This is a genomic window from Flagellimonas sp. 389, from assembly GCF_018449435.1.
GTDB lineage: Bacteria > Bacteroidota > Bacteroidia > Flavobacteriales > Flavobacteriaceae > Flagellimonas.
Genome location: NZ_JAHCMU010000011.1, coordinates 1 through 115,343, shown reverse-complemented (window position 1 = coordinate 115,343; position 115,343 = coordinate 1). Strand labels below are relative to the sequence as shown.

Below are 115,343 nucleotides of genomic sequence, written 5' to 3'. Positions count from 1 at the left end.
CTGTGTTCAGTAATTTATACCCAAAACCTTAAACCAAAACCCAAAATCCAAGACCCCAAACACGGTCATTCACAATTCTTGTATCCATTTGGACGAAGTTTCGTTTTCCAGAATCTTGGCATCGGGGAAACTTCCTATTTCCCTCGGTATTGAACAAAGAAGTATCTAGCTGTGCTATCCTTTCCATTTTTGGGACGGTAACAAAAAATTCCGTCAACTCAAAATGGCCATTCGTCAAACGAATGGGGGTATCCGTTCATTTTGCTTCTTAACTATCACCAAGAAATCTCAATTTGTGTAAAACTAAAATTACATAAAGATGAAATTGAAGAACATTTGTCTATTCCTATGTCTTTGCTCGATTGCTCTTTCCTGTGGCAAGGATGATTCGCCCAGTGTGCCCCCGGACAGTGTGCCGCCCAACAGTATGCCCCCCGACAGTGTGCCACCAAAAGAAGAGAACAAGGCCCCGGTCATACTGGAACAGTCCTTTGCCGTTGCCGAGGATATCACCGATGCCCAGCCCATTGGAACGGTAGAAGCTAGTGACCCGGATGGGGACAGCCTTACGTTTTCCATAGAGTCCGACGATGACGGGCTTTTTGACATCACCAGTGACGGTGTCCTTAGCCTAACTGCCGGAAAATCCCTGGATTTTGAGACCAAAACGGAACATATCCTTTTTGTGAGCGCTGAGGATGGGGAGTTGGAGACAAATGCGAAAGTTACGGTCAATGTCGAGGATGTAATCGAAAGCCTGGCAGATGATACCAACAGTTTTGTGACCACCTGGAAGACCAACGAGAATGGTGAAAGCATAACAATAGGTCTGTCAATAACTTATGACTACAATTTTATGATCGATTGGGGGGACGGCACTATTGAAAATATTACCGGAGATACAGATATAACGCATTCGTATGCAACCGCCGGAAACCATATTGTGGCGATCAAGGGAGATTTTCCCAGTATAAGGATGTCAGGGCTCCCAAGTGCGTCCAAACTTGTAAGTTTGGACCAATGGGGCACTATTGGTTGGGAGAAATTGACAGTGGCATTCGAGGACTGTGTAAATATGTTTTATAATGCAACTGATGTGCCCGACCTATCGCAAGTATCTTCCCTTTTTGGTATGTTCCGTAATGCCCAACAATTTAACGGGGACATAGGCGATTGGAAGGTAGACAATATTGGGAATATGTTCGATATGTTTTCAGGAGCATCGTCTTTCAATGGCAATATAAGTAATTGGGATACATCAAATGTCACCAACATGAGCGGAATGTTTGCTGGGGCTTCCGAGTTCAACCAGGATATTGGCCAGTGGAATACGGGAAAAGTCACCAACATGAGCGGAATGTTTGCTGGGGCTTTCGAGTTCAACCAGGATATTGGCCAGTGGAATACGGGAAGCGTCACCAACACGGTCATAATGTTTTTTGGGGCCTCTGCCTTCGATCAAGATATAGGGGATTGGAACATTGGAAATATTTTGAGTATGCTCAGTATGTTCGATAACAGTGGAATGTCCAAAGGGAGCATGGAAAACACCTTGGTCGGTTGGGACAATTTTGTAAAAGATAACGGCGGACCAACCGGAATTACCTGTGGTATGGAGAATATCACTGTCTGTGGCCCTGGAGCTGATATGGCAGTTGATAATCTTGAAGGTAACGGTTGGGTATTTCCCGGCTTAGACTTTCAATTAGTTTGCGAGTAGGCATTCTATCATGTAAACGTCACATAAAAAAGATCTGAAGGCCGGTGTGGATGACCATTCCGGTCTTTTTTGGTTATCTAACCAAAGAAAAGTGCCTTCTCACGGAACGTGCCACGATAACACCTTCATCATCTCGGTTATAATCCAAGCGAAACCAGTAATCCGAAGACGGTAACTGTCTTCCGTTAAAAGTACCGTCCCAACCGCCTGTGATATCCAATTCCTTTAGCAGTTTTCCGTAACGGTCAAAAATGTAAACCGTGGGATCAGAAAGGGTTTCGATACCTAGTACATTCCAATTGTCGTGAATCCCATCACCATTAGGCGTAAAAAACTTTGGATAACCTACTACCAAGAATTCTATAGGTTCCGTAATCCCACATCCGTTTTTATCATTGATAACAACAGTATTAACGCCCGGGGGCACATCAAAAAACAAAGGATCATCCTGAAACTCCCCATCATTGATGGCATATTCATAATCTCCATTCCCTAAAGGAACTATTTCAATATTATAAGGATCGGTTTGGTTGCTGTTCACCAGATCATCGACCACACGTACTTCATCCAATTCTGGAACGCCAAAAAAGGTGATCAGAATATCATCTGTTATGGTGGTTGCCAAAGTAGTCTCTATGGTCACACGGTAACGACCGGAGTTTGGACTTGTAACGGTTAGTTCGGTTTCAGCAGGTCCACTTGCCAGAACAGTTTCATAGGTGCCATCATCATCTGCATCCAGCTCCCACGTAAAAAATGAGGCTGTAGGTCCGGCTGGGGAATTCAAGGCACTTAGAACAATGTCCGGATCACCCTCACAGGCAATAATGTCCAACCCTAAAAATTCGTCGCGCAGCGTACAGTCCAGTGCTGTATTTTGGTCGGCATCAACAGAGCTGCCCGTAAATGTCAAGGAGAATGGCTCTGGGTCACCATCAAAATTGGTATTGTAGTTATTAATATATAGATAATAGATCTCACCTGCTATAACATCTAAAAACTCATCATAAGTATTCTGACTACCCTTTACAAAGGGTGCCCCTTCCCTACCATTTATTGGATTCACCCCTATTCCGGTGAAACCTGTATCGTTAACCTCATAATTACAACGTATGGGCTGTGCATCTCCATTTCCAATAACCGTACAAAAGTTTTGTCCAGCTGTTTGGTCAAAAGGTCCGTACAGGGCAAAATCCAGTTCAGAAGTAATTATACCACCGGGTGTAACGGGCAATGCTTCCAAATCAAAACCAATTTGTCCATTTGTTCCGGCCCTAAAGACATACCAAGAGGTATTGTTTTCAATATTAGCGAGACTTACACTTCCTTTTTCCAAACAACCGGATTGTGTAATGACCTCTGGGTCAAAGTCATCAATATCACCACTACCGTCCGTAAACGATAAAATAGGTGCATCCGCACAAACGGGTATAGCGGTTCTACAATCGGGTGAGTTTTGGGCATGTGTTTCCAAAGAAAAAAGAAACATACAACAGATAGCGCTTAACAAGGCTCTCATAGAATTGTGGGGCTAAAGATTATACTAAGTATAACCTGTATAACTGCCCAAAATGAGTTTTTAGTATTTTTTGACCGAAAAATTATACAGTTAATCGATAAAATGCATTTTTGCCTATCTTCTCAAGGAGAAATGATTCCGTAAATACTTCGCGTTCATCCTATTTCCGTTTTCATCCAAATAGGATAATTTGAACCAATAATCAGTAGAGGGAAGCGGTCTGCCATCAAAATTTCCATCCCAACCCGGACTAAATTCCGTCAGTTCTTTAAGCAACTTTCCATAACGATCATAGATGGTAACAACCGGGGAATTCAATTCAGATAAACCTTCAACATGCCATGTTTCGTTGAGCACATCCCCATTTGGAGAGAAAATAGCCAAAAAGCCTACAACCACAATGTTTTCCACAACTTCCCCGCAACCAAAGATATCTCTCATAGTTACCGTGTGAACCCCTGCCGGGACCCCTTCAAAAACACTACTAGTCTGAAAAGTACCTTCATCCAAACGATATTCAAATTCTCCTACTACTTCTGTTACAACAGTTACCGTATTGCTTGAACTAAGGTCTTCTATTTCTATATCCGAGATGACAGGTAAAACCGAAGTTTGCACACGAACGGTTCTATTTTCAGTACAAAGTATACCATTTGATGAGTTCGTAACAGTCAAGTTGTAATCTCCATCCTGCGAAATTGTTATGTTCGGGGTTTGCTCACCAGTACTCCATTGATAACTATAACTTGGATTGGGAGCAGTTTCCCCAATGACGATACCATTATTATCCTCACATATGATCACTTCTTCAGGAAAAGTGAGTTCAGGTGTTTCTATGGTATTTAAAACAAAACTTTCAGAGGCATCATAGCAATTGGGATTGGCCAAAGAAGTTGTCCGCACATAAATGGTCTCTTGTCCCAAGCCTTTTTGATATGTTTTGGAAAATGGATCAATCCCTTGATTCGCATCCGCTTGAGAGCTATGATAACTAACAATAAAACTATCTGGGTCCTGTGTTCCCAGTGCTTCAAAATCCTTTAGTTCCAAATCAACTTCTAAATTTGCTGTATAGCACAGTATTTCATCAGTTATTGATGCCGTAGTGGGTATGACATTGAAGGCTACTTGAACGTCACTGATCAAAGAACCTGTAGGTGTTGAAACCACTACCCTATACATAGCAGAATTCAATATCTGTAATGTTGGACTTCCACTAGCTGCTGCCAGTAGCTGGAATCCGGTACCATTATTGCTATACCATTCATAATTTGTTGCACCTGTGGTTGTGGCATCCAAAACTACGGTCTCATTTTCGCAGGCAGCAATGGGAGGGCCCAAGAGATTGTCTACTATAGAGCAGTCCAAGGCGTTCATTGGGTCTGTAACAAGAATATTTCCCGTGAACTGAATCGAAAATCCAGAATTCACATTACTGAAATTATTAATGAGCAAGTAATATTCCTCACCTACACTTACGTCTAACCAATCTTCATAGTGAACGGAATCTACATCTCCCGTAGGATCTTCCCCCACTCCCAAAAATGTTTTAAAATCACTATTATCGAAAAAATTGCACCGTACGGGTTCCCCTAAATTATTACAGTCACTAGCTCTATACAAGGCAAAGTCCCAATCCTCTGTACTATCGTGCCCTATATTAAAACCCAACTGACCCGAAGCTCCTGTCCTAAACCTGTACCACGCCGAATTGGATTCTATCGCCCCGGAAAGCGTTCGCTCAAGGCATCCACTTGAACCATCACCACCAAAGTCATCTACGCCAAAACCGTTGGCTCCTACATTTATTGGTGTGTTGTTGCAAATAGGTACCGCATCTGCACAGTCGGGTAAGACCTGCGAACGGGCTATTTGGCACAAAAACACCAAGAATAAGATTCCTATACACGATTTCACCATAAATGGTTGTAGGTTTGGGTATTATAAAAATATAGTGGCTTTTCTTTTGGCAATAATTTATGTTGCCAAACTAGGACTACCAGATGTTAAATAGCCTATTAATGTATATCTTTGCTTCCTTGAATATTTAACAAATGAAACTAGAGCAGGCTTTGGATGAACAACATGAAGAAAGAGGCAATGACCACGTTGGCACTTCTACCGAGACACCTATCAGAAAAGATGCCTTTGTACTGAGTGATGAGGAAAAGATCGAAAGAATACAAAAGAGTGTACGGGAAATAATGTTGGCACTTGGACTTGATTTGGATGACGATAGCCTTAAAGGCACTCCAAAAAGAGTAGCTAAAATGTACGTTAACGAAATCTTTGGAGGCTTACATCCAGATAGAAAACCAAACTCTTCAACATTTGAAAACAAGTACAAATATGGCGAGATGCTGGTGGAGAAAAATATTGTACTCTACTCCACTTGTGAGCACCATTTATTACCAATAATCGGAAGGGCCCATATTGCCTATATTTCCAATGGCACCGTTGTTGGACTGTCTAAAATGAACCGTATCGTGGATTATTTTGCAAAACGCCCACAAGTTCAGGAGCGATTGAACATTCAGGTTGTCAAAGAATTACAAAAAGTATTGGGAACCGAAGATGTTGCATGTGTCATGGATGCCAAACATCTCTGCGTAAATTCCAGGGGGATACGGGATATTGAAAGCAGCACCGTTACCGCAGAATATGGTGGAAAATTCAAGGATGAGGCTGTACGAAGAGAATTTTTGGATTATATCAACCTAGAGACCGACTTTTAACCATTAACTTTTCAATGCAACTTTACAAAAGCCAAAACCTAAAAGTATACAATTCACTTTCTGGGAAGAAAGAAATTTTTGAGCCTATCAATGAAGACCATATTGGTATGTACGTCTGCGGTCCTACGGTTTACAGTAACGTACATTTAGGAAACTGCCGCACCTTTATGTCCTTTGATATGATTTTTAGATATTTTAAACATTTGGGATACAAAGTGCGGTACGTTCGTAATATAACGGATGCCGGACATTTGGAAAATGATGCTGACGATGGCGAGGATAAAATTGCAAAAAAGGCCAAGTTAGAGCAGATTGAACCGATGGAAGTTGTGCAGCGGTATACGGTCGATTTTCATAACACGCTTCAAAAACTCAACTTTTTGCCCCCTAGTATTGAACCCACGGCAACGGGCCATATTATAGAGCAAATAGAGATTATCAAAGAAATCTTAGAAAAAGGTATTGCCTACGAAGTAAACGGCTCTGTATATTTTGATGTTGTAAAGTTCAGCGAGAGCAATGATTACGGCAAGCTTAGCGGAAGAAAATTGGAAGATATGATTGCCAATACCCGCGAACTTTCTGCACAGGATGAAAAACGAAATCCGCAAGATTTTGCACTATGGAAAAGAGCCGAGCCACAACATATCATGAGATGGCCTTCCCCATGGGGCGATGGTTTTCCCGGATGGCATCTGGAATGTACTGCCATGAGCACAAAATATTTAGGGGAGACATTTGATATACATGGTGGAGGAATGGACTTAAAGTTTCCGCACCATGAATGCGAAATAGCCCAGGCCGAAGCTTGTACCGGAAAATCTCCCGTTAAATATTGGTTACATGCGAATATGCTGACCTTGAACGGTAAAAAAATGTCAAAATCTACTGGGAACAATATTTATCCTTCAGAGATTTTCAGTGGCGACAATGATATACTCAGTAAAGCTTATGCACCTTCCGTAGTACGATTTTTTATGATGCAAGCCCATTATACCAGTATTTTGGATTTGAGTGACGATGCATTATTAGCTTCCGAAAAAGGATACTATCGTCTAATGGACGCTATGGATAATCTAGAGAAAGTCAAAATAGGTTCTACATCTGATTTTGACCTTGCTCAATGGAAACAGAAGTGCTATGATGCCATGAACGATAATTTTAACACCCCGATATTAATCGCACATCTTTTTGAAGCCGTAAAGCACATTAACCTAATTAAAGAAGGTACAGAAACTATAACCGAAGAGGACAAAGCCATACTACAGCAAACCTTGAACACTTTTGCGTATGATGTTTTGGGATTAGAGAATCAAGTCGTTGTAAAGGATGATTCCAATACGTTGGATGGTGTAATGGACTTGCTCATCGAGCTTCGAAATCAGGCCAGAGCTAATAAAGATTTTGCAACTTCTGATCAGATTAGAGATAAATTGACTGTTTTGGGCATTCAGCTCAAAGATGGAAAAGATGGCACTAGCTTTAGCGTAAATTAATCTTAAGAAGGTATAGCAAACATTAAAAGGAATGTCAATCAAAAAAATCCTTATCGCTCCTTTTGTACTGTTGGTGAGGCTATATCAACTTTTAATATCACCATACACTCCAGCAACCTGTAGATACTCCCCTACCTGTTCTGCATATACGTTGGAAGCACTCAAAAAACATGGATTGTTCAAAGGAGGGTGGCTATCCATAAAAAGAATTTTTAGCTGTAATCCGTGGGGTGGCAAAGGCTATGATCCTGTTCCTTAAAAAATTCAAATACAAACTCAAAGTTCAAGTTCAAGTTCAAGTTCAAGTTCAAAAATCAAATACAAACTCAAAGTTCAAGTTCAAGTTCAAAAATCAAATTCAAAACTATAAGTGCAAGTGCAAAGACAAAATCCAATTACAGAAACAAGCAACCGACAACAGAACCACTGACCACTGACCACTGACCACTGACTACTAACATCTATTTAATTATCTTAGCCCAAAATTTAATACATGTACTTCCTAGGCTTTAATTGGAACCCCGATGGCACCCTTTTTAAATTAGGGTTTATTCAGATTAAATATTATAATTTGCTCTGGATAGCGGCCTTTGTAGCTGGCTGGTTTATTATGAAGCGTATCTTTTTGAATGAAAAAAAATCCATGGAAAAATTGGATTCACTTTTTATTCATGGAGTTGTATCCATCATGTTGGGTGCTCGTTTGGGACATGTTTTTTTCTACGATTGGGATTATTATAAAAATCATTTAATTGAAATTTTATTACCGATACGGGAAAGTTCTAAAGGTTCCTTATTTGGTTTTATCAATGGATATGAGTTCACAGGATTCACGGGATTGGCAAGCCATGGAGCAACTATCGCTGCGATTATAGGTGTTTGGCTTTACTGTAGAAAATGGAAAGACATTAAAATGCTATGGTTGTTGGACAGAATGGTTGTTGCTTCGGCCATAGGAACCGCTTTTGTTCGGTTGGGAAATTTTTTCAATTCGGAGATAAATGGTAGGGTCGTTGATAAATCATTTGCTTTGGCAACTCGGTTTATACGGGATTCAGATGATATGCCCGCTTATAAAGCAATGTCGATTACCAATGAGAAAACAGCTAGCGCAGCATACAAGACCATTGAGAATAATCCAGAGTTTTCAAGTGTACTGGAATCGATTCCTTATCGACATCCTGCGCAACTATACGAAGCTATATGCTACGTGTTCGTTTTTCTAGCCCTATACTTTTTGTATTGGAAAACGGATAAAAAAGACAAGATCGGATATTTGTTCGGAGTTTTTATGGTCGGCCTTTGGACAGTACGCTTTTTTGTGGAATATTTTAAAAAGAGTCAAGGAGGCTTTGAAGAATCTTTAGGCCTTCTTTCTACAGGACAATGGCTAAGCATTCCTATGATCATTGTTGGATTATATTTCATGTTTAGGCCAAATCCATCCAAAATAGCCCAATAAATGAAGAGATTTCTCCTATTGCTACTGGTTTTCAGTATGCTATTAATTTCATGCAAGACAGAATCCAAGCAAGAAATAAAAACCGAAACCATAGGTTTTACCAAAGAAGGCTCACTTACCGTTACACGATCTGAAACAGATTCCATCTTGACCACTTTGGATATTGAAATAGCTGAATCTGAATATGAGACCCAAACAGGGTTGATGTACCGCGAGTCCATGGAAGACCATCAAGGAATGTTGTTTATTTTTCCTGATGTAGCCATGCATTCGTTCTATATGAAGAATACCGAATTCCCTTTGGATATTATCTATATCGATGAAGACCTAAAAATTGCCAGTTTCCAAAAGAACGCCCAACCTTTTAACGAGACAGGACTTTCCTCTCAGGTTCCGGTAAAATATGTACTGGAAATAAACGCAGGTCTTTCAGATACTTGGGGATTGGAAGTTGGAGATATAATTTCTTTCACAAAAGAGTAATGCCAAAATATCTTTTAGAAGACGAAACCACGCAGCGTTTATTGTTCAGAAAAGTTACTCCTTCGGACTTTGACCATTGGCTTCCTTTCTATCTCAATCCTTTATCCACTAAATATTGGGATGGCCTCGAACCAGACCCCATTAAAGCATGTACGGAACAATTTGATAGAATTTTTGAACGGTATGAAATGAATTTGGGCGGCATGAATGTCTTAGTTTTAAAAGACACGGAACAACTTGTAGGCTTATGTGGACTCTTGGTTCAAAATGTTGATGGAACGGAAGAACTCGAGATTGGATATTCCATCTTACCAAAATTTTGGTTACAAGGCTTTGCCTTTGAAGCCGCCAAAAAATGTAGAGATTACGCTTTCCAAAATAACTTTTCGGATTCACTTATTTCCATTATTCATATCGATAACATTCCTTCTCAAAAGGTAGCCGAAAAAAATGGGATGTTTTTGGATAAAACAACTACATACAAGGACAATCCTGTCCATATTTTTAGGGTAAACCAAGGATAATCTTTATTTTGAAGTGCATTGCACCTTTCGTTACATGCCCACTTTAAAATGACCCAAGCTAAAAATCACACAATTCTCACGGACAACAGTTCCAAAACAGATGTTTTGGTCAATAAATTGTTGAAAGGCCATTCGGAAGCATTTAGCGAATTGAATGGGAAGACAGGACTTCTATTTTCCAAATCAGAAATTGAGCGTTTTATGGACGAAGAGGAAAGGCACGATATAAAGATTATTACCGAAGGAGTTTACCAGCCCTTAAAATCCATGAGTAGTGGAGAACAAAAAAAAGTACTACTGGATTACATATCAAAAGAAAAACCTGATTTTTTGGTTTTGGTCAACCCCTTCGATAATCTGGATGCAGAAACGCAGACCATTCTTAGAAAAAAGTTGATATCCATTTCCAAGTCAACCATACTCATTCAAATCATAAGCCGTTTGGATGATGTGCTGCCCATCTCTTCAAATTACCATAAGTTAGATGGGGACAAATTAGAAAAATATGCATCGTTCGATTTGTTTTTGACCGCAAACCAAAAAGCAGAACTTCAGTTCACTGGAACCATTCCACCTCCTCTGCATACCATTGAAGTTAAAGAAAATGAACTTGTTCAATTTAGGAACGTATCTGTAAGTTTTGATGGGCGTAAAGTTTTGGACAGTATTGATTGGGCCATAAAAAAGGGGGAGTTTTGGCAATTGATCGGACCCAACGGAAGCGGAAAGACCACTATGCTATCTATGATAACCGGGGATAGCCATAAAGGATATGGACAAGACCTAACTATATTCGGGCAAAAGAAAGGGAGTGGTGAAAGCGTATGGGACATCAAGAAAAGAATAGGGTACTACACGCCATCAATGACAGACAAGTTTAACGGTTACCATAGTTTGGAAAATATGATACTCTCCGGACTTTACGACTCAATTGGGCTTTACAACTATCCAACCGACCAGGAAAAAAAATTGGCTTTATCATGGTTAAAACTTTTACAATTGCACAATAAGAAAGACATGAAGTTTTTATCACTTACTACGGGCGAAAAAAGGCTTGTTATGACCGCGAGAGCAATGATAAAACATCCTCCGTTGTTAATTCTGGATGAGCCAACAGCCGGATTGGATGAAAAAAGTACAGGGCTATTTATAGCTTTGGTGAACAAAATCGCTAAAGAAAGTGATACTGCAATTGTTTTTGTTTCCCATAGAAAGGAAAATGGGTTGTTACCCCGGTTTGATTATATTTTAGAAACGACAGACTCAAATGGAGCAACTGGAAAAACCAGACAACATGCATATCATTGAAGCTAAAAAAGAAGATGCAGCTTATATTGCTCTATTGGCAAGATTTACCTTTACGGAAACTTTTGGTCATTATTTTAACAATAAAAAAGATTTACAAGATTACTTGTCGAGAACTTTTAATGTTCCAAAATTACGTGTCAGTCTCAACAAACCGAACAACGTTTTTTGGCTAGCTTATGTTGACGACCTACCTGCAGGATATGCCAAGCTAAAGCTCCATTCTCCATCAAAATTCATCAACTCGCAAAATGTATCTCAACTTCAAAAAATATATGTTTTAAAGGACTTTTTATCCGTTGGAGTTGGACGGGAACTACAAAATAAAGTTTTGGAGAGAGCGGCAGCCAATAACTCTGAAAATATTTGGCTTTCCGTATTAAAAAGTAACACAAGGGCCATTACATTTTATGAAAAAAATGATTTCGATAAAATAGGTAATCATGATTTCCAAATTGGAAAAGAACTTTTTGAATTTCAAGCCATGGCTAAAAACCTTATATAAATAGAGATATGAGAGAAAATGTGTTAAAAATATACAATGAAATTGTTGAGTCCAATCCTAATTTTGAAAGAAAAGGAAAAACAATGCCATATACATCTGTGAATGGTCATATGTTCTCACAACTCAATAAAGATGGGGAATTGGGGATTCGACTTTCAAAAGAAGATACTGATGCATTCGATAAAGCCTATGGGGCACAACCTTTTAAATCGTATGGCGCTACAATGCGAGAGTATGTTTTGATTCCTAAATCATTATTTATAGATAAAAAAAAGCTAGGAGAGTATCTTCAAAAAGGATTTGAGTACGTCATGTCATTGCCTTCAAAATAAATTTCTCCAAGAATGGGTTTTTATGATTTGTCAAAAGAAAAGCGAAAAGACCTGGTTCATAAAATTGAGTCGGATATACTTCATGATTTCCAAAAAAAGGAAACAGAATCGATTTTCAAATACTTTTCCGATGAAGATACCTATATCAGAAAAGCTGGTTATTTAACTATTGGCAAAATATACAAAAATGGCACTATCGATGTATCCAACATTGTCAATGTTCTTGATAAACTCCTGAAATCTGAATCTGAAAAAGTAAGACAGACAGTAATCAATGCAGCTGGAGAATTAGGTAAAATCAATTTTGAAAATGTAGAACACTTTTTTGACCAAGGATTATTTGATGAGCATCATTCCGTAAGAAATGCGGTTATAGGTTCCATCAAAAAAATGGGAGACAAAAACCCTGTTCCTGTTTTGAACTGGGCAAAAAATTACATTCGTCATCCAGATAAGGAGGTTAGGCGTGAAATTTGCCACGGCATAGAATTAAGGGGACGAAAACATCCTCAGGATATTCTGCCTTTACTAAAAGAATTACAGCATGATACAACGGCCCGTGTAAAAAATACCCTTATCCATGTTTTAGGGCAAATCTCATATAAGAAAGGATGTCTGGTAACAGTTGTCAAAGAATTAAAGACATGGAAAAACAAAGAGCTTATTGAAAAAGCTTTGGACGAAATTATAGATGTACACAGCCGCTACAAAGGTTTTACCGCTCTTACCCAAAAAGAAGCTATAGCCTATATTGATGAAAACTACAGTGGAAAATAGTAAAAGAACAAAAGATTTAAAAGGATAAAAAAACCACCTTAAAAAGGTGGTCTTTTATTTATGAATCTTAATAGAGCCTTACTATTCCTCAGCTCCAGCTATTTTCTTCTTCAATGCATCGAACATGATAGGCGTAGCAATAAATACAGAGGAGTATGTACCTACAAGAACACCTACGATCATGGCAAACATAAATCCTCTTAAGCTTTCCCCTCCAAAGACGAAAATCGCCAACAATACAATTAATGTTGTAAGCGACGTATTCAATGTACGACTCAATGTACTGTTCAAAGCCTGATTAATATTTATCCCATTGTTCCAACCTTTAAGGCCTACGATTTCTCGAATACGGTCAAATACGACTACGGTATCGTTCAATGAATAACCGATTACCGTAAGAATCGCTGCAATAAACGCTTGGTCGATTTCCATGTTAAATGGCATGATACTTCCCGTTAGGGAGAATATTCCCAGTACGATCATAACATCGTGGAATACAGCAACAACGGCACCCAGAGAGAATTGCCACTTTCTAAAACGCAATAAGATATATAAAAATACTACCGCCAAAGAACCGATAATCGCTAAGAAGGCATTGTTTTTAATATCATCTGCTATGGTAGGGCCAACTTTAACCGACTGTAATATACCTATCGATTTTTCCGAAGCACCCAAGGTAAAGTCTTCAAAAGAAGTGCCATCTGGAAGGTATTTTTGAAGTGAAGTAAAGAGTTTGTTTTGAATTTCATTATCAACCTCTATACCTTCAACTTCGACTTTATAAGGTGTGGTAACCTTGATTTGATTGGATTCACCAAAAGTCTTCACATTGGTACCACTGCCAAAAACAGTGTTTAATTCTGAAGCAATTTCAGATGGATTTACCGCTTTCTCAAAACGAATTTGATACGAACGTCCTCCAATAAAATCAACACCTTCTTGCAATCCGGTAGTAAATAGTGAAAATACACCAACACCCACCAAAATAAAGGAAACAACATAGGCTATCTTTCTTTTGCCCAAGAAATTGATGTTCATATTCTTGAACAGGTTCTTGGTTATTCCTGTAGAGAAATCCAAGCTTCGCCCTTTTTTTGCAATATACCAGTCCACCAACAAACGTGTAATGAATATAGCAGTAAACAAAGAAGTAACAATACCTATAAGTAAGGTTGTTGCAAATCCTTTAATTGGACCTGAACCAAACACAAAAAGTATGATTGCGGTAAGCCCTGTAGTAATGTTTGCATCTAAAATAGAGGACAGTGCGTTTCCAAAACCATCTGCAACCGCTTGTGCTTTACCTTTCCCACGTGCCAACTCCTCCTTAATACGTTCAAATATAAGCACGTTCGCATCCACGGACATACCTATGGTCAATACGATACCTGCAATACCGGGCAAGGTCAATACAGCACCTAAACTTGTAAGCACTCCAAAAATCAGTAAGATATTCAATATCAATGCGATATCAGCAAATATTCCTGCCTTACCGTAGTAGAAAATCATCCATACCAATACGAAGCACATGGCTATCAAAAAGGACATAAAACCACTATCAATAGCCTCTTGCCCTAAAGAAGGCCCTACCACTTCGGATTGAATGATCTCTGCGGAAGCCGGCAACTTACCAGCACGAAGTACATTGGCAATATCCTTGGTCTCGTTGATCGTAAACGTACCTGTAATCTCCGAACGTCCTCCAGAAATTGGACCTGTGGAAACTCCAGGAGCCGTGTATACTTTATTGTCCAGAACTATTGCAATACCTGTTTGGTTATTGAAAGCATCTCCCGTTAGTTTTTCCCATTCTTTTGCGCCCCTAGTGTTCATTGTCATGCTCACCGCAGGCTTGTTGTATTGGTCGAATGTATCCTGAGCATCAGAAACAACATCCCCACTGATCCTAGGTGTATTGTCCCTGTTGGATTTTAATGCATACAATTCCGCCAATTCAGAATCTTTGGCAGACCTTTCCCAAAGAAACTTGGTAAACTGGACATCGTTGGGTAAAAGTCTTCTGATTTCGCGCATTCTAAGATAGCCACCTATTTCGGCTGTATCTGAAACTAAAACCCTTGCAATGGCATGACTACCAGGACTTGCGGGAATCAGTTTTCCCAATAGTGGATTATTGGCTTGCTCATTTAGATTCAATGAATCCTGTGCTACATCCGACAACAATGAATCTATCTCAGATTCTGGTTTAGAAATCTCTTCTTCGATTTCAACTGGCTCTAAAATATCTTTTAATTTCTCATTTGCATTAACGAAAAAAGTCCCTAAGCTTTGATTGCTCTGTGGATAGGTCTCCCAGAATTCCAGTTGAGCTGTACTTGATAACAGTTCTTGTGCCCTTGCTATATCCCTAGCGCCTGGAAGTTCTACCAAAATACGCCCAGAATTTCCTTCTCTTTGGATATTAGGTTGCGTTACACCAAAGCCATCAATACGTTCACGAAGAACTTCAAAAGCGGAAACAATAGACTCGTCTATTTTTGTCCTTATTATTGGTTTTACCTGATCATCCGTCATTTGAAAATTAATGACATCGCTCAGTCCTTTGTTTGCAAAAATATCCGGTGACGCTAATTTCGTTTCGCCTTTAATTTTATCAAAAGCATCAAAAAATAGCTCTAAATAGATGTCATCACTACTTTTGGAGGCAGTATCGGCATCCGCTAAAGCTTTATTAAAAACAGGATTCTTGGTATTGTTGGCAAGTCCTTTTAAAATGTCTTTTACCGAAATCTGAAGAGTAACGTTTATACCTCCTTTAAGGTCTAATCCTTTATTCAATTCCTTTTTCTTGGCATCATCATAACTCGTATATCCCAAAACTGGATTGCTACCGATAGAATCTAAATACGATGCCTCTAAAGCTTCCCGTTTTGCCACATAATCGTCTTCAGCTTCCGAAATTTGCCCTACAGCATATACTTCAGCATCTTTTTCCAATTTACTTGCTATGTAAGTAAAGGAAAGTTGATAAATGCTGACCAGGCCAAAAAGAAGCGCGAAAAGCTTTATAAGTCCTTTATTTTGCATTGATTATTAAATTTTAGATGTTTTTCTTAAACAGCGTGCAAATATATCATTTCCCACAAGATTTGCCAATAGAATTTAGGGTTAATGCAAATGGAATGAATCTTGGTTGCCAAAAACTAAAATTGTCATTCCAAACAGCGGTAATAAAAAACCCAAGAAAATTAAATTTTCAGATTTTTAGCGCTGCCCAAAATGACAATTCTACAGTATAATTTTTAGATTATAACTGGAGTAGTCCGTTGGTCTTTCTTACACCTTCGGCACTTTCTTGCATCTTGTTTTTTTCTGCATCGCTCAGGTCAATCTCAACTATCTTTTCAATACCATTTTTCCCCAATAATACTGGGACACCTATACAAATATCGTTAAGATCATATTCTCCTTCTAAAAAGGTAGAGCATGGGAACATTTTCTTCTGATCACAAGCTATTGCATGTACTAACGAAGAAACAGCGGCACCCGGCGCATACCAAGCACTGGTACCTAACAGTTTTGTAAGGGTAGCGCCACCAACTTTGGTATCTTCAACAACTTGTTGCATGCGGTCTTCTGCCAAGAACTCGGATACTTTGACACTATTACGTGCCGCATGGTTGATTAGTGGCACCATACCAGTATCGCTATGTCCGCCTATTACCATACCATCAACATCAGAAATCGGTGCTTCTAAAGCTTCTGCTAATCGATATTTGAATCGGGCACTGTCCAAAGCGCCGCCCATACCGATTATTCTATTTTTAGGCACATCTGTGGTTTTGTGCACCAAGTAAGTCATGGTATCCATTGGGTTACTGACAACAATAAGAATAACGTTAGGAGAATGTTCCAATAAGCTTGAAGCAACGGTTTTAACGATACCAGCGTTGATTCCTATCAATTCTTCCCTTGTCATTCCGGGTTTACGTGGTATCCCTGAGGTGATAACAGCGATATTACTACCAGCAGTTTTAGCATAATCATTGGTACTTCCAGTAATCTTGGTATCAAAACCATTTAAGGAAGCTGTTTGCATCAAGTCCATTGCTTTTCCTTCTGCGTATCCTTCTTTGATATCAAGCAATACAACTTCCGATGCAAAATCTTTCATTGCAATATATTCAGCACAGCTAGCTCCAACTGCACCTGCCCCAACTACGGTTACTTTCATGTTTATCAGTTTAAAATTATTGGCAAAAATAAGGCATTTCCCTTAGAAAAAACCTGACTTTTAACCATTTTGAGCAATGTTGATTCTCCTAAGGTTTTGTTAGAAAATTGAGTTTTATGTTAAGAAACATTGCACTTGACCGAATAATTCAACTAAGGTCACATATAAAGTCAATTTCCAGGCAATAATTTCCTACTTCAAAACGTTATTATAATCCCAAATTACTTTTAACCTACTTGCCCATGAAAAAGCTCTTTTCATTGCTATCCATTGTATGTATTATTGCAATCAGCAACTGTACCAGTATCCCAGAAAACAATGACCCCATATTAGGCATCTGGGTAAACGCTTCGACTACATTAGAAAGCAAAAATGAAACTACTGTGAGAGAGGAGTGGATTTTTAACGATGTCTATCTCGGAAGATACCAACGCTACTCCAATAACACCATAGATTTTTATACCGATTTTAAATGGTCGGAAGAAAACGGTATCTACAATATCATCTATTCTGATACTGAAATTTCTGATGTTATCGTGAACCTTGAAGAAACCAACGAGCCCGAAATTTTATCTCTTGAAAATGGCGGTGTATTTGCTGTGCGAGAATAACGAAACAATAAATAGTATATAAAAAGGCTCAAAGAAAAATTGAGCCTTTTTTAGTTTTATCTGAATCCAAAGTTAATACCGAAGGTTAGGGTATTAAATTCTGCTATGTTATAATCAGCATTGAGTCGAAAGAAGCCAAGTTTTAATTTTGTGCCAACATTGGCCATGACCCCGTTCACTTTATTACTGATTGAAAATGGGTCTTCATATGTTTCCTGGAAAGGTCCTGATTGCACTACATACGTTCCTAAAATATCCGTCTCAGATTTTCCGGTCATGTAACCCAGGCCTCCATAAAAATTGATGACCGGCAATTTTGTGGATACAACAGCACTAAAATTCCAAGAATTGAACTTTGTATCTATCCGTTGGTTGGCTCCATCAATTAGCTCAGTATTGGTAAAGTCATATTCTCCACTCAATCTCGTATACCCAATAACACCAGAAATTGCTACGGGCAATATCTTATCTGCAGGTAGATGCTTTGTAAAATCATGTTGTATCCCTACACCAAAAAGTCCAATAGCTACATCATCAGTATCAATCTTCGGGAGAAACCTTGCTTTTACTTCCGTGCCCTTTATCAAACCAACACTCGCTTGAATATATCCCGATGGCACAAAATTAATATCCTCAGATGCCAAACCAGAAGGCAATTCCAGTTCTTCACGTACCGTAACACCGGGAGCAACTTCTGCTTCTACAAAAACCCTTACTCCCTCTATATCTCCCAAAGCTGTGGAAACTTCTTTTGAAGTACTTCCATCTACAAACTGTAGATTTTCATAATCAGCCGTATCAAGCGTAAAGGATTTTTTATTGTCCTTATTTTTAAAACCGGTTATATTTCCAATTATGGAAATTTCAAAACCTCCCAAGGGCTTTGCATCAGCAGAATTGTACCAACCATTTGCTATACTGTAAATTCCGGCTTCGGAAACTGGCGCCAGCCAATCTGATGTAAATCGTTCAGCATCATTAAGACCAGCAGCTAAAAGGTCATTAAGGTTGGATTGAGATATTCCAAAAGAAAAACTACATAACGTACATAAAAGAATGATTCTTTTCATTTTGTAAAATTTTTCCTAAAACTAAAAAACTCGCTTTGTTAGAGCGAGTTTTTGTTGTGAAATGAAGGTTATTTATACATCTATGTTCGCATAGACGGCATTTTTCTCGATAAATTCACGTCGTGGCGGCACCTCATCCCCCATTAACATGGAAAATATACGATCGGATTCTGTGGCATTGTCTATACTCACTTGGCGTAATGTCCTGAATTCTGGATTCATAGTGGTATCCCATAATTGTTCAGCATTCATTTCTCCAAGACCTTTGTAGCGTTGAATGCCTGCTCCTCCGTTCATGGATGCTATGATTTCATCACGCTCTTCATCATTCCAAGCGTATCTACGTTTTGAACCTTTTTTGACCAAGTATAAAGGGGGTGTTGCTATATAAACGTGGCCTCCTTCTATAAGTTCTCGCATATACCTAAAGAAGAACGTAAGTATCAGTGTCTCTATATGGCTTCCATCCACATCGGCATCACACATGATTACAACTTTGTGGTATCTTAATTTTTCTAGGTTTAAAGCCTTACTATCCTCTTCGGTACCTATGGTAACACCAAGTGCAGTGTATATATTTTTGATTTCCTCATTTTCGAAAACCTTATGTTGCATTGCTTTTTCAACATTCAAGATTTTACCGCGCAATGGCAAAATAGCCTGAAAGTTTCTATCTCTTCCTTGTTTGGCCGTTCCACCCGCAGAATCTCCCTCTACTAGAAACACTTCGCATTTGGTTGGATCTTGTTCGGAGCAATCCGAAAGTTTCCCTGGTAAGCCTCCACCTGTCATTGGGTTTTTACGTTGTACCATCTCACGAGCTTTAGCAGCGGCATGGCGTGCCTGAGCAGCGAGAATTACTTTTTGAACTACAGATTTGGCATCATCTGGGTGCTCTTCCAAATAATTGGTCAACATCTCAGAAACAGCCTGACTTACGGCACTGGTTACCTCACGGTTACCTAATTTAGTTTTTGTCTGCCCCTCAAACTGTGGCTCTGCAACTTTTACGGATACAATTGCTGTTAATCCTTCACGAAAATCATCACCTGCAACTTCAAACTTCAATTTATCCAACATACCAGAACCATCTGCATATTTCTTTAGTGTAGAGGTCAATCCTCTTCTAAAGCCCGATAAGTGGGTTCCCCCTTCATGGGTATTGATATTGTTCACATAGGAATGAAGGTTTTCGGTGTAGCCTGTATTATAGACCATGGCTACTTCTACGGGAATTCCATTTTTTTCACCTTCCATTGAGATTACACTCCGGATGAGAGGCTCGCGGTTTCCATCCAAAAACTTGATAAATTCCTTTAACCCTTCTTCAGAATAAAAAGTTTCGGATATAAATTCACCCTTTTCGTCCTTATTTCTTTTATCTGTTAATGTGATGGTCACGCCTTTATTCAAATAAGAAAGCTCACGCATCCTATTTGAAAGGGTCTCATAATTATATTCCGTGGTTTGGGAAAAGATGGTATCATCTGGCATAAATGTTACCTCCGTACCAGTTTCATTACTTTCGCCAATACTTTTTACGGGATAAAGGGTCTTTCCTCTTTCATATTCCTGCTCCCAGATTTTACCCTCTCTATGTACAGTAGCTTTTAAATGAATGGATAGTGCATTCACCACAGAAACACCAACACCATGAAGACCTCCCGAAACTTTATAAGAATCTTTATCAAACTTACCCCCAGCACCAATCTTGGTCATTACGACCTCTAGCGCGGAAACACCTTCTTTTTTATGTAGCCCAACTGGAATTCCACGACCATTATCCTTAGTAGTGATGGAATTATCTTCATTTATGATTACGTCAATGGTATCGCAGTACCCCCCCATGGCCTCATCAATGGAGTTGTCCACAACTTCGTACACCAAATGGTGCAATCCCCGTACCCCAACATCACCGATATACATGGAAGGACGCATCCGCACATGCTCCATTCCTTCCAGAGCCTGGATACTATCTGCTGAATATTGGTTTTTTTTAGCTTCTTCGCTCATATAACCTTTTGTATTAGCTTTGAAATTTTCAAATCCTACAAATATAAGCAATCCCCTTTGGAATTAGGTGTTTGAAGCGGTTCACCCCTTTTAAGTTATCAACAAAAAATGTGAAAAACATAGATGGTATTCGTTCCTTCTATTTGAATCTTTTTAAACTAAAAAGCCCCTCTTTCAAGGGGCTTTTCCGACTAATAGAAAATGAAACAAAACTACATCCTCCTACTTCATAGACTTTAAACGATCAATTCTTTTAATAAGCATCCTCGTGCACATTGGCCACGGCCCTACCTGATGGATCGTTCATATTTTTAAATGCTTCGTCCCATTCCAATGCAATTTTGGTACTGCATGCTACCGATGGTTCTTGCGGAACGCTCAATGCAGCTGCATCGGAAGGAAAGTGTCCTTCAAAAATGGAACGATAATAATATTCTTCTTTTGATGTTGGTGTTTGAATGGGGAACTTGAAATGTGCATTTGCGAGTTGTTCATCGCTGACCTCTTCATTCACTATTTTCTTCAAGGTATCGATCCAACTATATCCAACACCGTCCGAAAACTGTTCTTTTTGTCTCCATGCCACACTTTCTGGAAGATAGGACTCAAACGCTTTACGTACCACCCATTTCTCCATACGCTCTCCATTGATCATTTTATCTTTTGGATTGATACGCATGGCAACATCCATAAATTCTTTGTCCAAAAAAGGAACACGACCCTCAATCCCCCATGCAGCAAGTGATTTATTGGCCCTAAGGCAATCGTACATGTGCAACTTATCCAGTTTTCGTACGGTTTCTTCATGAAAGTCTTTTGGGCTTGGTGCCTTATGAAAATATAGGTACCCACCGAACAGTTCATCCGCTCCCTCACCGGACAATACCATTTTTATCCCCATGGATTTGATTACCCTAGCCATTAAATACATGGGAGTAGATGCTCTTATGGTAGTAATGTCATAAGTCTCTAAGTTGTAGATAACATCTTTTATGGCATCTAGACCTTCTTGTATGGTAAATTTTATCTCGTGATGAATGGTTCCGATGTGTTCTGCTACTTTTTGAGCAGCGGCTAAATCCGGGGAACCTTCCAAGCCAACCGAAAATGAATGCAGTTGAGGCCACCATGCTTCTTTTGTATCTCCCGATTCAATTCGTTTTTGAGAATATTTCTTTGCAACCGCAGAGGTTACCGAAGAATCCAATCCACCGGATAATAAAACCCCATAAGGCACATCTGACATTAATTGACGATGCACAGCAGCTTCAAGAGCGTCCTTAATTTCTTGGATGCTGGTCTCATTTTCCTTGACAGCTTCATAGTCCATCCAATCCCTGGTATACCATCGTTTGAACTCGCTATCCGAGCTATGCATATAATGCCCCGGGGGAAACAGTTCAATCTTTGAGCAGGTTCCTTCCAACGCCTTAAGTTCAGAAGCAACATAAAAAGTCCCATTTTTATCCCATCCTATATAAAGTGGGATGATACCCATATGGTCCCTTGCAATAAAGTATTCGTCTTTTTCGCTGTCATAAATGGCAAAACCAAAAATACCATTTAGCTCATCCACAAAATCAACTCCTTTTTCTTGATAGAGCGCCAAAATCACTTCACAATCCGATTCGGTCTTAAATTCATACCGCCCATCAAATTGATTTCTTAATTCTCTGTGGTTATAAATTTCGCCATTGGCAGCTAAAATCAATTTCCCATCTTCACTGAACAATGGCTGTTTTCCTGATGCAGGATCGACTATCGCCAACCTTTCATGGGCCAATATCGCTTTGTCATCTGCATAAATCCCGCTCCAATCTGGACCTCTATGCCTCACTTTTTTAGACATTTCTAAAAGTTGAGGCCTTAATACTTCTGTACTTTCCTTTACATCAAACGCACATACAATTCCGCACATAATTTTTATTTTATAACAATTTCAATACAAATATTACCGTATACTTTCAATAATAAAACATTAAACACTATAAAGGTTTCATTTTTTAATATTTTACATCAATAAACCACTAAATTAATATCAAAACTATAATACTGATAAGAAATATGAACACTTTGTAAGGTTGCTAAATTTTAACGTCTTTTTATAAAAACAACATTTAATAACATCCTAGTTTTGAGGACAACTAAAATTTCTATCATGAAAAATGTATTTTTATTTACTTTCTTAATCGTTTCGTTGGTTTTTTCAACGGAAGCAACCGCACAAAAATTCAGTGGTTTGGATAAAAGCCCCGCGGACATTGCTGCATATCCTTCCAGCTACAGAGTTTCTGAAAAAGCAGTTCGTATTATCTACAGTCGTCCCCAATTAAAAGGACGTAGCATTTCTGAACTTGCCCCTGCTGGTAAGGTTTGGAGAACCGGAGCCAATGAAGCCCCAGAGATTACTTTTTACAAAGACGCCACTATTGGTGGCACTGCTGTAAAAGCAGGAACTTATGCTTTGTTCACTATTCCAGGGGAAGGCGAATGGACCGTAGTTTTAAACAGCAATCTAAATCAATGGGGAGCGTACTCTTACGATAAGGCAGCTGATGTAGCTAGGGTTAGCGCTAAGACAAGTACTGACAGTGAATCTTTAGAGGCATTCTCAATCACTTTTGATGAGGATGGAAACATGATCATGGGCTGGGGAACAACACGTGTTTCTTTAGCTATGAGCCTCTAAGCAAAAGAAATAAAGTATTAAAGAAAAGCGAGCCAAATGGCTCGCTTTTTTATTTAACTTGGTTACCGCCCACAAAGACCTGCTCTGCTTTAAGATTAGGTATGTCTTCCACGGGAATTGTCATGATATCATCGCTCAAGATTACAAAATCGGCTACTTTTCCAATTTCTATACTTCCCTTTTCGTCTTCTTCAAAATTGGAATGTGCCGCCCAAATGGTCATCCCTTTTAGCGTTTCTTCTCTTGATAAGGCGTCTTTCATTTGAAAACCCCCTTCGGGATAGCTGTCTAAATCCTGTCTTGCTACAGCGGCATAAAACGTTAAGAATGGACTCACTTGTTCCACGGGAAAGTCGGTTCCCAATGCTACGGTTCCTGATTTGTCCAACAATTTTTTAAAGGCATATGCACCTTTAACCCGTTCTTTTCCTAAACGGTCTTCCGCCCAGTACATATCACTAGTTGCATGAGTGGGTTGGATGGATGGGATAATTCCATTTTCAAAATAATCAAAATCCTGTGCTGATATTACTTGGGCGTGTTCCACTTTCCAACGCCTATCTTCTTTTCCTTCCAGCGCCTTTTTATAGGCTCGCAACACCACAATGTTTGCCGAATCTCCAATAGCATGGGTATTCATTTGATAGTCCGAAGCAGCAATTCGTTCTGCCAAAGCCTCTATTTCATCTACTGGGGTAATCATGGCTCCAAAATGTCCTTCGTGGTCCGAGTATGGCGCTTTTAATGCTGCACCTCTAGAACCCAAAGCGCCATCACCATAAACTTTTACGGATCTAACATTCAATTTATCTGTTTTAACGATTCCCTTATCCAAATAATAATCCAGATTTTCTGGGGTATTGCTCACCATGGCATACACCCGTATGGACAAATCACCTGATTGTTGCAAACTGTCTATTAAATCAATAGTGGGTTTGTGCAATCCTGCATCGTTAACGGTGGTCAGACCATAATCAAAGCATAAACGTTCTGCATCTTTAAGTGCTTGAATCTGTTTAGTCCTGTTCGATTTAGGAATAACCGCATCGACCATTCCCATTGGGTTGTCCACCAGAACGCCCGTAGGTTTTCCTTCTTTTTTTATGATGGCCCCACCTTCAACCTCTGTTTCTGAAGTAATACCGGCTAAATCCAATGCTTTCTGATTGACCAAATAGGCATGTCCGTCAACCCGTTCTAATGCAATGGGTGTATCTGGAAACAATTCATCAAACTTATCCTTGGTAGGAAACTCTTTTACTTCCCAATCATTCTGATCCCATCCTCTACCCTGAATAAAATTGGAAGGATTTTCTTTATGAAACGCTACCACCCTATCAACAATTTCCTGAAAACTTTTGGTTCCTACCAAATCAACGACCTGCTGATTAAGGCCCAATCCATAAAAATGACAGTGCGCGTCTATTAGACCGGGAACAATGGTTTTGCCATCGGCATCCATTTGTTCTATTGCAGTATACTTTTCACCAATTTCGTTTGTTTCACCAACTGCCACAAACTTGCCATTTTTTATGGCGATACTACCAGCAGTTGAAAAATCCCCGTCAACGGTGTACACATTGGCATTGGATACAATGAGGTCCACTTCTTCTTTTGAAGCACACGATATTACAAGAACTGAAATGGATACTAGGAAAAAAAGCTGTTTCATTTTTGAAGGTTTCCTTCAAAAATAGAAAATGTTACCGTAAAGCAGAGTTTAATTATTGGCGTGCCAAATCATTGCTAAATTAATTGCCATTGAAGTAAAGCGATGGCATAGTTGCATTCTGTTATTTTTAACAGCAAATATGTCTTATTTTACTCGTCTTGAAAGTCGGTCATTACAAACTCAACCCTACGGTTGGAAAGATGGCTTTCTTTTATTTTCCCGTTTCTAAGTGGCCTTGTGTCTCCTACACCTTCCCAAACAATTCGGTTGTCATCGATTCCTAGATTTTTAAGATAAAGTGCGACCGCCCTAGCTCTTAAAGAGGATACAAACTTGTTATATTCGGGTTTTCCAACATTATCAGAGTGACCTGTAATCTTCATCTGTACCTCAGCATTTTCTTTGAGATACTTGAATATTTTTTTGACACTTGCTATAGCTTCTGCATCCAATTCGTAACCTTTAGGTTCATACGGGTTACGTTCTAGAACATATATCTTGTCTTTTTCATAATTGATTCTTGGCAATTCCTCAAGCATTAAATTATCAACGTAATAGTATGAGAAATCACTAGATAATATAGAACCATCGTGGTTTAACAATTCTGTGTCTACGTTGTTTTTAAAATTGCCAATAATGATGTGGTTTTCGAAACCTTTAGCATCAAATTCAGCCGTTAGGGTAATCCAATCATCGGTATTTGCCAAAGATTTGTTCGGCTTTAGTTTGACTTCGTGAAACATGATGTCTTCTTTAAGATCCATGCGGGAACTGGTCAAAGCCGAGCCGTTTGGAAACTTTACTTTTTTGTTGACCAGTACGATTGACATATTCTTCAACGCTAGGCTAGATGCCTCAGCAAGACTTAAATTCAATGAAATTTTGTAAGGGTGTTTTTCCCTTAATGTTTTACTGGTATTCAACTGAACATATTCGCGATAGTTATTTAAGGCGTAGAAATAAAGTCCAACATAGCCGGAGCCTTCCTCAGCTTTTTGCGAACCCTTAAAATTGGCAGGAACCGAGAAATCACTCGAACCACATGCATTAAAGTAATCTCCAGAACTTGATGTTGGTAAAGAAACGTCTTCCAGTAAAGTACCAGAATTGATAATATTTGATGGACAGGATTTAAACTTTTCGAAGCCCGGGTTCAAAATCAAATTTTGCCCAATAAGTGGAGTTCCCACTAAAAAACAAAAGCTGAGAAATAAAAAAATACGAGTAACCTTATAAAGCATAGTTATATTGATTTGTAGGTTCTCGTACCGCCTAAATAAACGCAGTTTTTTAGCCCATATTGTTCAATGCGAAATTTTTTAGTGTCGCTTTTTTCATTATTCTTATGATACTAATTTCCAATATAATCCGTTATAATAATCCAAATCTTATTATAATGCGCATAGTGAACTTTATGCTCGTATTATCTGTTGTTCCCTACTTTGGTATTAGCCAAAACAAAATAACAGGTAAAGTTGTTGATCAGCTTGGATTCCCAATTTACCGTGCCTCCGCTGAAATAAGTACAACTGATATTATTACGTATACCGACTATGATGGTTCTTTTCTACTTAAAAGTGAAAAAGATTTCCATTGGAAAGTCAATATAAAATCCAAAGGCTATGAACCCGAGTCTTTTTTTGTTCTAAGTGGTGGGAATACCGGTTACATCGTATTGGAATATGATGATGACATTAAAAAACTGTTGGATGGTAATTCTGGACTGCGCCAAAAATTTTACTGGGATTCATGGAAAAAAACAATTCTGCTTCCTAAGTCGGAAAACCTTTTGGTGAGCGCAACCAATTTTTCTAATTGATTACGCCTCTTTCTAAATAAATCGTTGTTTTCCTAGTTATATATTAGCTCTTATTGGAAAGGCAATGAATAGGTATTATACTATTCCTCATCAACAAACTTTGTCATGACAAATTCTACACGCCTATTTTTTCTTCTGGCCTTATCGGTAAGTGTACTATCTAAAGGAATCTTATTTCCGTAACCAGTATAGGAAATTCTCTTTTTTTCTAGCCCAAGCATTATTAAGTATTTCGCAACTGTATTGGCACGTTGACTTGACAAGACTTCATTATATTCCTCTGATCCCAGATCATCTGTATGACCACTTATAGAAACTTTTAAGTTGGGATTCTTTTTGAGGTACTTATATACATCCGCTAAACTTTGTTTTGCTTTAGGTTCCAGTTCAAAACGGTCAAAGTCAAAATTTACATGATTGAGTACATAGCTTTGGTTGGGCTTGTACTCTGGACCTAAATATGTAAGTGTAACATCGTCTAGATAATAATACGAATAGCCTTCGACCGAAGCTGTATTTTTATTAAAATCCAAGTATTTTGTTCCCCCATTACTTTTAAAGTTACCAAGGATAAGGTTACTTTCAAATCCTTTGGCCACAAAATCCAATTCAACTTCCATCCAATCTCCCTTATCATCATAAAAGCCATTGGAAGAGAACTGTTTAGCGTGTGTTGTTTTAATAACCTGCGAGGATAGCATCGCATTTGAAAGCTGTCGTTTTGTATGAACGGACAGTGGCTTTTCTGAAAAAACAGCACCTAAGTCCATTACCGCGCCATCTGATTTTTCAGACAAGCTTAAGGATAGACTTAGTCTGTAACGATGTCCCTTTTTTAAGGTTTTGGATAACTTTACCTGAATATATTCACGGTAATCTTTTGGGGCGAATAAATACAGACCTGCATAGGCATCTCCTTCAAAAGCATCTTGTTTTCCCTTAAAATTCAGGGGAATTCCCAACTTGGTCTTGCTACATTCATTGAAGTAATCTGTAGTACCCAACGTTGGTGCACTCCAATACTCTGCATCTTTATTTAAATTGCTCATTTTGACAGGGCATTCCACAAAATCCTCGAAGCCACCATTGTGTACAAGATTCTGTGAAACCACTGACGAAAACATCAAGGTAAAAAAGAAAAGGAACAATATGTAAGTGAACCGTAATCGCATGACTTCCAATTCAATCGGACACACCACGCCAAATGATAAGATTTAGACTGGTACGGTAACTATAACGATTTTCTTATGTTTTTATTGTGTTTTTACCTACAAATCAAAAATCGAACTTATAGGAAAGTCCGGCCAATGCTTGAAAACTTTGCACCCTAAAATTGGCCCAACGTTGATAATCATTGTTGGCAATATTGGACGCTTTGACAAAAACCGAAAGTTGTTCATTAAAGCGATAGCCTACATGGGCATTGGCATCAAAAAAGCTATCCAACGTCACAATAGTGGAAGGAAATTCCGAGGGCAAGGCATTGGCAACTGCTTGCGAAACCAAGTCGTCCCGCTCGCCCACATAGAACAAATTAGCTCCCATATACCATTTTTCATCAATTTGATAATCCATAAACAAAGAGCCTTTGATACTGGGTAGGTTCCAAGCTGGATTGTCCGTTTCGGTATCGTAATCGTAGAACTCAGCATTAATACCCATGGTGAAATTACGGTTGACGTCAACATTTAGCTCAGCAAAAACGCCCAGTGTTTTTATGTCATCATAAAATACCTGGAACGAATTCCCATAGAAATAATCGCCTTCATCTTCCCTAGCCAAATTCTCAGGGTTCAGCAAAAACAAAGGCCTTCGGTTTTCGGCAGTATACGAACCTTTGATATTGTACCCGACATTGGACACCAGCTGTCCTTTTAAACCTAAATACCCTTCATATTGTTGGTCGGTGGGTTGAATTGACAAAGTCGGTGAAACAAAGGGGTTCTCGTTTACAAAGTCAAAATATGAATTCTGATGCAGCTCACCTTCTACCCCACCATAGGCAATAACCGTTTCGTCCAACAAGCGATATGATACCGTAACCGCAGGATAAATATAGAAGTTGCTTTCGCTGTTTTCTGTATCCATTCCATAGACGAGATTGGCTCCCAAATTTAAAGTAAGGTCATTCCGAAGCATTTGCAAACTTGGGGTTACACCAACTTGGAAGTGGCTGTAATCTATTCCCGTTTCATTTGTTGTATTATTCAAGGATGCATTCTCAAAACTTCCACTAACGTAATCCAGTTTAGCACTTATGGTAACTATTTCCTCTGTAACAGGCAATTCAATAATGGGTTGAAAAACAACGCGATTCTCTCCCGAATCCGTAGCATCCCAAAATCTCCTCACCAAAACGGTTCCACTTTTAAAAAAAGAATCTTCAAGATTTAAATGTGCTTTTGCCTGTGCATTAAAATAATTCTGAGTTGCATCTATACCGGCAATTATGGTCTCATCAAAAGCATCATTTTCGATACCGTACCAATTGTACAATTGATGCTGGAGGCCAACACTCGCACCCCAGTCCAAATCCCTATCCTTCTTTGCATACGAAACATCAAGTTTAGTATTGTAAAAGTCAGCATCCAAAGGTGTGGATTCAATGGCACCTCTGGAAGAATTGTGATTTAACCCAAAATCCAACAAATCTTCACCCCTACTAAATTCGCGACTGGTATAAAAGTCCACCAAAGCGTTATTAAAGTTTCCCAAACCAACGGATGCATACGAATTGTAAAGCGTAGGTGGTGATGTTTTTTTTACACGAGAAGCTTTTCCCTTTGCGGGCGTAAAGGTTGAAGCCACAGGTACCGAAAAAATACTATAATTGATTTTTTTCTTCTGTAGTACAATAGAATCATTCAGATTGGGCGTTGATTTTAATTTAAAGGCATCTGAAACGGTCGGTGAGTAAGGTTTTACCACAGTGACCGTTTCGGTACCAATACTATCAGTTTCAGTTTCCTGAGCTGAAACTGCTCCCCAAAGGCTCAAAAATAATAGGATAAATATGCAGTTATGTTTTTTGTACATGGTGTGTCTCAATTTAGTTCCCGTTAGGGTCTACTGAAGAATTACTTTGTGCCTCACGTGCTTTGATTATAGCAAGTTCTCCTTTGGCTTCTGCAACTATGGTCTCATATTCGGAGAAATTGGAAATTACACTTTCCAAAATGTAGGTTGCTTGAAAGGCGTCTCCCAGGGCGTAAAAATTCTTTGCCATGAGTACCAATCCTTTTCCACCCCATTTTTTGTAAGAGGCATAATCCTTAGCCAGTTTTTGCACTGAAGTATTCGAAGCCTCAAAATCTTGGTCTTTATTTTTAAAATAGGCATCGTAGTACCATGCTTCCGCAGCCATTTCGCCAATCGCAATTTTCTTTACTTCTTTATAAGCAGTATCTGCCAGCTGCTCATCATTGGTAGCAATGGCCGAACGGGCAATCATGATTTGCGCATCGCTCTTAATACGATTATCGATTTTTGTAGCTTTTAAGACTTTCTCTGCATATGCTATGGTTAGGTCGTAGTTCCTTTTTTCATAATACCCCTTCATTAGGTTGGATTGCGCAAAAGTCTTGTTCTGTGAAATCTCAGCTGTATTTTCCAATCGTTCTAGATAAGGAAGGGCACTATCATAATCTTGTTTGCCAATATAAAGTTCGCAAACCCTAGTAAGTGCTTGTTCCGTAAACTCCCCATTGCTATCGGCAACGAATTTGTACTTTGGCAGTGCCTTTTCCTTTTCTCCCTTAGAAAAATATAGTTGTGCCAGGTTAAAGTTCGCATTTAGCGCATGGAGTCCATTCGGAAATTCCTTTAGATATGCTTCATACCCATTGATGGCCATATCAGTTTTGCCTTCAATATATTTTCTGTCCGCAGCTTCAAAACTGGCGTTATCCAGTTCTGTATCCGTTACTTCTACAAAGTCCAAGCTTCTTGCCCATGTTGCATATTCGCTTACCCTGCCCTCATCTACATACACTAATTTAGCAGTTGCCACCGCTTGTTTAGCTTCTTGGGTATTTGGGTATTTTTGAACGACTCCTTTTAATTTGGTCAGAGCTTGATCATTTCTATTGGCGTTGTAGTGCACCAATCCTTGGCGAAGCATTGCCCTAGGCGCAAACTTACTTGTAGCAAATTCTTCATGAAGCCTGTCGTATGTTTTTAAACCTGTTGCCTCTTCATTCATTTTGATATAAGAATTACCCAGCTCAAATAATGCATCATCCCGTAGTGAAGATTTTGGGTAGCTGATCAAAAATTTGTTCAACCCATCGATTTTAGCAGAAGTATCCCCTAAAAAACCACTGCATAATGTCTTTTGAAATGCTGCATAATCCTGTTCTGCGCCATTCAATCGTAATGACTCGTTGTAAGCATTTTGGGCAGGGTTATATTGACTCGTCACAAAATAACTATCGCCTAAACGTAGATAGCTATCATTGAGTCGTTCGGTATTATCTATATTAGAACTAGTGATACTTTTGAAATTAGTGATGGCACTTGCATAATCCTTCAATTTAAAATGACAGTATCCCAAATTATAATCGATGTCTTGGTATTCCTCTAGATTTTGGGCGGCTGGAAGCTTTTCAAATCGATTAAAGTCCGTAAGCGCCTCATCAAACCGATTCAATCGGTAAGCAGATTCCGCCTTCCAATACAGGGCTCGCGCTTCAAAACTTTGGTTTTCGGCATTTTTAAGTGATTTTGAAAATCGTCCTAAAGCCGCTTCGTAATCGCCATCCATAAACAATTCAACACCTCTGTAAAACGCTACTTTTTGATAGGTCTCTTTGCTAGCATACCCCCTATTTTCCTCCAAAAGAAGCATCGCACCCTCAAAATTCCTGGATGTAATGTATGAATCCACCAACAATTCCTGAATTTCTTGCTGATGTTCGTCTTTGGGGTACTTTTCTAAATAGGTTGTCAATACCTGCGGAACAGGTTCATAGGCATTACCGATTTCATAGCTCAATCTGGCATAATTCAAAAAGGCATCTTTTTGAATTTCTGCACTAAAATCCATCTGGGAAGCATTCCTAAAAGCATTCAATGCTTCGGGTTTTTTATCCAATTTCAGATAGCATTCGGCCAAATGGTAGTATGCATTTTGGGAAACACTGTTAGTACCTCCAATGATTTTATTGAATTGTTGCACCGCAGCTTCATAATCGCCTTTTTTGTAATGGGCATATCCAATAAGATAATAATCAGTATTATTGAATTTTCCGCGTTTCCCTCGATACTTTTCCAAATAGGGAATCGCTTCCTGGTACTGTTCCAGATTGAAATAGCTTTCACCAATAATTTTATTGAGCTCGGATACTTCCTTTCGGTCGGACTTTGGCAATTGTTTTTTTGCCATGGCAATCGCTTCTTCAAAATTGCCCAATTTAAAATTTAAGTCTGCTTGGTAATACGACAATTTCTCGTTGAGAAGTTCAGGGTCCGTGATTTGATCAAAACGTTCACTTGCACTATCGTAATCATCCTGTTCGTAAGCAATATACCCTAAGTAATACTTTGCCTGTGATCCATATTTTGGTGAGTTACTTACCTTACTTAGATAACGTTCCGCCGCTTTGGGATTGTTCGATGCGTATAATGAATATCCATTATTAAAGTTAAAACGCTCTTTATCTTTTTTGGACATGGTGGATTGATCCACCTTTTTGTACCACTTTAGTGCATATGGATATTTTCCAGTTTCAAAATAATAATCGGCTACATCTAAAAACGCCGAGTTCCTTTTGGTAGAGGTCGGGTAACTTTCCACAAAGCTTTCCATCTTTTTATCTGCTCCACGCTGGCTTAGGCGAATGGCGGCATTAGCAGCGTAATACGCGCTATTTGCTTCGGTCTCATGGTCTTTTGTTTCGACCTTGACCTTTTCAAAAATAGTCTGTGCTGCTTGGTATTGTTGAGAATTATAAAGTGCTAAAGCATCTTGATACGCCTTATCTTCATGATAAAATAATTTGGTCTCTTGGGAAATGGCAGTAAAGAGAAATCCCAAAAATATCGGGAAAATGATGAGGTTTTTTCGATTCATAGTGTTCTACGCTGTTCTCGATTGACTTTTAACATAACGTCAAAATTTAAGCCAAAGTATATTGTAAAGTTAGGAAGCAAAATTTGGAAACGCTTAACGTGCTATAAATTTAGAACTTAGTACCTTTATTTTTCAAAACGAAAATATGTCGGAAACAATTCTAAAACTACAGGACGTAGCCGTATTCCAAAATGAAAACCTCATCTTGAACAATATATCCTTGGAGGTCAAGAAGGGAGAGTTTGTATATATTATTGGTAAAACCGGAAGCGGCAAAAGTAGCTTCATGAAAACTTTGTATGCAGACCTTCCCCTAAAACAAGGTTCTGGCAGTGTAGTGGATTTCGACTTGGAAAAACTTCAAGAAAAAGAAATTCCGTTCTTACGAAGAAAATTGGGTATCGTTTTTCAGGATTTCAAATTGTTGTCTGACCGAAACATCAATAACAATCTACGTTTTGTGCTCAAAGCAACTGGATGGACGGATGCAACTAAAATGGATAACAAGATCGAAGAGGTTTTGGATAAAGTGGGCATGAAGACCAAAGGTTTTAAATTTCCGCATGAACTTTCGGGAGGAGAACAACAACGAATTGCGATTGCGCGGGCCTTGCTTAACGACCCCGAATTAATTCTCGCAGACGAACCTACAGGGAACCTGGACCCACAAACCAGTGTGGAGGTCATGAAGGTTCTGCAAGACATCAATCAAAATGGACGAACTATCATCATGGCAACCCATGATTATGCATTGATATTGAAGTACCCTCACAAAACATTAAAATGCGATGGGAGCAAAGTCTTTGAGGTTATTCAAAAAGCAACTGCATCATGATTCTAAAAAAACAGGACTGCAAAAAAGATAAAAAAACCAATCCTTTTATTGGAATACTTCTTTTTTTAATTTCAATTGTCTTAACGCTACTTACAGGTCCACTTGGTCTAGTTTACGGTATTTTTCAGCAACTATTTACGAAAGGAGTAAGAGGCGTAGGCGAGTTCTGTCTAGAAATGGCAATTTCAGTAGATCAATTGGGTAATGTTATCATGCAGCACTTATTTAATTTGCTATGGATAAAAGAGGGTGGATATAAATTTGGAAATAGGGACGAGACCATTTCAAGTGCCCTTGGAAAGAACAAGCAATTGGATACATTGACCGGTTTTGGCAAGGCCATTGATAAAATCTTAGATATCATTGATCCAAATCATTCACTCAACTCCATTGATTATTACATACAGCCACCGAAGAAGGAAAGTTAACAACTAATTAAATATTGTTAATAGGTTACCTTTTTCACCGCCAAAAGTTTTTCGTTTATTTGTTAAACTAAATAATTAACCAATTTATGGAAATTCTTGGTATTGATATTGGTGGATCTGGTATTAAAGGTGCACTGGTAAACGCCGAAACTGGAGAAATGTTGACAGAAAGGCATCGTATCCCTACCCCAAGTTCAAGAAAACCAGAAGATATGGCCAAAGTCATATCCCAAATCGTTGAACACTTTAAGTACAATGGCCCTGTAGGTTGTGGTTTTCCAACAATCGTTAAGAATGGAATCTGCTTATCACCTGGAAATCTCCACCCTAGTTGGGTCGATGTAAATATTGATGAACTATTTACAAAGGTTACCGGCAATGAGTTTACCGTATTAAACGATGCCGATGCTGCGGGATATGCTTCCATGAATTATGGTGTAGGCAAGGGAAAAAATGGTCTGGTACTTATGATTACCATTGGTACTGGTCTAGGTAGTGGTGCTTTTTATAACGGTATATTACTTCCCAACTTTGAACTTGGGCAAATTCCTTATAAGAAACACAAGAAAATTGAAGAATGGGCCGCTGCTTCTGCCAAAGAACGAGAAGACCTTTCTTATGAAAGATGGGGCAAACGCTTTAATAAATTTCTAAGATTGGTAGAGCTTATCGTTTCACCTGACCTGATTATCGTAGGCGGAGGCACCTCAAAGAAATGGAAAGAGTTTAACCACTTGATTACCATTGAAACTGATGTTGTTAAAGCGGAACTTATGAACCACGCCGGGATTATTGGTGCCGCTGTTGCTTGCTTACGCGAACAACACCATGGTCATTTGGGCTAATCTATTTTATTTCGTTTTCTATCCACTTCTTTTAAGAAAATCTTGCGTAATCTAAGATGATTTGGCGTTACTTCTACATACTCGTCTTTCTGAATATATTCCAAAGCCTCCTCTAACGAAAACTTAATGGCAGGAACTATTTTAGCCTTGTCATCTGCACCAGATGAACGCACATTGGATAATTTCTTGGTCTTGGTTACGTTCACCGTCATGTCATCACCACGCGAATTCTCACCGATTACCTGTCCCTCATAAATTCCTTCCCCTGGATCAATAAAGAATTTACCTCTTTCCTGTAATTTATCGATTGAATAAGGAATAGAAGTTCCATTTTCCATAGAAACCAAAGATCCATTTTGCCTTTGAGCTATTTCTCCCTTCAAAGGTTGGTATTCAAGAAAACGGTGCGCCATAATTGCTTCTCCTGCTGTCGCGGTAAGTAATTGATTTCGCAATCCTATAATACCCCTCGATGGAATCATGAACTCGCATAGCATACGAGACCCTTTAGCTTCCATACTGGTCATCTCCCCTTTTCTAATAGATACCATCTCCACGGCCTTTCCAGAAACTTCTTCGGGCAAATCAATGGTCAAATGCTCTACTGGTTCACATTTTACACCATCAATTTCTTTAATTATTACTTGAGGCTGGCCAATTTGAAGTTCATAACCTTCCCTACGCATAGTCTCTATCAAAACAGAAAGATGCAGTACACCACGTCCAAAAACCATAAATTTATCGGCACTGTCTGTTTCGTTAACTCGTAGCGCAAGGTTTTTTTCAAGCTCTTTTTCTAGACGTTCTTTAATATGTCTAGAGGTGACGAACTTCCCATCTTTACCAAAAAATGGACTATCGTTAATGGTGAAAAGCATACTCATCGTAGGTTCATCAATAGCGATGGTTTGTAGTTTTTCAGGATTCTCTAAATCCGCAACAGTATCCCCAATCTCAAAACTTTCCATGCCTACTATTGCACAGATATCTCCCGTTTTGACTTGTTGTACTTTTTGACGTCCAAGACCTTCAAAAGTAAAAAGCTCTTTGATTTTTGATTTTACGGTAGTTCCATCGCGTTTTACCAAAGAAATCTGCTGTCCTTCTTTTAAGCTACCACGGGTCAACCTACCAATAGCAATACGCCCAGTAAAAGATGAAAAATCCAATGAGGTAATCAACATTTGAGTACTACCTTCTTGTGGTTTGAACTCAGGAACATGCTCAATGACCATATCCAACAAGGGCTCTATATTTTCAGTTGGCTTTTGCCAATCTTCGCCCATCCAGTTTTGTTTTGCCGAACCATATACCGTTGGAAAGTCTAATTGCCATTCCTCCGCACCAAGTTCAAACATCAAGTCAAAAACTTTTTCATGAACTTCTTCTGGTGTACAGTTTTCCTTGTCTACTTTATTGATGACCACACATGGTTTTAGCCCTAAATCAATCGCTTTTTGCAATACAAATCTTGTCTGTGGCATGGGTCCCTCAAAAGCATCCACCAATAACAAGACACCATCGGCCATATTCAGTACACGTTCTACTTCTCCTCCAAAATCGGCGTGACCAGGGGTATCGATGATATTTATTTTGGTATCCTTGTAAACTACGGAAACGTTTTTAGAAACTATGGTAATTCCTCTCTCCCTTTCTAGATCATTATTGTCCAGAATCAAATCACCCTTGTTCTCATTATCACGAAATAACTGGCAGTGAAACATGATTTTATCAACCAAAGTAGTCTTACCATGGTCAACGTGTGCAATGATTGCGATATTCTTGATTTTGGACATAACCTATTTTTTAAGCCCGCAAAGATACTGCGATTTCTCTACTTGTACACCTTATCAAATGTTATTTTTATCTTATTGATTTATAGGAAGTTCAATACTTCACTAATACCTCGATAAAAGGATGGTCTAAAAAGAAACAATCTTAAATAGATTATCCAATATAAAAAGCCCCAAAACCAAATAATTAGGTTTTGGGGCTTTACCAAAAATTTCAGCTTATTGATACAATCTCAATAGGCTAGTCTACTACTTACCATTTAAGTAGACGTATTGTTTTTTGAACTTGTCCATCGACTGATGGTTTCAAGAAATAAAGGCCTCTTCGTAGTTGCGAAACGTCCAATCGTACAAAAGATTTTCCTTCCGTTACATTTTGCGATGAAGTAAGAACCAATCTTCCAAAAAGATCATACAGCTCAAAATCAGCTACAACAGCTTCTTTACTGTCAATATATAACTTTGCTTCATTGAATACAGGATTCCTAACTAAATACACTTTTGAAAAAACAGGTACGTTGGCACCATCACAGCTTCCCAATACCGCACCTTTTTTAAGGTACCATTGTGCCGCCCATTCCGAGACACAGTAAGAACGCCCATTGAAGCAGATCTGAACTTTAGAAAAATATCGATTTGAACCACAGCTGACATCAACGGCCTCAACCACAATTTCCTTTGTGGTACTACAACCGTTCTCATCAGTTACTGTGACCGTATACGTAGTATTTTCTTTGGGGCAAACGGTGATTTCTTCACTAGTTTCCCCAGTACTCCATACTATAGTGTATACTTCTTGTGCATTTATGATATTGCTCACCGAAAGGTTGGTACATTCTGCTTTTCGATATCCCAGATATACCTTCGCATCTTCAGGAACACTAAAATCGATAGCTTCGGGTTCTGAAACGACAATGGTTTCGGATAAGATTGAATTATCCAATGCATCGGTTACAATGACCGAATATTCACCTGATTTTAAATCTATTGCTGTTTCGGTTATCTGACCATCGCTCCATAAATATTCATATGGGGCAACTCCCCCTGAAACCTCAACCGTAATACTTCCATCTTCGTCACCATTACAACTTACATCGACTGTAGCGATGTTGTCCAGAGTCAATCCCTTTAACTGGAACCGCGCTGATACTGGAAAGTGGTCAGAGGCAGTGCTGGAGTAATCGTTATCGAAAACTTCGTAATGCACCGTGACGGATTCTTCGATATAATTTTCAAAAAGTTCATTGGTGTAAGCAATATGATCTATCATATTCTCCCTAAAAACGAAGGAGCGAAACCCTTGCTCACTCAAAAGCGATGAAATAATACGGTAGTTTTCTGTATCGTTTACATATTCTTCAAAACTGGTAAGTGTTGAAGGAATATCGGCTACGGTTTCATCCACATCATCGTTATAATCGCCTAGAAGAATCAATTTTCTATCTGCAAACTGCACATCCAAGGAATCTTTGAGCACTTCCACATCATATTTACGCATATCATAACGGTTCTGTGCGTCAGTACCACTGTTGGCCCTTGCATGCAATGCGATTAAATCCAATTGCTCGGTCACTCCATCAATGGTAACATCGGCGGTCATTAAAAATGGTAACCTGCCACTTGCGTAAAAGCGGTCGGTTTCACTAGGGTAATCAACCAACGCACTATCGTCACCACCATTGTACAACGGATGTATGGATTGTAAAAGTGGCCTAGTAGCCACAGGATTCACAGTTTCCGTTTTGTAAATAAACCCGACTTTCTGAAAAGGAGGCGTCCCAGTAGGATTGGAAACTGCTTCGGAAAGCACGAAATCATATCCTGGTAAAAGTCCTACCAATTCGGCAAAAAGGGTATCATCCGCAATCTCTTGAACGGCATACACATCGGCATCCAATTGGTTCAAAACTGTCAACACGCTGTCGCGCTGAATGGCATCTGAAAGCGGATTGCCCGCAGCGGGAGAATTACCTTCGTCACCGAACCACTCAATGTTCCAGGTCACTACGTCAAAAGTTTCATCTTTGGGAATACCAAGATTGTCCCCGGGTGGCACAAAAGTTTCAGCACATGGTACATCTTCGAACGACCTTGGTAGCAACTGAAAAGTATCCTCAAACCGTCCAACTACACCCGTAACAGTTCCACAAGAATCTGGTTGCACCTTTCCTACTAAATCGGCGACATCATTATCCAAACGCAACTCCCCAGAACCACTGGTATCGGTAACGGAATAATTGGAATTTCCAAAGAATAAATCGCCCGGATTGGGAAAACTTACATTTTGTATTTGTACCAATTCTCCGGGATAATTACCCAATTCTGCTAACGTGACAACTCTTGGCTCAATGCTTTCTGTGGGTTGAGGATTTTTTTCAACACTGGCCACAGGATTCAATTGCTGTAATTGCCTGAACGAAGAACGCGTACCCGTGACCGTTATGGAATCACCAACTGCAAAAACTCCTTCACCATGCACTGCTGCATCGAAAATGGCGATGGCACCGGTATCGTCCTGAATATAGGCAGGTCCTCCAAAATTATCGGATACAGTCAATATTCCCGTAATCGTAACAACGTTTCCTTCTGTAATCGCTCTCGCATCAGCTATTGAAATGATTTCCCCCGGATTTACAACAGCATCGTTTGCAGTACCGGGTGTTGGGGTCTTGACCACATAAGCATCCGTATTTCTTACGCCTCCATCACCATTGGGAATACGTTGCATAGATTCATTATCCTTATCACCATTGGTGTTTTCATTGAGCTGCAATTGCCCTTCGTTGAGCAAAACCAATAGTTCCGTAGCGTCTGGGTCATCTGTTCCATAAACAATAGCATCGACCAAACCATCTGTGGTCACTGGAGTTCCAGATGGAAAATCAGTAGCATCACCCACATAAAGTGCTATGGCGTCCTCACCATTTTGAAATGCATTGGAACCTACAACAAGGTCCACATTAAGAACATCAGCATTTCCAATCACAAAATAGCCTTCGGCATTTGTACTAAATCCGTCTAGATCTATTGCATTATAGCTAGCATTGCCATTTCCGTTATACAGTACGAGCACCAAACCATCCAATGCCGTATTTCCCGAGCCACCATCATAGAGTTCCAAAAATTCCAGTGTATCGGTGCTTGGGGTATCTACATCCAATTCATTGATAAGAACAGATACCGGTCCAACCACTAAAGCAGTTTCATTCTCAGCTGCTGGAGTATTTATAGCTTCCCCATTATCTGCAACTGCGGATGGAAAATCGGGCAAGCCCTGCCCATCAAAATCGTTTCGGACCCAATCCGAAGCATTATCGGTATCTGTAGCATTGGGTATTCTTGAAGCTCCACCCACAGTAAATGAAATTCCATCAAAACCTTGTGACAATACAACTTGGCTGTAATTAAAATCACCTGAACCACCATCATTTACACCAATGTCATCTAAAATAGCTTCCCATGGCGTAGCGTCTAGAATCCCATCATCATCAGTATCTAAATCATCTCCAACATTACCCGTGAAATTAGAAACCAGCAATAAGCTCACCGTTCCATTTTCAAATGCATTGGCTAAAAATTCTGTTGTGAAATATCCATTAGCATCAGTAGTACCCAATTGAATCACTTCATCGATTGTCCCCGGACTATTGGAATCACCTTCGATTTCCAGAAGCCAAAAACTGCTCAAACCAGTATTGGCAGGTGCAAAAACTTCAACAAATTCATTAGTATCTCCACCCGTATGGTTAAAAACAAATTCGTTGATAATAGGTGCTAAAATTGGTTCACCAAAGCTTTGTCCAGCATTTATTGCGCCGTAACTGTTGTTTTGTGCGACTTCCCATGTAAAATCTTCATAGAAAAACCCTGTACCTGTCAAAGTCAAGGATGCACCTACGGGAGTGCTTGGAGACTCAGCAACACCAATATCTGTGCTCAAAAGACCATCCGCGACACCACCAACCGCGGTAAAAGTTCCTTCATAACTTAGAAATTGTACAACGTTGTTCGTGTTATCTACAAGTGCAACACCGTCTGGAGCGCCATTTTGAAGACCATTGGTCGGAAAAGTAATCAAGACTGTACCGTAGCCATTCTGTTGATTTGGAATAGAACCCGATAACGCTACCTGATTGTAAACACTGCTATTGGAACCATTGTACAAGACTAGTTCCCAGCCTGATAAATCGGTATTGGAAGGTCCAGCAATTTCAATAGCTTCCCCAATATCCGTACTATCATTGTCATAATGGATTTCGTTGATAAACACAGACTGTCCCAAGACATTTGTCATGCATAACAATCCAATAAAAAAGAAAAAGAGTAGTTTTTGTTTCATATAAAAAAATGTTAATTAATGGTAGCCAAAAATACTTATCATGCTTGTGCATCAAATTCAGTACGTATTAAATTAATGTTATGTTATGTTTTTTCAGGTTTGGCCCAAACGATATAGTATAGATGATTTACCACTTCTTGCTTTCACATTGTGATCATTACTTGAATGCATCAAAAGCAGTACTTTTGCTATAAATTTTGATTTTTTATGGAACTTCAACGCATTCCCCAAATTAAACATACCGATTCCAACAACTTTTTTTTGCTTGCGGGGCCTTGCGCTATCGAAGGTGAGGAAATGGCACTAAGAATAGCTGAAAAGGTGGTCACCATCACAGACAAATTAGAGATTCCGTATGTATTTAAGGGAAGTTTCAAAAAAGCGAACAGAAGCCGAATTGACTCTTTCACAGGAATTGGAGACGAAAAAGCGTTGAAGATCTTGGGAAAGGTTTCCGAAACTTTCAAGGTACCTACAGTAACGGATGTTCATGAAATCGCTGATGCCGATATGGCGGCCGAGTACGTTGATGTACTGCAAATACCCGCTTTTTTGGTTCGCCAGACCGACCTCGTAGTTGCTGCGGCCAAAACGGGAAAAGTGGTCAATTTGAAAAAAGGACAGTTTATGAGTCCAGAAAGTATGCAACATGCCGTGAACAAAGTAAAGGATTCGGGGAGTGACAAAGCTTGGATAACAGATCGTGGCACCATGTTCGGCTATCAGGATATGATTGTCGATTTTAGGGGAGTCCCAACCATGAAGCAATATGCTCCCGTGGTTTTGGATGTGACCCATTCCCTTCAACAGCCCAACCAATCCTCTGGAGTTACGGGTGGAAGACCCGCACTTATCGGAACCATGGCACGTGCAGGAATTGCAGCTGGTGTTGATGGACTTTTTATGGAAACACATTTTGACCCCTCCAATGCAAAAAGCGATGGGGCCAATATGTTGGATTTAAGTTTACTTGAAAAACTGTTGACTGATTTAGTGGCGCTGAGAAAAACGGTAAACAGTTTTGACTCGTGAGAACCAGTGTAATTCGTGTTGGGTAGTATTTGACACTAATTTCACGGATTGACGCGAATTAAAAAACCTTTCATACAAGCCCTTTATCAGAGTTTCATTGTTGATTTCTCTGAAAATTGCATGCCCAAAAGATTTGACCGCTTTCTGCTTTTTCAGAAATAATCAGCATAAACGTACCAAATGATTAACTATTCAATTTGTGAAAATTAGTGCAATTCGGGTCAGACCTTTAGTTTTAAGTGAATTTGAATCGTTTTTTCAGCTATCTCTTTTGTAAAAACCTTTTTCCCTTAAGGAATATACTTCTTCCAAAACCTCTATAAGAATTTCATCATTGATTTCTTCCAGAGTTGAATACCGAAAGGACTTGACCACTTTTCGTTTTTCAGAAAACATCAATGCAGTGTGTTTGGTGAGGTGGGCGGAATTCCAAAAAGCGATATCCACGAATTTTCCCTTATAGGAAGCATTAAGGTAACAAATAGAGTGTTTATCCACATAAAAACAGGGGATTCTCCATTTATATTTCATAACAACTTCTGGAATAACCGATTCAATTACTGCCTTAAGGTGCAATAATATACTACGATAAGGCTCATCTCGACTCAGGATGTATTCTTCGGCAGGGTTCACAAATCAAAAATAACATGATTTTTATCGAAAAATCAAAAAAATGGGTTTTGAATCCAAATAATATTTTAACTTTGAATTTCAAAGTACTTTAAAATGGAATCAAAAAAATACTTAGAAGACATATCCCAAATCAAGGATTTAATGAATAAATCTTCCCGTTTCATCTCATTGAGCGGGCTATCTGGAATATTGGCGGGTATCTATGCAATCATAGGCGCAGTTGCTGCTTATCTATTTTTATTGCCCAGAAACAGTGACTATGTAATTCTTCACAGTTGGAACTTTAGAATGCTCATAGCCATCTTAATTGCAGTTGCAGTTCTTAGTTTTGTTTCTGCCTACCTGCTCACGACCAAAAAAGCGAAAAAGAATAACGAGAAAATTTGGGACGCTACCACTAAAAGACTCTTGGTAAGTTTTCTTGTGCCCTTAATAACAGGAGGCATCTATATTCTAATAAAATTAAATAGCCAACATTATGGACTAACGGCTTCGCTCATGTTGATTTTCTATGGGCTTGCTTTGGTAAACGCCTCAAAATATACCATTGGTAAGGTAAAGTATTTAGGGTACTCCGAAATAGTCCTTGGATTATTATGCGCTGCCCTCCCAGGCTACGGATTTTGGTTCTGGGTTCTTGGTTTTGGGGTACTGCACATTATTTATGGCAGTTTAATGTATCTAAAAGAAGCCAAAGCTTAACATGGGGCTCATAGACAACATAAACAAATTATTTGACCACCGTATAAGGCTGGGCATAATGTCCATTCTTATGGTGAACGAAGAAGTTGATTTTAATCGGCTAAAGGAACTGTTGAACGTCACCGATGGTAATTTGGCGAGTCACACAAAAACGTTGGAAAAAGCTGAATACATCAAAATTGAAAAATCCTTTATTGGAAAGAAACCCAATACAAGATATACTGCTACCCCATTGGGAAAGTTATCCTTCAAAAAACATATTGAAGCCTTGGAAAACATCATCAAAAATCAAAATTAATTTTTTTATCAATTCACTTTGAAATACAAAGTACTTTAAATTAAAAAATATGACATCACAAAAACAAAAAATTGGAAACTGGTTTAAAAATTCGATTACCGCCAAAATGATTACCGTTGGCTTTTTAATTCTAATACTATTGATTCCCCTGGGTTTCGTTGGCGATTTGATACGGGAAAGAGGGTATCGGCAAACAGAAGTGGTTGAAGAAATCAATACAAAATGGGGCAAGGAAGTTGTGGTCTACGGTCCTATTCTAAAAGTTCCCTACCAAACCTATATTGAAGAAAAAGTATTTGATGAGAAGACCAAAACATTTCTAAAGACCCTAAAAGCTCAAAAACATAATGCGTATTTCTTCCCAGGAGAACTCAATATTGATTCCAAAGTAAAAACACAGCCTTTAGAGCGTGGCATTTATGAATCTGTAGTATATACGGCAATGCTAAAAATGGACGGAAAATTCATCAACCCTGATTTTTCCAGCAAAGAAATCAACAAAGAAGATATTCTCTGGGACAAGGCTACCTTGCTTTTTAAAACAAGTAACCTAAAAGGAATACGGAATACCATTCAGGTTAAATCAGGGGAAGAAACCTATGATTTAAAGCCCAAGTTCGACAATTCCTTCATGAATACGTTAGAGTCGGGCTTTCTAAAAAATCTAGATGAGCTACAAAAACAACCTTTAGCTTTTGAATCCAATCTGGAAGTTAATGGAAGCCATAACCTACAGTTTGTCCCCGTTGGTAAAGAGACGCAGGTCTTCATGAAATCCAACTGGCATTCACCTAGTTTTAATGGTAATTTCTTGCCCGATACCGAAGGGAAAAAGATTTCCCCAGATGGTTTTGAGGCCAAATGGAAAGTCTTGGAAACCAACCGCAAATTTGGGCAATACTTTTTCGATACATTGCCCGATTTATCCCAATCTTCTTTTGGCACAGCTTTTTTGGTACCCGTAGACGATTACCAAAAAACATCGCGCACCAGTAAATATGGCCTCATGATCATAGGACTGACCTTATTGGTGTTTCTTCTAATCCAAATTAGCAGTAAAATTGCCATTCATCCTTTCCAATATTTAATGATAGGTTTAGCATTGGTGATGTTTTACACATTGCTCATTTCAATTTCAGAACATAAAAACTATCTTTTTGCCTATCTGGTCTCAGGAACGGCAGTAGTATCCTTGATTACGTTATATTCTAGGTCCATCTTAAAAAACCTGAAGTTTACCCTGCTCATATTCGGCTCTATGTTGAGTCTTTACACATTTATATTCGTCATTATTCAATTGGAGGATTATGCGCTACTAGTAGGCAGTATAGGATTGTTTATCATTTTGGGCATCATCATGTTTACTTCAAGAAAAATCGATTGGACAAGTGCCCAACAATCTGACTAAAAATCTACATGCACCGTTCCAATATTGGAGCGGTGCATACTATATCATCATATATATTTATCATGGGTAGAATTCTTTTATTTACGTTCATACACTATAAAAGCCTGTTACTTTCATTAGTATTCGCTATTGCATTGGTAACCACAAGAGTTGTAATTACGGGCTCTCTTTTTTATACATTTTTAATCTGGAATTTATTTCTGGCCGTAGTACCCTATTTATTGACCCAAACTGTATTTTGGTATTCCTATGGAAGGATAAATACTTTTTTTCGTTTAACATTATTTGCTACATGGTTGGTGCTTCTTCCAAACGCTCCCTACATTATTACGGACTTGATACACTTGCAAAGTCAATATTCTTTCTGGAAATGGCTTGACCTTTTTATTGTTTTTGTTTTTGCCTTTAATGGGCTGTTGTTCGGAATACTATCCTTAAACGATGTATTTGGCTTTTTACAATATCATTTTAAGGAAAAATGGGCACTGTTCATTATCTTTTGTATCTGTATCTTGAGTGGATACGGCATTTATCTGGGTAGATTTCTTCGTTTCAATTCTTGGGATATCCTATTTCGACCACAATTGCTGACGCAAGAGATTTTAACTAGCTTGATGGAAACCAGGGCTTGGTTAATGACATTTGCTTTTGGGCTGTTTTTTTGGATGGTCTTTACGATGCTTCGCTGGGTAAAAGAAAAGAATCAGGTACTGTATTGAAGCCTTTATTTATGGAGAGCTCATATAGCTCTAAAGCAACATCCCATAATACAATGGCAAATTGATACTAAAAACGATTAGGCTACGGAGAAAAGTGCGGAACCGTTTATCTCGTTGTCAAAGTCGGTTTTTATCTTTTCTATGTAATCGTGAGGTGTTTTTTCCGAAATCCAGACCCATTGGTTTTTGATATCGACATCAAAATGAAAACAGGAAAAATCATCAAGGTGTTCACTATCCAATCGGGATAGGAGAAATTTGGTGATTCTAGGTCGTAATCGATATTCTAAATCTATACAGACTTTTTTTACGGCAGGATTGGTATCTCCTGAAATTACCCAGTTGAATTTCACTTACTTGGTTATTAAGGAATCCCCAAGATAACAAAAAATAGCAATTGGATAATGAATTGTTACTACTCTTCGATTAAGCACGGCTATTCCAGTCCATCGACAAAGTCTTGCAGATAATCGTAACGCTTGGTGAGCTTTCCCTTTTGGGTCATTCTAGCCCGTTCCAGGATTCCATCTGCATCATTATCAAAAAAAGCTGGAATCACATATTTGGAGAAAGCCTCTCCAAAACCATTGCTAGCATCCCTTGGCAATTCACAAGGTAAATTATCCACTGCCATTACTGCAATTGCATCAGGTTTTTTAAAATCCGTTACCGATTCGGTTTGTGGGTCATAGCCATAAATTGGGTCTGCAATCGTAGAAGGTTGTATTGTTGAAGCCACAGGGCCATCTATATCACAGCTAATATCCGCTACAACCTTTATCTTAAAATCTGGATGTTTTGCATCTTCTCGAGTATATAAATAAGGCGCTCCATCCCCATAAAAATGACCTGCAATATAAAAGTCCGTTACCTCGGCAAAACGAAAAAAGTTAGATTTATATTCCTGCGGGTTTTCAAAAAAATCAGCTTTATTACCACGAACGCCATCTTTACGCTTGTTGTATTCCGAAGCATCTATTTGACAATACACGGGTTCATTGAATGTATCTTTTAGATACTCGGCTACATTTACCTTTTTTAGACCCATTGCATCCAACATTTCACGAGCACCGTTTCCTACCCTGCCCCTACCTGTCAATAAAATTTTGATATTGGGTAAGCTAACATTTCTTAATTCGGAAATTAATGCTTGCAGGTCTTTTAAGGTTTCCGCTTTTGGGAGGTCAAACAAATCGAATTTAATCCCATATGTCCGTACACCGTTATAAGCACCTACAATACCTGCGTAGCGACCAAAGGCTACTAGGCGTTGTCCTTTAGTATTGGTAATGACCTCATGATCATATAACTCGATGTTCTTTTCCAAAATGGCCCGAAGCAAATCTCGATTATAGGGCTGTTTTTTTATGGTATGTGAGAAAAAGAAATATTTCTTATTGGGAATTAGCGCATCTATCGGTACCTCTTTAACCCCAAGCAACACATCACAATCATCGATATTTTGGGAAACGGGAATACCTAATTCTTTATATTCTTCATCTTTAAATACACGAATTGGTGAGGATTCCACTTCTATTTGTGCTTTGGGAAAATGAGAAAGGACATTTTGGCATTCTTCTGGTGATAATACCACTCTTCTGTCTGGTGGATTCTTACGTTCTTTTATGATTCCGAACTTCATGGTAATCTGGTATAATTATTGACCTAAAATAAGGGTATTGCTAAGGTGTCACAAACTTTTTTCTGTTTTGATGGATAAATGTTAGCTTTGTCGCCCGCGTTAGGGATGGAAGCGATATCCTTTTTACTTTCTTTCTACAACTTGAACCGGTAAAAAGATACAGCGGACAGCCCGACCCGAGCATTTTAGCGAGGGGAACGCCCAAAATAGTATACTGCCGCAGATAGGCAGGCCCTAAAACACGTTTAGGGTAGAGTTCTTTGAAAAAACAATGGGATGAATTGGTCCTTCGACTACGCTCAGGACATAATTCGTTTACGGTAAGCAAAGCTTACCTAACTCATTATGGGGCCGACTGGTTTTGACAGCGAGACCAATGGCAATGTAAGCATGTCGAGCGCTGGGATACAGCTCGTTAATCTCATTTTCCACACTTTTAATTGGCGATAATAATTACGCTCTTGCCGCATAATCTGAATTATAGTAGGATTTGCCTCGTCGCTACAAGGTAGCGAAGCGAGATGTTCCTGGGTAGCCCTTGTTGATGGCGACCCGTTTAGGAGCACCAGAAAAGTCAACATAAGGGTATTGTTCGCTTTGGCAATACCACTAAAACCTTAAGAAGCTAAGTGTACGATAGGCGGTCTTTGGTCGGTCGTGCATCGAAAATCAAACAAAGTCTAAGCATGTAGAAAGCATTGATATTGCTTGTTTGGACGAGGGTTCGAATCCCTCCGGCTCCACAAAAAAAGCCACCTAAAAAGTGGCTTTTTATATTTCAAAAATCTATCAGCTTGGATAGCTTCACTCCAAGTCCTTGGGCTACTTCAAGTAGTGTGTACAATGTTGGATTTACCTTGCCATTTTCAAGCTTTTCCATTGCTTGACGGTCTTTCCCACAAGCTCTAGCTAAATCCGATTGACTCCAACCTTTACTATTGCGTATGTGAACAATACGCTCCCCTACCTTTTGTTTCAGCTCTTCTTTTGTCACAAAACAAATGTCAACTTATAATGTGACATTTTTGTCATACAAAAAATTGACAAATGATTTAATTCTTTATATTTGTCGTATAATTATATTACAAATCCTGTTCCATGAAAAATAACAAAATCCTAGACCTTTCCCATATGGAACTTCAGCTTGAGGCATATTTTAGTTCGATTACTCCCCAAAAAAATGGTTTTGGTGTCTCCAAACTACAAGTGAAGGACTATCGTGACCTACTTTTTAAGTTGGAGTCGTTGCTCAACGTCTGCATTTTGGCGTTGGACAATCAGAATTCTGCTAACCATTCTCATATTCCGGAACCAGATGTAAATATTCAGGCTGTTTTAGAGCTAGCTGCTCAACTTATTCCTTTTCCAGAGGCAGAGTTTTTGGATGAGGTTAGGGAGCGGAAGTTGGGTGAAAGATAATGTTTATCCAGTGAATTGAAATTTCTCACGGTAATACGGTAAAAATGATAAAACTCCAGATTATCGTGGAAATAAATCTGGAGTTTATCGATATGCTTATTCAAATATTTTACTTGTGTCTTCCGGCTGCTTCTGGGACGTTTTTTTTCTATATTGAAGAGCATGACATAATAGATGAGCTTACTGAATATTTGAGGTTTAAATATTCTTGAAAAAATGAATCTCTGTTGCTTTATCCTTAAACTGTTTGCCATTTACCTGTTCTCGAAGCACTTCTAAAGAATGCCTTGTTATTTTAATTCCCTTTTCTGCTTTTTGAATTACATCTTCTGTTTCAGATTCTAATACCTCTAACTCGTTATCAAGTTTTTTCAGAATATTTGTAAAAGCTCTTGACATGCAAAGTACTGGGCATCAATTTGAGTTTTCCAATAAACTTAATTTAGATTTTTCCAGCACGGTCAAGCCCAATGCTTTTGTGAAAGGGACGATTTCTGGCTCCCCTATCGACTCAGCCAATCGAGCCATTTCCAGGTTTAGACTTTCTATTTCGGTACGCCTCTTTTTTCGAATGTCATCATAAGTGGAAATGAGTTGCCCATCTGCTCGCTCACTAATCAACAATAAACTTTTTTCAATTTCGGTTTCGTCCAATTTCAAACCTATTTTATGAGATAGGTTGACACATTCCTTGATGACTACCCTGGCTATGGAAGCCACGTCATCGTTACGATGAAAAATACCATTATCTACCTCCAACAAAGGACAAATGGAATTGAATGCACAATTGATAATTGCCTTGTTCCATACAAAATGATCAATATTTCGCTCTTCCCTAAATGTGAAATGTTCCGTATTGATACAATTTACTATTTCTTCTAGGTTCTCATTTTTATTGTTGATGCTTCCCACCGGAGATGCCGTTACCGCTTTAAAACGAACCTGGCCATTATCGATTATTTGACTGGTCGTGAAAAGCACACAACGAAATACATTTTTAAAAACTTTAAAGGGTTTTTCGATATTTAGACCATTTTGTAATAGCACAATCGAAAATTCCCCTTTAAAACCGCTTAGTTTTTCAGCAATTTTAGCATTGGCAAATGTTTTGGTCGTTATCAAAACAATTCCATTTATCTCCTTTAAATTGCTGAAGGTGATAGTGGCGATATTTTCCTTGAAACTTTGATTTTTATTATCCCTTACTGAGATAACCCCATCTGATTCTTTTAGGTTGTCAACGCTTCCTCTTACCAATATAACTTCTTTTCCTTCCAGTTTCAAAAAAACGGCCAATGCCCTACCTATGGCACCTGAACCAATGATATAAATCTTAGTGTTCCCCATTTAAAATGATTTTGTATACAAATAATTCCGACCCCTTCAATTGAGTGGTCTTGAAAAATTCGAATCCCAGTTTTTCTAATAGTTTTTGAGATGCAATATTATCTGGTACCGTTATGGCACTTAAATAGTCTATCTCAAATTGTTTTTTTGTTTTATCAACTAAAGCCTGACTTGCTTCAAACGCATAACCTTTCCTTTCGTACTTCGGAAGAAATGCAAAGCCAAGGTCTATACCTTCCAAACCCTCCCTATCGTACAGGCCACAAGTCCCGATTTTTACATTGTCAGTTTTTCGAATGACCGTGTAATTGGAATACCCCAGCCTTTCCAATTGCGGGATCATATTCTTCTTAATATAGTTTTCGGCATCCTTATCTGTTCTTATTTGCCTGTCTCCAATGTATTGAATCCACTTAGGCGTGTTCATAAGTGCAAAAATGAATTCCGCGTCTTCCATTACAGTAGGTCTAATCAGCAATCTTTCCGTTCTGAAGTTTTGATTATCCATTGATTACATATTTGCGATTTAGATTTTTTCTGATTTCATTCATGATATGGAATTTATCATTACTGTGATTGATTAACGAAGCAATGGCAATTCCATAAACGCCTTTGGACAATAAAGGTCTTATATCTTCCAACCCAACACCTCCGATTACCAAAATTGGAACGGAAGAATCATTTAATTCACCGATGGACTCAATCAATTGACCAATCTGGTCAAGAGATAAAAAATCCGTTATTTCGGGCTTGGTTTCCGTTTTTCGGAATGTTCCCAAACCTATATAATCAACAATTCCCGCTGATTTGAGCAGCAGCGCTTCCTTTTCATTATAAGCGGTGCCTCCAATAATCTTATCATCTCCTAAGAGTTTTCGAGCTGTGATATGGTTTTCATCACTTTTCCCCAAATGCACCCCATCCGCATTTATTTCCTTGGCTATTTCAAGATGATCGTTGACTATAAAAGTAGCACCATATTCCTTACAGATTTTCTGGGTTTCCAAGGCAATATCCAAAACTTCAGAATGACTTCTGTTTTTAAGTCGAAGCTGTACCAAATCCACACCTGCCATACAGGCTTCCAATGCCAACTGCTGGTGCGATTTATCGGGGTGGTCTTGGGTAATGTAATGCACCCTTGAAATGTATTTATGGTTTTTCATTATCTTATTTGTTATTCATGTGTACCCAGTAGCGATTTACTGCTCAACATATATTCGTTAAGTCTGTTTTTTGCATTGTGATACGCTTGCACCAATTCCATGCCCTTTGCCAATCCTGCCGTAATCCCTGCTGATAATATGCAACCTGTACCATGCTTATTGTGGCCTTTGTATTTCTTGGTCTTTAGGGTGTACAACTTGTCTCCATAAAACAGTTTGTCCAAAATGGTCATATCGTCCTCATCCGCCGTTTTCACTAATACGGCTGCTCTACAGCTATTATGGCCATTGGATTTGTCCCATATTTTACCATATTCCTCTAAATTGGGTGTAATAAGGTTTATTTGGTCTATGACTACACCTAATGCACTCCTATCAACGCTATGCCAGAAAGCAAATCCACTTGAACTTTCAAAAACAGGATCCCAAACTATAGTTACATGATGTTTCTGGTTCCTTAAATATTCAACTATCCAATGTAGCATTTTGGCATCCTCCGTCACGCCAATCTTTACTGCATTGATAGCATGTCTCTTGAACAAAACATCAAGTTGACTAATAAGCTCATATTTGGATGACCATCGAACATCCGTGATTTGCGATTCGTTTTGAAATGTCAATCCCGTAATTACTCCAAACCCATATACTTGATGCATTTGAAACGTTTTTATATCAGCAAGCATCCCTGCTCCTGCCGAGGGGTCAAACCCAGAAATTGAAAGTGTTTTTGGCAATTTCATAAATAGATGGACGAGCCTTTGTCTGAAAATTCATTGGCTTTATCTTTCATTCCAATTTCCAATACTTTATCATCTGATATGGATTTATTTTTAGCCATCTCCCTGATTTCCTCGGTTATTTTCATAGAGCAAAATTTAGGCCCACACATACTGCAGAAATGAGCGACTTTAGCACCTTCTGCGGGCAAGGTTTCATCATGATATTCTCGCGCTCGGATTGGGTCTAAGCCTAGATTAAATTGATCTTCCCAACGAAATTCAAAACGAGCTTTACTTAAGGCATCATCCCTGTACTGTGCTGCGGGGAAACCTTTGGCTAAATCTGCCGCATGTGCTGCTATCTTGTAGGCCATCAATCCCTCTTTGACATCTTCTTTATTGGGCAGCCCCAAATGTTCTTTTGGGGTTACATAACACAGCATGGAAGTGCCGAACCACCCAATCATTGCGGCTCCAATAGCGCTCGTGATATGGTCATACCCTGGTGCAATATCTGTGGTAAGTGGGCCCAAGGTGTAAAACGGGGCTTCGTGGGTCAGTTCCAATTGTTTGTCAACGTTTTCCTTTATCAATTGCATAGGGATATGTCCAGGCCCCTCAATAATAACCTGTACATTGTGTTCCCAGGCTATTTTGGTAAGCTCTCCAAGTGTTTCCAATTCTGCAAACTGTGCTTTGTCATTGGCATCGGCTATACTACCGGGCCTTAGGCCATCACCTAAGGAAATGGTTACATCGTACTTGTTCAGAATTTCACACATTTCGGCAAAATGGGTGTAGATAAAGTTCTCCTTGTGATGTGCCAGACACCATTTGGCCATAATACTGCCTCCTCGTGAAACGATTCCAGTTAGCCTAGAAGTGGTGAGGGGAATATAGCGTAACAAAACCCCTGCATGCATGGTAAAATAATCCACGCCCTGCTCGGCTTGTTCTATCAAGGTGTCCCGAAACAATTCCCATGACAAGTCTTCTGGCTTACCACCAACTTTTTCCAAAGCTTGGTAAATGGGAACGGTTCCAATCGGTACTGGACTGTTTCTGATTATCCACTCCCTAGTTTCGTGGATGTTTGCGCCCGTGGATAAATCCATTATGGTATCTGCTCCCCAACGGCATGCCCAAACTGATTTTTCGACTTCTTCTTCAATGGAAGAGGTTACCACGGAATTACCGATATTGGCATTGACCTTGGTTCTAAAGTTTCTACCGATTATCATCGGTTCCAATTCTGGATGGTTTATGTTGGCAGGTATAACAGCACGCCCCTTGGCGACTTCATCCCGAACGAATTCAGGTGTTATCTTTTTAGGGATGGACGCTCCCCATGAGTTTCCGTTATGTTGTGGATAATCACTGATAAGACCATTTTCCCTTATGGCGATATATTCCATCTCAGGCGTTATAATTCCTTTTTTCGCATAATACATTTGGGTATGGCAACCATTAGCCGTTTTTAAAGGCAATCGAAGATTAGGAAAACGGATGCTCTCCAAGCTTTCTTCTTGTAACCTCATGTTGCCATATTCCGAGGTCAACTGTTCTAAGCGGTTAAGGTTATTATATTCCTTAATCCAATTTCTGATCTTGGGAATGCCTTTGGATAAGCTGATTTCTACTTCAGGGTCGGTAAAAGGACCACTCGAATCATAGATGAGAATATCAGGGTTCGCTATAGTTTCGGAACTATTGGCAATTTTTGTGTGCTGTTGCCGTACTTTTCTAAATGGAATTTTCCACCCCTTCTCGGTAATGGCATAATGCTTCTTAGAACCAGGAAAAGGTGTTCCAATTATTTCGTCAATACTGTTATTCTGTGTCGCTTTTTTGTTGCCCATGTTTTTTTGGACAAATGTTGCCAAAGGATATGAATTAGGATAGTACAAGATGGACTTGGGAATTTGATTCATATCATTTTGCTTCTGCATACTCTTTGCATGTCCATCTTTTACTATGAAAAACAGGTCAAAATCAGTAATTTTACTTCTTGCAAATCAATGGAACTAATTCGTATCGAGAAATAGAAAAAGGCTAAGGTTATGCTGAACTGAAACGAGTGAATTTCCAGAATTATCGTTTTAAAAGATGTATCAACTATATAGTCCTCCTGCTTACCTAAATAAAACCATAAGACATTTTTGGTTACTGGATGTTGATTCGGAAGAAAAGGCTTTAACAGAATACATGTTCTCTTACCCTTATGTAAATTGGGTTTTCACTCTTGGAACGCCTTATACTGTAAAGGATAATCAAATTGGTGCCATATCCATTAAGGACACCTGTATTTTAGGGCCTCGTACTAATTTCGCCGAATATGTACATCCTAAAGGGAATTTAACTTTTGGGGTCACTTTCCAATTTGGGAGTACATTCCCAATTTTTAAAGAAGAAACTCAGCTTCTGACCAATAAAACCTTCCTACAGGAAGAAATAATTCCAACTGCAAATTGGCTCACACCTTTATTTCAAGAAACCAACTTGAATTCATTTATCAATAAACTTGGCAAACAGATTGGGGAATTCAACTTTGATGTTGACCAAAGTGGTCGTTCCCTATGGAACAGATTTATTAAGGCAATAGTAATTGGAAGGCATTTTTCCACATCAGCTCTTCAACTATCCAAATTGCTTCGTGTAAGCCAAAGACATCTTCAACGTATTACAATGCGATATTCTGGACTTAGCCCTAAACAAGTCCAGTCGATGCTCCGCTGTAGACTTGCCTTAAAACAAATCCTAAAAACTGGAATAACCTCCGACTTTTTCTTTTTTGGTTTTTATGACCAAAACCACTTTGTCAAGGAAGTTAAAAAGTGGTCTGGTTTTACCCCTCGCAAACTGTTGTCCCTTATTGAGCATACAAAACACCCTAACCAGCGCCCTTATGGCACTATGCCGGAGTCTTATGTATAGTTTTAGCCTCCCGATGTATTCGTTCAAATTCCATCTGTAATTCCGTTTCAGAGAACGAGACTTTATTTTTCGGCCTGCTCCTTTTTATCGGCAATAATTTGAATTTCAGTTTTTTATCCTTTCCGTCCGCAAAAGCAATAAACTCGCCCTGCTTTAATCGGAAGAAAATATCCGCTCTACGTTTGGGAACTTCCTTTTCACCTTTGGTAATTCTGGCATCCCATGAAAGTCCTGTTCCTTTGCTTATACTTTTGGTTGGATTCTTGACCAGTTCAAAAAAACGTTCATAATATTTGGCGGTATCAGGATCATTGACCTTCCCGAAAAATTGGTAGGACAGATTGCTCAAAATAGCTTTACTGGCTTTTTCCCCATAAAGCATATCATTTTGAATTTTGTCCTGCATGACATAAACCGTAGCGATATCATAGCTTCGCAAAGTTGCAGGAATACGATGCATATTGAGTAATTTGATTGTTGGGGCCTCTTCCATCAAGATAAAAGCAGCTTCCCGATTTCTAACGCTCATTTGTTTAACGACGGTGTGCACGACCATTGCTATGATAGGTGAATATGCCGATTCATATTGTGGGTTGTTCACAATGGAAATGACCGCTTTGTTTTGAGGATTATTGATATCCAATGGCACTTCATCCGCAGACAATATCATGAATAGTTTTTGGGAACTGATTTTTTTAAAGGCATTTGCCAAGGTACTTTTAACCCCTGCGGTTTGCTTTTCAGATGCTATACCATTGAGAAATGCGCTTGCCATAGCTTTGGAGGTTAAATCTGAACTTAAAAAAGCGACCAACTTCTTTGTGTTCATTGATTGAAATAAAGCGATAAGATGGGGAAGTGTGCAATACTGTTGATGTGCTGTTTTCAATTTCCAAATCAAACCACTTAACAGACCTTCTACAGCGTCCGTAAAGAACTTATTGCTTCCCATAGATTCAGAAAGGTTTTGTTCCAACAAATTTTCAATCAACACCTTGGATACTTCATTGACACTTTCTTCATTCGGTAAATACCTTGGAGCAATGGGATTTACCCGGTAATGGATATCATCAAACGCAATGGTATAGAATTTAACATCTTTATCCCGAAAAAGGGGGTATGCGATTTCAGTCAACTCAAAATCTTTATAATCGTGTATAATGCCACAAAAGTTATGTTGACTAAAATGGTGAAGAAAATTATAAATAACACTTTCTGTCTTCCCGCTTCCCGCAGCTCCAATAATGGAAGCCCCTCTTTTAATGTTGTCTATTCGAAAGCTACCATTTTTTAATTTGAAATGAACCCTGTATTTTTTTTCTGCTGTCGTTGAACGCTCTTGGTGAAAGAACACATACAAAACAATGCCCATCAGTAATATTGGAATGATAATGTACAGAATGATATGTGCTATAGACATATTCATATGCCAATAGAACTGGATTGTATGGCTCTATTCAAACCTTGCTTTATTTTCTTAATAGCTTTCAACGTCAACTGTACTTTGTTAGTAGGGATGCTCATGATTGGAACACCAGATTTAGCAAGCATTTTATAGGCCATTGCCTTTTCGTTCGTAGGAAGTCCTGAAAGTACAGTGAAATATAATTTTGGATTTTTGAGCAACGTCTTTCTGGCTTTATAGGTCTCTACATAATTTCGTTTGTATTGAAATATCCTGTCAAACGTCTTTTCCGAAGCCGCAAAGAAACTGTCCCTATCAAAGCCTCTTTTTACGGACTTATTATGCATTGTTACTTCTGAAGCTTTGTGTTTGCTCCCTGGGGAAAGGCTTACAGAATTGCTGGAATCTTTGCGACTGACAATAACATGAATGTGGCTCTGCGCACCTTCTTTTGGCATACCCCTCACAATTCGTTTCCCGTTCTGTTGATGTGGGGCTTCCTTTTCCAATCTGTTAATTTTGCTTTGAATTTCTTTGATACTTCCAACTAATTTGCCTTCCTGAATCGCACGGATATCATGCTTCAGCTGGAGTATCTTGGTGGCATAAGGTTGGTTTTCCTGTATTTGCTGATCCGTTCCTTTATAGGTGCGCTCATATTCTATTTTTGCATAATATTTAATATCGTCAACGGTTATTTTTTGCCCATTGATTTCACGATTGAAGGCTTCTGCATAGTCTTTCATCAATTCCCTTGTATAGGCTTTTAAATCCACGCTATGGTTTTGCAATTGTTCAAGTTCCCGCTTACTTGGATTGATGGTAATGGAATAAAATTTAGGTTCTGTTTTTTTGAGTTTTGCAGTATTACCGTCAATTTCCTTTATAACTTCAGCGCTCGTGATTTCTTCCCCATAATGATTGAAAAAATGCTCATGCTTATCCAAGGGCTTTCCTTCGTTTTCCTTTTCCAGATACGCCACGAAATCGGAAGCGCTCTGTGCATAGTTGCCCTCTATTTTATGCGGTGTTATGGTAATGTACATGCTATACTTTTTCCTTAAGTTCTTCCAATGTTGCCCTATCCATTTCCACTTTAAAATATCCGTTTCCAAAATTTCCCCGTACATATCTAATTTTACTTAGGATTTGTCCCATCTCATGTCTTAGTGTACTGTAGTTCTCCTTGATGGTAAAGTATTCCTTTCGATAATAATCGAGTTCCTCATTTTCCGATACAAGGTCTGGAGTATCAAAATCATAGGTTTCCCCTTCTTTTTCGAGGTTGGTCGTTTCTTCAAATAAGGTTTGCAGCATGGTGGCCGTAGGCTTGGTCTGATACTTTTCAATGTTCTTTAGAATTGCAATAACGGCATTGATGCGTTTATTGGTCCGTTCATTCTTGACCCCCAAATTATCGCTTGGAGAAAGGTCGTTCCAGTCAAAAAAATTGAGCATGGCTTCCAATGCCTCCGTATTCGATTTGGAAATTTCTTTGGAAAATTTCCTGAACCTGATAGCCACTTTTTTCTTGACATTAATTGCCGAAAATTGATATTTTGAAAACTCCCCCATTCTTTTTGCTGTAAAAAAATGCCTGTTTATACGAGTTTTGGGCCTATTTGCTGCAAACTCTAAAATCACCATATTTTTGAAACACTATAACTAATTGATTTTCAATGGTTTTAAAATTAAAAATACTTGTAACACCGCTTTGCGTGTTACCCTCTTGCTTCTCGATTTTGTCACGCTTGAGCGTGACAAAAATTTCGAACAACCTGACCAAAAAGCCTGTCTTGAGATTGTCAAAAAGTCGGTTGCTTTACTTAATGACTAGCCTTATAAATGTATCTAAATGAGATGTGAAATTGAAACGTAGAATGTTGTCAAATGACCTGTTTTAATGACGTTCGGTATGATTTTGAGAAATGGGGCAAAGTAGAACGCCGAATTTTAAAAATCCCAATAAAAAAGACCTCTGAAAATTCAAAGGTCTTGTATGATTTGTTGAAATATTCTTGTGTCTCTTCATCGAGATTGTTGTAATTCAAATACACCATTATAGTATTGAATTATCGGCAAAACTGTAATACTCTCCATTTGGCACGATAATCAAATGATCTAGAACTTTTATATCAAAGAGAGCAGCTGCATTTTTAATTTTATTAGTGAGCTGAATATCCGCTTTGCTCGCTTCTAATTTTCCCGATGGATGATTGTGCGTTAAAATAATGGCAACCGATAAGGTTTTTAAAACTACGGCAAACAGTATTCTTAAATCAATCATGGTTGCCGTGATGCCCCCTCTTGAAAGTTCATATATCCCCTTTACCTTATTGCTATTGTTCAATAACAAGACCTTAAAAGATTCTTGCACACCTATGGTGTTTTTGTTCCAATGTTCAAAGAGTATTTCACTGGCATCTTGCGATGAATTTATTTTTTGCCAAAAAGGTGCTGGCACGCGCTCTTTGTAACTGATCTGTATTTCGTTAACTTTGTTCTTCATTGTTATTTCTTTTAAGATTGATAATGAAAAAGAGGGTGAGGCTTTTCACGGTATCACTCTCTTTCTTTTTTGACTTATCTACTTAATAGTAGAATTTCACTGGCTTCCACTTCAGTAACATAGCGTTGGTTTCCATCATCGGTGGTATATGTTCTTGTTTTCAACTTTCCCACAATCCCAATTTCTTTGCCTTTGCCAACATACTTTTCGATAATATCGGCTGTTTTGCCCCAAGCTACTACCGTATGCCAATTGGTATCGGTCTGCTTTTCGCCTAATGTATCTTTGTAATACTCATTGGTGGCTATAGAAAAACGGGCTACTTTTTTACCGCTTTCAAGGTTCGTAATAGTTGGTTCTTGCCCAACATTTCCAATTAACTGTACATGATTTTTAATAGTACTCATAAGAATAGATTTAAAGATTAATATTCATTTGTTCCCGCCTGAACGGACGGGCAGGTTAAAAGTGATTTACTTATTATATCCAGAGTGTTTTCCTTTTTTGATTTTTTAGTTCCACTTCCTTTTTGGATATTTTGAGATGATTTCATAGTTCGATATTTTGATTTACTTCCCATAGAGCCTTCGTTGTTACCTTTTTTTGATGCCTTGTGTGATTCAATATTCAGTTTTGATAAGACGTATAAAAAAGTGCGAGGTACGAGCCTGGTTTATGCCGTAGTTCAAAACTGAATGTTGTTGTTTTGCTGACAAAAAAAGAGTGATGGCGAGGCTTCGGGATAGTGAATTAAAAAACGGTGAAATTTAAAATGAAAGGAAGTGGAACTAAATGAACCAATGGTTTTCCGAATCAGTGAGAATTGATTATTTTACTGGTGTATCAACCTACTCATTACTATGTGACTTATGAATGTATTTGAATTCCCAAAACAAGATTCAATAGATAGGCTTCGAAATGTTGTTGAGTCACCTTTGAAAGAAATAGAATGGCCCAATGTGGTGGTAACCGCATCCTATAAAAACTATCAAAAATCGATTTCCGAAAGTTCATTCACTATTCTTGCCAACACTAGTGGCACCATAAAATTATCGACAAGCAAAAGAAATATTAAGGTATGTGAACAAACTTTCTATATATCCAATCCCTTTGAATCCTTTCGCTATGAGATTGATTCAGAAGATTTGGTTGACACCTTTAACATACACATCAACTTCGATTTTTATACAAAGGCTCAATATGCGCTTTTGAATTCAAATGAAAAGCTTCTTGATATTCCTTATGAGCAAGATTCAAGTTATAAATACATCAATCAGCTACATTATAGAAATTCAAGTTTTAATGAAATAATTCAATCTTATTCCACCGAGAATGAAGCATCTTTTTTGATGGATATTTTAAAACACTCCTTAGTTATCGACCATAAAGAAAAAGGTAGAAGTTTTAACATACATGCAACAAAGAAATCGACTCGAAAAGAACTGGCCAAAAGAATGGTAGAAGCTAAAGATTACATCTATAGTAATTACAATGATTCGGAATTCTCCATGAAAAATGTGTCTAGACTGGTATCCATGTCGCATTTTCATTTTTTAAGGGTTTTCAAAAACGTTTATGGTATTTCTCCCCATCAGTACTTAAAAAGGATCCGGATAGAACGAGCAAAATATCTGCTCAACAAAACCGACCTACCCATCAATGCGATTGCGTATGCTGTTGGTTTTAAAGAATCGACAACAATATATCCTATTCTAAAAAATCACCTATCAACAACACCTCAGAAATACAGAAAAAAATTTAGCAACTTTCAAAAGTCCTAAACGAAGCATCTGCATTTACATTTGGGAAAAATGTAAATATGAAGTTTCAACATATAAGAAATGCTACGGTAAAAATTGAATATGGCGGAAAGACCTGGCTTATAGACCCTTTTTTCGGAGAGGTCAATTGTTTACCGCCCTTTGCAGGTAAATCGGCAAATCCTCTTGTCCCGCTACCAATGGACATAGAAGAAATTATAAGTGGTGTGGATTATGTCGCTATTACACATTTGCACCCCGACCATTTTGACGAACGAGCGCAAGAGACCATTCCTAAATCCATTCCATTATTGGTACAAAAGGAAGATTATGAAACTATTAGAGGATTCGGTTTTCAAAATGTCAATATCATCGATGATACAAAAACAATTGGTAGTATCAAGATTTCAAGAGTAGATGCCCAGCATGGGGAAGGAGAAATTCTTAACGTTATGGGTTTCGTTTCGGGATATGTCTTCCAAACTACCCAAGAAGAAACCCTTTACATCACTGGAGATACTGTCTGGTGTGAGACCATCAAGAAAAATATGGATAGGTTTAATCCAAAAAACATTATCTGTAATGCCGGTGGAAATACTTTCATACCTGAATCCAATCCATTTAAAGAGTATATTATACTGGAGTGTACTCATAAAGTTATCATGGGAGAAGAGGGTATACTAAAAATACTTGATTACAATAAAGACTCAAACATTATTGCCGTCCATATCGGTGCTTTAGATCATGAAACAGTATCCCGCACTAGCTTAAGGAACTTTCTCGATACATACCAGGTGGATTCCAAAAGGGTATTTATTCCTGAAGATGGTGAGGTCTTCAATTTTTAGGGAAATCCCGATTTAAGAGGCTAGTTATTCGTAAATGGATTAGTTTGAATTCTTATCCTTCTTTGACAATCCATAATTCAAAAAAAGTCTATCTAAATTCCTAAGAATCTTATCTCGAATAGGGGTATTTACTGTCTTAATTAAATAATCGACTTCCCGCTTTACCCTCTTGGAAAGAGAAAATTTTCAACAATATGTGTAGTTGACTACATAAATTTATATATTTGCGTAGTTGACTACACAATATCAATTATGAGCTACTTAAAAAGTTTACAAATAATAGGCGTAACGGCAAGAATCAAAAGAATCAGTGACACCTTAATGCACGATGCCAGGAGGGTATACGAATATCTAGAATTACCCATTGAACCAAACTGGCATTTGATTTTTCTGTTATTAAAGGAAAAGGGGCAGCTTTCTGTAACGGAAATATCCAAGGCTCTTGAGTTTTCTCATCCATCTGTCATTACCATTATAAAGAAAATGAAGAAAGTCGGGTATGTAACAAGCAGAGTGCATACTAAGGACTCGCGTAAGCAAATAATTGAACTCACAGAAAAAGCACATAAGGAATTGCCGAAACTACAAGCTGAATGGGACCAAATAAAAATCGCTGTCCGCGATATTTTCGATAATGAGTTCTTAGGGCAATTGGAGATAGTTGAAGAAAAAATGGAACAAAAAGGGTTGCTTTCGAGGGTAATTGAGATTAAAACAAACACAAATGATCAGAACTAAATATTCTAACTCCGCACATACAGGAAATCAGTCCTTAGAAAAAAATAGTTCTACTGTAAGGCAAAACGAGAATATGTATTTGATAAAAAACACAGAAGTAAAAGACTTTGAATTTATCTGTTGGATGTACGAAGAAGCCATAAAGTACCAAAAGAGAAATAATTATTTTGGATGGGAATCCATTGACAAAGAATATCTTAAAAAAGAAATAAAGAACGGATTGAACTACAAGTTGATACAAGAAGGTAACATTTTATGTGCTTGGGGAGTGGTTTTCTCGGACCCATTGATTTGGCGTGAAATGGAAAAGGGGACTTCCATTTACATGCATAGAGTAGTTGTAAATCCTAATTTTAAAGGGCAGAAACTTTTTCAAAAAGTATTAGAGTGGGCAATTGATTATTCAGTGGAAAATAGTTTGACAACCATTAGAATAGATACTTGGACTGCTAATCCAGCAATTATTGAATTCTACGAGAAATATGGGTTTAAAGTTGTAGAGGAATATACCACAGGTGATACAAAGGATTTACCAATACAACATAGAAATTTAGATATTACTTTGTTGGAGTATTCAATAAGATAACAGCCCATTTAAACGAGGTCTTATGTTATTAATGGATAAAACGAAATATGATTGATGCGATTGGGTATATCGCAGTTATTACTGGATTATATGCAGTAACAAAAAAGCAAATGCTTCCTTTTAGGATATGGCATATTATTTCGTGCTTACTCTATATGGTTTATGGCTTTTTTAATCCTGCATATCCCGTATTGGTTTCAGGTTCATTATTTATAGTAATTCATGTATATAGTTTAAGAAAATCAAAAAGCTCAAAAAAGCACAGTCGCAATAGAGGTGTAAAAAACATTCTTTTAAAAAATGATTAATCAATTATTAAGTAGACTCCATAAACGTCTGTCGATTTTCCCAAAAAAATCGTTCCAAAGTGCGTTTCTTTAAAATAGTACTAACAAGAGCAAACGGCCCTGGCAACTTCTTCTAAAAAAATATTTTCTCATTTTTAGAGTGGTTATTTGAATCAGCTATCAATAAACACCAGGGCCATATTTTAGGGTAGCCGTGTGGTTCATCCACCAAATCACACTACCATCAAGTGAAAATGTATCTCATTGAACCTTAATTTTAGTTCAAAAGTGACCCATTAGGTGAGCATAAAATTCAAAAGGCTTGGGAGCTCCCAATCCAAGGGCTTTCTGAGATTAGGTTCTGGTCTTTATACATTGATTCGGTACAGTGCTAATTTTTCGAAATTAAAATCAGTGTCCCTTCAAAATATCTGGTCTATTTTTTGATAGTCAAATAGGTCCCTTTAAAATTCTGATTAAGGACCATAATTTTTAAATCCATCAAAGTTTCATCTGGAATTAACTCTATTGATGCCTTACCATTGGCCATTCCAATAATTTCGCTTCCTAGCGGTGTACCTTGGTTTTTAGAAAGCATACCTCCCTCCAAACACTGGAAGTATACTTTGTCCTCATAGTCAAGACAGCGTAAGCCATCTTTGTCAACGGCAATAGCCGTTACCAAGTAGTTTCCATTTTCTGTTTTTTGAGATGTCAATTTCAGGCCTTTGGCACTGTCATTTCTCTTATACCGATAGTTCACCCTAATTGTATCACTGACCATGTTTCCAGCTTCGTCCTTAGCTTTGGCAATGAGAATGTTGAATCCTTCTTTAAATTTAACATCCCAGTTTAATCCAGAAGCCGGAAACATATTAATATCTCTATTTTTGGCACCTAGACTCTTTCCATTTTGAAATAAGGTCACATCGGTACAATTACTATATACACAAACATTTCTTGCAACATTTTCAGGACCTTGTCTTTCGGTCCATGTATGAGATTCTATATAAACAAATGGTTCTTTTCCCCAGTAACTTTTGAATACATAAAACGCATCCTTAGGGTTTCCATCGCGATCAACCAAACCCTTTTGATTTATGTATGGTATATCATTTTCGGGACGCAATGGTGTTCCAAAATCTTTGAATGCCCATTGTGCATTACCTGCAAAAGTGGAATCCGTCTCCGTTATTCTTAGATGCCAATCGAAAAGGTCAACAATATAATTTTCGCTCCAGTCCCCAATTTGGGCAATATTCGCCGCGCCTGTCTGTACAATAGCCTCCTCCCAGCCTTCTGACAATATCTTACCCTCACCTGTAATAGGATTTTCCGAATGTCTGCCTACATGGCTTGAACCACCATACTCAACGTGAACGAAATTTTTGTACAGCGGCTTATAGGTGTCCAAGGCCTTTTGATAACTTTTATAACTTCCGGAATACCAGCCAGACCATATTGAAGGCGAAAAGACATCAACGATATCGGCACCTTCATAATACTTGCGAATTGCCGTTTTTCTAGTTGGATCCATGCCATGAGCAATAGAATTCAACTCGATTAAAAATGAATTTATCTTTGCTCTATCATCTCCACCTTCAAAATCGGGCAACCAATATATTTCATTCCCCAAAGACCAGATAATAATACTTGGATGATTGTAATTTTGATTAATCATCTCTCTTAGCATACCTTTCGTATTTTTCTGCCATTGTTTTTCTCCAAGGCCTCCTCGACACCAAGGTATTTCATCCCAAACCAATATACCAAGTTCATCACAGGCCTTATAGACTTCAGGGTCTTGGGGATAATGTGCCAAACGAACAAAGTTTGCCCCCATAGCTTTGATCAACTCCATGTCTTTACGGTGTTGTTCATTGGTCATGGCCGCACCAACCCCGGCATGTTCTTCATGACGATGGGTTCCCCGTAATAAAACCCTTTTACCGTTTAAATAAAATGGTCCATTTTCTTTAAACTCAAACCATCTGAATCCAAATTTTTCCACTACCTCATCAATGACCCCTTCATTATCTGATAATTGTATATTTACTTCATATAGATTAGGATTATCGATATCCCAAAGCTTTGGGTGTTGGATTTCTGTTATTAAAATCGAGCCAAGATTTCCGGTTACATTCCTTGACTTTGATGCTATTTTCTTTCCTTCTACATCCCTTACTATTGTGTTTAAGAAAAGTTGGTCTTTTTCTATGCTACCATCAATGGAAAGGTCAATTTTTAAGGAAGCTCTTTTATGAGAGACTTCTGGTGTGGTCAATTTCACATTCCCAATAGCCAAATTGGGTTTCTTCACTAACCATACGTCTCTTGTAATTCCTCCATATATAAAAAAGTCACTCTTTTGCGAGGGAATAATATTTCGGTCATAACCATTATCTACCCTCACCAAAACTTCATTTTCCCCTTTTTTAATGAACGGGGTCATATCTATTTCAAATCCTATGTAACCTCCAATGTGTTCACCAGCTTCATTTCCATTAACATAAATCTTAGCAGTTATATTGACCCCTTCAAAATGTAGAACGTACCGTTGGTTGAGATCAATCTTATCAATTGGAATATTCTTTCTGTACCAACTTGCTGATCTTCTATAACCAGGTAAATTATCAGTTGCATCCTCATTGTTCCATGTATGAGGTAAATCAATCGTTTTCCATTTTGCATCAGGGGGTATATTCCAAGATTGTTTAAACGGTTTTTCTAAATAGCTCCAATCACTATTAATATTTTGTTTGGTTCTTTTATTGGTCTTATAAGTTTCCTTGTTACATGAGATAAGTAGTAGTGAAGAAAAAATGGTTGTCAGAATTGTTTTTAGCATCATATTTTTGTCTCTTATTCAGTTTGATTTCTCATAGTAAGGTGCTGCCAAAAGTTTCTTATACTCTTTTTTAGCTTTTAAGCCTATTGCACTACTATCGTTTAAAGCTTTTGAAGTGGTTGCTGGTGATAAATCCAATATCTTGGCTACATTCTTTATTATGGTGTTTACTGGCATAACTCAGATTCCTTTTTACTATAATGAACATTCGAAAGATTCTTCAGCGTTACCGCTGCCTGTTCGACTGTAATATCGCGTTGGGGATTCGCAAACATCTCATAACCAACCATGAATTTTTTTATTGTTGAAGAACGTAACAAGGGTGGGTAAAAAGACATGTGGAAATGCCATTCGGGATGTTCTTTACCATCAGTCGGCGCCTGATGTATACCAGACGAATAGGGGAAGGAAGTTTCAAATAAATTGTCAAACTTCGTGGTTATTGTTTTGATGGAGCTAGCGAAGCTTTTCCGTTCCTTTTCAGTCAAATCCGTTATTCTCTGCAAATGTCGTTTCGGAACTATCATGATCTCATAAGGCCAAACAGCCCAATACGGTACCAGTGCCACAAAGTCTTCATTTTGAAAAATGACACGTTCCTGAACAGTAATCTCCTGTGACACATAGTCATACAATAGGCTGCGTTTATTTGCCTTCCAATATTCAATTTGTTTACTTGTCTTCTTTAATACTTCTTGCGGAATGCTGTGTTGTGCCCATATTTGCCCATGGGGGTGAGGATTGCTGCATCCCATGATGGCACCCTTGTTTTCAAAAATCTGAACATGGTTGATCTTATCTTTGTTTCCCAGTTCGTGATACTCTTTTTGCCAAAGGATGATAACTTTTTCAATATCTTCCAATTGGATCAGCGGAAGCGTTAAAGAGTGATCCGGAGAAAAACAGATGACCTTGCAGATACCTGATTCGCCTTTAGCCTTCAAAAGTCCGTTGTTTATCTCATGATTTGGGGTATCTGAAAGCAAGGCAGAGAAATCATTGATAAAACTGTACGCGGAGGTATATTTTGGATTGATATCCCCACTGGCACGTTTGTTACTCGGACAGAGGTAGCAATTCTTGTCATATTTGGGTTTTTCCTCGAGAGTCGGTTTTTCCCTTTTGCCTTGCCATGGCCTGTTGGTACGGTGCGGTGAGACCAGGACCCATTCCCCAGTCAATATATTGTACCTTCTGTGCGGATGTTCATCCAAATTTAAACCCATCATGTCTTTGTTTTGTTATTGAAGTACCTCGACTAGGCGCGGTTACAAAATGTGAAAGCTTTATTTTGAACTTTTTTTCATAGGCTATTGAGGATCTTTCAACATAGCCGACTACGGCATCTTTATGGATAAGGTTTAAAGTACAACCTCCAAAACCACCGCCGACCATTCTAGATCCCAGTATTTCTTTGGTTCCTTTTGAAAATTCCACCAAGAAATCCAGTTCGGGACAGCTTACTTCGTATTTTTCACTTTGACCTTTGTGTGAGCTGTACAAAAGATTGCCCAATTCTAAAATGTCATTTTTCTTGAGAGCTTTGGCAGCTTTGAGAACCCTTTGGTTTTCTTCCAATATGTAAGTGCACCTCCTGTATCTTACATCACCAAGTTGCTGCCTGCATTCTTCAATCATCCCCGGTGTAATTTCCCTAAATGAATTTTTGACCCCAAAGTGATTTGTAACAATATTTAAACCTGTGGCACTTTCTTCACGTCTTGTGTTGTAACCACTAGTGGCAAGATTATGAGTAACGTTGGTATTCAACATTAGTATGACGTAGGGGTCAAGCTTTGTTGGTATATATTCGAACTCCAGCGATTGACAATCTAGCAACATGGCATGTTTTTTTTTCCCCATTACCGATGAAAATTGGTCCATGATACCACATTTCGTTCCCACAAAGTTGTGCTCGGCCCTTTGACTTAGCTTGATGAGTTGCCATTTATCCAAACCTAGTTCGAAGAGCCGATTTAATCCATAAGCCAATCCACACTCTAAAGCGGCCGATGAACTGACTCCTGAACCAGTTGGTACTTCGGTGTACATTTCACAGTCGAAGCCTTTTAATCCCTGAGTGAGCAATTGCAGTTCGTTCAATACTCCCAATACGTAATTGTGCCAGCCTTCAGTACCTGGTCTAAGACTGAAAAGGTCAGCGATTAAGACACTATCAAAACCTTTGCTTTTTATTCTACAAGTTGTTTTGGTTCCATTCTTGGTGAGCCTCATATAAATTCGTTTATCTATCGCAGCAGGAAGCACAAAACCGTCATTATAATCCGTATGCTCTCCTATAAGGTTAATTCGTCCTGGCGAAGAGACGATAACCACGCCAGGGCTTTCTTTGATAATATGGGTATTCATTGCTATTGCGATATTTTTAGATTTGGTGATGAATGGGTTAGGATTCTTTTTTGAACGCCTAAAGTTCTTCCCCCAATAAGAACGACGAAATCAGTCTATCGGTGGCGGCTCAATCAATTTATATACCTTTGGATGTTTTTCACGTATGTATTCTTTTAACACATTGGCCGATTCCTTTTTTTGTTCCCAAACCAGATTTGAATGAAGTCCGGCTAGGATTTCAGGCGAGATAGTATACACTGATTCTTTTGTATTGTTTTCAAGTTCAAAACCTTCTAAAACTTCATTTATGGTTTTCCCTTCGTTGATTTGTTTGCTCATCACAATTTGATAGGGTGGTTTTATTTCCATTTTTTCGCCTTCAACAATGTTTTTCCAAAAATTGTAGGTAAATGTGGCTGGGATAAATTCTGAAATGGTGTTCGTTACAACAACCAATGCAAAACCATTGCTTGGTTCGATGAGTATTGAACCACTAAAGCCGCCGTGTCTCCAAGAATGCTCATAGAGATATAAATTGAAAATTTTAAGTACTTGCCAACCATAGGCCGAATATGTATCGGTAGAAGTTTGGTATTGTTTTTTGAAAAGACCTTCTTTATCGAAATGGGTTGAATCATCCCTTACCTCTATCAGTTCTTTAAAGAATTTCAGCATGTCGGAAAGGGAGCTGTGAAAGCCATGGCTCCCGGCATTTTCCCTAGCGTAAGGGTAAAAATTTGCGTTCTCATATGTATAGGCCAGGTAATTTTGTTTGACCTGTGGTTTTGCCAACTTGTTTGTAGCTAACTTTCTAACTTCGAAAGTTGCATCCTCCAACTTCATTGGTCTGAAGACAAGGGAGTCAAGTAGATGTTCAAATTTTTGTTCTGTTGTTTTTTGCATGATATCCGCCAAAATATCAAAGCCATATCCACACCATGTTCTCTTGCTGCCTGGCGCGAACAAAAGTGGCAGTCCAGCTATACTTTTAGAGGTCATTTCCAATTCGTCAACTTCATATGAAATATCATCCCAGCTTGTACTGGTATCCTCTATTCCCGAGGTATGGCTCAACAAGTGATGAATGTTTGGACGTACCCCTTCAAAGTCCTTGTCCAGATAAGGAATGTACTCCTTGAAAGGAATGTCCAAATCCACTTTACCTGACTCTACCAATTGCATCATGGCCAAGGTCATAGGGACCTCACTGAATGAGCCCATATAAAAAAGGGTGCTATCAGTAATGGGAAGGGACAAGCGTTTATCCGCTATTCCTTTTGAAAAAACAAATTCATCCTCACCAAAACGTACAGCAATTCCTAATCCGGGTAGGTTATATGCCTTGTATATGGAATCGCAGATTTCACCCAACAATTCTTTATTCAAAACCCGATTTTCGGGTGCTATTTTTTTTGTGGATTGGTTACACGACCAAATGATGCCCATAAGAGAAAATAGCACAAGCAATCTAAGGCCGTTACTATATCCATTTTGAGAAAAATTATAACTCATTTCTTTCTGTTACATATGTTTATCAAAGGAATACACTTTATCCCTTTAGATGCATTACCACATCCATCTATTATAACTGAGACCTAATCTGAAAGTTTGCCTTGATGCACCATTGAATTGGGTAAACGCCAATGTTCCATCTTCGAAAAAAACGGTGTCAATCCCCGTATCCGTATCTGCTCTTTCATAGAAAAGAAAAAGCGCCAGATTCCCTTTTCCAAGCCTTTTAATAAGTGATAATTGAGCATTAACACTATACATGTTGGCTCTGTGAGTGAAACTTACAGGGTGCCTTAGTTCTTCAATCAAGTTCCAATCTCCTTCAGCTCGGTATTTGGTGGCACTGGCCCTACTTTCAAAAGCTACTTCCAAATGATGGGTAATAATTTTACCCAAGGTTATACCAAAAGCTGGCCCATAGGTGTAAGGCTTATATGAACTGTCCAGCCCATTGGATGTATTGATAATGGATAATTTTTGTTTGGAATACATTACCCCGAGATAAGGTGTTAAATACATCTTGTTACCCAGTCTCAAGTCATAAGTTATTCCCAAATCTGACTGGATGTTAAATCCTCTGTTTGCGTCTTCTTTAGTATTAAAAACAGGGCTCTGTCGGTTGTTTTCTTCATAATCTGTATCCATGACGCTACCTGAAATGGTTGCTGCCAAAATCTGCCTTACCCTAATCTGAAACCGATTTGAAACCTTGTAGCGAAACCCAAGTTGAGCACCTGCATTAATAAGGTTTTCCCATTCCAGTTCAGATAGAATATTAGGTTCAGTACCTTCCAAGTTTCCTGCGATGGACCATGAAAAATCTTCAAGGCTTACAATTGGAGCCAATTGGACTTCCAATCTGTTGGTTTGCCCCAACAGACCGGAAGAACAGGTATAAAATACCCAGAGAATCAATATTTCTCTTAACTGGCCAATCTTGTCCACTTCACATAATCAAAACGCATCTTGCTTTCCGTGCTAGCTTTCCAATAATCTTGGGAGCCGCCTCTGAATACGTCAAAAATCAACTTTTTAACCTTTCGGTCATCGGTACTATCCCCCCATCGAATATTGCTTTTTGAAACAACTTGGTTGCCATTGACCCACATCTTAAGCTTGCCGTTTGCTGCCGAGTTTGAGGTATTTTGCTTATAATAAAGTTTCACGGTGTACCAGACACCGGTCTGAAGAGAGCTACTGCTGGGCCATTTAGCTCCAAAATCTTCCCCACAATTGGAAGTCATCCCTTTATAATAAGCATAGGGCCGGAAATATGCCGTGCCGCTTGTATCCCCTAGCTGCTGATCTGGAGAGTACCACATTACGCGAAAGCTACCTCCCTGCCCTGCCCTGGCATCATCACCATTACAGCCTGTGACTCCTTGGCCAGTTACAAATCCCCAGCCTATTTTTCCACCACGGCTCCACTCAAATCCATCATTGAATTTCACCTTCCATTCCAACTCGTACTCCGTTCCATCGGATATGTTGGCATTGGAATTCATGCCGCTTCCCGTCCCCTTGGAATTCGCTTTCAAAGTAATTCTAAGCGCATTTGATCTTATGTAGGCATCAGCTTCACCTGAACTCCAGCCACCAACACTGCCAAAATCAGAATTGGCCATGCTCACTGTGTAGGTCTGGTCAGATTTATTAAACCCTACTGTTCTGCTCGCATATACGGCTCGGGCCAAGGTGTTTTCAGAGGCATCTTCGATAAAGGGAATTTCTGCAGTTTCTTTCTCGCATGAAGAAATTATGGCCACTAAGGACATAAAACCTACAACGGAAAGTAAAGACTTAAGCTTTAAAATTTTTGTTGTTTTCATTTTTAGTGATTTACGGGTTAATAATTTTTTTCTTTTTTTGAGTTAGTCAGAAGTTGCTTTGGGAAGAACCTGGGTTCTCTTGAACTCGCTCAACATCAAGGTTTTCATTTCCTCGACTTTATCTGGATACTGATCGGCGAGATTATAGGTCTCCGAACGGTCAGCAGTAATATTGTACAACTCAAATTTTGCATCTTCCTTAAATCCGTTTGCCGTAAACACATTTTTGCGACTAACCAGTTTCCAGTCTCCGATTCGGATGGCAGGATAGCCCCAATGTTCAAATGTCAAAACCCGTTTAGGTTGTGAAATATCATTTAAGGTCTGAAACAGACTTACCCCTTCCATAGGTGTAATATCATTTCCGTTGTGTGTAATAGGGTATTCCGCTTGTGCAATATCAACACAGGTTGCCATAATGTCGTTGAAATGTGCATAACGATTGTTGAAAATGGTTCCTTGCTCAATTTTTTCTGGCCAGTGTGCTATAAATGGCGTACTTATGCCAGCCTCGTGAGTAAACATCTTGTACAGTGAAAAAGGAGTGTTGCTTGCATTCGCCCATCCAGAACCATAACTGAATAGCGGGCCATCAGGACCACCCAGTTTCTCCAAACTCTTCCCTTTGTGAAGCAAATTGGGGTTTAACAGGGAGTTACCGTGAACACGGGCGTTGTGGTCGGGATATTCAAAGCCGAAGGTATTCCATTCACCACAGGCGCCATTGTCACTTAAGAAAAGAATCAATGTGTCTTCCAGTTCCCCATTTTCTTTTAAGTATTGAATAATGCGACCGATATTTTGGTCCATATTATCAACCATCCCCGCGTAAACCGCCATTCTTTTTGCTAGGTCGGCTTGACGGTCTTTGTCCAACAGTTCCCATGCTGGATTATGTATTCCATCACCAGGTATGCCTTTGCCAATGGCACTCTTTGGTCTCACCATTTGACTCCTTTCTGAGAGGGTGATATTTTTGGTAATCACACCCAACTCTTTCATTCGTTCAAAGCGTCTGGCCCTTATTGTGTCCCAACCAACACTATAGGTGTCGATGTATTTTTCAGAATCCTTGGGCCAAGACTGCACCGGAAAATGCGCTGCTTGGTAAGAAACATACATGAACCAAGGTTGGTCGGGGGTTTCCTTGCCCAATTCTAAAAAATCCAAGGTGTAGTCGGTTATCGCATCAGTGGCAAAAAATTCCCCTTCTTTGTACTTTCGTTCTTCCCTGCCTTTTGGATAACGCTGCATCCATTTGGGTTCAAAACTATCCACACCATAATCCTCAAGAAATCCATAGAATTCTTCAAACCCTCTTTCAGTGGGGCCGGGATAATTTACGTGCCACTTACCGGCACCAAAGGTTCGATAACCTGCCGTTTTCAAAACCTCTGCAATGGTTACCGAATTCGGCGTCAAAATCCCTCTGTATCCAGGTAATCCCCTATCTTTTGCGGCCATTTCACCCATACCAGCTTGATGTGGATAAAGACCGGTAAGGAGTGATGCCCTGCTGGGGCAGCATCTGGCAGAATTGTACATTTGAGTGATTCGGGTACCATTGGCAGCCAGACCATCAAGATTTGGTGTGTTGATCTCTCCTCCATAGCATCCCAAATCGGAATAGCCTAAATCATCGGCCAAGATGACCAATATGTTTGGTCTTTTATCTTCTTGCAATGGTTCTGGGGGCTGTTTCTTTTGATTACAACCAAGGGTAATTACAAACCCAAATAATATTAATAGTAAAGTCTCTTTAAATTTTATCACTTCTTGATTCTTTAGCATTTAGTTTTTCGGATTTACTTCAAGAAAACACCCCGTCTTTTTTTTGCTGACTTTGCCCGATACTTTATCAAGTGTCAGAGTGCCAACAGTTCGAAAACCCTCTTTCATAGCCTCAGTTGTAAATGAAATGCTCAGGGATTTTCTGTCAATGACTTCTGGAACTATGTCGATTTCCTTAAGTTCCAGTTCTATTTTATCTTCAGAGACCTTTCCCACTAGATAGTTTACCGTAGGGTTCCATCCGAACAGACTGCCATGGGCGATTTGTTGAACCCCGTCTTTTTCAGTACAGGTAATCGCATGAACCTCTCCACAGAGGTATAGGTCTATATTGTATTTGGATAAGGTTTTCCACAAGGGTGATTGTCTTCCCTTTTCGAGCATCATTCCACTGGAATGCAAACGGTTTACAGGTCCTAGAATTGGGGTGTGACCCATGACAACCACATGATTTACTCCTTTGTTCTCTACCAATACGCTATCTAGCCATTCCAGTTGTTTTCCCGTAACCTGCGCTACGATATTTCCTTCCTTTCCCTTGCCAGGTTCAAAAACATCTAAGGAAACAAACAGACTGTTTTTATGGATAAAGTAATAGGCCAGCCCTTTCATGTGGTCAGGACCGTTATTGGGCATCTGCATGTATTTCCGAAACTGTTCTTCAAATACCGGAACCAATTTGGCTTTTTCCTCTGGCCAGGGATTATCACCCACTTCATGATCGCCGATGGCAACATAGTAATTTAGGCCATGTGCCTCCAATCGTGCTTTCCATGCTGGATAGAAAATAGCGGCTTTCGCCTCTATTCCCTCTTTTGTTGGCTCAAGCTTGGATGGCCATCTCCCATTGACCAAATCCCCGGGGACCAAAACAAAATCTGGATTTTCAGCCTTTACGGCCTGCAGGAAAAAACTTAGCCCTTCTTCAAAACCCGGTTGAGGATAATAAGTGTCTTTGTTCAAAAAATCAGGTACGCTTACAAAGGTCCATGCATCCTGTTCCATTACAACTTGTTGTTGGGCTTTGCAAGCGGTCAGCATTAATAGACAGCATAAGATGCAATGTCGATCGATAAAACCTTTCATATTCGATACAATTGATATTTTCATATTCTTTCTCATCGTTACTTTATTAATCAAAGCCAAGGTCTTCACCTTTATGAACGGCCAGCCCTATCTGTTCCTTACTCAGTTTCCGACCGTTGTACCAAAGCATCCATTGATTGTTCTCTTCATCAAAAATGACGTAGGGTTTATAGCAAGCATCGCGGTCCCACCCCTTCTTGCTTGTTTTGATGATAGGATTTTGCGGATGCCGTTCCCATTCAGAAATCCCATCCTTTGAGCGTGCCACACCAATTTGGGCCCAATGCACATCGTGGAAACCGATGTAGAACATATAGTACCACCCATTGTGCTTTACAACTTGACAAGCGGTCACTTTTTCGTATTCCCAAGCATTGTTCTTGTCTGATTGGAATATGGGATTATCGGGATGTTTTTTCCAGTTGATTCCATCCTCGCTCGTGGCATAGCCAATGGCATCGGGTTCATATTGTTCCCCTCCTGAATACCACATTTTATAGCTTCCACTGGATTCATCCCAAATCACATGGGGACACATAATGGCATTTTTTTCCCATGGAACATCAGGATGTATGACGGGTTCTGGCTGCACTTTTTCAAAAACTTTGCCGTCTGTACTCCTGGCCATTCCAATTTTTGAAGTTTTGTCTTCACCCATTCGCTGACCGGTATACCACATTTCATAGGCATTGTCTTTTTTGATCACTACAGGTCGGTTGACATGTTCTTCCCAATCAGTATTGGAGTTTTCATTTAAAGAAATAAATGGTTCATTCCAGTTCTTACCGTCTATACTTTCGGTTAAAGCGATGCTTTTTTCAGGACGCCAGGAAAACCACATTTTGAATTGGTCCCTTTCCTTAAGAAGTGAAACATCAAAACAAGTTCCTAAATCTCCACCCAGAACAGGATTGTTATCATATTTTTCCCAACCTGCATCGGTCTCCTCATAGGTACCTGAAAGAGCGGGAAGATCTACTTCAATTTTGGCAAGTTGCTCGGAGAACCCTAATTTTTTGCCATCAACGAAAACCATCAGTCCTTTGCCCAAGTTGTACTTTTCTCCCGTTTTGTCGTATACTATGGCTACGTTTCTTCCCTGGTATAGAATATTGTCCATTCGGAAGTAATCCCACTTATCTTCGGGCACTAACGGATTGACCTCAAGTATCTCATCAGCCCGGGGTCTTAAGCCTACCAGACCGGTAACGATTAAGTCTACATAACCCGAATGATTGTAATGAACTCCTCTATCCTTATCATCCCTATTTTTTTCATACATGATTTTTCGGGATATCCATTCGCCGGTCTTTGGATCAATACTTTCTCCGATCCAGTCCACCTCACTGCCATCCTCCATCATAATTTTGTGTGATTTTGCATAGTCTTGTAATACTTGCAAATAGTCTTCCCTACTTATAATCTTTTGTTCATAGTTATTTAGGAGATTGGCCATGGAAACCAACGTTTGTGTGGTCGCGAAGGGCCAAGAGGGGCCATTCCAAAAACACATATGGCCATTGTCGTACATAAAGTTCGGATGGCTTTGTTCTGCGGTTGTTAGACCATGGGGACTGTAAAATCCATTCGAGTCCATAAGTTCGGACCATGCTTTTTCCTTACCACCACTCGGGATGTTGAAATACCAAGGGATGTACCCTGACAATTCTTTGACCTCTGATAAACTGGGATTATCAGTTTGATTTATTGAAGATTTATAGAAACCATGGATGTCATCCCATAGTGTTCCGTCAATCAGCGTTCTGAGCTGTCTGGCTTTGTTGGAATAAATGCTTTCTAAATCTTCATCTCCGGCCAAAGCAGCAATCTTTGATAATGCCTTGGCATTAGCATACATATACGAATTTGTGGCTACTCTAAATCCTTTATGGGCCAACCCTGCTTTATAGACTTGGCTGTGTTTTAAATTATTTTTTTTGACCTCATCTGGAACCCCACTTATGCTGAACTCCATACCTTCTTGATTGTCTATACTCCAAAAAAGGCCTTGTGCTGTCATATACTTTTCTTCGAAGGATTCATAAAATTTGACCATTTTGGGGAGTAGGGCAACCAACAATTCTTTGTCCTTGGTGACTAGGTATCTTTGGTATATTGCATCAAGAATCCAATTGGAATACCGATTTACTTCTCCTTTCTCAAACCAAAAATTGGAATAGTCATCCATATAGCTGGTCTCATGAAACCAACGAAATTCGTTAAACTGGTGGCCCACAGGACAGACAATGGTATTGGCGGGCCCTGACCATGGAACATCGGGAAGAAACTCGGTCATCACAAAGGATTCTTTGGTTTTTTTGATATGCTTGCGTAACGTCCACCAACGGAAGTAATAGGTATTTTCGATGGTTTTGTCCGGACACTCAAATAAAGGAATTTGACCTCGGAGCCAAGCCCATGCTTTATCATTTTTTACGTAGGATTTCATGGCATACCCGTCCTCAGTATTGAATTTTTCGATGTACTCCTTGAACGTATCGGGATTCATTTGCGAAAATTCTGCCAGGGTCTTCTGTTCGTTCTGGTTCTTTTTTTCTTCTTTGCAACCGAAGAATAGGGAGAGAACCGTTAGGAATAGAACCGGCTTCAATGCCATATTTTTGTTTATCGTCATTTGAGTTTTTTTTTGGTATTTGTGGTTTTATTCTATTTTTCTGATTTCTTTTAGTGCCATACTGAGGCGCTTTACATATTGTTGGTGTTCGGGCAGTTCTGCTAGGTTGCTTGTTTCATTTGGGTCCCGATCAAGATTATAGAGCATTCGTGCCTGGGATTTCCCATTTTCGGAAAACCATTCTGTATAGCTAAAACCATCGGTCCTCATAAAATCTGAGTTTTTCCAACGCCCATATACCGCATCTTTACCCATTCTGTTGGGATTATCCAAGAGATGTGTGAAGCTCTTTCCTTGTAAGTGAGAGGGTTTTTGCAAACCTGAAAGCTCTACGAGACTGGGATACATATCAACGAACTCTACCAGCCCTGACACTTTATGACCTCCCTTTTTACTAGGTACATAAACGATCAAAGGAGCCTTCATGGCCACATTGTATGTAGAGTGTTTGCACCAAAGACCATGTTCACCGAGACTCCATCCGTGATCTCCCCACAAGACTATGATGGTATTTTCTTTAAGTTTCAGGGTTTCAAGTTCATTCACGATCAACCCTATCTGTGCATCGATATAGCTGGTACAGGCATAGTAGCCATGAATCAACGTACGAGCCATCTCATCCGTTATAGGTCCTTTACTGGGAATACCATCATACGTTCGTAACTCAGACGAATTGTGATGTGATTCTTCAGGAGCATTCTCTGGATATTTCATAAATTCTGGGAATTGCAAAGCCTTTGAGTCATAGAGGTCCCAATACTTAGCTGGAGCATTAAAGGGTAGGTGCGGTTTTACAAAGCCCACGGCCATGAAAAAAGGCTTTTCACCTTCAGCCAATAAACCTAGTTTTTTAATGACCTTATTGGTAAGTTTACCATCATGGTAAGCACTGTCTGCAACATCTGCCCTTTCATAAGGAGGTCTCCTGTTCGTATTTTCAGCCCGTTGATAATTCAACCTTTTTCTACCCGCTGACCCCGACACCAGTAGTTTGGGATTCCATGGTGCTTCAGTCCAACTTTGAAGGGCATCATCCTCCCAGTTATGGAGTACTTTTCCCATGCTCAGTGTTATGTAGCCATTATTTTTGAACAGTTCGGGAAGAGTCTCTACACCAGGGGCATCTTTGTCTATATAGCTATTGTGGGCTAGAAATCTATTTGGATTGGGCCGTAGCCCTGTTAAAATGCTGGCGCGCGAAGCCCCACATACAGGAATGTTGCAGTAGGCGTTTTCAAAAAGAAAACCCTGCGCAGCCAACTTGTCAATATTCGGGGAAAGTATTTGTGGCTTCCCATAGCAACCAAGTTCGGGCCTGAGGTCATCTACAGCTATAAACAGGATGTTTGGCGGATTATCCTTGTTTTTTGAAGTTGCATTTTGAATAGGGTTACAGCCAATTATAACAACAGGGAGTAATAACGCGCAATGTTTTACAAAGCGACTCTTTATAGTTGAAACGGAAACCATATTTCTATTCGTCATCATCTTCATGGCACATCATTTCTAAAGTATCTATACAGGGCATAGCTGTGTGGTTCAGGAAGGCTGAATTCAACCTTCCCTTGTTCCCTTGTCGTTGTTTCAAAATCTTTTCCAGAACCTAACAGACAGGTAAGCGAGACCCGCTCATTTTCCGGAATCCATGTTCGGATGTTTTCATTCGGTATTTCATTGCCTTCCCTGAACACCAAAAAATAACCCGATCGGTCATCTGTGATAGATTGAAAACCCGTCCAAGATTTTCCACTTGGTTCCTTGCCAATAGGCAAAATTGTACCCGAATGCATATTGTACATACGCTTCTTATAAACTTGTATTGAATTTGCTATGGAAAATGCTCCGTTCGGTAGATTGCTCCCTTCGAACCATGCCAGCGGCTGACCCATCATGGTAATGGCAAATTGGTAGTCAAATGGCAACTGAAAGGGTATAAAAGGGTCGTTTTCGGCATACTTATCTCTATTGCGCCATTTATTCAAAAACTCAAGTTGAAACCGTTCCAGTGGCACATAGCGTGAAAGCATCCAAGCATTTCTCAAAGTCCAATGCGGATAGTAGTTTCCCCAATCGGTATACCGGTTCTCCAAAAAAACATTACCATATTCTTGCATATAATGATAGCCTCCTCGTTTTCCAGCCGTAGCGTCAAGGTTGAAGACAACTTGCCCCTCGGTTTCTTCCAAAACCTTGTTCAAAAAACTTCGAAGATTGTTTTCTGCTTGTTTGTTGGGTAGTTCAATACCATCAATTTTAAAGTTGGTAATGCCGTATTTCTTGTAAAGGGATAAAAGTATTTCTGCATCTTGCCCCCAATTTCCATAGCTATCGGCGTCGCTAGGGTGAAACCAGAGTGCCAATTTGATGTTGAGTTCCTTAGCGCTTTTCAAAATCGGTTCCAGTCCATTAGGAAATCTTTGTGGGTGTGGTCGCCAGCTATCTGCATCCCAGGAGTTCCAAAGTTTTCCAGTAGGGTCTTTTGAATTTTTGGAAAGTCCCTTTTGCCAACCATCATCCAATTGAAAATGGGTGATGCCCAGTTTTGCAGCAGCTTCAAGCTCTCTTATTGCAAAGTCTTCGTTTAGTTTTCCGTCCTGGCCTCGGTCACCCCATGTGTTCATCATTACCATTTCATCACGTTCAGGATAGTGAATGCGAAGTTTTTTTTGATACTTTCTCAGTGCTGAAAGCTTGTTAAGTTCTCCCCTACCGGCAACACCAACCGCCAAACTGTAAGCTTTGGTCCAATCTTCTTTTTTAATGTCGGAAGGTGTCAGTCCCAAGCCCACTGCTCGCAACTCATTTGATTTAGAGTAGAAATCGTATCCAGGATAATGTAATTGTTTATCGGAAAGAGGGGCTTCTTTTAGCATGAACAGTTGCCCTCCATTCTTCAAATCCTTTGCGAACAATAGATTACCCCTTAACAATAAGGGTTTCGTAAAAGTTAAATAGGTGGAGTGTTTTACCAGATTATTATTGATGTCGGTCACATCTTTAAAATCCACCAAATCAAATTTCCAATGGCCATGGTCAAAGACCAATTTATCCATAACAGGCACAGGGCTTTGCTCCTCTAATTGTTTAAGTATCTTTTTTTCAACACCAGAGGTCATATCAACAGCTATTTTTTGCCCTTTCCAATCTCCCTCAGCAATGCCTTTAACAAAGAAATCACATGCAATTGCCGGTGTGTTGGGATAAATGCGGAACACTTTTTTCAAAGAAAGCTTTCCCAATTCACAGGAAACCTCTACTTCAAGATGTTCTGATGCAGTCCAATTTCTATGGTTCCATTGTGACTTAAAGCTTCCATTACCTTCATAATTGGGCTTGAACGGAAATGACGTAGTAGGGTTTCTGTCTTTTAAAATCCATGCTTGGCCACTTTCTTTGTTCTTTAAGATTGTAGAAATCAGATTGCCCTTGTTCCATAAAAACTGTCTCTCAATCAAACTGTTCCCTATGTATAAAGTGTCATTTTGAAGTTTGGTATAACAATCTTTGCCCTCATTTGACTGGGCCATCATCTGAACATATGAGTATAGGGACAACAAAAGGCAAAATGACAATCGCGCTTTAGAGAAATTTCGAACCTGTATTTCCGTATTCTTCTTCATCCTATTTGCCTTCTATACCGAATTGATAAATGGTTGTGTGGTGATAAACTTCGCCAGGCCTTAGCACCGGACTTGGAAAATGGGACTTGTTGGGTGAATCGGGGAAAAACTGCGATTCCATACAGAAACCACCATGCTTAATAATTGATTTTTCGTATTTATCTATTTGTTGTCCATCAAGAAAATTTCCTGAATAAAATTGTAGTCCAGGCTTTGTGGTAAATACTTTTAAGGTTCTTCCTGATTTGGGTTCGACCACTTTCGCCGCTAAAGTCAGTTCATTTCTTTCTTTTTTGTTTAGTACAAAATTGTGATCAAACCCTCCTTCAACAAGTTGGATTTCTTTACCAATGGATTTTGATACTAAAAAATCCATGGGTGTATTTCTTACGGAAAGAATTTCCCCGGTAGGAATCAGTGTTTCATCCACAGGGGTATAAAAATCAGCGTTTATGTAAACTTGATGGGAGAGCACATTTTGCATTGTATTTGTTGAAGGTCCCAATCCTGAAAGATTGAAATAGGCATGATTGGTAAGGTTTATAATGGTGATCTTATCTGTCCAAGCCTTGTATTCAAGTATCAATTCATTGTCATCCGTCAGACTGTAATCGACATGAATGTTCAAGTTTCCTGGATATGCTGATGAACTTTCTGAACTGTGATAGGTAAGTCTTAGTTTATCTTGATTCCCTTCTTCAACAATTTCAGAGAACCACAGTACCTTATCAAAACTCTCGTTATTCCCACCATGCAGGTGGTGAACTCCGTTGTTGGCAGTTAGTTCGTATTCCTGGTCATCCAAATTAAATTTTGCGTTACCAATCCTATTGGCATACCTACCAACTAGGACACCGAAGTAAGAGGTGTTTTTCTTCAACAGTTCGTCAAAAGTGTCATATCCCATTATGATATCACCTACAGTCCCCAGTTTATCCGGGGTTTGGATGGAAATTATAGTTCCTCCATAATCTGTTATCTTGACTATTAGGCCATTCTTGTTCTTAAAAGTAAATAGCGAGACTTTTCTGCCATCGGGCATAGTACCAAAATCCTCTTTCGAAATACTGGAAGACCCAAAACCTTCGCTGCTGTGAGCAATCAGTGTTGTCATATAGAAAATCAAGACCATAAACCGATGTGGTCTTACTTTTTTTAGTGTAGTTATTAATCTCATATATAGTTCATATCGGTTGCCGTATTCAAAATTTTTCTGTTCCAACATCACCGTCACGTGGGGCAATTTGATCATCATAGGGTTCTATGTTTCTTAAATGCTCCTCAGCCAACTTTTTCAGCTCTTTGACTTTTTCAGGATATTTAGCAGCAATGTCATATTGCTCCGAGGGGTCCTCACCAAGGTTGAACAATAGTGGAGTACTGTGTTCCATGTTGTAATATTTTCTAAACCCAGCTATTTCCCTTGTCTTGAAATGAAGTTTGAAGTTGCCCTTTCGTACAGCGAAAAGTTGACGACCCATGTAGAAAAACATCTCATCGCGATCACTTTCTTCTTGTTCAAGGAGCGTGGCTGTTAAATCGTAACCATCCATAACTCTATCTTTTGGGAACTTTGCTCCTGTTAGGCTGCATATTGTTGGAAACAAGTCTAAAGTCGCCGCCATTTCTCGTATTACTCCGTGTTTAACTGCGCTTTTCCACCAAAAAATAGCAGGGACTCTCATTCCACCTTCCCAAGTCGATCCCTTGCTTCCCCTAAATTGACCAGCCGAGCCGCCGTGTTCGTCGAGCATTTTCCAAGGACCATTATCTGAAGTGAAAATTACAAGCGTGTTCTCTTCCAAACCTTCTTCTTGAAGTGTTCGTATCAACTCTCCTACACTCCAATCAATTTCTTCGATAACATCTCCATAAAGCCCTCTTTCACTTTTTCCTCTAAAAGATTCTGAAGCAAAAAGGGGTACATGGGGCATACTGTGTGATAAAAAGATAAAGAAGGGGGAACTTTTATTCTCCTTAATAAATTTTAGGGCTGTTTGGGTATATCGTTTGGTTGCTGTGTGTTGTTCAAAAGGTCGTTCAATTATTTTGTCTCCTTCCATCAATGGAACGTTGTAATATGAAATTTTTGGATTCTGGTACAGCTCCTTTGTCATCTTCTGGGTCTTGTTCATATCATTGCTGTAGGGAATGCCATAGTAGTAGTCAAAACCATTACTAATAGGGAGGTATTTTGGATTTTTGTGTCCCAAATGCCACTTCCCAATACAGGCCGTTGTATACCCTACCTCCTTTAAGGCTTCAGCAATGGTGATTTCCTCTGAAGGCAATCCTCTTTTGGAGGATGACCAAAAAACACGTCTCTTGTCACTGCACATGCCATTTCTAATTGGCAGTCTGCCTGTCAATAATGCCGCCCTACTAGGTGTACATACACTGGCAGCGACATAAAAATTTGTCCAACGTTGTCCTTCTTCCGCCAGTTGATCGATATTGGGAGTCTGAATGGTCGGATGCCCATAGACAGATGCATCACCGTACCCCATATCATCAGCTAAAATGAGAATGATGTTGGGTTTTTGATCTGGTCGAATATTTTGGGCAGATAGGTTTGTACCTGCAATCAAATTCCACAAAATCAACTTCACCAGCAAACTCGTTCTAAGAATTTGAGGGAAGAGGAGTTTTGACCCTGCCATAAAATGAGCTATAGCCATACCATGTTATATTGTATAAGTTTTATCGTAATCAGGTTGGATGTCAAGAAAAATGTTAAGACAGTCGTAAGAATCTTAATCACAGAGGGCGTTATACCAATTCGTAAATCTGGATGGGTTGTTAACGCCCTCTAATGATCAATAGCTAACTCAAACTAATTATACAGTTTTCCAAGCTTTTGTTAGTACCCATCGTTTTGGGTCAGGTTCGGATTAATGCTTATCTCGTTCTCAGGAATAGGATATAACACATTGTGTGGTTGAATTCCATCAACAGCAAATTCATCTTGAGACATTACATCGAAAAAAGTACCGTATCTGACAAGGTCATATCTTCGCTTTAGTTCGAAACATAGTTCCAGTTCTCTTTCAAGCCTTACGGCATCCCGAAAATCTGACTCACTTAAACCGCTCAATGGTGCTAATCCTGCACGGTCCCTAACCTCATTTATAGCTTCATATGCTGCTGGGGTAGGACCGCTGTTCGCTTCGTTCTCCGCTTCAGCAAGTATCAACAGAGCTTCTGCATATCTAAAAACCACTTGATTGGTTGCCGTCCGTCTGGAAAATTCAAACCATTGTTCTGGGGGTCGGCCAGAGTCAAAATATTTATTTATCCTGGGTACTCTTTCCCTTTCAATTCTGCCCCATTCCCGGAAGGAATATGTTCTTGGTGGCGAAGTAGGATCATTGGTCTCCGTACTGACCAAAGTGGTATCCATTGAAACAAATAAACGCTCATCATCCGAAGAAAATTTATTGAATAGGTCCAAGTCTCCATAAAATTGTCCGAAACCTGGTAATGAGCCTACCACTCTAGGTCTTGTCCTGGCTGTAATCAAACTTCTGGTATCATTGGACCCTCCCAGCGTGTACTGTATAGAAAAAATATGTTCAGGGCCATTTTCATTTTCTAAGAGCCAAAGATCTGAATAGGGTCTTACCAGACTGTAGGTGCCTGAGGCCTTAACCTCTGCAGCTTTGGCAGCGGCCAATGCCCATTTGGATTCATCTTGTAACGGAAAGCCCGCCATGGTCAAATATACTGTGGCCAAAAGTGTTTTGGCAAAGCCTACGGTAGGAAGTCCGTCCCTTCCCAAATCCACACCATCAAGCAAATCCTCAGCTTCCAAAAGATCTTGTTCTATTTGCGAATAAACTTCAGCTACGGGGCTTCGGGCAATATCAATACCGGATTGTAAATCTGTAATGGGTTCCGTAATCACAGGTATATCACCGTACAATCGGACCAAATTAAAATAGGAAAATGCCCTCAACGTTAGGGCTGCTCCTCTGTAGCCTGGTACCCAATTGTCTTCTTTACCTTCTATTGCAGCCAATATTTGGTTCATGGCATTAATATTGAAATAATTCGTTTGCCATACGTCCAAAATAAATTGATTATCAGTCAAAAAAGTATAGTGCTCTAAATCGCCTCTAGGATTCCCTGGTTCAAATCGACCTGTTACATGGTCCGAACCAGCCGCTATTACATCCCATAGACCTCTATCATAATAAACACCTCTTCCCATTCTGGTCAATACGCCGCCCATCAACTGTACTACATCATTTTCTGATGCAGGAAAAAGAGAGGGGGTTAACAAATCTTTTGGCTCTTCTTCTAAAAAATCACTACATGCACTCGACGATAACATCAAGAGCATAGCCATGAATACTTTTGTTATATTTTTCATTTTTTATATTCTTAAAATGTTACGTTAAGGCCTATGTTATAAATTCTCACTCCAGGAAAACCTCCATGATCATAGCCCAATAAGATGTTTTGATTGGACAAAGTCTGGTCTCCTCCTCTCGAATTCACTTCAGGGTCATAGCCTGGATAATCAGTAATAGTGAATAAATTTTGGCCGCTTACATAGATTTTAGCCGCTTTCATTTTTAAACGATCCAATACGGGTCTGGGCAAATTAAAGCCTAATGAAAGGTTTTGAAGACGTATATATGATCCGTCGTGTATGTATCTGCTCGACATTGACCCAGGCGCTTCGCCCAAGGCCTGGACCGTATTGCTCGTACCTTCGCCATTCCAGAAATTAACAACATTTGCTAAAGAATTTCTCGTTTCACCAACACCAGAAAGAAGGAACTCAGTAGTCCAAAAAACATCATTTCCCTGAACACCTTGTAGGGTAAAATCCAAATCGATGTTTCCAAAAGAAAAGTTATTGGTGAAACCCCAAATAAAATCGGGTTGCGCATTGCCAATAATCGTCCTATCCTCGGAATCAATTACTCCGTCTTCATTGATATCCCTGAATTTAACTCGACCAGGGGCGGCGGTTGGATCATCAATGGCATTAACCTCAGCCTGATTTTGATAAATACCATCGAATACAAAACCATAAAAAGACCCTAAAGGCTCACCTGGTGTCAAAATACCACTGTCGCTGATTTCAGCGAACGGTGATCCCGACTCGAGAATGATGTCTTCGTCACCGCCCAAATCCAATACTTTATTTTCATTGAAGAAAATATTGAAATTGGTGTTCCATGAGAATTTGTCCTTTGAGACATTTACAGTATTAAGGGAAAATTCAAACCCTTTGTTCTCCATACTACCAATGTTCTGTACCTGGGTATCAAAACCAGTATATTTTGGAAGTTCCTTATTAAACAAAAGGTCCTCGGTCTTTTTATAATAATACTCGGCGGTTAAATCAATCCGCTGGTTAAACAACCCAAGATCAAGTCCTATATTGTAAGAGGTGGTCGTTTCCCACTTCAGATCGTTATTTGCTATCCTGGAGGGTATTGCTCCATTAAAAGCTAAATTGTCTCCAAACGTAAATTCAATTCCTGATTGGAAAGCTGCCAACGATTGATAAGGATTGATGGCCTGACTACCCGTTTCACCATAGCTCCCACGTAATTTAAGGTTACTGATCGTCTTACTTTCCTTTAGGAAATTCTCTTGGCTGATACGCCAACCAATGGATGCCGAAGGAAAATAGGCCCATTTATTATTAGCCGCAAAAACCGAGGCGCCATCTGCTCTAAACGAAGCGGAAAACAAATATTTTCTATCAAAGGTATAGTTGATTCTTCCTAAGAAAGAGGCAATGGTCCTTCTATTGAAAAAGGTTGACGCGGGACCTATATTCTCTGCCAATTGAATACCATTAAATCCAAGTTCATCACTTGAAAAGCCATTTGCGCTTGTCGAAAGGCCTTTGTTCTCAATCTCTTGTGTGGTAAAACCGGCCAGAACATTTAGATTGTGCTTATCATTGAACACACGGGAATAGTTGAGTGTATGTTCCAATAAAAAATCGGTCCTATTCCGTGTATTGACATTGGCGAAACCTTGGTTCAAGGCGCCAACAAGTTCTCGACTATCATAACGTTGTTGTAAAAAGTTTTGAAGAATATAGCCAAAGTTAAGCTTGTAAGTCAAGCCCTTAGCAATATCAAGTTCTCCAAAAAGGTTCCCAAATAGGTAATTAGTAGTCCGTAAATCGTTCCTTTGGTTCACCAAGCGCACAGGGTTATCTATATTGGTTGAAAAAGGATTGTAAGAGAACGTATTTATAGTTTCATCAAATACAGGATAAGCCGGGGAGGAAAGAAGGGCTGTAAATGTTACGGGGCCACCTGCATTTCCAAATCCTTGGTTCATCTTCACCAAATTATTCAGGGTTCTCGAATAGGAAAGGTTATTACCAATTCGTATCCTTTTACCCAGTTTATGGTTTAGGTTCAATCGAACTGTAGAACGTGTGAAATCTGCGTTGGTGATAACGCCTTCTTGACTAAAATAGTTGGCCGAAAGCAAATATTGCGTATTTTCATCACCACCAGAAACCGATAGTTGGTAATTTTGTATTGGAGCAGTTTGAAATATCTCCTCCTGCCAGTCGGTATTGGCAACAAGATTTTCTTCAGCTCCCGTAGTATTTCCATTCTCATTAAATAATGTTCTCCATTGATCGGCGTCCAAAAGGTTTATTTTTTTATTGACCACCTGTACCCCTCCGTAGGTATTAAAAGTCACGGTCGGTTTTCCTGTCTTGCCTTTCTTGGTAGTGATGATGATTACTCCATTAGCACCTCTCGAACCATAGATCGCAGTTGCCGAGGCATCTTTTAGCACTTCTAAAGAAGCGATATCATCTGGATTGATAAAGGCCAAATCACCTCCTAAAAGACCATCAATCACAATCAATGGGTTGTTATCGCCTTGAATTGAGTTGCTTCCTCGAATACGTATTTGAACGGTACCTCCCGGATGGTTGGAAGCGGAGCTTATCTGGACGCCGGGTGTCTGGCCCTTCAACCTTTCTTCAACTCTTGGTGCATTGATGCTGTTGATCTGTTCATCGTCCAAAGAAACCAATGCCCCGGTTAAATCACTCTTAACTTGGGTACCATAACCAATAACCACAACTTCATTCAATCCAGATGATGTTTCCTCCAAAGCTACGTTTACCGTGGATCGACCGTTAAGGGGTATTTCCTGGGTCGCAAATCCAATATAGGATACTACCAATGTTACATTTTCATTGGCTACTGACAGCGAGAAATTGCCATCAAAATCTGATTGTACACCGTTGGCAGTACCTTTCTCAACGATATTGGCCCCAGGTAATGGGGCACCATTTGAATCGGTTACCATACCAGAAACTTGGAATTGGTCGCGCTGCTCAGGCAAATTTGATCGGTTGGGAGATTGCACATTGTTATTCCCAACGGGTAATGGTGTAAGCACTATTTGTCTATCAATGACCTTGTACTTTATAGTACCCAATGGAAAGAGCTTTTTCAAAATGCTCTCTATCTGTTGCCTTTTGACATTTACGGTTACTTTTCGGTTTAAATCAAGTTCTTCTTTGCTATAGAAAAATTTGAATTCTGAAACCGTTTCGATTTCGTTCATTACTTCCTGAACAGAAGCATTTGCCATTTTAAGTGAAATTTTGGCATTTTGTGCATATCCAGATTCTGCCTGTAACTGAAAAAAGGTTGTCAATATGAGCAGAAGCGATATTCTCATTTTCAAATCAAACTTTGGGAATACAATTTCCCATTGTCGAAGAGAGTTCTTCGGTTTTTTCATAATTTTGAATAGTATTTAGTTAGTTATCTTACGACTAGATCATTTTTGAATCGGAAGGTGTGGCAACACTTTCCGATTTTTTTTACTTCATAGGCTAATTGTTTAATTTATTATTTCATCTCTTGGTTTATCTTAGTGATAGTAATTTTATCTCCATCTATTTCATAGTCAAAAGGAGTATGTTCTTGGCATATCTTCAAGATTTTTGTAAGTGGCTCTTTTTCAAAAGTTCCTGTAATTTTTTTGTCATTGAGTTCCAAAAAGTAATTTTCAATTTCAACATTAAAATGTCGTTCGAGTTCTTTCAGAATCAAATCAAAACGGTCATTGACAAAAAGTAATTTATTATCCTTCCAAGCAATATATTTTGATACGTCTGTCTCTTCTACCCCAATAGAGTTATTCTCGAAAATTGCGCGTTGGCCCGGTTCTATCATAATCGGCCCGATGGCTTCTTCATTGTTTGACCTATAAACCCCAACGCTCCCTTCCACAAGAACGGTTGAAGTGTTGTTTTCATTTTTGTAACTTGAAACGTTAAACTCGGTGCCATAAACTTGTGTGTTCATATCATCAGTGATTACTGTAAAAGGGGTTCCAGAGTCTTTCTGAACCGAGAAATAAGCTTCTCCGTTCAAATACACATTTCTTGGTTCGCCATCTAGAAACCTTACGGGATAACGCAAATTGGAGCCAGAATTCAAAAAAATATGAGATCCATCAGATAAAATCAGTTCAAACTTTTTGCCATATGGAACGGATAGCTGATTGTACTTTAGAGTTTTTGTTGTGGAGTTTCCTTCACGATATGATATGGTACTTTGTAATTGGGTAAGAATTGTTTTTCCTTCTCCATTCTTTATGGTACCAGAAGTACTTTCTTCCAATATTTTTATACTACCATCTTCAAGCTGGAGCGTTATTTGGGAATCAGAGGGTAAGGACGTTTCGATTGAAGCAAAGGGCTTCACAAAGTAAATGCCCACGCCGGTAGCAATCAATCCAATAAAGATAGCTGCCACACGTAACCATGCCAGGTTTTTAAGTTTCGAAATGGTTTTTTGATTTCCAATCATAGAGGCCGTATCCTCTCTTCTCTCCACAATGTTTCGCCACATAGCGTCAAAATCTTGGGTAGAAAGTTCATCTTGGTCATAATGCATCAAAACAATAAAGCGCCTTGCCTTTTCAACTGCCGCTTCCTTCTCAGGATGGTCTTTCATCCAATTTTTCCAAAAATTGTCTGCCATTGGGTCATTGTTCAAGACCCAATTTTGAAAATATTCATCCTTTATAAAATCCTCCTCAGAGTAGTGGGCATACTTCATTTTTGTCAATAAGAAGTTTTACTAATTTTCAATTTTCAATTAGTAAGAGGATATTTTTACGTTTTTACTTAAAAAAAGGTGGAATTTTTGATAAATTCTTAGACAAAAGTTTTTAAAAAAAGAAGCGTATACTTCTTAATACATTAAAATTCAATAACTTAACTAAGAAAAGGCATTTTAGATAAGATGGAAAACTAGTGCAGTCAAAAGAACACCTAAATGTTGACGCAGTAATTTTAAAGCATAGGCAATGGAGTTATATGCTCCCTTTTTATCAATGGACATTATCTCAGCAATTTCATCATAGCTCAAAAGGCCATAGAATTTTAGATGAATTATTTCTTGCTGTTTGGCATTGAGCATTCCCATAGCTCGCTTTAGTTTGAGCCTTTGTTCGTCGAAATTCTGTTTTTCAATTAAGTTTATTTCCTGGGATGAAACTGTTTCCTCCAAACCTTCAAAACAATGAAAAAAACTCAGTTTCTTTCTTCTTTCCGAAGCCTGTGAAATTAGTTTTCTTCGAAGTGACCGATATAAATAAGATTTTATGGATTTTACTTCACCCAACCTTTCCTTATTGTTCCACAATTCAACGAAAAGGTCTTGAATGCCGTCTTTTACTGAATCCTGCTCATGAACCAATTTTATTCCGTAGTTGAACAACCTTCCGGCATTTTCGTTGTACATAGTCGCAAAAGCTGTTTCATTCCCAGACTTAAACTCTTGCCAAAGTTGTAAATCGGATGGTTTACCATGACCGTTTGACTTAGTTTCCATCTCAGTTGGTCTATCACCACTACATATCTCAATATGTTTATGTGCAAGTTTCAATTTTAATTGGATTAAACGAAGTGTTATAAATCTACAACAAAATTAATATGAAAATATATTATTCTTAATAAAATGATATTTTTTTATTATAAAATCAAAAAATACGATGATTTATAAGATATTCCTAAATTAAAGAGTAACAGCAATTGGTCATAAAAACAATATCCGAGGCCATCAAACCTTATAGTTTGGTCCTAAATCCATTTCTATGCCCCATTTTTTAAATAGGTGTCTCGCCATTCTTAAATCATAACGGTTACGATTATTTTCAAAGTTTTGTTGGTAAAACTCGATAACGGTCTGTTTTGTCTCTTTATCATCAAGTCCGAGTATATCTATTATGTTTAGGGTATGGACCCGAGAATAATGGTTTCCCTTCTTAAGGTTTTCGATGAGCTTCAATCTACCCTTTTCTTTTTCTCCAAGTTCATAAAGAATCTCAGATAACATATTAGAAACACTTATTGAAGAATCATCAATTGCTTGTTCTATGGGTTCAGACTCAATCTTGACATCATCCTGTATAATACGTAGACCTGTGGCTCCCCAAAAACGTATTGAACTATTTTCAGAATTTAAATATTCCATTAGAATTGGTAGAGAATTACTGTTAGCCAAAGATGCATTTTCAGCGGCTTCGATTACATCGGATAATTCACTTTCACTCAAACGCAAATAATCGTAGATTGTCGTTCCTTTGGTTTGCTCTTCGAGTTCCGCTTCTGGAATAAAACCTGAGTCTTTTATTGTATTTACCCAATTCAAATTTTCCTTTCTCATTCGCAATAAAACCGGCAAATAGTCTGGGTCATCCGCCAAGTTATATACTTCCCACGGATCATTTTCAGTATCATAAAGTTCTTCTTGAGGCTTGGTTTTCCAAAAAAGAGATTGAACTTCATTTAAATTTCCAGATTCCCATTCCCTTTGCCACGACCTAATAGATCTTGCTCTAAACAAATAGCTTAGAGGTTGGCCATGGACTCGAAAGGGATTATAATTTTTGATATACCTGAAGCGTTTATCGCGAATTGCTCTCGACATATCATAACGTTCATCCATTCTTCCCTTGAACATATGAACATAGTCCTGTGCATTTTCTTTGTATTTGCCCAAAAACACGGTTCCTTGCAAATATTCGGGGCGGATTATGTTGGCAAGCCCTAACATAGTGGGCGCTAAATCAACGAAGGAAATCAGCCTGTCGACAGAGTCTCCAATAGCAGAAGGTCTCCATTCTTTATACTTTTCAGGAATACGTACAATAAAAGGTACATGCGTGCCAGTTTCATAAAGGTAGCGTTTGCTTCGAGCCAAAGCACCACCATGGTCACTGAAGTAAAAAATGATAGTATTCTCCGCTAAACCACTTCTCTCCAACTCTTCCAAAATCTCTCCTACTTCAGCATCCATTTGGGTAATTCTGTCATAGTATTGGGCCCAATCATGTTTAATATCTTTAGTTGTTGGATGGTAAGGGGGTATTACCATTTTTTCTGGCCTATGTATAAGCTCCGAAAGTGGAATAGAATCATGTAAGCGACTTTCGTGGGTTGTATGAATGTTCCTAACATGAAAAAAAGGCTGTCCATCTTTGCGATTTCTATAATGGGCGGTTTCAGAAGATTCATCCCAAATAGTTCTAGTTACTGTGGTATTATAGTCCTCTTTTTCATTATTGGTACAATAGTATCCTTTCTCACGTAGGTGCTCTGGAAAAAACCGCACTGTCTCGGATAAAAGATTATTACTCCTCATGTGCTGACTCCCATTTGAATTGGCGTATACTCCTGTAATAATAGTATTTCTTGCAGGTGCACACACTGGTGCGTTGGCATAGGCATGGGTGTAAAGATGTCCTTCCCTTGCCATTTTATCCAGATTGGGGGTAATTGCCAAGGAATCTCCATAACAACCTAAATAGGCACTATTGTCTTCACTTACAATCCAAAGAATATTCGGAGGCGGTTTTTCCTCAGATTTCTTACAGCCGCCCAAAACAAATAGCATTGTAAAAACCCAAAGTAATCTATATTTCAGGTGAAACCTCAAATTCCATAATAACCCACTAGTTCCAAAAATCATAAAAGATTATATTAGTTAAAACAATGTCCTTTGTCAAAAGGAAAAATCTATGTGCCTGTAAACAAGATCAATGGAGCATATTTTTTTCCAATTGCTGTTATCTGTGTATTTCATACACAGATGCCAAAATATATTTTTTTAGCAGAGCAGGAAAATAATTTATTATAAACCTTCCTGTCTCGTTTAAAAAAATCATCAGGATTGCAATCAAATCTAACTCCGATAGATGTTCGCAAAACTCCTTTCTAGCAGTATTTGGGAATAAGGATTGCAGTGTATCATTTAGTTTTAGAATTGCATGTTATTGATACAATAAAAAAGCTAATTCTCACCGAGGAGTAAATGATATTTTATTAGCTTCCGAAACGTAAAAGAAAAACACAGTTCCTTATCCAAGCTTGTTAGCAATACATTTCAAGCAAAATTAGAAAAATCGTAAAATCAACATTTTTTGAGACAGGAAGGATAATACTTAAAACGAAATAGGCAGAAAATGTTCCTAAAATAGATATAGCATCCTTGTGCACACATCTGTTTTACCATTAAGCATTTCCATTACATAATACCTTTCTAAATATAATTTGGTTGTTTTTGGGTCAATTTAGGTGAGGTAAAGTTACTTTAATAGGCAAAGTCACCTATTCGGTGAGCATAAAAACGCAAAAACACTAAAACTCAAATAAATTGAGCCATTTAAAATTTAGGTTCGGAAGTTTATACGCATAAATTTTTACTTATGATAAGAGACACGCACAGCTATGGTGTATGCTTTTTTAATTTTGAATGTAAACGATCAATTTCTTTAGATGCTTGCATTTTAAGTTCGGACAAGTTTGCCTGTGTTTTAAGCAATTCTCTTTTAGCTTCAATTAATTCTTTTTCCTTTGTAGTTAGTTCTTTTTGGTTATCTAAGTGAAGTTTTTCTAATTCATGATGCTTTCCGATATTCTTAATTTGCAGACTAATCAGTTGTGCCGGAATAGACACGATAGCCTTTGCCACCTTAATTGGAACCGCAATAAATCCTTTGATTGCTGAAGGATTTGAGAGCTCGTGAGAGCAAAGTTCGCCATCTTTTACGGTTATTTTATGCACACGTTTGGCAAATGGAACTGTTTTAATAGGAACCGAAAACACATTCCGAGAATCAAAATAATTCAATTTGATTATCTTTTCATTCGAGACATTCATATGACCATGTATGCAAAGTCTTAGGACACTTTTGGACCTAAAGCATAACCCATTCTGAAATTCCTGAAGCATCATGATGTCCCGGCTTACGGCATTCTCTTGTTTTAGAGTAAAATCAGCAATAACTTCACGAAATTCATCAATATCCATTTCGGAAAAGACATTAATTTTCCATGGAATCTGGACATCCTCTTCTAGAATATCATTGACAAATACTTGGAAATCCCTCTCATATTCTTTCTCTACTATGACAACCTCCTTTTTTTTTCGAAATAGACTCACTTTGTCAAACGACTTTTCCGTAAAGATTCCTGCAGGAGCATTTGCTAGGGTAACCAAAATGTCCTTGCCCTTGTTATCCGAAATTGTCTCCAAAGTTTCTAATAATCCCATCTCATTGGTTTGAAAGGCTATTTTTTCATCAGAAAAAGGATTGTGTTTATAGTTCAAATAAAGGGGTATTGAGGTATCTGGCCTTGTTTCTGTTTTAAGCCTGAAAAGCTGCTCTTTAATTTTACATGATTCTATTTTACCTTCCTTGTCTTGTTCGATTAGAATTTTAGTAACAACAGTAATCTGGATTAAAGTAGTGGGCAAGTAATATACACCTATTATATTATCCTTTGATTCAATACTTTTTTTTGTCTCTACAATGTTTCTATTCCAAAGAACGTTTATGGTGGTCAAAACCAAGATAATAATCAACAAGATTATGATAAGTATATACAAGTTATGATTTATCCATTCCAACATAACACTGAATTTAATCATTTGCTGAAGGAACCGCATTACCGTTCTCAATTATCAAACGAATTACCTGTTCCATAATTTCTTGTTCCACTTCTTCAACGTCTTCTTTATTTTCTTCTTTCTTTTTTTCTTTCAAGGCCTTGGAAACCTTTCTGATGGAATCCAAAGCCATATATATTCCTTCGACTCTTTCTGCAGTAACGTCGGGTTCTTTGACAAACTTTACAGATTTTAAAGCACCTATATCCTCATAATATACTACATTGGCCTCCTTGAAATCCTTTGGTAAATAAGCGACTTTACCTATTTGTGGGAAAAATGCTGTATAAACATCCTTACCCTTCTTGTCCTCGCTAGAGCTATATGAGGACAATGGTTTTCCATCATAAACCAAAAACAATTCATATTTGGAAGGAATATTGTAGTAAAGAAAAGCATCCACGTTTAATTCCTTTCCTTGCTCACCTTCAACCAAAATAGTTCGTGGTTCTCGCACATCTATTTTCTGAGCGTTAATTAGCTTTTTTGCTTTCAATTCCAATTTTTTTGTTTTAGATGAGTTTGCTACACTAATCTGAGAAGAAAGTTTATTAAATGCTTTGTTTCCTGCTGGAGCTAACAATCCTTTTTTAGGGTCGAGTTGCAAAAGCTCGATGGATTTGAAGTCTTCCTTAGGATCAATATCCAGGGTCACATAATATATATCCTTGGAAATATAACCCATTAAAACATTCTTTATCGTTTTCAACTGCTTATCCACTTCTTTCAAATGGTATTTCACTATATCTGTGGAATTAACACTATTTGTAGGCTTATTGATCAAGCTGTATTGAATTCCGTACAGCTTAAAAGCATCTTTAATTAATCTTTTAATTCGCTCGTCCTTTAAACTGTCAAGCGTACAGTCTTTTGTCTTTATATCTCCCATCGCTTCACTGCCCAAGCCCGATAATGCCCCGACTGCATTTCCCAAAATTTCAATGGATTTTTTAGTAATATCAAAAACCTTGCTTTCCTGAGCAAATTCTCCAGATTGTATAAATCCGTCTTTAGAGAAAGACAAATTTAAGGACTGCGCCAGTGATTTTGACTTCCTATAACTGAGTGCATATCTTTTTTTTGGGTCTGGAACAGCTAGGGTGGAAATGGTAATCTTTTTATCAAGAGCAAAAATTTCCTCAGGGACCTTTACAGGTTCCCAACCAAAATAGGTTTTTACCAGTTCTAAAGCACAAGAATTCTTAATAGCTATTCCCGGTTTGGGCTTTTTTTTCGCAACAGGTACCTTAATGCGAAGAACAGTCTTAGGCAAAGAATAATAACTTAAGATTTCATAATTAGGAATATCTTCATAATCTATTTTTGATGAATCTATAGAAACAATACTCTGGGCGCAACTAGCTAAAAAGAAGCAGAGGAAAAAATATATAGCACGCATACTTACTGGTTTAAGTGAATAATTCTTTATTAAGATATTTATGATTGACATTACTAGTTTTTTTTACAAGACATTTAGACCGAATTGCATTAAGCTTGAGTTCAGTAATCAAGGATTGATACGTCATATTGTAGTAATTGGCATTATATATTATATTGAGAAAATTAGTAGACATCAGTCCCCCGCTTGTATACGCTAATGCAATAGCTCCATCTTCAGAACTTGCAATGTGAATAATCTGTGGATATTTGGAACTATTAAAGAGAGACCATTCAACAACAGTTTCCGAGGAACAACTGTCGACAAAAGTCAAAACTCTTTGAGTTGGCATAAAAAGGCTTAAGGTCTCTTCCATAGTGTCATCCCAAAGGAATTTATCGGAACAAACCAACACCTGATCAGTCTTTTCATCATTTACTTTAGCACCACGAACAGTATCCCCATGTCCATGAAAATAGAAAAAGCAAAATCCTTCTTTATCCAACTGCTGCGTGAAATTTGAAATACCATCTACAATTTCGTCCCTACTTGCATTTGGACCTATATATAATAAGTTATTACCAAAGATTGGTTCCAATTCATCAATGATGTCCAATGCCATACCTTCTACTCCCCAAGTAGCCCAATTATCATACCCAGGGATTTTAGTTTGTTTCACACATGCAATAATCGCGCAGTTCTGCATAAGGCTTTATCTAGAAAATTTGATTTAGCTGTACAGCATATGACAATTTGGCTCTTACCAAATTAAAGATTCAACAATAAGAATATATTGGGGACACAAAATTGAGTTGAAAAGATAGCCTTTTTAGTACAAATATGATTGCACAAAAACCTTAAAAAAACTGGGGTTTTTGTGCAATTTAAATGAAATATTCTTCTTTTTTATGTTAAAATCATGCACATTCAAAAAATGTCCTATATTTGAAATCATCCCCTGTCTTCCTTACTAGCTATATAAAAAATAAGTTCCTAAATGGGAATTAGATATCCTTTTTGAAATATGGTTGACGAAGCAAAAGCTAAAAAGAAATATCTAGGTGAAAGTCTGGATATACATATATCCAGTTTTGCCAAGAAGAGAAGCTATAACAGAAGACTCTCTATCTGGCAACATAGTGCAATTGTCTTAACAGGTGCTATAATTACAATTTTATCAGGTCTTAGAATAGAGCTCGGGGATGATGCTGTTTTTGATTTAGATCTTATTACCAAAAATATCACTCTTTTCTTAGGGGCAATTACAACAATCATTGGAGCCTATAAAGCCTTTTTCAATAATGATACGATTTGGTTGAAGTATACAATGACTTGCAATAATCTCAAAAAAGTTAAATCTGAATTCGAATATTATTTGGAGGGGAAAAAGGATGGAGAGATTGAAATAACCAGATTGGACGAATTCAAAAACAAAATTCAAAAAATCCTAGATGAAACCAACAATGATTGGGAATCTCTAAGACTCAAAATAACCCAACACTAATACAACCAAAACATTTATGTCTGCAATTGAAAACCTTTGGGATTGTTACAAAGACAGTCCTACCAGTTTAGACAAAATCGAAGTACTACCACTTACTCATAATACGGATTATGCCTTTTTGGAACAAATGATGGAAGAAAAAGGAATAAAACCAGTTAATGATGACAAAATTTTTAACAAACCAGTGCTTTTCTTCTATTATGGCTTACCCGTTTTTTTTAAAAAGTCTATGGAGTATCCATGCATAATGGTTTTTAAGTCTAAACACAACCTCAATCTTTATAAAGATTTAGATTGGTCACCAACGGATACCGGAGTGCTAGAATTCATTTTCAAAAAAAAGAGTGTCTTTAAAACTGGTTTTGAGAACTTTAATCCTGATGACTTTAAAAAGAAATATGTTTTAAGTGATAACGCAAAGAGGCAAAATTCAATTAACTATCTAGATTCTCATATTAAATGTTTTTTCGGAGACAATCTAAATTACCTTAATGGAAAAGTAAAGGAAAAAACAGGGCTTAATTTTTCATATATAAAGAAAATACACAAACTTTATTTTCAAGCAGCGAATAAATATCAAGAATTAAATGCAGAATTAGAGGAAATTGGTTGTCTCAACTTTGATAGAAGAATAAAAGTGATAGAAGGTCATACAGATATGCCAGTTAGATTTTTGAACGTAGAACCTATTTTTTGTTACATTCCAAATTCTGATGATTTTCGAGATAAAATAATTGATTATTTCGGAGTTGAAAAAGATGTTATTCACGTATATGACGACGAAATAGATTTTACAGTCAAAAAAACCATTTCAGAAGGAATTGCAAAGTATATTGATTTACTAGAAAAAGGGAAAATAAAAATATGACGGAAAGACTCTCCCTTATCGGATGTTTGAATTTCCGAAAGGAAACTCATAATGAAATTGTATTTGTAAAACCAATATTTACTGATTCTAAAATAAAATGCTGGCTAGATTCCAAAAGCAGGCATAAGTATATTCCCGAAAAAGTGCCACTAAATTCGATTTACAATGATAAAATAAATCCAGTCGAGAAAGTTGAAATCACAGTTTCAGAAGATGATGACCCATTCTATATGCTAAAACTTAAAGGTATGTATGTTTATGGCAATGTTTATGATATTCTCGACGATTTATTCAGATTGTTTCCAGCGAAAGAGGTAATTAAATGTGATACCTCCTTTCTCCTTGTCCGATTCATGATACGCAATAGAGACAATCTATTTCTTATTGATGATTATCTCCCGAGTGTCGGAAAGAAAAGGTTTATCGAAATAATTATTCATGTTCTAGAAACCGAATTGTTAACTCCTGAGCATAAACTTGTTTTTACAACATATTTGTCAAATAATAAATCTTCTTGTACCATTCTTTTTAATAATTTTTCCGAGGTAGATATAAATAAAATCGAACAGAGTTTACAAGGGAACCCTTTCCAAATAAAAATCATCAATATAATCAACGAATGTCTTGGAATTCCAATGAAAAAATCTGAGAATTCCAACATAATGCAATTCGTGGATATTAATTCTTTTATTGGTTAAATATGCTGAGCGAAAGAGACACAGATAGTTCAATTCTAACTGGCCTAACAAAGTATGAAATTGAAGAAATTTCTGAAGACTATTTCCTTCAAAAAGTTCAAGGTTATGAGCCTTATTTTGTAATAGATGCTGATGAAGTTGATACCTATTGTAGGCCATTTGATACTGACATAAACAGAAATCTAGGAAGAGTCTCTGATGAACAATTCATAATTGAATATATCTTCAGCGCATATAAGGAAAGAATCATTTTTGTAAATGACTATCATGAAGAACTAGCAAAAACTTGTATCCTTTTAAACAGCACTTCAAACAAAAAAAAGGTTAAAGAGCAAGTTGAAAAATACCGTGAAAATCTTGAAGAAATTAGGGAGAGTTTAAAGGATGTCTCCAACTTTGAAAAAAGTGGAAATCGCCAAGAATTTTTAAAAAAAATAATCGAAGCATATTCTTTTTTACAGTTTATTTCCAATGGGAACTATGAAAACAACTTGCGTAAGTTTCGATTATTGATGTCTAAACAAGTATCTTTTGAAGGAAGACTTAAAAACAATGAAATTGCCGAAATCTTATCTAACTATGAGATAGATTCTGATTTGGTCAATAATATCCTTGATGATGATTTGGACAAAAAAGAGTCCAGAGAAATAGACATTAGGGCACTTCTAAAAACCTATTTTCTTACCAAAGACTCTATTAAACAGAATAAAAAAAGAATCTTCTATTTCGTTTCTTCCAGGACAAAGGATATTAAAAAAATAAAAGAAAAGATAGTCACTTCTGATTATAGGAAAGACGTCTTTAATCTAAATGAGACTAAGACATTAATACGTTCAAAAGCCCAGTTATTTGGTTTTTTAATTTACAACTTAATGGTAGGGAAAGAAACTGAAGCACTGAGTAGGGTATTTGCCAAATTCGACCAAAAATCAGATAGTCTAAGAATAATATATGGCGAAAACAGAAGAGATTATCTACTCTTTTCCCTAATTAAAAATGAAAAAAAAGAAAAACGTGAAATCTTAGAGAATCTTACAATTCACTATCAAAAAAGAAAAGAATTAGAAAAAGAAAATAGGAAAGGGATATTCAATATCAAAAACTTTGAAAAACTTTTAAACAGTGCGGTAGACAAAAAAGATGTTGTTGAGATTGAAAAAAGCTTAAAACAAACTCTTGGACTTGGAGAAAAACTTTTACTACAAGAATTTGGTTCGGATAGTTTAGAGTGGACCCTGGGGAAAATCAAGGACTATATTAATATTCTGGATATTGATGTTAATTTAATTAGAGAGTTCATAGACTTTATAGTTGATAACGAAAAGGATTTAATCTTCGACCGGGGTGCTGATCCTATAGAAAGCATATACAGTGCTTTTCCACAGTTGTTTCATCATGGATTTTTTGACAATCGAATTTTACCTATTTTACAAAATGTGGTTCACGAGAAAATACCCAGTAGCACAGAGCTTTACAAACTCACCAATTACATTGTTGAAGAAAACTCAATTAATGACGTTTTGATATGCTCTCTTTATTTGATGCTAATAATTATGTACAAAGAAAATGAGAGGGGATATTCGAGCAATTTTATTGTTTATTCATATGTTAATTCTCTTCTAGAGAAAAAATCCCAAAAAAGTATTAGCATTATAGAAATTCCAGACGTTAAGTTGGCTGATATCTATGCGATCGGTTGTTGGGCTGCAAGAAGATCTAGAAAATATAAATATGCTTACAGCCTTTCCATGAGGGCAAGAGACTTCTTCCCAGATGACCCAAGATTTGATTTTTCTCTAGCACTAAATGGCTATTGCTGGAAATATGAATTTAAAACTTTGGAAAGATACGAATGGTCTTACGAAGAATATTATGACAAAGAGAATTCTATACTAGCTTTTTGTGAAAGTTCTATACGCAAATATCAAAAATTAAGGCAAAACGAACGTACTAGCTTTGCTAACCATTTTTTTATTTCACTGCTCAATTTAACTGCATTCTGTTATGTGGCTCGGTACAAGAGCATTTATGAGAACCTCCCTAACATGGATGGTAGTATCAGAAATTATTTAATTCCTGATGTTGAAACCCAAAATCTTTTAAAGCAAGCCAGAGGCCATGTAGAAGAGATAAAAAATCTAATAACTTTATCCAGCGATGAAGAGGACAAAGAAGCATCATTTCCTGAGTATTTACATACTGAAGTTTTCCTAGAGTACTTTGAAATTTTGAATAATCAATATTTGAACAAAAACACTAATCAGAATAAGCAAAAACTAAAAAGTGCTTTACAAAATATCGATTTCGCTATAGCGAAAATCCATAAAAGAATTGGATTCAAAAAAAGATGTATAAGCCTAAGAAATAAATTAATGATGCTAGAATCTTAACTCATTACAAACTAAAACTAACTTTTCGCACTAAACTCCCATCTGTCCTTCTAGAGGTTGCATTCCGCATACATACATTCATACACACAAATGTAAATCGTTGACAAATTGAATTATCAAAGAGATAGTAAGGCATTTTCTACTGCCCTTCTTGCATTGATTCTGCCATAACCATAATAGATACTATGCCCGTCAGAATCATAATTAGCATTATCCTGATCAATTTTGTCACAGCTTTTCTTAATAATTTCACGAACACCTTCTAAATCTAAATTAGGATTAACCGCTAGGATCAAAGCAATAACACCAGCTGCACCTGGGCAAGCACTAGAAGTACCAGTAAATGTTGCTGTATAGCTACCGGCAGCGTCACCTATTAATGGGTTACTACCAAAATCTCCTGGATTATATCCTCGTGGGCCCGTAACATCTGTTGTCCATATTCCTGGAGTTTTTGGTTTAGGATGATTGAATAAGTGATAAGCAAAATCCCCACTTGGAAAAGCGCAAAATACAGCACGACCAAAATCGCTGTAAACTGACCGTTGACCAGTGTCATTGCATGCTGCTATTGCAAGAACCTTTTCATAACTGGCATAACCGTCATAGTATGTATCTTCCCTCCCATTGCCAGCCGCCCAAGTAATTATACATCCTTTACCATTACGCCCATTTGAAACCGCATAATCAATAGCTAAACGAGTGCTGTCAGGCAAATACACCATATTTGTATGGTTTGAATCACTAGGATTACGCCAATCCCCATCAGGTGGTCCCCAGCTACAAGAAATTACATGTGCGCCATTATCGGCAGCCCAAACAAAGGCTTCTGCTTCCTGTGACGAACCTAAATTAGCATTAAGTTTTATAGGCATTAATAACGCTTCAGGTGCTACACCAGAAGCCAAATCCGTGCCTGAGGCACAAGCCACACCAGCACAAGATGTACCATGTTTATGTCTTGGACTAGTTGGTTCAGGATTTGGTGATCCATTCCACATGTCTCTTGGTCCAACAATTTTTCCATTTCCTCCAAACTCTGGATGATTTATATCAACGGAATCATCAATTACTGCTATTATAATACCTTGGCCTTTGGTGTGTTGCCAAGCAGAGGCTACTTCCACACTTTCATCTATAGTATTAGACATGAAAGTCGTAGTTTCTAAATGCCATTGTTGAGGGTGAATATTTTGCTTGTATTTCTTTTGTCTTATCAGTTCGGGATGACAAAACTCGACTTCATTTAAATCCAATAATGACTCCGCTAATTCAAAAATCTTTTTCCCTTCAATCTTACGTGACTTGACAAAAAAAGCATTCTTTGCATATACTACTTCTTTATTTATTTCAAGTTCATGTTTCTCCATTAGCGTTTTGTATTTCGATTTACTGACTGTATCAAAGAATTTTATAAAAATGTTTTCAGTATAAACCGAAATTGCTCCTTGCCCATCTACTAAAACTCTACCCGAAAACTTTATTCCATCTTCAGTGGAAGACATTTTTCTCACTTGATTTCTAATCTGCTTAGCCGATTTGTCTCCCATGGGACTACACCTATAAATATTAACGTTTGCTTCGGGAAATGAATGAACAAGCATAAGGTGATTAACTAATGATTTTTTTTCGTCATCCAGTTTTAAGCTATTGAAATCTTCATTTTCTTGAAACCGAACAATCACCAAATCGTTGGTTTCTTTCAGTGTTTGTTTTTTCCCATCTTTACCCCCAATTCTGTATGTTACCATGATTTTACAATTTATTATTACAAGAATTTATCTAATTCTTCCTTTGAATATTTCTCAAAGTTTGATTGGTTCTCACCTGTCATTAAAAATACTTTTTTTTTGAATTTTTGTTCAATTCTTTCCATAGCGGAAGTAAATACTAAACCGGTAGCTACTTCAATTGCATCTACCTCAACAATGAAAGGTTTTAAGTCTTCATCTAAATCTGAAAAAGGGTCTTTAACAAATGATTTACTTCTTACTCTATTATTTGGAAAAAAAATGAAATCCAAATTCTGTAAAGAAACTTCTTGACTAAGAACAAAGGCAATTCGATGAAGGTTAGCATCTTTTAAATAGTAAACTACTTTCCAAAACTTTGTAGGTACACGAAAACTTTGTGTTTTGTCCGTTTCGTCCCCAGTATAAACAGCAACTGGGTCACCTTCAGTAAAAATGCATCCTGTGAATACAGATACCTTGTTCTTCATCTTTTTTATAACATGATCTTCCAAATCTTTCCAATCGCCTTGATTAAGTAAGTGATGTTGTGGAGCAATATTTGCAAAGAGAAAGGTTTCCTTTGCGGCTATTTCGGCAATCTCTTTGGTTTCCCATTGGGGATACTCCCTTCGAATTACATGCCCCCTATCCAAAAGATTTTTATTCCTTATTGTTGGGTGATCATTTTCGTTGCATTTATAAAAGTCTTCACCTATCTGATTTTCAATTTGTAATTCCTCTATTTCCTCTTTGAAATTTGAGTTGGATGGCCTATCGACTTTAATTCGTTCAGTTTTTGTGGGAATATTGCATGCACAGTACAGAGCAAAATTTCTTTGTTTATTAAAACAAGTGGTAAAATGATGATAATCAATAGATACATGAACACCAATATTGGCCACCTGTGGAAGAGGCACTTTCAATTTGGAATTGGTCCCTAAAAAAGTACTATCGTAACCTAAAGAACTAGTATCTGGCATAGTTAAATAATTTTACTAGCTAGTCAAGTAGTAAAAAGCAAAAATCTGAGGGCTCTAATCTATATGGGGGATATTGGAAATATAAAAAATATATTGCAAAATTAATTGCGTAAAAACCTTAAAAAAACTGTGGTTTTTCTGTAATTTTGCTAGCAACTTGCAGAGAAGTCACCTATTCGGTGAGCATAAACTTTTAATATGCTCGAAAGCCTATATTTATTGGGGTCTTGAAAGGCCGGTTCTAGTCCCTCCGGTCGGTCGTTTAAATTATTAATTTTATGCCCATTTAATAAGGTTTTACTTGATATAAGAACAATTAAAATCTATACACTACTTCTTCTTTATGTATAGAAAATTTAATTTTCTATACAAAAGACTCTATCTTTGTATAATAAAATAAAAAATCTATACATAGTGTCCCAAAATGTTAATTATATATTACCCGAACTGCCAGTGGCCTTTGATATAGAAACAAAAGCTGTGCTCAAAAGCCTTCCTTCCGCACACGCAGCTTTGGCCGAGCTAAAAGGTATTGCGTCCACCATTCCCAACCAGAGCATCCTTATCAATACCCTCGCACTTCAGGAAGCAAAGGACAGTTCTGCAATAGAGAACATAATTACCACTCATGATGATCTATATAAGTCAGAATTAAACCTTAATGTATTCAAACCCATTGATGCCAAGGAGGTGCAAAATTACATACACGCCCTGAAACAGGGTTTTTCGTTAATTTCGAATGAAAAAGTATTGACCAATCGCACCATACTGGCCATCCAAGAAGTATTGGAGAAGAACAATGCCGGATTCCGAAAGCTACCTGGAACAACCTTGAAAAATGCAAAAACAGGTCAAACGGTCTATACCCCACCCCAAAATATAACCGACATCCAAAGATTGATGAAGAATCTTGAGCAATTCATCAATGATTCTGAAAAGAGTGATTATGACCCCATAGTTAAAATGGCGATTATCCATTTTCAATTTGAGAGCATACATCCCTTTTATGATGGCAATGGGCGCACTGGAAGAATTATCAACATCCTATACCTAATACTCGAAAAACTACAATCGCTTCCCATTCTATATCTGAGCAGTTATATAATCGAGCATAAAGCGGATTACTATAGATTGTTACAAGAAGTAAGGGACGAAAACAATTGGGAGGAATGGCTTTTGTTCATGATCAAGGGAGTGGAACAGACTTCAAAAAACACGATCGCCCTGATCCTACAAGTAAGGACTTTGATACAAGAGTACAAAAACAGACTTAGGTCCAACTACAAATTCTATAGTCAAGATTTATTGAACAATCTGTTCAAACATCCGTATACAAAAATTGAGTTTGTAGTAAATGATCTAGGGGTTTCCAGATTGACCGCCGCAAATTATCTTAACAAGTTGGCAGATGATGGATTGCTCCAAAAGGAACGGATAGGCACCGCAAACTATTACATCAATCGTCCTCTTTTTGAATTGTTGTCCAAACGGTAAAGCAAACCGGATTTCTTTAAAATGAACCTATCCGGTGGGCACAAAACATAAAGATATTGAAACCTTATCAAACAATGCCATTTGAAATTAGGTTCCGGTCTTTCACCGCCACTGTAAGAACCTATACCACTGTTGCAGCTTTACTGACTTTCTAAAAAGACCAAAAGCAATGAATACCTTGCAATTGGTAAGCTATGATAGTGCAGTAATACATCTACGCATTTATTATGTCAATAAATCGCTAACTTTAAAATCCTTAGGCAGTACCTGTATTATAGGGTATCGCAGATAGCTTTGCGATATGCAACTAAAAGACTTTAAGATAATCGAATGGGGAATTGCGGCGCACATGCCTTTCGAACACTCTCGAAAGACCCGATTGGTGAATGTGTTTACTCTTTTGGCTACGGGCACTACATTACCCTATCTTTTTATTTTTTTTGATAAAGATTTTGGTTTTGGTCTTTTGACTTTACTGTGCTTTTTCGCACTATCAGTGACTTGGATTTTCAATAGCTACGGCAAACACCATTTTGCAAAAATTTGGTTGTTTACCGTATCGCACATCTATCTCTTCATCGCTTCTTCATCACTCGGTAAGGATTCCGGTGTGTATCTGTATCTCATTCCAGTACTTTTTAGTGCAGTCCTGTTGTTTGAATTTCGCGAAAGATACAGTCTGATATCAGTTGTTTCACTTAATATCCTCACTTATCTCGCACTCGAATTTTATGCATACGAGACATTCACTGAGTTGCTTTCACTTTCTGAACAGCAATGGTTCTACCGTTATAATTTTCTCGTTACATTGCTGATGACCGCCATTATCGGCTCCATCTATTTTTACCTGTACAACCTACAAATAAAAGAGAATCAGTTGATGATAGACAGCCGGGTTGAAATAGAAAAAACCGTTAACTATTTCTCGAACTCTACCTTTGGAAAAAATACGGTCGATGAAATCCTTTGGGACGTAGCCAAAAACTGTATTGGTCGTCTCGGCTTTGTTGACTGCGTGATTTACCTTCTGGATGATCAACGGCAACTTTTGGTGCAAAAGGCTGCCTATGGCGGTAAAAACCCAGGGGAATTCGAAATTTTTCAACCGATGGACATACCCGTGGGCAAAGGAATCGTGGGCCATGTGGCAAAAACGGGTGAAGCGATAATCATACGTGATACCTCACAAGACCCACGTTATATTGCGGATGACAAAAATCGATTGTCAGAAATTGCTGTCCCATTAATATATAATAGAAGAGTGATCGGTGTCATTGACTCCGAACATCCAGAAAAAGATTTTTTCACGCAGCGGCATCTCAGTGTCTTAAGAACCATATCATCATTATGTGCCAACAAGGTTGCAAAGGCCATAGCTGACCAGGAAAGGGAACAAACCATAAAAATCAAAAACGAAGCGGATAGAATCAAGGCTTTTGAACAATTAAAATCAAAACTGTTTGCTAATGTATCCCATGAGTTCAGAACACCGTTGACATTGATTATGGGAACAATCGATAAGAACATTCAATCTGGTCCAAACAATGATTGGCACCTGATCAAAAGACATGCCGATAGATTACTGAGGCTCATCAATCAGTTGCTGGATCTGTCAAAGATTGAAGCCAGTGAATATAAGCTAAACAAGGAATCCGGGGATATCATGAAATTTCTCAGAATCACACTGTCACTCTTTTCCTCATTGACATATAACCGTCAAATTACCTTGAAGGGCACTATACCTAAGGATACCCTTTGGTTGAAATTCGATAGTGATGCATTGGAAAAGATAGTGTTCAATCTACTCTCCAACGCCATCAAGTTTACCGCTGACCATTCTGTGGTAGAACTATCGGCCGAATATGATTCAGAACTAATTTTGAAGGTTTCCGATCAGGGCCCTGGAATATCCGAAGAAGAAATAATTCGAATCTTTGATCGATACTATCAAGCCACTAAAAATCGGAATTCAGGTACGGGAATAGGGCTTTCACTGACCAAGGAGCTCGTTGAACTCCATGGCGGAACCATTAAAATAGAAAGTACCCTGAACAAAGGCACAACGTTCATCGTCTCATTGCCATTAGAGCGATCGGCAGTCAACCATTCTGAAAAGAAAATTATCACGCGGAAAAAATTGGAGGAAAATGAGATAGTACATCAAACCAAAACAGATTCAGCTGAGATCGTACTTGTTGTAGAGGACCACCAAGAACTGTCCGATCACATTGTTGAAATTTTAGGATCGGACTATCAACTCCTCCAAGCCCATGATGGATCACAAGCCCTTGATATTGCGCTCGGGAAACTGCCCGACCTGATCGTGAGCGACGTTATGATGCCGAAGAGGGATGGGTTCGAACTATGTCAAACCCTCAAGGAAAATGAACTCACCAGTCACATCCCTATTATTTTATTGACCGCCAAAGCCGATAAGACGGATAAACTATACGGTTTGAATTCAGGAGCCGATGATTATATCGTCAAGCCATTCAACGCTGATGAGTTGAAGGTCCGTGTCAAAAACTTGCTCGCACAACGAAAAAAACTAAAGGAAAAGTTCAGCAAAATCTCTACGTTGAACTCAAAGGATATCGTCATCACAAGCGTTGATGAAATCTTCATGAAGAAAGTAATTGCCACCATTGAAGATGGTATGCACAATGAAGATTTCAATGTAGAAGAACTATGCGCTCAAATAGGTATCAGCAGAATGCAAATGCATAGAAAACTAGTGGCATTGACTGGAAAATCTACTTCAGCACTCATTAGGCAACAAAGACTTCATCGAGCGGCAAAGCTCTTGGAATCAGGTGAAACCTCTTCCCAAACAGCCTATGCTGTTGGCTTTAACAGCTTATCTTACTTCACAAGGGTGTTTAAGGAAGAGTTTGGCGCACTTCCTTCCGAATTCCTCTCCAAACAGGTTTAGCCATAGCCGTGTGCAAAATCCTCATAGTGTTACATATGGGCTAAGAATTGTTACATAGTTTAAACCGTACTTTTTTAAACGTCTTGATCTTGCATAGAAGAAATTAATCCGTTTTAGTATGATTATTAATAAGTACTCCACAAAGGCAAATATTTTGTTATTCCTTTTTCCAATCTTCAGTGTCCTTTTGGGATGCGGAAAAGACGAAGGAGAAAAACCTGAAGAAAAGGTAATCGAGATAACTATTGAAGACGCCGCACTAACGATTCCGGAAAACCCTTCCAATGGGACTGTTCTCCTCACAATGACGGCTTCAACCACAAGTAATGATCCATTGTCATTTAGTATTACTTCGCAGAGCCCTACTAATGCCATGGCCATGGACCCTTCAACGGGTCAAATCACGGTACTTGATTCAGAAAAGTTTGATTATGAAATCCATCCAGAGTTAACGGCCACTGTTTCTGCATCAAGTGGTAATTTCTCCGAGTCTGCAGAAGTTAAGATTACTTTGACAGATGTCGATGAGAATGCTCCCCCTGCTGTAGGTGATGTTTCCTTTAGTGTCGCTGAAAATATCGATGACACCGTGGTTATCGGAATCATTACGGCAACAGATGCAGAAAACGACCCTTTGCAATTTTCATTAGCGGACCCAACAGCATACAATAGTCTTTTTGAATTGACCACTTCGGGAGAGTTGAGTATAACCTTAGGAAATTCATTGGACTATGAAACAGAAACGCAATACACCATACAAGTGAATGTATCCGATGGCGTAAATATTGCCCAAGCAACCATTACGGTAGATGTGACCAATATCATCGAAGTTACCGTAGAAATTGTGGCTGGTTCTACTACCAATGCTAATGGAACCGCTGACGGTATTGGTACTGCTGCAAGATTCAATATCCCGGCAGATATTGTATTGCATACTGATGGATCCCTTTATGTAAGTGATAGGGGCACCTCTTTAATTAGGGCAATAGATGGTAATGCAAACGTTACTACCTACGCAGGTGGAGGACCTACAAATGCAGATGGTATTGGTACAGCTGCGGGTTTTAGCGGTCCGGTAGGGATAGATAACAATTCTAATGGAGAGATATATGTTGCCGATTCCCAATCGCATGTTATTAGAAAAATCGTAGCGGGAGCAGATGTTACAACTTTTGCGGGTAATACAGGTACTAATGGATTCGTAGATGGTGACCTTACCGATGCTAGGTTTGCATCTCCTTCTGGTTTAGCTATAGCTACTGACGGCACTATTTATATCGCCGACCGGGTGAATCATGCGATTCGAAAAATTAGTAATGGAATGGTCACTACACTGGCAGGAAATGGGACTGCCGGTTTTAGTGATGGTCAAGAGACTTCTGCTTCATTTAATTTACCACATTCTATAGATGTTGATAGTGAAGGCAATATATATGTTGCTGACCAGGGAAATCGTGCCATACGTAAAATAACACCGAATGGAGCTGTAACTACCATTGCCGGGAATGGCTCAATTGGTTTAGAAAATGGCCCTGGCCAAGATGCCGAATTTGGAGGCACCATTAGAGGTATTGCCGTTGATGACAACGGCAATGTATACGTTAGCGATACTAGTAATCAAGTCATACGCATGCTTATAAATAATAGCGGTAGTTATGATGTTATTACGCTGGTAGGGTTAGCAAATAATGCTGGTTACATGGATGGTGATGGTAGTATTGCACAATTTTTCAATCCAGCTGGCATAACCTATACCTCAGATAATATTTTGTATGTCACTGAAGAAGGCGGTAATCGGGTACGTAAAATAATCGTGGAATGATAAGACCATAGGTTACATAGTATTTATTCTAAAAAAATAACACTATAAATCATATAAATAATGTACTTCAAATTAAATAAAAATGTATTTCTATTAATGTTGGCATTCAGTCTCAACACGTTTGTAAAAGCGCAAAACAAAGATGACAAACAGCAAATAGAAACTATCATCAAAACCATTGCCCAAGGCTGGAAAGAAAGAGATGTCGAAAAAACAGTGCAACACTATGATGACAAGGTCGATTGGACGAATGCTTTTGGCGACAGAATGCAAACTAAAGAAGAACTAAAAACCCTGTTAACTGAAATTTACGGCTTTGAATTTGTAATGAAAGGGAAGTCTGTAAATCAATACAACGACATTGATTTCTTGACACCCGAAATAGCTGTAGTACGCTCTAAAACAGTGGTCAAAGGACAAGAATGGAGCAATGGCACAGCCATGAAAGACAGACATAATCATCACTTAATGGTATTTCAAAAGAAAAATGAGGAATGGAAAGTGATTAGTCACCTGATAAGTCAAGCTTGGGCAAAAAAATAAAAAGAAGTGTATATTTTTAGATTGATATTACTACTATTAGTTTCAGCTACTGTTCTTGCGCAAAATGAACGAAAAGTAATTTTAGCCAGCAGAATGATTGATGTTGTTGAAGGTACATTAAAAAACGATGTGCTCGTTGTTATTGAAAATAGTAAGATTCTAAAAATAGATAAGGCTTCAAATAAGAATCGGTACAAAGACATTATTGACTTATCGGAATATACCATTTTACCGGGCTTGATAGATTGTCACACGCATTTAACGAATCCCTATTTTGACAAATCTATTGATGTCTATGAAACCGCTATAGCCTCTTACGGTATTTTAGGAACGCTATATGCTAAAAAAACACTAGATGCGGGCTTCACTACTGTACGAGATGTAGGGGGTTATTTTTACAGTGATGTTGCTTTACGTGATGCCATCGATAAGGGATGGATTCCAGGACCCAGAATGTATGTAAGCGGAAAATCCCTATCCATGACTGGTGGACACGGAGCATGGGCAAACTGGTTGGCTCCGCATTTACAAATTCAACCCAATCCCGGTAACATCGTAGATGGCGAAGACGAAGTCAGGAAACAAACCAGAACATTGATTAAAAATAGCGTAGACTTAATAAAGATTAACGCAACCGGAGGTTTTGGAACGTCGAAATCAATTCCTGGAGCGGCATCCTTTACTATCGAAGAAATGCAAGCGGCTGTTGAAGAAGCCCAGAAAAGAGGTTTAAGGGTGGCTGCCCATGCCCATGGTGCCGAAGGCATAAAAAATGCCGTCAAGGCAGGCGTTACCTCCATAGAACATGGTACTTTTTTAGATGACGAATCCATACAATTAATGAAAAACCAGAAGGTATACTTGGTAATGGATATATTGGCCGCCCACTATGAGCTGATAGAAAAAAATGACGATTTCAGTGATAAAGAAATAAACCTGAACAATCAGGAGATGTATCAAAAGCTTTCAGACAACTTCAACATTGCATATACCCAAGGGGTGAAAATGGCCTTTGGTACTGATGCTTCCATTTTCGAGCATGGAAGAAATGCCGAACAGTTTCATCTGATGGTCAAAGCTGGAATGACCGAAATCGATGCCATAAAATCAGCAACCATAGTGGCTGCCCGACTTATAGGAATCGAGGATAAAGCCGGGAGCATCGAAGAAGGAAAATGGGCAGACATTATTGCCGTGAAGGGAAATCCTTTAGAGGATATTACCGTACTTGAAAAGGCGGAGTTTGTGATGAAGTATGGAAAGATTTACAAATCACCTGTAAAATGAAACATCTATACCCGTTCTTCATTGCTATAGTTACCCTGGTCTCGTGCAAAAAAGAACTCACGGGCAATCTACTGCTTCAAGGCATCAACATCATTGACATAAAAACTGGAAAAACTTACAATCGAAAAATTGGACTAAAATGAAAAAACCAACGCGTGGAATTCGAAACCTACCTCAAGTATTTCATATTTCAATGCTTCTGCTTGTGCTGATTTTTCTTCTCGGCTCCTGCAAAAATGAAAAAGAGGGCAAGCCAAAGTATGACTTGGTTATCTCAAATGTCAATTTGATCGATGGAACTGGAAAGGATATGCAAAGGAATGTCAATGTGTACGTCAAAGAGTCTAAAATTTCCAAAATAGACACGGTGACCATTGAATCAAATGAGCAAAAGAACGTGATCAATGGAGAGGGCAAATATCTTATCCCCGGCTTATTTGACTGTCATGCGCATACCGGAGATTATAAAGGCGACTTCCCAAGATTCATGCACTATGGGGTCACCTCGGTATTCATAACCGGGGGAGGCACCTGCACGAATGAATATTTTCGTCAAATGCGGGGTATGGGTACACAGGATTCAATTCCGGCTCCAAGGGTGTTCCACACAAGTCAGCACTTGATTGTTGAAGGTAGCCACCCGGTGAAGACCTATAATAGTAGTGAGTGGATAGAGGGAGAGTCTTTCTTCATTATGAAAGATACTGCGCAAATTTCCGAATTGGTAAAGCGGGTCTCAGAATATCCTATCTCAGGAATTAAATTGACGATCGAAGATGGACCCTACCCTCCCTACGTGGAACGTATGCCACAAGAGTTTGTGAATCACGTCAACAAAGAGGCTATAAAGAACGGGACGAGGGTGTTCGCCCACGTAAGTGATAATCTTGAGCTTCAAATGGCCATTGATGCCGGAATCAAGAACTTGCTACATTATACAGGTGTGGATTTGGATTTTGAGAAGGACAAAGAACTGATTCAAAGAATCTATCGCGACAGCATCTCATGGGTGACTACCCTGATGTTGGACAAGAGCATGATGTATCCTAAAAACCCTGAATGGTTTGAGGTGGAAGGTCTAAAAGAAATATATCCAGCCGAGGAATTCGAAAAAATGAATGATACGGACTATATTTTCCGGGCCGAGGAATTTATGAAGTACTTTCAGGAGTACTACGACTTCGATAATCCCTCACTGAAACAAGTGGTGCAATTTCAAGTGGAGGATTTTATTGAACTAACTAATAATGGAGTGAACATGGTGCTGGGAACAGATACCGGAAATGATTTCATTTTGCCTGGGTACAGTTTACATGAAGAAATGCAACTCTTGGAATTAGGTGGTATGCCTACAATGGATATCATTAAAATGGGTACCTTAAATGCAGCTAAAATGCTAGAAGTTGAGGGCAAACTTGGATCTATTGAAGTAGGTAAAATCGCAGATATGGTGCTGTTGGACAAAAACCCACTTGAAGAAATTAAAAACACCTTGTCCATATATTCGGTAATCAAGAATGGGGCAGTTCAACAGCGGATACCAACCAAGAAAATAACTAGATGACCAATGATAATCGACCTAAAAGCTGTGAAAATTTAATGTGCCGTTTAAAAATCTTATTGGTAGCACTCATATTCTCTTCCTGTTCAATGGCCGAAAGTTATGATGGTCCCATTATTGATGTCCATATGCATGCCTTTGGCTATGATAGATATGGATCGCCAATACCACCAAACCCTTCAACACAAATAATCCCCACGGCAAGTTCGAACCAAGAAGTCATTGAATTGACCTTAAAAGAAATGAATCGCTTAAATATAGAACAAGCTTGGATAAGCGGCCCATTGGAGAATGTCAAAGCATGGAAAGAGAGAAGTCCAGATCAATTTATGGGTGGACTTTATTACCACCCTAGAAATCCCTTACCGGAACTGGAAAAAGTCAAAAACAATTTTCAGGAGGGAACAATTGGGGTTTTTGGTGAATTGGGCTTAGCCTACGGAGGATTGACCCCTAATGACAGTGTTTTACAACCCTATTTTAAATTCGCGGAGGCTAACGGAATTCCTGTCGGAATACATATGGCTCTTGGGGAACCCAATCTTTCCCTGACATGGGCTCCCAAATTCAGGGTAGCATATGTCAACCCTTTAATTATTGAGGAACTGGTCATCAAGTACCCCAAACTGAAAATTTATCTGATGCATGCTGGATGGCCATTTTTAGATGAAACCAAAGCTATCATGTGTATGTTTGACAACGTATATGCCGATCTGTCCTTAATAAATTGGCTTATGCCGGACAATGAGTTTCAAAATTATGTCCGAGGACTTACCAACATGGATGGAGTGGAATGTGATCTAACAAAACGATTGATGTACGGTTCCGATCAAATGGTTTGGCCCGATGCTATGGAATTATCGATAAACAACATTCAAAAAATCCCATTTCTCACTAAAGAACAGAAAGCGGATATTTTTTATAATAACGCCAAACGGTTTTTAGATAAGTAAAAAGAAATATGTTCTTTGTCGGAAAAACAATCGCCAAAGTTGGGTAAAAGTGAATTCCTTTAAATTTTTGCAGTCTTGGAAATGGAACGTGGCCGTTGCATAAGTGGTCCATGAACAAGATACGGAACTAAGCAGGCCGTTTTCAGGAAGTCTTAATCAGAA

Annotated in this window: 95 protein-coding genes and 1 other RNA gene; 42 read left to right on the top strand and 54 right to left on the bottom strand. The window is 38.5% G+C overall.

The window, feature by feature from the left end; all coding sequences use genetic code 11:
* Nucleotides 1–319: 319 nt before the first annotated feature.
* Nucleotides 320–1,720 carry a BspA family leucine-rich repeat surface protein gene (locus KIM67_RS11120; RefSeq protein WP_213831402.1) on the top strand — a complete coding sequence of 467 codons (1,401 nt, stop codon included), beginning with the start codon at nt 320–322 and terminating at the stop codon, nt 1,718–1,720.
* A gap of 73 nt (nt 1,721–1,793) precedes the next feature.
* Here KIM67_RS11120 and KIM67_RS11115 read toward each other — a convergent pair whose 3' ends face one another.
* Both KIM67_RS11115 and KIM67_RS11110 read right to left on the bottom strand, forming a co-directional pair.
* Nucleotides 1,794–3,239 carry a T9SS type B sorting domain-containing protein gene (locus KIM67_RS11115; protein WP_213831401.1) on the bottom strand — a complete coding sequence of 482 codons (1,446 nt, stop codon included), beginning with the start codon at nt 3,237–3,239 and terminating at the stop codon, nt 1,794–1,796.
* A 114-nt stretch (nt 3,240–3,353) separates the two neighbouring features.
* Complete coding sequence (locus tag KIM67_RS11110) at nt 3,354–5,159, bottom strand: T9SS type B sorting domain-containing protein (protein ID WP_213831400.1); 1,806 nt, start codon at nt 5,157–5,159, stop codon at nt 3,354–3,356.
* A 134-nt stretch (nt 5,160–5,293) separates the two neighbouring features.
* On the opposite strand from KIM67_RS11110, the gene folE reads away from it, so the two are divergent.
* The 10 genes from folE (at nt 5,294) to KIM67_RS11060 (ending at nt 12,858) form a co-directional block, all read left to right on the top strand.
* The gene (gene folE, locus KIM67_RS11105; protein ID WP_213831399.1) at nt 5,294–5,974 is read left to right on the top strand and encodes a GTP cyclohydrolase I FolE; all 681 of its coding nucleotides are present in this window, start codon (nt 5,294–5,296) and stop codon (nt 5,972–5,974) included.
* Between the two features lie 14 nt (nt 5,975–5,988).
* Nucleotides 5,989–7,470, top strand: a complete 1,482-nt coding sequence (gene cysS, locus KIM67_RS11100) for a cysteine--tRNA ligase (protein WP_213831398.1) — start codon at nt 5,989–5,991, stop codon at nt 7,468–7,470.
* A gap of 31 nt (nt 7,471–7,501) precedes the next feature.
* Nucleotides 7,502–7,729: a membrane protein insertion efficiency factor YidD gene (yidD, locus tag KIM67_RS11095; protein ID WP_163418107.1), complete on the top strand. Its 228-nt coding sequence runs from the start codon at nt 7,502–7,504 to the stop codon at nt 7,727–7,729.
* Between the two features lie 234 nt (nt 7,730–7,963).
* Nucleotides 7,964–8,932, top strand: coding sequence for a prolipoprotein diacylglyceryl transferase (gene lgt / locus KIM67_RS11090; protein WP_213831397.1), 969 nt, complete (start codon nt 7,964–7,966; stop codon nt 8,930–8,932).
* Nucleotides 8,933–9,415 (top strand): DUF192 domain-containing protein, encoded by a 483-nt coding sequence (locus tag KIM67_RS11085; protein WP_213831396.1) that lies wholly within the window; start codon nt 8,933–8,935, stop codon nt 9,413–9,415.
* Nucleotides 9,415–9,939, top strand: a complete 525-nt coding sequence (locus KIM67_RS11080; protein ID WP_213831395.1) for a GNAT family N-acetyltransferase — start codon at nt 9,415–9,417, stop codon at nt 9,937–9,939. The genes KIM67_RS11085 and KIM67_RS11080 overlap by 1 nt, the downstream gene beginning before the upstream one ends.
* A 48-nt stretch (nt 9,940–9,987) precedes the next feature.
* The gene (locus tag KIM67_RS11075; protein WP_213831394.1) at nt 9,988–11,247 is read left to right on the top strand and encodes an ABC transporter ATP-binding protein; all 1,260 of its coding nucleotides are present in this window, start codon (nt 9,988–9,990) and stop codon (nt 11,245–11,247) included.
* Nucleotides 11,207–11,749: a GNAT family N-acetyltransferase gene (locus KIM67_RS11070; RefSeq protein WP_213831393.1), complete on the top strand. Its 543-nt coding sequence runs from the start codon at nt 11,207–11,209 to the stop codon at nt 11,747–11,749. The genes KIM67_RS11075 and KIM67_RS11070 overlap by 41 nt, the downstream gene beginning before the upstream one ends.
* Before the next feature lie 8 nt (nt 11,750–11,757).
* Entirely contained in the window at nt 11,758–12,081 is a 324-nt protein-coding gene (locus KIM67_RS11065) for a hypothetical protein (protein WP_213831392.1), read from the top strand.
* Nucleotides 12,082–12,093: 12 nt separating this feature from the next.
* A complete protein-coding gene (locus tag KIM67_RS11060; RefSeq protein ID WP_213831391.1) occupies nt 12,094–12,858 on the top strand; it encodes a HEAT repeat domain-containing protein in 765 nt (254 codons plus the stop codon).
* An 81-nt stretch (nt 12,859–12,939) separates the two neighbouring features.
* Here KIM67_RS11060 and secDF read toward each other — a convergent pair whose 3' ends face one another.
* Both secDF and mdh read right to left on the bottom strand, forming a co-directional pair.
* Complete coding sequence (gene secDF, locus KIM67_RS11055) at nt 12,940–15,906, bottom strand: protein translocase subunit SecDF (RefSeq protein WP_213831390.1); 2,967 nt, start codon at nt 15,904–15,906, stop codon at nt 12,940–12,942.
* A gap of 220 nt (nt 15,907–16,126) precedes the next feature.
* On the bottom strand, nt 16,127–17,053 hold the full coding sequence (gene mdh, locus KIM67_RS11050; RefSeq protein ID WP_213831389.1) for a malate dehydrogenase: 927 nt from the start codon (nt 17,051–17,053) through the stop codon (nt 16,127–16,129).
* Between the two features lie 242 nt (nt 17,054–17,295).
* On the opposite strand from mdh, the gene KIM67_RS11045 reads away from it, so the two are divergent.
* Complete coding sequence (locus KIM67_RS11045; RefSeq protein WP_213831388.1) at nt 17,296–17,664, top strand: hypothetical protein; 369 nt, start codon at nt 17,296–17,298, stop codon at nt 17,662–17,664.
* A 56-nt stretch (nt 17,665–17,720) separates the two neighbouring features.
* On the opposite strand, the gene KIM67_RS11040 is transcribed toward KIM67_RS11045, so the two are convergent.
* The 3 genes from KIM67_RS11040 to asnB all read right to left on the bottom strand — a co-directional run bounded on the left by KIM67_RS11040 (nt 17,721) and on the right by asnB (nt 22,665).
* On the bottom strand, nt 17,721–18,734 hold the full coding sequence (locus tag KIM67_RS11040) for a DUF6588 family protein (RefSeq protein WP_213831387.1): 1,014 nt from the start codon (nt 18,732–18,734) through the stop codon (nt 17,721–17,723).
* A gap of 72 nt (nt 18,735–18,806) precedes the next feature.
* Entirely contained in the window at nt 18,807–20,747 is a 1,941-nt protein-coding gene (gene gyrB / locus KIM67_RS11035) for a DNA topoisomerase (ATP-hydrolyzing) subunit B (protein WP_213831386.1), read from the bottom strand.
* Between the two features lie 253 nt (nt 20,748–21,000).
* The gene (gene asnB, locus KIM67_RS11030) at nt 21,001–22,665 is read right to left on the bottom strand and encodes an asparagine synthase B (protein WP_213831385.1); all 1,665 of its coding nucleotides are present in this window, start codon (nt 22,663–22,665) and stop codon (nt 21,001–21,003) included.
* Between the two features lie 240 nt (nt 22,666–22,905).
* Between asnB and KIM67_RS11025 the strand changes: the two genes are divergently transcribed.
* Nucleotides 22,906–23,436, top strand: coding sequence for a DUF2911 domain-containing protein (locus KIM67_RS11025; protein WP_213831384.1), 531 nt, complete (start codon nt 22,906–22,908; stop codon nt 23,434–23,436).
* A 49-nt stretch (nt 23,437–23,485) separates the two neighbouring features.
* On the opposite strand, the gene KIM67_RS11020 is transcribed toward KIM67_RS11025, so the two are convergent.
* Both KIM67_RS11020 and KIM67_RS11015 read right to left on the bottom strand, forming a co-directional pair.
* Nucleotides 23,486–25,108 (bottom strand): amidohydrolase, encoded by a 1,623-nt coding sequence (locus KIM67_RS11020; RefSeq protein WP_213831383.1) that lies wholly within the window; start codon nt 25,106–25,108, stop codon nt 23,486–23,488.
* A 149-nt stretch (nt 25,109–25,257) separates the two neighbouring features.
* Nucleotides 25,258–26,265, bottom strand: a complete 1,008-nt coding sequence (locus KIM67_RS11015) for an OmpA family protein (RefSeq protein ID WP_213831382.1) — start codon at nt 26,263–26,265, stop codon at nt 25,258–25,260.
* Nucleotides 26,266–26,504: 239 nt separating this feature from the next.
* Here KIM67_RS11015 and KIM67_RS11010 point away from each other — a divergent pair, with 239 nt between their 5' ends.
* Nucleotides 26,505–26,927 (top strand): hypothetical protein, encoded by a 423-nt coding sequence (locus KIM67_RS11010; RefSeq protein ID WP_213831381.1) that lies wholly within the window; start codon nt 26,505–26,507, stop codon nt 26,925–26,927.
* Nucleotides 26,928–27,007: 80 nt separating this feature from the next.
* On the opposite strand, the gene KIM67_RS11005 is transcribed toward KIM67_RS11010, so the two are convergent.
* The 3 genes from KIM67_RS11005 to KIM67_RS10995 form a co-directional block, all read right to left on the bottom strand.
* On the bottom strand, nt 27,008–27,976 hold the full coding sequence (locus KIM67_RS11005; protein ID WP_213831380.1) for an OmpA family protein: 969 nt from the start codon (nt 27,974–27,976) through the stop codon (nt 27,008–27,010).
* Nucleotides 27,977–28,202: 226 nt separating this feature from the next.
* A complete protein-coding gene (locus tag KIM67_RS11000; RefSeq protein ID WP_213831379.1) occupies nt 28,203–29,963 on the bottom strand; it encodes a TonB-dependent receptor in 1,761 nt (586 codons plus the stop codon).
* A 13-nt stretch (nt 29,964–29,976) separates the two neighbouring features.
* Entirely contained in the window at nt 29,977–32,997 is a 3,021-nt protein-coding gene (locus tag KIM67_RS10995) for a tetratricopeptide repeat protein (RefSeq protein WP_213831378.1), read from the bottom strand.
* A 145-nt stretch (nt 32,998–33,142) separates the two neighbouring features.
* Between KIM67_RS10995 and KIM67_RS10990 the strand changes: the two genes are divergently transcribed.
* The 3 genes from KIM67_RS10990 (at nt 33,143) to ppgK (ending at nt 35,105) form a co-directional block, all read left to right on the top strand.
* Entirely contained in the window at nt 33,143–33,832 is a 690-nt protein-coding gene (locus KIM67_RS10990; RefSeq protein ID WP_213831377.1) for a cell division ATP-binding protein FtsE, read from the top strand.
* On the top strand, nt 33,829–34,260 hold the full coding sequence (locus KIM67_RS10985) for a hypothetical protein (protein WP_213831376.1): 432 nt from the start codon (nt 33,829–33,831) through the stop codon (nt 34,258–34,260). The genes KIM67_RS10990 and KIM67_RS10985 overlap by 4 nt, the downstream gene beginning before the upstream one ends.
* 86 nt (nt 34,261–34,346) lie before the next feature.
* Nucleotides 34,347–35,105: a polyphosphate--glucose phosphotransferase gene (gene ppgK, locus KIM67_RS10980; RefSeq protein ID WP_213831375.1), complete on the top strand. Its 759-nt coding sequence runs from the start codon at nt 34,347–34,349 to the stop codon at nt 35,103–35,105.
* Here ppgK and typA read toward each other — a convergent pair.
* Both typA and KIM67_RS10970 read right to left on the bottom strand, forming a co-directional pair.
* Nucleotides 35,102–36,901, bottom strand: coding sequence for a translational GTPase TypA (gene typA / locus KIM67_RS10975; RefSeq protein WP_213831374.1), 1,800 nt, complete (start codon nt 36,899–36,901; stop codon nt 35,102–35,104). The two genes, ppgK and typA, sit on opposite strands and share 4 nt — an antisense overlap.
* A 250-nt stretch (nt 36,902–37,151) precedes the next feature.
* Complete coding sequence (locus tag KIM67_RS10970; RefSeq protein WP_213831373.1) at nt 37,152–41,237, bottom strand: DUF5689 domain-containing protein; 4,086 nt, start codon at nt 41,235–41,237, stop codon at nt 37,152–37,154.
* Nucleotides 41,238–41,444: 207 nt separating this feature from the next.
* Between KIM67_RS10970 and kdsA the strand changes: the two genes are divergently transcribed.
* Nucleotides 41,445–42,269 (top strand): 3-deoxy-8-phosphooctulonate synthase, encoded by an 825-nt coding sequence (gene kdsA, locus KIM67_RS10965; RefSeq protein ID WP_213831372.1) that lies wholly within the window; start codon nt 41,445–41,447, stop codon nt 42,267–42,269.
* A 258-nt stretch (nt 42,270–42,527) separates the two neighbouring features.
* Here the strand turns inward: kdsA and KIM67_RS10960 are convergent, their stop codons facing one another.
* Nucleotides 42,528–42,902 (bottom strand): DUF1801 domain-containing protein, encoded by a 375-nt coding sequence (locus tag KIM67_RS10960; protein WP_213831371.1) that lies wholly within the window; start codon nt 42,900–42,902, stop codon nt 42,528–42,530.
* 93 nt (nt 42,903–42,995) lie between these two features.
* On the opposite strand from KIM67_RS10960, the gene KIM67_RS10955 reads away from it, so the two are divergent.
* The 4 genes from KIM67_RS10955 to KIM67_RS10940 all read left to right on the top strand — a co-directional run bounded on the left by KIM67_RS10955 (nt 42,996) and on the right by KIM67_RS10940 (nt 46,029).
* Nucleotides 42,996–43,604 (top strand): hypothetical protein, encoded by a 609-nt coding sequence (locus tag KIM67_RS10955; protein WP_213831370.1) that lies wholly within the window; start codon nt 42,996–42,998, stop codon nt 43,602–43,604.
* Between the two features lies 1 nt (nt 43,605).
* The gene (locus KIM67_RS10950) at nt 43,606–43,902 is read left to right on the top strand and encodes a transcriptional regulator (RefSeq protein ID WP_163418079.1); all 297 of its coding nucleotides are present in this window, start codon (nt 43,606–43,608) and stop codon (nt 43,900–43,902) included.
* Between the two features lie 49 nt (nt 43,903–43,951).
* Nucleotides 43,952–45,310 (top strand): cell envelope integrity protein CreD, encoded by a 1,359-nt coding sequence (creD, locus tag KIM67_RS10945; RefSeq protein ID WP_213831369.1) that lies wholly within the window; start codon nt 43,952–43,954, stop codon nt 45,308–45,310.
* 62 nt (nt 45,311–45,372) lie between these two features.
* Nucleotides 45,373–46,029: a DUF1361 domain-containing protein gene (locus KIM67_RS10940; protein ID WP_213831368.1), complete on the top strand. Its 657-nt coding sequence runs from the start codon at nt 45,373–45,375 to the stop codon at nt 46,027–46,029.
* A gap of 77 nt (nt 46,030–46,106) precedes the next feature.
* On the opposite strand, the gene KIM67_RS10935 is transcribed toward KIM67_RS10940, so the two are convergent.
* Both KIM67_RS10935 and KIM67_RS10930 read right to left on the bottom strand, forming a co-directional pair.
* Nucleotides 46,107–46,382, bottom strand: coding sequence for a hypothetical protein (locus KIM67_RS10935; protein ID WP_213831367.1), 276 nt, complete (start codon nt 46,380–46,382; stop codon nt 46,107–46,109).
* Between the two features lie 83 nt (nt 46,383–46,465).
* On the bottom strand, nt 46,466–47,671 hold the full coding sequence (locus KIM67_RS10930; protein ID WP_213831366.1) for an NAD(P)-dependent oxidoreductase: 1,206 nt from the start codon (nt 47,669–47,671) through the stop codon (nt 46,466–46,468).
* A 347-nt stretch (nt 47,672–48,018) separates the two neighbouring features.
* Here KIM67_RS10930 and ssrA point away from each other — a divergent pair.
* Nucleotides 48,019–48,417, top strand: a transfer-messenger RNA (tmRNA) gene (gene ssrA / locus KIM67_RS10925).
* 32 nt (nt 48,418–48,449) lie between these two features.
* On the opposite strand, the gene KIM67_RS10920 is transcribed toward ssrA, so the two are convergent.
* Nucleotides 48,450–48,665, bottom strand: coding sequence for a helix-turn-helix transcriptional regulator (locus tag KIM67_RS10920; RefSeq protein WP_213831365.1), 216 nt, complete (start codon nt 48,663–48,665; stop codon nt 48,450–48,452).
* Nucleotides 48,666–48,769: 104 nt separating this feature from the next.
* Between KIM67_RS10920 and KIM67_RS10915 the strand changes: the two genes are divergently transcribed.
* Complete coding sequence (locus KIM67_RS10915; RefSeq protein ID WP_213831364.1) at nt 48,770–49,090, top strand: hypothetical protein; 321 nt, start codon at nt 48,770–48,772, stop codon at nt 49,088–49,090.
* Here the strand turns inward: KIM67_RS10915 and KIM67_RS18785 are convergent.
* The 7 genes from KIM67_RS18785 to thiC are packed head-to-tail and all read right to left on the bottom strand — an operon-like array spanning nt 49,021 to nt 54,181.
* Nucleotides 49,021–49,254: an RteC domain-containing protein gene (locus KIM67_RS18785; protein WP_371815732.1), complete on the bottom strand. Its 234-nt coding sequence runs from the start codon at nt 49,252–49,254 to the stop codon at nt 49,021–49,023. The genes KIM67_RS10915 and KIM67_RS18785 overlap by 70 nt on opposite strands.
* Nucleotides 49,255–49,288: 34 nt before the next feature.
* The gene (locus KIM67_RS10905; protein WP_213831452.1) at nt 49,289–49,489 is read right to left on the bottom strand and encodes a hypothetical protein; all 201 of its coding nucleotides are present in this window, start codon (nt 49,487–49,489) and stop codon (nt 49,289–49,291) included.
* A 15-nt stretch (nt 49,490–49,504) separates the two neighbouring features.
* The gene (locus tag KIM67_RS10900; RefSeq protein ID WP_213831362.1) at nt 49,505–50,437 is read right to left on the bottom strand and encodes a ketopantoate reductase family protein; all 933 of its coding nucleotides are present in this window, start codon (nt 50,435–50,437) and stop codon (nt 49,505–49,507) included.
* Nucleotides 50,424–50,945, bottom strand: coding sequence for a GNAT family N-acetyltransferase (locus KIM67_RS10895; protein WP_213831361.1), 522 nt, complete (start codon nt 50,943–50,945; stop codon nt 50,424–50,426). Before KIM67_RS10895 ends, KIM67_RS10900 begins: the two co-directional genes overlap by 14 nt.
* Nucleotides 50,938–51,603, bottom strand: a complete 666-nt coding sequence (thiE, locus tag KIM67_RS10890) for a thiamine phosphate synthase (RefSeq protein WP_213831360.1) — start codon at nt 51,601–51,603, stop codon at nt 50,938–50,940. Before thiE ends, KIM67_RS10895 begins: the two co-directional genes overlap by 8 nt.
* 11 nt (nt 51,604–51,614) lie before the next feature.
* Entirely contained in the window at nt 51,615–52,343 is a 729-nt protein-coding gene (locus KIM67_RS10885; RefSeq protein ID WP_213831359.1) for a hydroxymethylpyrimidine/phosphomethylpyrimidine kinase, read from the bottom strand.
* On the bottom strand, nt 52,340–54,181 hold the full coding sequence (thiC, locus tag KIM67_RS10880) for a phosphomethylpyrimidine synthase ThiC (RefSeq protein ID WP_213831448.1): 1,842 nt from the start codon (nt 54,179–54,181) through the stop codon (nt 52,340–52,342). Before thiC ends, KIM67_RS10885 begins: the two co-directional genes overlap by 4 nt.
* 247 nt (nt 54,182–54,428) lie before the next feature.
* Between thiC and KIM67_RS10875 the strand changes: the two genes are divergently transcribed.
* Nucleotides 54,429–55,256 carry an AraC family transcriptional regulator gene (locus KIM67_RS10875; protein WP_213831358.1) on the top strand — a complete coding sequence of 276 codons (828 nt, stop codon included), beginning with the start codon at nt 54,429–54,431 and terminating at the stop codon, nt 55,254–55,256.
* On the opposite strand, the gene KIM67_RS10870 is transcribed toward KIM67_RS10875, so the two are convergent.
* From KIM67_RS10870 to KIM67_RS10850, 5 genes are all read right to left on the bottom strand, one after another.
* Nucleotides 55,234–56,682: a type IV secretory system conjugative DNA transfer family protein gene (locus tag KIM67_RS10870; protein WP_213831357.1), complete on the bottom strand. Its 1,449-nt coding sequence runs from the start codon at nt 56,680–56,682 to the stop codon at nt 55,234–55,236. The genes KIM67_RS10875 and KIM67_RS10870 overlap by 23 nt on opposite strands.
* Nucleotides 56,679–57,707: a MobB family relaxase gene (gene mobB / locus KIM67_RS10865; RefSeq protein ID WP_213831447.1), complete on the bottom strand. Its 1,029-nt coding sequence runs from the start codon at nt 57,705–57,707 to the stop codon at nt 56,679–56,681. The genes KIM67_RS10870 and mobB overlap by 4 nt, the downstream gene beginning before the upstream one ends.
* 1 nt (nt 57,708) lies before the next feature.
* Nucleotides 57,709–58,236 carry a BfmA/BtgA family mobilization protein gene (locus tag KIM67_RS10860; RefSeq protein ID WP_213831356.1) on the bottom strand — a complete coding sequence of 176 codons (528 nt, stop codon included), beginning with the start codon at nt 58,234–58,236 and terminating at the stop codon, nt 57,709–57,711.
* A 484-nt stretch (nt 58,237–58,720) separates the two neighbouring features.
* Nucleotides 58,721–59,170, bottom strand: a complete 450-nt coding sequence (locus KIM67_RS10855; protein ID WP_213831355.1) for a RadC family protein — start codon at nt 59,168–59,170, stop codon at nt 58,721–58,723.
* A gap of 74 nt (nt 59,171–59,244) precedes the next feature.
* Nucleotides 59,245–59,577 (bottom strand): single-stranded DNA-binding protein, encoded by a 333-nt coding sequence (locus KIM67_RS10850; RefSeq protein ID WP_213831354.1) that lies wholly within the window; start codon nt 59,575–59,577, stop codon nt 59,245–59,247.
* Nucleotides 59,578–60,039: 462 nt separating this feature from the next.
* Here KIM67_RS10850 and KIM67_RS10845 point away from each other — a divergent pair, with 462 nt between their 5' ends.
* From KIM67_RS10845 to KIM67_RS10825, 5 genes are all read left to right on the top strand, one after another.
* On the top strand, nt 60,040–60,951 hold the full coding sequence (locus tag KIM67_RS10845; protein ID WP_213831353.1) for an AraC family transcriptional regulator: 912 nt from the start codon (nt 60,040–60,042) through the stop codon (nt 60,949–60,951).
* A gap of 38 nt (nt 60,952–60,989) precedes the next feature.
* Nucleotides 60,990–61,778 carry an MBL fold metallo-hydrolase gene (locus KIM67_RS10840; protein ID WP_213831352.1) on the top strand — a complete coding sequence of 263 codons (789 nt, stop codon included), beginning with the start codon at nt 60,990–60,992 and terminating at the stop codon, nt 61,776–61,778.
* 252 nt (nt 61,779–62,030) lie between these two features.
* A complete protein-coding gene (locus tag KIM67_RS10835; RefSeq protein WP_213831351.1) occupies nt 62,031–62,516 on the top strand; it encodes a MarR family winged helix-turn-helix transcriptional regulator in 486 nt (161 codons plus the stop codon).
* Nucleotides 62,503–63,102 carry a GNAT family N-acetyltransferase gene (locus tag KIM67_RS10830; RefSeq protein WP_213831350.1) on the top strand — a complete coding sequence of 200 codons (600 nt, stop codon included), beginning with the start codon at nt 62,503–62,505 and terminating at the stop codon, nt 63,100–63,102. Before KIM67_RS10835 ends, KIM67_RS10830 begins: the two co-directional genes overlap by 14 nt.
* A 47-nt stretch (nt 63,103–63,149) precedes the next feature.
* Nucleotides 63,150–63,410 carry a YgjV family protein gene (locus KIM67_RS10825; protein ID WP_213831349.1) on the top strand — a complete coding sequence of 87 codons (261 nt, stop codon included), beginning with the start codon at nt 63,150–63,152 and terminating at the stop codon, nt 63,408–63,410.
* A 415-nt stretch (nt 63,411–63,825) separates the two neighbouring features.
* Here KIM67_RS10825 and KIM67_RS10820 read toward each other — a convergent pair whose 3' ends face one another.
* From KIM67_RS10820 to KIM67_RS10715, 22 genes are all read right to left on the bottom strand, one after another.
* Entirely contained in the window at nt 63,826–66,240 is a 2,415-nt protein-coding gene (locus KIM67_RS10820; protein ID WP_250149237.1) for a glycoside hydrolase family 2 TIM barrel-domain containing protein, read from the bottom strand.
* Nucleotides 66,241–66,255: 15 nt separating this feature from the next.
* Nucleotides 66,256–66,414 (bottom strand): hypothetical protein, encoded by a 159-nt coding sequence (locus KIM67_RS10815; RefSeq protein WP_213831348.1) that lies wholly within the window; start codon nt 66,412–66,414, stop codon nt 66,256–66,258.
* Nucleotides 66,405–67,463, bottom strand: a complete 1,059-nt coding sequence (locus KIM67_RS10810; protein ID WP_213831445.1) for a UDP-glucose--hexose-1-phosphate uridylyltransferase — start codon at nt 67,461–67,463, stop codon at nt 66,405–66,407. Before KIM67_RS10810 ends, KIM67_RS10815 begins: the two co-directional genes overlap by 10 nt.
* Nucleotides 67,444–68,607 (bottom strand): galactokinase, encoded by a 1,164-nt coding sequence (gene galK / locus KIM67_RS10805; protein ID WP_213831347.1) that lies wholly within the window; start codon nt 68,605–68,607, stop codon nt 67,444–67,446. The genes KIM67_RS10810 and galK overlap by 20 nt, the downstream gene beginning before the upstream one ends.
* 90 nt (nt 68,608–68,697) lie before the next feature.
* The gene (locus KIM67_RS10800) at nt 68,698–70,101 is read right to left on the bottom strand and encodes a serine hydrolase (protein WP_213831346.1); all 1,404 of its coding nucleotides are present in this window, start codon (nt 70,099–70,101) and stop codon (nt 68,698–68,700) included.
* A gap of 54 nt (nt 70,102–70,155) precedes the next feature.
* The gene (locus KIM67_RS10795) at nt 70,156–71,046 is read right to left on the bottom strand and encodes a hypothetical protein (RefSeq protein ID WP_213831345.1); all 891 of its coding nucleotides are present in this window, start codon (nt 71,044–71,046) and stop codon (nt 70,156–70,158) included.
* On the bottom strand, nt 71,025–71,930 hold the full coding sequence (locus KIM67_RS10790; RefSeq protein ID WP_213831344.1) for a polysaccharide lyase: 906 nt from the start codon (nt 71,928–71,930) through the stop codon (nt 71,025–71,027). The genes KIM67_RS10795 and KIM67_RS10790 overlap by 22 nt, the downstream gene beginning before the upstream one ends.
* 42 nt (nt 71,931–71,972) lie before the next feature.
* Nucleotides 71,973–73,721 (bottom strand): arylsulfatase, encoded by a 1,749-nt coding sequence (locus tag KIM67_RS10785; RefSeq protein WP_213831343.1) that lies wholly within the window; start codon nt 73,719–73,721, stop codon nt 71,973–71,975.
* Nucleotides 73,722–74,807: a metallophosphoesterase gene (locus tag KIM67_RS10780; protein ID WP_213831342.1), complete on the bottom strand. Its 1,086-nt coding sequence runs from the start codon at nt 74,805–74,807 to the stop codon at nt 73,722–73,724.
* A 46-nt stretch (nt 74,808–74,853) separates the two neighbouring features.
* Nucleotides 74,854–77,442, bottom strand: a complete 2,589-nt coding sequence (locus KIM67_RS10775) for a family 43 glycosylhydrolase (protein WP_213831341.1) — start codon at nt 77,440–77,442, stop codon at nt 74,854–74,856.
* Between the two features lie 27 nt (nt 77,443–77,469).
* Entirely contained in the window at nt 77,470–78,930 is a 1,461-nt protein-coding gene (locus KIM67_RS10770; protein WP_250149236.1) for a sulfatase, read from the bottom strand.
* A 2-nt stretch (nt 78,931–78,932) separates the two neighbouring features.
* Nucleotides 78,933–81,062 carry an alpha-galactosidase gene (locus KIM67_RS10765; protein ID WP_213831340.1) on the bottom strand — a complete coding sequence of 710 codons (2,130 nt, stop codon included), beginning with the start codon at nt 81,060–81,062 and terminating at the stop codon, nt 78,933–78,935.
* 1 nt (nt 81,063) lies between these two features.
* Nucleotides 81,064–82,317 (bottom strand): aldose epimerase family protein, encoded by a 1,254-nt coding sequence (locus KIM67_RS10760; RefSeq protein ID WP_213831339.1) that lies wholly within the window; start codon nt 82,315–82,317, stop codon nt 81,064–81,066.
* Nucleotides 82,265–83,740 carry a sulfatase gene (locus KIM67_RS10755; RefSeq protein WP_250149235.1) on the bottom strand — a complete coding sequence of 492 codons (1,476 nt, stop codon included), beginning with the start codon at nt 83,738–83,740 and terminating at the stop codon, nt 82,265–82,267. The genes KIM67_RS10760 and KIM67_RS10755 overlap by 53 nt, the downstream gene beginning before the upstream one ends.
* Nucleotides 83,741–83,922: 182 nt before the next feature.
* Nucleotides 83,923–85,434 (bottom strand): RagB/SusD family nutrient uptake outer membrane protein, encoded by a 1,512-nt coding sequence (locus tag KIM67_RS10750; RefSeq protein ID WP_213831338.1) that lies wholly within the window; start codon nt 85,432–85,434, stop codon nt 83,923–83,925.
* An 11-nt stretch (nt 85,435–85,445) separates the two neighbouring features.
* The gene (locus KIM67_RS10745) at nt 85,446–88,814 is read right to left on the bottom strand and encodes a TonB-dependent receptor (protein WP_213831337.1); all 3,369 of its coding nucleotides are present in this window, start codon (nt 88,812–88,814) and stop codon (nt 85,446–85,448) included.
* A 110-nt stretch (nt 88,815–88,924) separates the two neighbouring features.
* Entirely contained in the window at nt 88,925–90,142 is a 1,218-nt protein-coding gene (locus KIM67_RS10740; RefSeq protein ID WP_213831336.1) for a FecR family protein, read from the bottom strand.
* A 177-nt stretch (nt 90,143–90,319) separates the two neighbouring features.
* Complete coding sequence (locus KIM67_RS10735; RefSeq protein WP_213831335.1) at nt 90,320–90,919, bottom strand: RNA polymerase sigma factor; 600 nt, start codon at nt 90,917–90,919, stop codon at nt 90,320–90,322.
* Nucleotides 90,920–91,147: 228 nt separating this feature from the next.
* Nucleotides 91,148–92,983: a sulfatase-like hydrolase/transferase gene (locus tag KIM67_RS10730; RefSeq protein WP_213831334.1), complete on the bottom strand. Its 1,836-nt coding sequence runs from the start codon at nt 92,981–92,983 to the stop codon at nt 91,148–91,150.
* Nucleotides 92,984–93,814: 831 nt separating this feature from the next.
* Complete coding sequence (locus tag KIM67_RS10725; protein WP_213831333.1) at nt 93,815–95,002, bottom strand: hypothetical protein; 1,188 nt, start codon at nt 95,000–95,002, stop codon at nt 93,815–93,817.
* A 10-nt stretch (nt 95,003–95,012) separates the two neighbouring features.
* Nucleotides 95,013–96,437 (bottom strand): DUF4831 family protein, encoded by a 1,425-nt coding sequence (locus KIM67_RS10720; protein ID WP_213831332.1) that lies wholly within the window; start codon nt 96,435–96,437, stop codon nt 95,013–95,015.
* 10 nt (nt 96,438–96,447) lie between these two features.
* A complete protein-coding gene (locus KIM67_RS10715; protein WP_213831331.1) occupies nt 96,448–97,122 on the bottom strand; it encodes a caspase family protein in 675 nt (224 codons plus the stop codon).
* A 318-nt stretch (nt 97,123–97,440) separates the two neighbouring features.
* Here KIM67_RS10715 and KIM67_RS10710 point away from each other — a divergent pair, with 318 nt between their 5' ends.
* Genes KIM67_RS10710 through KIM67_RS10695 form a run of 4 tightly spaced genes read left to right on the top strand, consistent with a single transcriptional unit; the run spans nt 97,441 to nt 101,876 of the window.
* Nucleotides 97,441–97,920 (top strand): DUF4231 domain-containing protein, encoded by a 480-nt coding sequence (locus tag KIM67_RS10710; protein ID WP_213831330.1) that lies wholly within the window; start codon nt 97,441–97,443, stop codon nt 97,918–97,920.
* 16 nt (nt 97,921–97,936) lie between these two features.
* The gene (locus KIM67_RS10705; RefSeq protein ID WP_213831329.1) at nt 97,937–98,788 is read left to right on the top strand and encodes a hypothetical protein; all 852 of its coding nucleotides are present in this window, start codon (nt 97,937–97,939) and stop codon (nt 98,786–98,788) included.
* Nucleotides 98,785–99,486, top strand: coding sequence for a hypothetical protein (locus KIM67_RS10700; RefSeq protein WP_213831328.1), 702 nt, complete (start codon nt 98,785–98,787; stop codon nt 99,484–99,486). Before KIM67_RS10705 ends, KIM67_RS10700 begins: the two co-directional genes overlap by 4 nt.
* 2 nt (nt 99,487–99,488) lie before the next feature.
* A complete protein-coding gene (locus KIM67_RS10695) occupies nt 99,489–101,876 on the top strand; it encodes a hypothetical protein (RefSeq protein WP_213831327.1) in 2,388 nt (795 codons plus the stop codon).
* A gap of 116 nt (nt 101,877–101,992) precedes the next feature.
* Here KIM67_RS10695 and KIM67_RS10690 read toward each other — a convergent pair whose 3' ends face one another.
* Nucleotides 101,993–103,627, bottom strand: a complete 1,635-nt coding sequence (locus KIM67_RS10690; protein WP_213831326.1) for a S8 family serine peptidase — start codon at nt 103,625–103,627, stop codon at nt 101,993–101,995.
* Nucleotides 103,628–103,644: 17 nt separating this feature from the next.
* The gene (locus tag KIM67_RS10685) at nt 103,645–104,589 is read right to left on the bottom strand and encodes a DNA/RNA non-specific endonuclease (protein ID WP_213831325.1); all 945 of its coding nucleotides are present in this window, start codon (nt 104,587–104,589) and stop codon (nt 103,645–103,647) included.
* 414 nt (nt 104,590–105,003) lie between these two features.
* Here KIM67_RS10685 and KIM67_RS10680 point away from each other — a divergent pair, with 414 nt between their 5' ends.
* The 8 genes from KIM67_RS10680 to KIM67_RS10645 all read left to right on the top strand — a co-directional run bounded on the left by KIM67_RS10680 (nt 105,004) and on the right by KIM67_RS10645 (nt 115,181).
* Nucleotides 105,004–106,083 (top strand): Fic family protein, encoded by a 1,080-nt coding sequence (locus tag KIM67_RS10680; RefSeq protein WP_213831324.1) that lies wholly within the window; start codon nt 105,004–105,006, stop codon nt 106,081–106,083.
* Nucleotides 106,084–106,384: 301 nt separating this feature from the next.
* A complete protein-coding gene (locus tag KIM67_RS10675; RefSeq protein WP_213831323.1) occupies nt 106,385–109,015 on the top strand; it encodes an ATP-binding protein in 2,631 nt (876 codons plus the stop codon).
* Between the two features lie 118 nt (nt 109,016–109,133).
* Complete coding sequence (locus KIM67_RS10670) at nt 109,134–110,837, top strand: hypothetical protein (protein WP_213831322.1); 1,704 nt, start codon at nt 109,134–109,136, stop codon at nt 110,835–110,837.
* A gap of 60 nt (nt 110,838–110,897) precedes the next feature.
* A complete protein-coding gene (locus KIM67_RS10665; RefSeq protein WP_213831321.1) occupies nt 110,898–111,380 on the top strand; it encodes an SgcJ/EcaC family oxidoreductase in 483 nt (160 codons plus the stop codon).
* Between the two features lie 93 nt (nt 111,381–111,473).
* Nucleotides 111,474–112,667, top strand: coding sequence for an amidohydrolase family protein (locus tag KIM67_RS10660; RefSeq protein WP_213831320.1), 1,194 nt, complete (start codon nt 111,474–111,476; stop codon nt 112,665–112,667).
* Entirely contained in the window at nt 112,664–112,810 is a 147-nt protein-coding gene (locus tag KIM67_RS10655; RefSeq protein ID WP_213831319.1) for a hypothetical protein, read from the top strand. The genes KIM67_RS10660 and KIM67_RS10655 overlap by 4 nt, the downstream gene beginning before the upstream one ends.
* On the top strand, nt 112,807–114,231 hold the full coding sequence (locus tag KIM67_RS10650) for an amidohydrolase family protein (RefSeq protein ID WP_213831318.1): 1,425 nt from the start codon (nt 112,807–112,809) through the stop codon (nt 114,229–114,231). Before KIM67_RS10655 ends, KIM67_RS10650 begins: the two co-directional genes overlap by 4 nt.
* Nucleotides 114,228–115,181: an amidohydrolase family protein gene (locus tag KIM67_RS10645; RefSeq protein WP_213831317.1), complete on the top strand. Its 954-nt coding sequence runs from the start codon at nt 114,228–114,230 to the stop codon at nt 115,179–115,181. The genes KIM67_RS10650 and KIM67_RS10645 overlap by 4 nt, the downstream gene beginning before the upstream one ends.
* Nucleotides 115,182–115,343 lie beyond the last annotated feature (162 nt).

Excerpts from the sequence above, each read along its gene's own strand:
- KIM67_RS11120 (WP_213831402.1), top strand. The coding sequence starts at position 320 with ATGAAATTGAAGAACATTTGTCTATTCCTATGTCTTTGCTCGATTGCT.
- KIM67_RS11115 (WP_213831401.1), bottom strand. The coding sequence starts at position 3,239 with ATGAGAGCCTTGTTAAGCGCTATCTGTTGTATGTTTCTTTTTTCTTTG.
- KIM67_RS11110 (WP_213831400.1), bottom strand. The coding sequence starts at position 5,159 with ATGGTGAAATCGTGTATAGGAATCTTATTCTTGGTGTTTTTGTGCCAA.
- folE (WP_213831399.1), top strand. The coding sequence starts at position 5,294 with ATGAAACTAGAGCAGGCTTTGGATGAACAACATGAAGAAAGAGGCAAT.
- cysS (WP_213831398.1), top strand. The coding sequence starts at position 5,989 with ATGCAACTTTACAAAAGCCAAAACCTAAAAGTATACAATTCACTTTCT.
- yidD (WP_163418107.1), top strand. The coding sequence starts at position 7,502 with ATGTCAATCAAAAAAATCCTTATCGCTCCTTTTGTACTGTTGGTGAGG.
- lgt (WP_213831397.1), top strand. The coding sequence starts at position 7,964 with ATGTACTTCCTAGGCTTTAATTGGAACCCCGATGGCACCCTTTTTAAA.
- KIM67_RS11085 (WP_213831396.1), top strand. The coding sequence starts at position 8,933 with ATGAAGAGATTTCTCCTATTGCTACTGGTTTTCAGTATGCTATTAATT.
- KIM67_RS11080 (WP_213831395.1), top strand. The coding sequence starts at position 9,415 with ATGCCAAAATATCTTTTAGAAGACGAAACCACGCAGCGTTTATTGTTC.
- KIM67_RS11075 (WP_213831394.1), top strand. The coding sequence starts at position 9,988 with ATGACCCAAGCTAAAAATCACACAATTCTCACGGACAACAGTTCCAAA.
- KIM67_RS11070 (WP_213831393.1), top strand. The coding sequence starts at position 11,207 with ATGGAGCAACTGGAAAAACCAGACAACATGCATATCATTGAAGCTAAA.
- KIM67_RS11065 (WP_213831392.1), top strand. The coding sequence starts at position 11,758 with ATGAGAGAAAATGTGTTAAAAATATACAATGAAATTGTTGAGTCCAAT.
- KIM67_RS11060 (WP_213831391.1), top strand. The coding sequence starts at position 12,094 with ATGGGTTTTTATGATTTGTCAAAAGAAAAGCGAAAAGACCTGGTTCAT.
- secDF (WP_213831390.1), bottom strand. The coding sequence starts at position 15,906 with ATGCAAAATAAAGGACTTATAAAGCTTTTCGCGCTTCTTTTTGGCCTG.
- mdh (WP_213831389.1), bottom strand. The coding sequence starts at position 17,053 with ATGAAAGTAACCGTAGTTGGGGCAGGTGCAGTTGGAGCTAGCTGTGCT.
- KIM67_RS11045 (WP_213831388.1), top strand. The coding sequence starts at position 17,296 with ATGAAAAAGCTCTTTTCATTGCTATCCATTGTATGTATTATTGCAATC.
- KIM67_RS11040 (WP_213831387.1), bottom strand. The coding sequence starts at position 18,734 with ATGAAAAGAATCATTCTTTTATGTACGTTATGTAGTTTTTCTTTTGGA.
- gyrB (WP_213831386.1), bottom strand. The coding sequence starts at position 20,747 with ATGAGCGAAGAAGCTAAAAAAAACCAATATTCAGCAGATAGTATCCAG.
- asnB (WP_213831385.1), bottom strand. The coding sequence starts at position 22,665 with ATGTGCGGAATTGTATGTGCGTTTGATGTAAAGGAAAGTACAGAAGTA.
- KIM67_RS11025 (WP_213831384.1), top strand. The coding sequence starts at position 22,906 with ATGAAAAATGTATTTTTATTTACTTTCTTAATCGTTTCGTTGGTTTTT.
- KIM67_RS11020 (WP_213831383.1), bottom strand. The coding sequence starts at position 25,108 with ATGAAACAGCTTTTTTTCCTAGTATCCATTTCAGTTCTTGTAATATCG.
- KIM67_RS11010 (WP_213831381.1), top strand. The coding sequence starts at position 26,505 with ATGCGCATAGTGAACTTTATGCTCGTATTATCTGTTGTTCCCTACTTT.
- KIM67_RS11005 (WP_213831380.1), bottom strand. The coding sequence starts at position 27,976 with ATGAGCAATTTAAATAAAGATGCAGAGTATTGGAGTGCACCAACGTTG.
- KIM67_RS11000 (WP_213831379.1), bottom strand. The coding sequence starts at position 29,963 with ATGTACAAAAAACATAACTGCATATTTATCCTATTATTTTTGAGCCTT.
- KIM67_RS10995 (WP_213831378.1), bottom strand. The coding sequence starts at position 32,997 with ATGAATCGAAAAAACCTCATCATTTTCCCGATATTTTTGGGATTTCTC.
- KIM67_RS10990 (WP_213831377.1), top strand. The coding sequence starts at position 33,143 with ATGTCGGAAACAATTCTAAAACTACAGGACGTAGCCGTATTCCAAAAT.
- KIM67_RS10985 (WP_213831376.1), top strand. The coding sequence starts at position 33,829 with ATGATTCTAAAAAAACAGGACTGCAAAAAAGATAAAAAAACCAATCCT.
- ppgK (WP_213831375.1), top strand. The coding sequence starts at position 34,347 with ATGGAAATTCTTGGTATTGATATTGGTGGATCTGGTATTAAAGGTGCA.
- typA (WP_213831374.1), bottom strand. The coding sequence starts at position 36,901 with ATGTCCAAAATCAAGAATATCGCAATCATTGCACACGTTGACCATGGT.
- KIM67_RS10970 (WP_213831373.1), bottom strand. The coding sequence starts at position 41,237 with ATGAAACAAAAACTACTCTTTTTCTTTTTTATTGGATTGTTATGCATG.
- kdsA (WP_213831372.1), top strand. The coding sequence starts at position 41,445 with ATGGAACTTCAACGCATTCCCCAAATTAAACATACCGATTCCAACAAC.
- KIM67_RS10955 (WP_213831370.1), top strand. The coding sequence starts at position 42,996 with ATGGAATCAAAAAAATACTTAGAAGACATATCCCAAATCAAGGATTTA.
- KIM67_RS10950 (WP_163418079.1), top strand. The coding sequence starts at position 43,606 with ATGGGGCTCATAGACAACATAAACAAATTATTTGACCACCGTATAAGG.
- creD (WP_213831369.1), top strand. The coding sequence starts at position 43,952 with ATGACATCACAAAAACAAAAAATTGGAAACTGGTTTAAAAATTCGATT.
- KIM67_RS10940 (WP_213831368.1), top strand. The coding sequence starts at position 45,373 with ATGGGTAGAATTCTTTTATTTACGTTCATACACTATAAAAGCCTGTTA.
- KIM67_RS10930 (WP_213831366.1), bottom strand. The coding sequence starts at position 47,671 with ATGAAGTTCGGAATCATAAAAGAACGTAAGAATCCACCAGACAGAAGA.
- KIM67_RS10915 (WP_213831364.1), top strand. The coding sequence starts at position 48,770 with ATGAAAAATAACAAAATCCTAGACCTTTCCCATATGGAACTTCAGCTT.
- KIM67_RS18785 (WP_371815732.1), bottom strand. The coding sequence starts at position 49,254 with ATGCTCTTCAATATAGAAAAAAAACGTCCCAGAAGCAGCCGGAAGACA.
- KIM67_RS10905 (WP_213831452.1), bottom strand. The coding sequence starts at position 49,489 with ATGTCAAGAGCTTTTACAAATATTCTGAAAAAACTTGATAACGAGTTA.
- KIM67_RS10900 (WP_213831362.1), bottom strand. The coding sequence starts at position 50,437 with ATGGGGAACACTAAGATTTATATCATTGGTTCAGGTGCCATAGGTAGG.
- KIM67_RS10895 (WP_213831361.1), bottom strand. The coding sequence starts at position 50,945 with ATGGATAATCAAAACTTCAGAACGGAAAGATTGCTGATTAGACCTACT.
- thiE (WP_213831360.1), bottom strand. The coding sequence starts at position 51,603 with ATGAAAAACCATAAATACATTTCAAGGGTGCATTACATTACCCAAGAC.
- KIM67_RS10885 (WP_213831359.1), bottom strand. The coding sequence starts at position 52,343 with ATGAAATTGCCAAAAACACTTTCAATTTCTGGGTTTGACCCCTCGGCA.
- thiC (WP_213831448.1), bottom strand. The coding sequence starts at position 54,181 with ATGGGCAACAAAAAAGCGACACAGAATAACAGTATTGACGAAATAATT.
- KIM67_RS10875 (WP_213831358.1), top strand. The coding sequence starts at position 54,429 with ATGTATCAACTATATAGTCCTCCTGCTTACCTAAATAAAACCATAAGA.
- KIM67_RS10870 (WP_213831357.1), bottom strand. The coding sequence starts at position 56,682 with ATGAATATGTCTATAGCACATATCATTCTGTACATTATCATTCCAATA.
- mobB (WP_213831447.1), bottom strand. The coding sequence starts at position 57,707 with ATGTACATTACCATAACACCGCATAAAATAGAGGGCAACTATGCACAG.
- KIM67_RS10860 (WP_213831356.1), bottom strand. The coding sequence starts at position 58,236 with ATGGGGGAGTTTTCAAAATATCAATTTTCGGCAATTAATGTCAAGAAA.
- KIM67_RS10855 (WP_213831355.1), bottom strand. The coding sequence starts at position 59,170 with ATGAAGAACAAAGTTAACGAAATACAGATCAGTTACAAAGAGCGCGTG.
- KIM67_RS10850 (WP_213831354.1), bottom strand. The coding sequence starts at position 59,577 with ATGAGTACTATTAAAAATCATGTACAGTTAATTGGAAATGTTGGGCAA.
- KIM67_RS10845 (WP_213831353.1), top strand. The coding sequence starts at position 60,040 with ATGAATGTATTTGAATTCCCAAAACAAGATTCAATAGATAGGCTTCGA.
- KIM67_RS10840 (WP_213831352.1), top strand. The coding sequence starts at position 60,990 with ATGAAGTTTCAACATATAAGAAATGCTACGGTAAAAATTGAATATGGC.
- KIM67_RS10835 (WP_213831351.1), top strand. The coding sequence starts at position 62,031 with ATGAGCTACTTAAAAAGTTTACAAATAATAGGCGTAACGGCAAGAATC.
- KIM67_RS10830 (WP_213831350.1), top strand. The coding sequence starts at position 62,503 with ATGATCAGAACTAAATATTCTAACTCCGCACATACAGGAAATCAGTCC.
- KIM67_RS10825 (WP_213831349.1), top strand. The coding sequence starts at position 63,150 with ATGATTGATGCGATTGGGTATATCGCAGTTATTACTGGATTATATGCA.
- KIM67_RS10820 (WP_250149237.1), bottom strand. The coding sequence starts at position 66,240 with ATGATGCTAAAAACAATTCTGACAACCATTTTTTCTTCACTACTACTT.
- KIM67_RS10815 (WP_213831348.1), bottom strand. The coding sequence starts at position 66,414 with ATGCCAGTAAACACCATAATAAAGAATGTAGCCAAGATATTGGATTTA.
- KIM67_RS10810 (WP_213831445.1), bottom strand. The coding sequence starts at position 67,463 with ATGGGTTTAAATTTGGATGAACATCCGCACAGAAGGTACAATATATTG.
- galK (WP_213831347.1), bottom strand. The coding sequence starts at position 68,607 with ATGAATACCCATATTATCAAAGAAAGCCCTGGCGTGGTTATCGTCTCT.
- KIM67_RS10800 (WP_213831346.1), bottom strand. The coding sequence starts at position 70,101 with ATGAGTTATAATTTTTCTCAAAATGGATATAGTAACGGCCTTAGATTG.
- KIM67_RS10790 (WP_213831344.1), bottom strand. The coding sequence starts at position 71,930 with ATGAAAACAACAAAAATTTTAAAGCTTAAGTCTTTACTTTCCGTTGTA.
- KIM67_RS10785 (WP_213831343.1), bottom strand. The coding sequence starts at position 73,721 with ATGCTAAAGAATCAAGAAGTGATAAAATTTAAAGAGACTTTACTATTA.
- KIM67_RS10780 (WP_213831342.1), bottom strand. The coding sequence starts at position 74,807 with ATGAAAGGTTTTATCGATCGACATTGCATCTTATGCTGTCTATTAATG.
- KIM67_RS10775 (WP_213831341.1), bottom strand. The coding sequence starts at position 77,442 with ATGACGATAAACAAAAATATGGCATTGAAGCCGGTTCTATTCCTAACG.
- KIM67_RS10770 (WP_250149236.1), bottom strand. The coding sequence starts at position 78,930 with ATGATGACGAATAGAAATATGGTTTCCGTTTCAACTATAAAGAGTCGC.
- KIM67_RS10765 (WP_213831340.1), bottom strand. The coding sequence starts at position 81,062 with ATGAAGAAGAATACGGAAATACAGGTTCGAAATTTCTCTAAAGCGCGA.
- KIM67_RS10760 (WP_213831339.1), bottom strand. The coding sequence starts at position 82,317 with ATGATGATCAAATTGCCCCACGTGACGGTGATGTTGGAACAGAAAAAT.
- KIM67_RS10755 (WP_250149235.1), bottom strand. The coding sequence starts at position 83,740 with ATGGCTATAGCTCATTTTATGGCAGGGTCAAAACTCCTCTTCCCTCAA.
- KIM67_RS10750 (WP_213831338.1), bottom strand. The coding sequence starts at position 85,434 with ATGAAAAATATAACAAAAGTATTCATGGCTATGCTCTTGATGTTATCG.
- KIM67_RS10745 (WP_213831337.1), bottom strand. The coding sequence starts at position 88,814 with ATGAAAAAACCGAAGAACTCTCTTCGACAATGGGAAATTGTATTCCCA.
- KIM67_RS10740 (WP_213831336.1), bottom strand. The coding sequence starts at position 90,142 with ATGAAGTATGCCCACTACTCTGAGGAGGATTTTATAAAGGATGAATAT.
- KIM67_RS10735 (WP_213831335.1), bottom strand. The coding sequence starts at position 90,919 with ATGGAAACTAAGTCAAACGGTCATGGTAAACCATCCGATTTACAACTT.
- KIM67_RS10730 (WP_213831334.1), bottom strand. The coding sequence starts at position 92,983 with ATGCTATTTGTTTTGGGCGGCTGTAAGAAATCTGAGGAAAAACCGCCT.
- KIM67_RS10725 (WP_213831333.1), bottom strand. The coding sequence starts at position 95,002 with ATGTTGGAATGGATAAATCATAACTTGTATATACTTATCATAATCTTG.
- KIM67_RS10720 (WP_213831332.1), bottom strand. The coding sequence starts at position 96,437 with ATGCGTGCTATATATTTTTTCCTCTGCTTCTTTTTAGCTAGTTGCGCC.
- KIM67_RS10715 (WP_213831331.1), bottom strand. The coding sequence starts at position 97,122 with ATGCAGAACTGCGCGATTATTGCATGTGTGAAACAAACTAAAATCCCT.
- KIM67_RS10710 (WP_213831330.1), top strand. The coding sequence starts at position 97,441 with ATGGTTGACGAAGCAAAAGCTAAAAAGAAATATCTAGGTGAAAGTCTG.
- KIM67_RS10705 (WP_213831329.1), top strand. The coding sequence starts at position 97,937 with ATGTCTGCAATTGAAAACCTTTGGGATTGTTACAAAGACAGTCCTACC.
- KIM67_RS10700 (WP_213831328.1), top strand. The coding sequence starts at position 98,785 with ATGACGGAAAGACTCTCCCTTATCGGATGTTTGAATTTCCGAAAGGAA.
- KIM67_RS10695 (WP_213831327.1), top strand. The coding sequence starts at position 99,489 with ATGCTGAGCGAAAGAGACACAGATAGTTCAATTCTAACTGGCCTAACA.
- KIM67_RS10690 (WP_213831326.1), bottom strand. The coding sequence starts at position 103,627 with ATGGTAACATACAGAATTGGGGGTAAAGATGGGAAAAAACAAACACTG.
- KIM67_RS10685 (WP_213831325.1), bottom strand. The coding sequence starts at position 104,589 with ATGCCAGATACTAGTTCTTTAGGTTACGATAGTACTTTTTTAGGGACC.
- KIM67_RS10675 (WP_213831323.1), top strand. The coding sequence starts at position 106,385 with ATGCAACTAAAAGACTTTAAGATAATCGAATGGGGAATTGCGGCGCAC.
- KIM67_RS10670 (WP_213831322.1), top strand. The coding sequence starts at position 109,134 with ATGATTATTAATAAGTACTCCACAAAGGCAAATATTTTGTTATTCCTT.
- KIM67_RS10665 (WP_213831321.1), top strand. The coding sequence starts at position 110,898 with ATGTACTTCAAATTAAATAAAAATGTATTTCTATTAATGTTGGCATTC.
- KIM67_RS10660 (WP_213831320.1), top strand. The coding sequence starts at position 111,474 with ATGATTGATGTTGTTGAAGGTACATTAAAAAACGATGTGCTCGTTGTT.
- KIM67_RS10655 (WP_213831319.1), top strand. The coding sequence starts at position 112,664 with ATGAAACATCTATACCCGTTCTTCATTGCTATAGTTACCCTGGTCTCG.
- KIM67_RS10650 (WP_213831318.1), top strand. The coding sequence starts at position 112,807 with ATGAAAAAACCAACGCGTGGAATTCGAAACCTACCTCAAGTATTTCAT.
- KIM67_RS10645 (WP_213831317.1), top strand. The coding sequence starts at position 114,228 with ATGACCAATGATAATCGACCTAAAAGCTGTGAAAATTTAATGTGCCGT.